The sequence below is a fragment of the Streptomyces sp. NPDC040718 genome, assembly GCF_055593565.1.
In genome coordinates this window covers 111,582-224,997 of sequence record NZ_JBVIXO010000004.1, presented here as the reverse complement: position 1 = coordinate 224,997, position 113,416 = coordinate 111,582, and the positions used below count along the sequence as shown (strand labels likewise).

98 protein-coding genes, 1 tRNA gene and 4 pseudogenes (1 of these 103 running past the window's edge) are annotated in these 113,416 nt (G+C 72.3%); 60 read left to right on the top strand and 43 right to left on the bottom strand.

From position 1 onward, the window contains the following. Together ACZ597_RS12550 and ACZ597_RS12545 are read right to left on the bottom strand one after the other, a co-directional pair. On the bottom strand, positions 1–148 hold the beginning of the coding sequence (locus ACZ597_RS12550) for a CoA transferase subunit A (RefSeq protein ID WP_471328317.1). 704 nt of this gene lie to the left of the window's left edge; only the first 148 of its 852 coding nucleotides appear in the window; the start codon lies at positions 146–148; its stop codon lies beyond the left edge, outside the window. Then, complete coding sequence (locus ACZ597_RS12545; RefSeq protein ID WP_471328315.1) at positions 145–894, bottom strand: enoyl-CoA hydratase family protein; 750 nt, start codon at positions 892–894, stop codon at positions 145–147. The genes ACZ597_RS12550 and ACZ597_RS12545 overlap by 4 nt, the downstream gene beginning before the upstream one ends. 56 nt (positions 895–950) lie before the next feature. Between ACZ597_RS12545 and ACZ597_RS12540 the strand changes: the two genes are divergently transcribed. The 10 genes and pseudogenes from ACZ597_RS12540 (at position 951) to ACZ597_RS12495 (ending at position 10,367) form a co-directional block, all read left to right on the top strand. Continuing rightward, positions 951–1,715: an SDR family oxidoreductase gene (locus tag ACZ597_RS12540; protein ID WP_471328313.1), complete on the top strand. Its 765-nt coding sequence runs from the start codon at positions 951–953 to the stop codon at positions 1,713–1,715. Positions 1,716–1,722: 7 nt separating this feature from the next. Beyond that, positions 1,723–2,631 carry an SDR family oxidoreductase gene (locus tag ACZ597_RS12535; RefSeq protein WP_471328311.1) on the top strand — a complete coding sequence of 303 codons (909 nt, stop codon included), beginning with the start codon at positions 1,723–1,725 and terminating at the stop codon, positions 2,629–2,631. A gap of 267 nt (positions 2,632–2,898) precedes the next feature. Beyond that, positions 2,899–3,561: a DUF4360 domain-containing protein gene (locus ACZ597_RS12530; protein WP_471328309.1), complete on the top strand. Its 663-nt coding sequence runs from the start codon at positions 2,899–2,901 to the stop codon at positions 3,559–3,561. Positions 3,562–3,602: 41 nt separating this feature from the next. Continuing rightward, positions 3,603–4,274, top strand: coding sequence for a DUF4360 domain-containing protein (locus tag ACZ597_RS12525; RefSeq protein WP_471328307.1), 672 nt, complete (start codon positions 3,603–3,605; stop codon positions 4,272–4,274). A gap of 775 nt (positions 4,275–5,049) precedes the next feature. After that, a pseudogene (locus ACZ597_RS12520) lies at positions 5,050–5,729 on the top strand (hypothetical protein). 50 nt (positions 5,730–5,779) lie between these two features. Then, complete coding sequence (locus ACZ597_RS12515; protein WP_471328305.1) at positions 5,780–6,949, top strand: Rieske 2Fe-2S domain-containing protein; 1,170 nt, start codon at positions 5,780–5,782, stop codon at positions 6,947–6,949. Continuing rightward, complete coding sequence (locus ACZ597_RS12510) at positions 6,949–7,179, top strand: ferredoxin (protein ID WP_471328303.1); 231 nt, start codon at positions 6,949–6,951, stop codon at positions 7,177–7,179. The genes ACZ597_RS12515 and ACZ597_RS12510 overlap by 1 nt, the downstream gene beginning before the upstream one ends. Next, on the top strand, positions 7,172–8,266 hold the full coding sequence (locus ACZ597_RS12505) for a 2Fe-2S iron-sulfur cluster-binding protein (protein WP_471328301.1): 1,095 nt from the start codon (positions 7,172–7,174) through the stop codon (positions 8,264–8,266). The genes ACZ597_RS12510 and ACZ597_RS12505 overlap by 8 nt, the downstream gene beginning before the upstream one ends. A gap of 266 nt (positions 8,267–8,532) precedes the next feature. Further along, on the top strand, positions 8,533–10,020 hold the full coding sequence (locus ACZ597_RS12500; protein WP_471328299.1) for an FAD-binding protein: 1,488 nt from the start codon (positions 8,533–8,535) through the stop codon (positions 10,018–10,020). A gap of 68 nt (positions 10,021–10,088) precedes the next feature. Beyond that, positions 10,089–10,367 carry a hypothetical protein gene (locus tag ACZ597_RS12495; RefSeq protein WP_471328297.1) on the top strand — a complete coding sequence of 93 codons (279 nt, stop codon included), beginning with the start codon at positions 10,089–10,091 and terminating at the stop codon, positions 10,365–10,367. Positions 10,368–10,424: 57 nt separating this feature from the next. Here the strand turns inward: ACZ597_RS12495 and ACZ597_RS12490 are convergent, their stop codons facing one another. Next, the gene (locus tag ACZ597_RS12490; RefSeq protein ID WP_471328295.1) at positions 10,425–11,111 is read right to left on the bottom strand and encodes an HAD family acid phosphatase; all 687 of its coding nucleotides are present in this window, start codon (positions 11,109–11,111) and stop codon (positions 10,425–10,427) included. Between the two features lie 218 nt (positions 11,112–11,329). On the opposite strand from ACZ597_RS12490, the gene ACZ597_RS12485 reads away from it, so the two are divergent. The 8 genes from ACZ597_RS12485 (at position 11,330) to ACZ597_RS12450 (ending at position 21,201) form a co-directional block, all read left to right on the top strand. Beyond that, positions 11,330–12,148, top strand: a complete 819-nt coding sequence (locus ACZ597_RS12485; RefSeq protein WP_471328293.1) for a S1 family peptidase — start codon at positions 11,330–11,332, stop codon at positions 12,146–12,148. A gap of 91 nt (positions 12,149–12,239) precedes the next feature. Then, positions 12,240–12,893, top strand: a complete 654-nt coding sequence (locus ACZ597_RS12480) for a sensor histidine kinase (RefSeq protein ID WP_471328877.1) — start codon at positions 12,240–12,242, stop codon at positions 12,891–12,893. A 77-nt stretch (positions 12,894–12,970) separates the two neighbouring features. Further along, positions 12,971–13,291 (top strand): chorismate mutase, encoded by a 321-nt coding sequence (locus ACZ597_RS12475; protein ID WP_125817182.1) that lies wholly within the window; start codon positions 12,971–12,973, stop codon positions 13,289–13,291. A gap of 85 nt (positions 13,292–13,376) precedes the next feature. Next, the gene (pepN, locus tag ACZ597_RS12470) at positions 13,377–15,878 is read left to right on the top strand and encodes an aminopeptidase N (protein ID WP_471328291.1); all 2,502 of its coding nucleotides are present in this window, start codon (positions 13,377–13,379) and stop codon (positions 15,876–15,878) included. 86 nt (positions 15,879–15,964) lie between these two features. Beyond that, entirely contained in the window at positions 15,965–16,921 is a 957-nt protein-coding gene (locus tag ACZ597_RS12465) for a GlxA family transcriptional regulator (protein ID WP_470965055.1), read from the top strand. A gap of 101 nt (positions 16,922–17,022) precedes the next feature. Further along, the gene (gene gap, locus ACZ597_RS12460; protein ID WP_471328289.1) at positions 17,023–18,018 is read left to right on the top strand and encodes a type I glyceraldehyde-3-phosphate dehydrogenase; all 996 of its coding nucleotides are present in this window, start codon (positions 17,023–17,025) and stop codon (positions 18,016–18,018) included. 379 nt (positions 18,019–18,397) lie between these two features. After that, positions 18,398–19,795: a pyridoxal phosphate-dependent decarboxylase family protein gene (locus ACZ597_RS12455; RefSeq protein WP_471328287.1), complete on the top strand. Its 1,398-nt coding sequence runs from the start codon at positions 18,398–18,400 to the stop codon at positions 19,793–19,795. Continuing rightward, positions 19,792–21,201 (top strand): lysine N(6)-hydroxylase/L-ornithine N(5)-oxygenase family protein, encoded by a 1,410-nt coding sequence (locus ACZ597_RS12450; protein WP_471328285.1) that lies wholly within the window; start codon positions 19,792–19,794, stop codon positions 21,199–21,201. Before ACZ597_RS12455 ends, ACZ597_RS12450 begins: the two co-directional genes overlap by 4 nt. A 57-nt stretch (positions 21,202–21,258) precedes the next feature. On the opposite strand, the gene ACZ597_RS12445 is transcribed toward ACZ597_RS12450, so the two are convergent. Continuing rightward, the gene (locus tag ACZ597_RS12445) at positions 21,259–23,055 is read right to left on the bottom strand and encodes a bifunctional metallophosphatase/5'-nucleotidase (RefSeq protein WP_471328283.1); all 1,797 of its coding nucleotides are present in this window, start codon (positions 23,053–23,055) and stop codon (positions 21,259–21,261) included. Positions 23,056–23,196: 141 nt separating this feature from the next. Between ACZ597_RS12445 and ACZ597_RS12440 the strand changes: the two genes are divergently transcribed. Together ACZ597_RS12440 and pyk are read left to right on the top strand one after the other, a co-directional pair. After that, positions 23,197–23,907, top strand: coding sequence for an SIMPL domain-containing protein (locus tag ACZ597_RS12440; protein ID WP_471328281.1), 711 nt, complete (start codon positions 23,197–23,199; stop codon positions 23,905–23,907). Positions 23,908–24,041: 134 nt separating this feature from the next. Next, positions 24,042–25,469, top strand: a complete 1,428-nt coding sequence (pyk, locus tag ACZ597_RS12435) for a pyruvate kinase (protein ID WP_471328279.1) — start codon at positions 24,042–24,044, stop codon at positions 25,467–25,469. 67 nt (positions 25,470–25,536) lie between these two features. Here pyk and ACZ597_RS12430 read toward each other — a convergent pair whose 3' ends face one another. The 4 genes and pseudogenes from ACZ597_RS12430 to ACZ597_RS12415 form a co-directional block, all read right to left on the bottom strand. Then, positions 25,537–25,788, bottom strand: a complete 252-nt coding sequence (locus tag ACZ597_RS12430) for an EF-hand domain-containing protein (RefSeq protein ID WP_471328277.1) — start codon at positions 25,786–25,788, stop codon at positions 25,537–25,539. Between the two features lie 41 nt (positions 25,789–25,829). Beyond that, positions 25,830–26,495: a MerR family transcriptional regulator gene (locus ACZ597_RS12425; RefSeq protein WP_471328275.1), complete on the bottom strand. Its 666-nt coding sequence runs from the start codon at positions 26,493–26,495 to the stop codon at positions 25,830–25,832. A 47-nt stretch (positions 26,496–26,542) separates the two neighbouring features. Further along, positions 26,543–27,272, bottom strand: a pseudogene (locus ACZ597_RS12420) (transcriptional regulator). Between the two features lie 109 nt (positions 27,273–27,381). Beyond that, a tRNA-Leu gene (locus ACZ597_RS12415) sits at positions 27,382–27,457 on the bottom strand. A 98-nt stretch (positions 27,458–27,555) separates the two neighbouring features. On the opposite strand from ACZ597_RS12415, the gene ACZ597_RS12410 reads away from it, so the two are divergent. After that, positions 27,556–28,209, top strand: coding sequence for an ANTAR domain-containing response regulator (locus ACZ597_RS12410; RefSeq protein ID WP_405981196.1), 654 nt, complete (start codon positions 27,556–27,558; stop codon positions 28,207–28,209). Positions 28,210–28,284: 75 nt separating this feature from the next. Here ACZ597_RS12410 and ACZ597_RS12405 read toward each other — a convergent pair whose 3' ends face one another. The 8 genes from ACZ597_RS12405 to ACZ597_RS12370 all read right to left on the bottom strand — a co-directional run bounded on the left by ACZ597_RS12405 (position 28,285) and on the right by ACZ597_RS12370 (position 38,324). Beyond that, a complete protein-coding gene (locus ACZ597_RS12405; protein WP_471328272.1) occupies positions 28,285–29,001 on the bottom strand; it encodes an ABC transporter ATP-binding protein in 717 nt (238 codons plus the stop codon). Further along, on the bottom strand, positions 28,998–30,032 hold the full coding sequence (locus tag ACZ597_RS12400) for an ABC transporter ATP-binding protein (RefSeq protein ID WP_471328270.1): 1,035 nt from the start codon (positions 30,030–30,032) through the stop codon (positions 28,998–29,000). The genes ACZ597_RS12405 and ACZ597_RS12400 overlap by 4 nt, the downstream gene beginning before the upstream one ends. Positions 30,033–30,035: 3 nt before the next feature. Then, the gene (locus tag ACZ597_RS12395; protein ID WP_471328269.1) at positions 30,036–31,850 is read right to left on the bottom strand and encodes a branched-chain amino acid ABC transporter permease; all 1,815 of its coding nucleotides are present in this window, start codon (positions 31,848–31,850) and stop codon (positions 30,036–30,038) included. A gap of 5 nt (positions 31,851–31,855) precedes the next feature. Next, positions 31,856–32,785, bottom strand: a complete 930-nt coding sequence (locus tag ACZ597_RS12390) for a branched-chain amino acid ABC transporter permease (RefSeq protein WP_125817167.1) — start codon at positions 32,783–32,785, stop codon at positions 31,856–31,858. Positions 32,786–32,892: 107 nt separating this feature from the next. Beyond that, positions 32,893–34,122, bottom strand: coding sequence for a branched-chain amino acid ABC transporter substrate-binding protein (locus ACZ597_RS12385; RefSeq protein WP_471328266.1), 1,230 nt, complete (start codon positions 34,120–34,122; stop codon positions 32,893–32,895). Between the two features lie 922 nt (positions 34,123–35,044). Then, positions 35,045–35,479 (bottom strand): hypothetical protein, encoded by a 435-nt coding sequence (locus ACZ597_RS12380; RefSeq protein ID WP_471328264.1) that lies wholly within the window; start codon positions 35,477–35,479, stop codon positions 35,045–35,047. Positions 35,480–35,535: 56 nt separating this feature from the next. Beyond that, on the bottom strand, positions 35,536–36,000 hold the full coding sequence (locus ACZ597_RS12375; RefSeq protein ID WP_471328262.1) for a PaaI family thioesterase: 465 nt from the start codon (positions 35,998–36,000) through the stop codon (positions 35,536–35,538). 53 nt (positions 36,001–36,053) lie between these two features. After that, positions 36,054–38,324 carry an FdhF/YdeP family oxidoreductase gene (locus ACZ597_RS12370; RefSeq protein ID WP_471328875.1) on the bottom strand — a complete coding sequence of 757 codons (2,271 nt, stop codon included), beginning with the start codon at positions 38,322–38,324 and terminating at the stop codon, positions 36,054–36,056. A 205-nt stretch (positions 38,325–38,529) separates the two neighbouring features. Here ACZ597_RS12370 and polA point away from each other — a divergent pair, with 205 nt between their 5' ends. Further along, positions 38,530–41,250, top strand: coding sequence for a DNA polymerase I (gene polA, locus ACZ597_RS12365; RefSeq protein WP_471328260.1), 2,721 nt, complete (start codon positions 38,530–38,532; stop codon positions 41,248–41,250). 40 nt (positions 41,251–41,290) lie between these two features. On the opposite strand, the gene ACZ597_RS12360 is transcribed toward polA, so the two are convergent. Continuing rightward, positions 41,291–42,157, bottom strand: coding sequence for a DUF4184 family protein (locus tag ACZ597_RS12360; RefSeq protein ID WP_471328258.1), 867 nt, complete (start codon positions 42,155–42,157; stop codon positions 41,291–41,293). A 146-nt stretch (positions 42,158–42,303) separates the two neighbouring features. Between ACZ597_RS12360 and ACZ597_RS12355 the strand changes: the two genes are divergently transcribed. Continuing rightward, complete coding sequence (locus tag ACZ597_RS12355; protein ID WP_471328256.1) at positions 42,304–43,548, top strand: lytic transglycosylase domain-containing protein; 1,245 nt, start codon at positions 42,304–42,306, stop codon at positions 43,546–43,548. A gap of 14 nt (positions 43,549–43,562) precedes the next feature. Here ACZ597_RS12355 and ACZ597_RS12350 read toward each other — a convergent pair whose 3' ends face one another. Continuing rightward, the gene (locus tag ACZ597_RS12350; RefSeq protein WP_471328254.1) at positions 43,563–43,958 is read right to left on the bottom strand and encodes a DUF6234 family protein; all 396 of its coding nucleotides are present in this window, start codon (positions 43,956–43,958) and stop codon (positions 43,563–43,565) included. Positions 43,959–44,086: 128 nt separating this feature from the next. Between ACZ597_RS12350 and ACZ597_RS12345 the strand changes: the two genes are divergently transcribed. Together ACZ597_RS12345 and pgfA are read left to right on the top strand one after the other, a co-directional pair. Next, the gene (locus tag ACZ597_RS12345; RefSeq protein ID WP_471328252.1) at positions 44,087–44,227 is read left to right on the top strand and encodes an SPW_0924 family protein; all 141 of its coding nucleotides are present in this window, start codon (positions 44,087–44,089) and stop codon (positions 44,225–44,227) included. Positions 44,228–44,240: 13 nt separating this feature from the next. Then, the gene (gene pgfA / locus ACZ597_RS12340; RefSeq protein ID WP_471328250.1) at positions 44,241–45,212 is read left to right on the top strand and encodes a cell envelope lipid trafficking protein PgfA; all 972 of its coding nucleotides are present in this window, start codon (positions 44,241–44,243) and stop codon (positions 45,210–45,212) included. Here the strand turns inward: pgfA and ACZ597_RS12335 are convergent. Further along, the gene (locus tag ACZ597_RS12335) at positions 45,199–48,060 is read right to left on the bottom strand and encodes an ATP-dependent RNA helicase (RefSeq protein WP_471328248.1); all 2,862 of its coding nucleotides are present in this window, start codon (positions 48,058–48,060) and stop codon (positions 45,199–45,201) included. The genes pgfA and ACZ597_RS12335 overlap by 14 nt on opposite strands. Positions 48,061–48,064: 4 nt before the next feature. After that, positions 48,065–48,895 carry a class I SAM-dependent methyltransferase gene (locus ACZ597_RS12330; RefSeq protein WP_471328246.1) on the bottom strand — a complete coding sequence of 277 codons (831 nt, stop codon included), beginning with the start codon at positions 48,893–48,895 and terminating at the stop codon, positions 48,065–48,067. A 374-nt stretch (positions 48,896–49,269) separates the two neighbouring features. Here ACZ597_RS12330 and rpsA point away from each other — a divergent pair, with 374 nt between their 5' ends. The 4 genes from rpsA (at position 49,270) to ACZ597_RS12310 (ending at position 53,105) form a co-directional block, all read left to right on the top strand. Continuing rightward, the gene (rpsA, locus tag ACZ597_RS12325) at positions 49,270–50,784 is read left to right on the top strand and encodes a 30S ribosomal protein S1 (protein WP_007263497.1); all 1,515 of its coding nucleotides are present in this window, start codon (positions 49,270–49,272) and stop codon (positions 50,782–50,784) included. Between the two features lie 224 nt (positions 50,785–51,008). Next, positions 51,009–51,947, top strand: a complete 939-nt coding sequence (locus tag ACZ597_RS12320; protein WP_007263496.1) for a PAC2 family protein — start codon at positions 51,009–51,011, stop codon at positions 51,945–51,947. 78 nt (positions 51,948–52,025) lie between these two features. Then, on the top strand, positions 52,026–52,628 hold the full coding sequence (gene coaE / locus ACZ597_RS12315; protein WP_471328243.1) for a dephospho-CoA kinase: 603 nt from the start codon (positions 52,026–52,028) through the stop codon (positions 52,626–52,628). Positions 52,629–52,772: 144 nt separating this feature from the next. Beyond that, the gene (locus tag ACZ597_RS12310; protein ID WP_471328873.1) at positions 52,773–53,105 is read left to right on the top strand and encodes a tetratricopeptide repeat protein; all 333 of its coding nucleotides are present in this window, start codon (positions 52,773–52,775) and stop codon (positions 53,103–53,105) included. On the opposite strand, the gene ACZ597_RS12305 is transcribed toward ACZ597_RS12310, so the two are convergent. Together ACZ597_RS12305 and ACZ597_RS12300 are read right to left on the bottom strand one after the other, a co-directional pair. Beyond that, complete coding sequence (locus ACZ597_RS12305) at positions 53,102–53,362, bottom strand: DUF6343 family protein (protein ID WP_471328241.1); 261 nt, start codon at positions 53,360–53,362, stop codon at positions 53,102–53,104. The two genes, ACZ597_RS12310 and ACZ597_RS12305, sit on opposite strands and share 4 nt — an antisense overlap. Positions 53,363–53,440: 78 nt before the next feature. Then, entirely contained in the window at positions 53,441–54,097 is a 657-nt protein-coding gene (locus tag ACZ597_RS12300; RefSeq protein WP_471328239.1) for a hypothetical protein, read from the bottom strand. Between ACZ597_RS12300 and ACZ597_RS12295 the strand changes: the two genes are divergently transcribed. From ACZ597_RS12295 to ACZ597_RS12285, 3 genes are all read left to right on the top strand, one after another. Then, entirely contained in the window at positions 54,081–54,257 is a 177-nt protein-coding gene (locus tag ACZ597_RS12295; RefSeq protein WP_471328237.1) for a hypothetical protein, read from the top strand. The two genes, ACZ597_RS12300 and ACZ597_RS12295, sit on opposite strands and share 17 nt — an antisense overlap. A gap of 85 nt (positions 54,258–54,342) precedes the next feature. Beyond that, entirely contained in the window at positions 54,343–57,219 is a 2,877-nt protein-coding gene (locus tag ACZ597_RS12290) for a DEAD/DEAH box helicase (RefSeq protein ID WP_471328235.1), read from the top strand. Further along, positions 57,216–58,421 carry an SWIM zinc finger family protein gene (locus ACZ597_RS12285; protein ID WP_471328233.1) on the top strand — a complete coding sequence of 402 codons (1,206 nt, stop codon included), beginning with the start codon at positions 57,216–57,218 and terminating at the stop codon, positions 58,419–58,421. The genes ACZ597_RS12290 and ACZ597_RS12285 overlap by 4 nt, the downstream gene beginning before the upstream one ends. On the opposite strand, the gene ACZ597_RS12280 is transcribed toward ACZ597_RS12285, so the two are convergent. Continuing rightward, complete coding sequence (locus tag ACZ597_RS12280; protein ID WP_471328231.1) at positions 58,402–58,950, bottom strand: hypothetical protein; 549 nt, start codon at positions 58,948–58,950, stop codon at positions 58,402–58,404. The genes ACZ597_RS12285 and ACZ597_RS12280 overlap by 20 nt on opposite strands. Positions 58,951–59,077: 127 nt before the next feature. Between ACZ597_RS12280 and ACZ597_RS12275 the strand changes: the two genes are divergently transcribed. Further along, positions 59,078–59,791 carry a chaplin gene (locus ACZ597_RS12275; RefSeq protein WP_471328229.1) on the top strand — a complete coding sequence of 238 codons (714 nt, stop codon included), beginning with the start codon at positions 59,078–59,080 and terminating at the stop codon, positions 59,789–59,791. Here the strand turns inward: ACZ597_RS12275 and ACZ597_RS12270 are convergent. Next, positions 59,784–60,443, bottom strand: a complete 660-nt coding sequence (locus ACZ597_RS12270; protein WP_471328227.1) for a DUF2293 domain-containing protein — start codon at positions 60,441–60,443, stop codon at positions 59,784–59,786. The genes ACZ597_RS12275 and ACZ597_RS12270 overlap by 8 nt on opposite strands. A gap of 123 nt (positions 60,444–60,566) precedes the next feature. On the opposite strand from ACZ597_RS12270, the gene ACZ597_RS12265 reads away from it, so the two are divergent. Then, positions 60,567–61,025, top strand: coding sequence for a cupin domain-containing protein (locus ACZ597_RS12265; protein ID WP_471328225.1), 459 nt, complete (start codon positions 60,567–60,569; stop codon positions 61,023–61,025). Here the strand turns inward: ACZ597_RS12265 and ACZ597_RS12260 are convergent. Beyond that, entirely contained in the window at positions 60,989–62,434 is a 1,446-nt protein-coding gene (locus ACZ597_RS12260; protein ID WP_471328223.1) for a WGR domain-containing protein, read from the bottom strand. The genes ACZ597_RS12265 and ACZ597_RS12260 overlap by 37 nt on opposite strands. A 92-nt stretch (positions 62,435–62,526) precedes the next feature. Here ACZ597_RS12260 and ACZ597_RS12255 point away from each other — a divergent pair, with 92 nt between their 5' ends. Beyond that, positions 62,527–63,165, top strand: coding sequence for a nucleoside/nucleotide kinase family protein (locus ACZ597_RS12255; RefSeq protein WP_471328221.1), 639 nt, complete (start codon positions 62,527–62,529; stop codon positions 63,163–63,165). A gap of 388 nt (positions 63,166–63,553) precedes the next feature. Here ACZ597_RS12255 and ACZ597_RS12250 read toward each other — a convergent pair whose 3' ends face one another. Further along, positions 63,554–64,480, bottom strand: coding sequence for a carbohydrate kinase family protein (locus tag ACZ597_RS12250; protein WP_471328219.1), 927 nt, complete (start codon positions 64,478–64,480; stop codon positions 63,554–63,556). Further along, positions 64,477–65,409 carry a pseudouridine-5'-phosphate glycosidase gene (locus ACZ597_RS12245; RefSeq protein ID WP_471328217.1) on the bottom strand — a complete coding sequence of 311 codons (933 nt, stop codon included), beginning with the start codon at positions 65,407–65,409 and terminating at the stop codon, positions 64,477–64,479. The genes ACZ597_RS12250 and ACZ597_RS12245 overlap by 4 nt, the downstream gene beginning before the upstream one ends. A gap of 82 nt (positions 65,410–65,491) precedes the next feature. Here ACZ597_RS12245 and ACZ597_RS12240 point away from each other — a divergent pair. Both ACZ597_RS12240 and ACZ597_RS12235 read left to right on the top strand, forming a co-directional pair. Then, a pseudogene (locus tag ACZ597_RS12240) lies at positions 65,492–66,276 on the top strand (class I SAM-dependent methyltransferase). A gap of 73 nt (positions 66,277–66,349) precedes the next feature. Then, positions 66,350–66,724 carry a cupin domain-containing protein gene (locus tag ACZ597_RS12235; RefSeq protein WP_125603377.1) on the top strand — a complete coding sequence of 125 codons (375 nt, stop codon included), beginning with the start codon at positions 66,350–66,352 and terminating at the stop codon, positions 66,722–66,724. Here ACZ597_RS12235 and ACZ597_RS12230 read toward each other — a convergent pair. The 3 genes from ACZ597_RS12230 to ACZ597_RS12220 all read right to left on the bottom strand — a co-directional run bounded on the left by ACZ597_RS12230 (position 66,714) and on the right by ACZ597_RS12220 (position 69,828). Beyond that, positions 66,714–67,925: an MFS transporter gene (locus ACZ597_RS12230; RefSeq protein ID WP_471328871.1), complete on the bottom strand. Its 1,212-nt coding sequence runs from the start codon at positions 67,923–67,925 to the stop codon at positions 66,714–66,716. The two genes, ACZ597_RS12235 and ACZ597_RS12230, sit on opposite strands and share 11 nt — an antisense overlap. A gap of 298 nt (positions 67,926–68,223) precedes the next feature. Beyond that, positions 68,224–68,787 (bottom strand): methylated-DNA--[protein]-cysteine S-methyltransferase, encoded by a 564-nt coding sequence (locus ACZ597_RS12225; protein WP_471328214.1) that lies wholly within the window; start codon positions 68,785–68,787, stop codon positions 68,224–68,226. Positions 68,788–68,916: 129 nt separating this feature from the next. Next, positions 68,917–69,828 (bottom strand): glycerophosphodiester phosphodiesterase, encoded by a 912-nt coding sequence (locus ACZ597_RS12220; protein ID WP_471328212.1) that lies wholly within the window; start codon positions 69,826–69,828, stop codon positions 68,917–68,919. A 247-nt stretch (positions 69,829–70,075) separates the two neighbouring features. Between ACZ597_RS12220 and uvrB the strand changes: the two genes are divergently transcribed. The 4 genes from uvrB to ACZ597_RS12200 all read left to right on the top strand — a co-directional run bounded on the left by uvrB (position 70,076) and on the right by ACZ597_RS12200 (position 76,157). Further along, complete coding sequence (uvrB, locus tag ACZ597_RS12215) at positions 70,076–72,232, top strand: excinuclease ABC subunit UvrB (protein WP_471328210.1); 2,157 nt, start codon at positions 70,076–70,078, stop codon at positions 72,230–72,232. 84 nt (positions 72,233–72,316) lie between these two features. Then, complete coding sequence (locus tag ACZ597_RS12210; protein ID WP_470965174.1) at positions 72,317–72,895, top strand: TerD family protein; 579 nt, start codon at positions 72,317–72,319, stop codon at positions 72,893–72,895. Between the two features lie 46 nt (positions 72,896–72,941). Continuing rightward, positions 72,942–74,912 carry a TerD family protein gene (locus tag ACZ597_RS12205; protein WP_471328207.1) on the top strand — a complete coding sequence of 657 codons (1,971 nt, stop codon included), beginning with the start codon at positions 72,942–72,944 and terminating at the stop codon, positions 74,910–74,912. A 258-nt stretch (positions 74,913–75,170) separates the two neighbouring features. After that, positions 75,171–76,157, top strand: a complete 987-nt coding sequence (locus ACZ597_RS12200; RefSeq protein WP_471328205.1) for a TerC/Alx family metal homeostasis membrane protein — start codon at positions 75,171–75,173, stop codon at positions 76,155–76,157. A gap of 82 nt (positions 76,158–76,239) precedes the next feature. Here ACZ597_RS12200 and ACZ597_RS12195 read toward each other — a convergent pair whose 3' ends face one another. The 5 genes and pseudogenes from ACZ597_RS12195 to ACZ597_RS12175 form a co-directional block, all read right to left on the bottom strand. Beyond that, positions 76,240–77,574 (bottom strand): MFS transporter, encoded by a 1,335-nt coding sequence (locus tag ACZ597_RS12195; protein ID WP_471328204.1) that lies wholly within the window; start codon positions 77,572–77,574, stop codon positions 76,240–76,242. Between the two features lie 95 nt (positions 77,575–77,669). After that, positions 77,670–77,870: pseudogene (locus tag ACZ597_RS12190) on the bottom strand (MBL fold metallo-hydrolase); the annotation flags it as partial. A gap of 206 nt (positions 77,871–78,076) precedes the next feature. Further along, a complete protein-coding gene (locus ACZ597_RS12185; protein WP_471328202.1) occupies positions 78,077–78,376 on the bottom strand; it encodes a DUF6342 family protein in 300 nt (99 codons plus the stop codon). 258 nt (positions 78,377–78,634) lie between these two features. Next, positions 78,635–79,288 carry an MBL fold metallo-hydrolase gene (locus tag ACZ597_RS12180; RefSeq protein ID WP_471328200.1) on the bottom strand — a complete coding sequence of 218 codons (654 nt, stop codon included), beginning with the start codon at positions 79,286–79,288 and terminating at the stop codon, positions 78,635–78,637. 9 nt (positions 79,289–79,297) lie between these two features. Further along, positions 79,298–79,993, bottom strand: a complete 696-nt coding sequence (locus ACZ597_RS12175) for a maleylpyruvate isomerase family mycothiol-dependent enzyme (protein WP_471328198.1) — start codon at positions 79,991–79,993, stop codon at positions 79,298–79,300. Positions 79,994–80,178: 185 nt separating this feature from the next. Here ACZ597_RS12175 and uvrA point away from each other — a divergent pair, with 185 nt between their 5' ends. Beyond that, complete coding sequence (uvrA, locus tag ACZ597_RS12170; RefSeq protein WP_471328196.1) at positions 80,179–83,136, top strand: excinuclease ABC subunit UvrA; 2,958 nt, start codon at positions 80,179–80,181, stop codon at positions 83,134–83,136. 265 nt (positions 83,137–83,401) lie between these two features. Here the strand turns inward: uvrA and ACZ597_RS12165 are convergent, their stop codons facing one another. After that, positions 83,402–84,052, bottom strand: a complete 651-nt coding sequence (locus ACZ597_RS12165; protein WP_471328195.1) for an NAD(P)-dependent oxidoreductase — start codon at positions 84,050–84,052, stop codon at positions 83,402–83,404. 66 nt (positions 84,053–84,118) lie between these two features. Here ACZ597_RS12165 and ACZ597_RS12160 point away from each other — a divergent pair, with 66 nt between their 5' ends. Beyond that, positions 84,119–84,724, top strand: a complete 606-nt coding sequence (locus ACZ597_RS12160) for a TetR/AcrR family transcriptional regulator (RefSeq protein ID WP_471328194.1) — start codon at positions 84,119–84,121, stop codon at positions 84,722–84,724. Here ACZ597_RS12160 and ACZ597_RS12155 read toward each other — a convergent pair. Beyond that, on the bottom strand, positions 84,714–85,601 hold the full coding sequence (locus ACZ597_RS12155; RefSeq protein WP_471328192.1) for a carbohydrate kinase family protein: 888 nt from the start codon (positions 85,599–85,601) through the stop codon (positions 84,714–84,716). The two genes, ACZ597_RS12160 and ACZ597_RS12155, sit on opposite strands and share 11 nt — an antisense overlap. Before the next feature lie 90 nt (positions 85,602–85,691). On the opposite strand from ACZ597_RS12155, the gene ACZ597_RS12150 reads away from it, so the two are divergent. After that, positions 85,692–86,123, top strand: coding sequence for a Rieske (2Fe-2S) protein (locus tag ACZ597_RS12150; protein WP_125817129.1), 432 nt, complete (start codon positions 85,692–85,694; stop codon positions 86,121–86,123). A 25-nt stretch (positions 86,124–86,148) separates the two neighbouring features. On the opposite strand, the gene ACZ597_RS12145 is transcribed toward ACZ597_RS12150, so the two are convergent. Beyond that, the gene (locus ACZ597_RS12145) at positions 86,149–87,099 is read right to left on the bottom strand and encodes a hypothetical protein (RefSeq protein WP_471328190.1); all 951 of its coding nucleotides are present in this window, start codon (positions 87,097–87,099) and stop codon (positions 86,149–86,151) included. A 249-nt stretch (positions 87,100–87,348) separates the two neighbouring features. Between ACZ597_RS12145 and ACZ597_RS12140 the strand changes: the two genes are divergently transcribed. The 13 genes from ACZ597_RS12140 (at position 87,349) to pgi (ending at position 103,259) form a co-directional block, all read left to right on the top strand. Then, the gene (locus ACZ597_RS12140) at positions 87,349–87,978 is read left to right on the top strand and encodes a papain-like cysteine protease family protein (protein ID WP_471328188.1); all 630 of its coding nucleotides are present in this window, start codon (positions 87,349–87,351) and stop codon (positions 87,976–87,978) included. 5 nt (positions 87,979–87,983) lie between these two features. Further along, a complete protein-coding gene (locus ACZ597_RS12135; protein ID WP_471328869.1) occupies positions 87,984–88,772 on the top strand; it encodes a hypothetical protein in 789 nt (262 codons plus the stop codon). A 279-nt stretch (positions 88,773–89,051) separates the two neighbouring features. Then, a complete protein-coding gene (gene uvrC, locus ACZ597_RS12130) occupies positions 89,052–91,055 on the top strand; it encodes an excinuclease ABC subunit UvrC (protein WP_471328186.1) in 2,004 nt (667 codons plus the stop codon). Then, a complete protein-coding gene (rapZ, locus tag ACZ597_RS12125) occupies positions 91,052–92,023 on the top strand; it encodes an RNase adapter RapZ (RefSeq protein WP_471328184.1) in 972 nt (323 codons plus the stop codon). Before uvrC ends, rapZ begins: the two co-directional genes overlap by 4 nt. Next, the gene (locus ACZ597_RS12120; protein ID WP_471328183.1) at positions 92,020–93,084 is read left to right on the top strand and encodes a gluconeogenesis factor YvcK family protein; all 1,065 of its coding nucleotides are present in this window, start codon (positions 92,020–92,022) and stop codon (positions 93,082–93,084) included. The genes rapZ and ACZ597_RS12120 overlap by 4 nt, the downstream gene beginning before the upstream one ends. After that, complete coding sequence (whiA, locus tag ACZ597_RS12115) at positions 93,075–94,070, top strand: DNA-binding protein WhiA (protein WP_030237199.1); 996 nt, start codon at positions 93,075–93,077, stop codon at positions 94,068–94,070. The genes ACZ597_RS12120 and whiA overlap by 10 nt, the downstream gene beginning before the upstream one ends. Before the next feature lie 149 nt (positions 94,071–94,219). Beyond that, on the top strand, positions 94,220–97,180 hold the full coding sequence (locus ACZ597_RS12110) for a M14 family metallopeptidase (RefSeq protein ID WP_471328181.1): 2,961 nt from the start codon (positions 94,220–94,222) through the stop codon (positions 97,178–97,180). Between the two features lie 232 nt (positions 97,181–97,412). Next, positions 97,413–98,417: a type I glyceraldehyde-3-phosphate dehydrogenase gene (gene gap / locus ACZ597_RS12105; RefSeq protein ID WP_471328179.1), complete on the top strand. Its 1,005-nt coding sequence runs from the start codon at positions 97,413–97,415 to the stop codon at positions 98,415–98,417. Positions 98,418–98,567: 150 nt separating this feature from the next. Then, complete coding sequence (locus tag ACZ597_RS12100; protein WP_471328177.1) at positions 98,568–99,779, top strand: phosphoglycerate kinase; 1,212 nt, start codon at positions 98,568–98,570, stop codon at positions 99,777–99,779. Positions 99,780–99,785: 6 nt separating this feature from the next. Continuing rightward, positions 99,786–100,571 carry a triose-phosphate isomerase gene (gene tpiA / locus ACZ597_RS12095; RefSeq protein WP_471328175.1) on the top strand — a complete coding sequence of 262 codons (786 nt, stop codon included), beginning with the start codon at positions 99,786–99,788 and terminating at the stop codon, positions 100,569–100,571. A gap of 114 nt (positions 100,572–100,685) precedes the next feature. After that, on the top strand, positions 100,686–100,919 hold the full coding sequence (gene secG / locus ACZ597_RS12090; protein ID WP_401253610.1) for a preprotein translocase subunit SecG: 234 nt from the start codon (positions 100,686–100,688) through the stop codon (positions 100,917–100,919). A gap of 179 nt (positions 100,920–101,098) precedes the next feature. Beyond that, complete coding sequence (locus tag ACZ597_RS12085; protein WP_007263454.1) at positions 101,099–101,434, top strand: RNA polymerase-binding protein RbpA; 336 nt, start codon at positions 101,099–101,101, stop codon at positions 101,432–101,434. A gap of 172 nt (positions 101,435–101,606) precedes the next feature. Beyond that, entirely contained in the window at positions 101,607–103,259 is a 1,653-nt protein-coding gene (pgi, locus tag ACZ597_RS12080) for a glucose-6-phosphate isomerase (RefSeq protein WP_471328867.1), read from the top strand. Between the two features lie 64 nt (positions 103,260–103,323). Here the strand turns inward: pgi and pgl are convergent, their stop codons facing one another. The 5 genes from pgl to tkt form a co-directional block, all read right to left on the bottom strand. Beyond that, a complete protein-coding gene (pgl, locus tag ACZ597_RS12075; RefSeq protein ID WP_471328174.1) occupies positions 103,324–104,106 on the bottom strand; it encodes a 6-phosphogluconolactonase in 783 nt (260 codons plus the stop codon). A gap of 491 nt (positions 104,107–104,597) precedes the next feature. Next, entirely contained in the window at positions 104,598–105,767 is a 1,170-nt protein-coding gene (gene opcA / locus ACZ597_RS12070; protein WP_471328172.1) for a glucose-6-phosphate dehydrogenase assembly protein OpcA, read from the bottom strand. After that, positions 105,764–107,293, bottom strand: a complete 1,530-nt coding sequence (gene zwf, locus ACZ597_RS12065; RefSeq protein ID WP_470965536.1) for a glucose-6-phosphate dehydrogenase — start codon at positions 107,291–107,293, stop codon at positions 105,764–105,766. Before zwf ends, opcA begins: the two co-directional genes overlap by 4 nt. A 2-nt stretch (positions 107,294–107,295) precedes the next feature. After that, positions 107,296–108,414, bottom strand: a complete 1,119-nt coding sequence (gene tal, locus ACZ597_RS12060) for a transaldolase (protein ID WP_471328170.1) — start codon at positions 108,412–108,414, stop codon at positions 107,296–107,298. 36 nt (positions 108,415–108,450) lie between these two features. Then, positions 108,451–110,538 (bottom strand): transketolase, encoded by a 2,088-nt coding sequence (gene tkt / locus ACZ597_RS12055; protein ID WP_471328168.1) that lies wholly within the window; start codon positions 110,536–110,538, stop codon positions 108,451–108,453. Positions 110,539–110,858: 320 nt separating this feature from the next. On the opposite strand from tkt, the gene ACZ597_RS12050 reads away from it, so the two are divergent. The 3 genes from ACZ597_RS12050 to ACZ597_RS12040 all read left to right on the top strand — a co-directional run bounded on the left by ACZ597_RS12050 (position 110,859) and on the right by ACZ597_RS12040 (position 113,409). Then, positions 110,859–111,800: a heme o synthase gene (locus ACZ597_RS12050; RefSeq protein WP_125594321.1), complete on the top strand. Its 942-nt coding sequence runs from the start codon at positions 110,859–110,861 to the stop codon at positions 111,798–111,800. A 15-nt stretch (positions 111,801–111,815) separates the two neighbouring features. After that, the gene (locus ACZ597_RS12045; protein WP_471328166.1) at positions 111,816–112,193 is read left to right on the top strand and encodes a hypothetical protein; all 378 of its coding nucleotides are present in this window, start codon (positions 111,816–111,818) and stop codon (positions 112,191–112,193) included. A 121-nt stretch (positions 112,194–112,314) separates the two neighbouring features. After that, a complete protein-coding gene (locus ACZ597_RS12040) occupies positions 112,315–113,409 on the top strand; it encodes an amidohydrolase family protein (protein WP_471328164.1) in 1,095 nt (364 codons plus the stop codon). Positions 113,410–113,416 lie beyond the last annotated feature (7 nt).

The following is a 113,416-nucleotide window of genomic DNA, read 5'->3' as shown; positions in this document are numbered from 1 at the left end:
CCACGGTGAGATCGGTGATCCCGGAGCGGAGCAGCGCCCGCACCAGGGCCATCGGCTTGCGCCGGGAGCCCCAGCCGCCGATGCCGAGGGTCATCCCGCTGCCCAGCTGTCCGACCACCTCTTCGGGGGTCATCGTCTTGTCCGTCATGCGGTCTGTCCTTTGCCGAAGGTGTCGCGGACGCGGTCGGCGACCCCGCTGAGGTTGGCCTCGAAGGTGAAGCCCTGTTCGAAGCGGTAGCTGCGGCGCACGTCCACGGGGTCGATGCCGTTGATGGCGGCCTTGGCCAGCCGGATCAGGTAGCCGTCCTTCTTCGCGATCTCGGCGGCCAGTTCCAGGGCGGCGTCCCGCAGCCGTTCGGGGGGGACCACCTTCCAGACGGAGCCGTGCGCGTGGAGTTCGGCGGCGGTGGCGGTGCGCGAGGTGTAGTACAGGGCCCGCATCAGGTGCTGGGGGACGAGCCGGGCCAGGTGGGTGGCGGCCCCGAGGGCGCCCCGGTCGAGTTCCGGGAGCCCGAAGACGGCGTCCTCGCCCGCCACGATCGCGTCGGCGTTGCCGACCAGGCCGATGCCGCCGCCCAGGCAGAACCCGTTCACGGCGGCGACCACCGGCACCTCGCACTCGTAGACGGCGGCGAAGGCCTCGTAGCAGCCGCGGTTGGCGCCGATGAGGGCGCCGTGGCCGGTGTCGCGCTGCATCTCCTTGATGTCGACCCCGGCGTTGAAGCCCCGGCCCTCGGCGGCCAGGACCACGCAGCGGACCTCGGGGTCCCGGCCGGCGGCGCGCAGGGCGTCGGCGAGGTCGTACCAGCCCTGTACGGGGAGGGCGTTGACGGGCGGGAAGTCGGCTGTGACGAGTGCGATGCCCTTGGCCGGGCCGGAGGTGGAGACACCCATGAGCGGATCAGCTACCTTTCCACCAAACATTTGTTAGGTGAGGAAGGTAGCAGCCGATGGAGCTCAAGGGGAGGGTTGTCGTCGTCACCGGCGGAACCCGCGGCGTGGGGGCCGGGATCGCCCGCTCGTTCCTCGCGGCCGGGGCGCAGGTCGTCGTCTGCGCCCGGCGGCCGCCGGAGGAACCGGTGGCGGCGGATGGGCGGCGGGCCGCCTTCGCCGCCGTGGACCTGCGCGACCCGGCTGCCGTACGGGAGTTCCTCGACGCCGTCGGCGAGCGCCACGGGCGGCTGGACTGCCTGGTCAACAACGCCGGCGGGACCCCGTACCGGCTGCTGGGGGAGGGCGGTGCCGAGCGGCACGCGCGGGTCGTCGAACTCAACCTGGTGGCCCCGATGACGGCCTCGCTCGCCGCCTACCCGTGGCTGCGCGAGAGCCGCGGCTCGGTGGTGATGGTCGGCAGCGTCAGCGGCACCCGCCCCTCGCCCGGAACGGCGGCCTACGGCGCGGCCAAGGCGGGCCTGGAGAACCTCGCCCGCTCGATGGCCGTGGAATGGGCGCCCGAAGTGCGCGTCAACTCGCTCGTCCTGGGCATGGTGCGGACCGAGCTGGCACACCTGCACTACGGGGACGACGCCGGCATCGCGGCGGTCGGCGCCACCGTGCCGCTGGGGCGGCTGGCCGAGCCCTCGGACGTGGGGGAGGCGGCGGTGTTCCTGGCCTCCGGCCGGGCGGGCTACGTCAGCGGCGCGAGCCTGCTGGTGCACGGGGGCGGGGAGCGCCCCGCGTTCCTGGACGCGGCAACGGTCAACAAGGAGAGCTGAGGCGGACATGGGCATTGCGGACGGACGCGTGGTGATCGTGACGGGCGCGGGACGGGGGCTGGGCCGGGCCCACGCCCTGGCCTTCGCGGCGGAGGGCGCGCGGGTGGTCGTCAACGACCTCGGAGTGGGCCTCGACGGCCGCCCGGGGCCCGACAGCCCGGCGTCGCTGGTCGTCGAGGAGATCCGTGCGCTGGGCGGAGAGGCGGTGGCCCACGGCGGGGACATAGCCTCGGAGCAGGGCGCGGCCTCGCTGGTGGACTGCGCGGTCTCCGCCTTCGGCGGCCTGGACACCCTGGTCAACAACGCCGGGTTCCTGCGGGACCGGATGCTGGTCAACCTCGGGGAGGCCGACTGGGACGCGGTGATGCGGGTGCACCTCAAGGGGCACTTCCTGCCGCTGCGGGCGGCGGGCGCGTGGTGGCGGGCCGAGGCGAAGGCCGGGCGCCCGCGGGCCGCCCGGGTGGTCAACACGTCCTCGGGGGCGGGACTGCTGGGCTCCGTCGGCCAGGGCAACTACAGCGCGGCCAAGGCGGGGATCCTCGGCCTGACGCTGGTGGCGGCGGCCGAGATGGAGCGGTACGGGGTCCAGGTCAACGCGATCGCCCCGGCGGCGCGGACCCGGATGACGGAGCAGACCTTCGCCGAGTCGATGGCCGCGCCGGGGGCAGGGGGCTTCGACGCGATGGCTCCGGAGAACGTGTCACCGCTGGTCGTGTGGCTGGGCTCCGAGGCCTCCGCCGGCGTCACGGGCCGGGTCTTCGAGGCGGAGGGCGGCCGGATCACGGTGATGGAGGGCTGGCGTCCCGGCCCCACCGCCGACCTCGGCGCCCGCTGGACCCCGTCCGGGGCGGGGGTGGCCGTGACGAAGCTCCTCGCGGACGCGGAGCCCCCGCACCCGGTGTACGGCGCCCGGTAGCCCGGGCCCCGGCCCCGGCCCGGTCGCCCGGCGGGCGCCTCGGCCCTGACGGGGTCGGGGAACCGGCCATCGTGGGGGGTGGGGTGGATCAGAGGCGGCCGGGCCGGGCTGATGGGCGGTGCGGCGGACGCGCCCGCTCCGCCGGTTCCGGCCAGGGAGCGGCCCCGGGAACACCCCGAAGCGGCGTTGGCCGTATCACGCCCTCCCCGCCCCTGCGGCACCGTGATGGCATGTCCACGCCGAATCCCGACGAAGGGAGACCCCGACATGCCGCTCCGCAGAATCGCCGTCGGCGCCGCCATCACGGTGCTGTCGGCCGTGGCCGCCGCACCCGCACAGGCACACGCCCCGGCCGATCCCCCGTACATCCCGCCGCCCGGCCGCATCACCGTCGACGTCGTCGGCGTCAACGGCTCCGGCTGCCCCCAGGGCACCGCCAGCGTCGCCGCCGCCTCCGACAACACGGCCTTCACCGTCACCTACAGCAACTACCTCGCCCAGACCGGCGCCGGCTCCGGCGGCACCGAGTTCCGCAAGAACTGCCAGCTGGCCCTGCGCATCCACGTCCCCCAGGGGTTCACGTACGCCATCGCCCGCGCGGACTACCGCGGCTTCGCCCACCTCCAGCGCGGGGCCTACGGCCAGGAGCGGGCGAACTACTACTTCCAGGGCACCCCCCAGACCGCCCGCACCACCCACCAGTTCAACGGCCCCTTCACCGACAACTGGCAGGCCGGCGACCAGACCGAGTACGCCGACCTCGTCTGGGCCCCCTGCGGCGAGGAGCGCAACCTCAACGTCAACACCGAACTGCGGGTCTACGCGGGCACCTCCAGCCCGCAGGCGCTGAGCTTCATGAGCATGGACTCGACCGACGGCAGCGTCAGCACCGTCTACCACTTCGAGTGGAAGGAATGTCCCGCCCGCTGACGCCAGCGCCTGAAGCCACCCGAAGGTCAGGAGTGACAACGATGTCTCGTCCCAGGACCCGCACCCTGCTCATCGGCGCCGCGGCCGCCGCGCTGGTCACGGCGTCCACCCCCGCCGCCGCCGGCGGCCCCATCACCGTCCCGCCCGACAAGATCGTGATCGAACTCGCCACCGTCAACGGCTCCGGCTGCCGCGAAGGCACCGCCCAGGTCGCCGTAGCCCCCGACAACACCGCCTTCACCGTCACCTACAGCGACTACATGGCCCAGGTCGGCCCCGGCGCCCCGCCCACCGCCTTCCGCAAGAACTGCCAGCTCAACCTCCGCGTCCACGTGCCCTCCGGCTTCACCTACGCCATCGTCCAGGCCGACTACCGCGGATTCGCCTTCCTCCAGCCCGGCGCGTCCGGCCAGGAACGGGCGAACTACTACTTCCAGGGAATGCCGCAGACGTCCCAGCGCACCCACCAGTTCACCGGCCCCCTCAACGACAACTGGCAGACGAGCGACAAGACGGAATACGCCGACCTCGTCTGGGCCCCGTGCGGTGAGAAGCGCAACTTCAACATCAACACCGAACTGCGCGTGAACGCCGGCACCTCCAGCCCCCAGACCACGAGCTTCATGGCCATGGACTCCACCGACGCCAGCGTCAGCACCCTCTACCACCTCGCCTGGCAGGTCTGCCCGGGCGGCCCGAAGAACAAGACCTGAAAGAACAGGCCCTGAAAGAACAGGCCCTAAAAGAACAGGCCCTGGAAGAACAAGCCCTAGCGGAAGGGGAACAGGGGCGGGCCGGGCCCTGCGGGCCCCGGCCCGCCGCCCCTTTCCCGCTCAGCGGGAACACCGCCTCCCGCCCGCCACCGCCCCGCGCCTACCGTCTGCGGCACCACACACCACCGCAGCCGGGAGGACCCCCATGCCGAACGACCGGCTCAGGCGCGAGGCCGCCGAGCTGCTGCGCGCGGCGGAGCTGTCACGGACGCCGGTACGGCCGCTGGCCGAGCTGTTCGAGGGGATCGGCACGCAGGACGCGTACGAGATCCAGCTCCTGAACGTCCGCCGCCGCTGCGCCGACGGCGCCACCGTGACCGGCCACAAGGTCGGCCTCTCGTCGCCCGTCATGCAGGCCATGATGGGCGTCGCCGAACCCGTCGTGCCCGCCCTGGAGCTCATCGACAGCCGCATCGCGGACTGGCGGATCACCATCGCCGACAACGCCTCCTCCGCCGGCTACGCCATCGGCGAGGGCCGCGACCCGCGCGAGCTGGACCTCAAGGCCGTCGAGGCCCGCCTCGACGGCGACGGCGAAACCCTCGCCGCCGGCCGCTCCGACGCCGTGCTCGGCGACCCCGCCACCGCCGTGGCCTGGCTGGCCCGCACCGTCGCCCGGTTCGGCGTCCCCCTGCGCAAGGGCCACCTGATCCTCCCCGGATCCTGCACCCGCCGCCACGGGGGTCGGCGAGGAGTTCGCGAAGGGCCTCCACCTGTGAAGACGTACTCCGACACGCTGGACGTCCGCGTCACCGACTCCTCCCTGCGCGACGGCTCCCACGCCAGGCGCCACCGGTTCACGACCGAGGACGTACGGGCCGTCGTGGCCGCCCTGGACGACGCGGGCGTGCCCGTCATCGAGGTCGCGCACGGCGACGGCCTCGGCGGCTCCTCCTTCACCTACGGCTTCTCGAAGACCCCCGAGCAGGAGCTGATCAGGGCCGCCGCCGAGACCGCCCGCCGCGCGAAGATCGCCTTCCTGACGCTCCCCGGACTGGGCGTCAAGGACGACATCCGCGCCGCCCACGCGAGCGGCGGGAGCATCTGCCGGATCGCCACCCACTGCACCGAGGCCGACATCTCCGTCCAGCACTTCGGCCTCGCCCGGGAGATGGGCCTGGAGACCGTCGGCTCATCGACGCGGCCGAGGACGTGGTCCGCCCCGTCATGGACGAGGAGTGCCGCCTCGACCGGATGTCCCTGCTCATGGGCCACGCCGGGGTCTACTCAAGCTTCCTCAAGCACGCCTGGCGCCAGGCGGAGCGCTACGGCGTCCCCGGCGCCGAGATCCTGCTGCGCGCCGGTGAACGCCGACTGGTCGGCGGCCAGGAGGACCAGCTGATCGACATCGCGGTCGAACTCGCCGCCGAGCGCCGGGCCGCGTCAAGCCTCTGATTCCGCCCCGTCCCGACCGCTCATCCCGAAGAAGTGGAGGGCGCCAGCCCATGACCTCGACCACCCCCACCCCCACCCCCACTCCCGCCTCCGCCTCCGCCTCCGCCTCCGCCTCCGACGAGGGTCCCCGCGTCATCCGGGCCGCCGCCGTCCCCAGCCGCTTCGCCCGCGGCTGGCACTGCCTCGGCCTCGCCGCCGCCTTCCGCGACGGCACCCCGCACGAGGTGCGCGCCTTCGGCACCCGACTGGTCGTGTTCCAGGGCGAGGAGGACGGCGAACTGCACGTCCTGAACGCCTACTGCCCCCACATGGGCGGCAACCTCGCCCACGGCACCGTCAAGGGCGACACCGTCGCCTGCCCCTTCCACGACTGGCGCTGGTCCGGCGACGGCCGCTGCGTCCCGCCCCGCGCCCGCACCCGCGCCTGGACCACCCTGGAACTCAACGGCCAGCTCTACGTCTGGCACGACCCCGAGGGCAACCCGCCGCCCGACGGCGTCACCATCCCCGCCATCGAGGGCTACGGCGGCGCCGAGTGGAGCGACTGGAGCTGGAACTCCCTGCTCGTCGAGAACGCCAACTGCCGCGAGATCGTCGACAACGTCGTGGACATGGCCCACTTCTCCTACGTGCACTACGCCTTCCCGCACTACTTCAAGAACGTCTTCGACGGGCACGTCGCCACCCAGTACATGGAGTCCACCCCGCGCGGCGACGTCGACCTCGGCACCCTCTCCACCGGCGGCGGCCTGCGCTCCGACGCCTCCTACCACGGCCCCTCCTACATGATCGACCGGCTGTGGAGCGACGTCGGCGGCGGCCAGGAGATGGAATCCGTCCTGATCAACTGCCACTACCCGGTCGACGGGAACAGCTTCGTGCTCATGTACGGGGCGATCGTGAAACGGCTCCCCGGCATGAGCGGCGAACAGGCCGCCGAGGCCGCCCGCCTCACCGCCGAAGGCCTCGCCGTCGGCTTCGAGCAGGACGTGGAGATCTGGAAGAACAAGACACGCATCGACAACCCCCTCCTCACCGAGGAGGACGGCCCCGTCTACCAGCTCCGCCGCTGGTACGAGCAGTTCTACGTGGACGCCGCCGACGTCGGGGACGAGATGGTCCGCCGCTTCGAGTTCGAGATCGACACCACCCGCGCCACCGCCGCCTGGAAGGCCGAGGTCGCCGCCAACCTCGCCGCCCGCCGCGCAGAGGCCGGCTGATGCGCCCCGTCGTGTGCGGGGAGTGCGGCAACGAGGTGCTGTGCGAGAAGTTCAGCCCCGCCCACACCCAGGTGCAGTGGACCGCAGAAGCCGCCGCCGTCTGCCCGCGCATCGCCGCCGCGACCGCCGACGGCCGGCCCAGCGCCCGCGTCCGCTCCTGCCCGGCACTGCGCGACAGCATCGGGGCCGCCGTCCGCGAAGGCCGGCTGGAGGTGCCCGCCGATGCCTGACGACCCCGGAGCCCTCACGCCGCCCCGCCCGCCCGCGCCCGAGGAGCCGCCCACCGCTGCGCCCCGGGGCGGAGCCCCCGGCAGGCTGCGGGCCCGCGTCACAGCCCGCGTCCAGGAGACCCCGGACGCCGTATCCCTCGTCCTGGACGCGGAACTTCCCTACCGCCCCGGGCAGTTCCTCACCGTCCGGATACCCGGCGGAGCGGCCCGCTGCTACTCCCTGGCCAGCTCCCCGCACACCGGCGAGCCGATGCGCATCACCGTCAAGCGGGTCCCCGGCGGCCCCGGCTCGGCCTGGCTCTGCGACCGCGTCGGCCCGGGCGACGAGCTGGAGCTGCTGCCGCCCGCCGGCACCTTCACCCCCGGCCCCGGGGGCCTGGACGCCGACCTGCTGCTCGTGGCCGGCGGGAGCGGGATCACCCCGGTGTTCTCCCTGGCCAAGTCGGCCCTGGCGGCCGGCGGGGGACGGGTGGCCCTGGTGTACGCCAACCGTGGTCCCGGGTCGGTGATCTTCCGGGACGAGCTGCGGGAACTGGCCGGGGCGCACCCCGGGCGGCTCACCGTCGTGCACTGGCTGGAGGAGCTCCAGGGGCTGCCGACCGCGGACCGGCTCGGGGGCCTGCTGGCCCCGTACGCCGGGCGCGAGGCGTGGCTGTGCGGGCCGGGCCCGCTGATGGACGCCGCCGAAGCCGCCCTGCGCTCGGCGGGGGCACCCGGCGGCCGGATCCACCGCGAGCGCTACTTCTCGCTGGGCGCCGACGTCTTCGCAGCCCCGGCCCCTGCGGCCGCGCCCGCGCCCGCCGGGGGAGGGGCCGCCGTCGCCGAGGTGGGGCTCGACGGGCGGACCCGTACCGTTGCCTGGGACCGGGGGACGGTCCTGCTCGACGCGCTGCTCGCCGCCGGGCTCGAAGCCCCGTACTCCTGCCGGGAGGGAGCATGCAGCGCCTGCTGCTGCCGGGTGGTGGAGGGCGAGGTGAAGATGGCCCGCAACGAGGTCCTGGACGGCGAGGACCTGGCCGACGGGTACGTCCTGGCCTGCCAGGCGCTACCGCTGACCGACCGGGTCCGGATCACCTACGACCACTAGGCCGTGTCTTTCGGCTCATGCCGGGCCCGCGGCGTCTGGCACCGCGCCTCGCCGCGTTCTCGTCGGTCGACGACGTCCCCCAGCTACCGCTGGGAGGTGCCCCCACCGCGTCGGCTCCCTCCTCGGCCTTGCGATGCACGGCGCCAGACGCCGCGGGCTGATCCGGCCTGATCCAAAAGACACGGCCTGGTCCCGACGGCGAAAGGGCTCCGGGTCCGGCCCCCTGGCGAGGGGTCGGGGCCGGAGCCCTTCTCGTGCGCTGCCATATGACTACCCGCTACATCCACTCGCTGAACCGCAGCCAGCCCATCATGTTGTCCATCGCCCGCGCCGACACCGCCGGCTCCAGGCCGGCGGGCGGCGCGGACGCCGGACGGCCCGCCCGGCCGGGCCCGTACAGCTCCCGCCGCTTCATGTACACGCCGGGCTACCCGGACTACTTCCCCGAGGCGCAGGGCGGCATGGCCCAGGGGCGTTCCGTCGAGCCGTGCGTCGTGGACCTGCGGCGGCTGGGGGAGCAGGCCCGGTACATGCGCCGGGCGGGCCTGCCCACGTACGGGCTGAACGTGACCTCGTACGACTTCCGCTTCCTGAACATGGCCGCCCGCACCTGGGCGGGCCGGCGGACCGCCCTGAAGGTGGGGGCGCGTGCGCTGGGCGCGCTCGCCACCGGGCGCAGGCCCGTCTCGCTCGGCGAGGCGCTGGTCGCCCGGCTGCGGCTCTCGCTGGACCGGCTCGGCGGGGAGCTGTGGCTGTCCGCCCCGCTGACCGGGCTGGTCACGGACGCCGCGGGCCGGGTGGCCGGCGTACGCGTCACGCGGGCGGGGCGCGAGGTCGCCGTACGGGCCCGGGGCGGGGTGGTGCTGGCCTCGGGCGGCTTCTCGCACGACCAGGAGCTGCGCGAGAAGCACCTGCCCGCGCCCACCTCCACCGCCTGGACGCACGCCTCGCCCGGCCAGACCGGCGACGCCCTGCGGCTCGGCGAGGAACTGGGCGCGGCGACGGACCTGCTGGACCGGGTGTGGGGCGCGCCGTCGGTGTGCCCGCCGGGGGAGAGGCCGTTCTTCCTGGTCGCCGACCGGGGCATTCCGGGGATGCTCATCGTCGACGAGGCGGGGGAGCGCTACGCCAACGAGGCCCTGCCGTACCACGCCTTCACGGACCGGATGTACGCCGCCGACCGGCCGGAGGCGACCACGGTTCCGTCGTGGCTGGTCCTCGACGCCCGCTCCAGGGCCCGCTACATCTTCGCGGGGCTCCTTCCCGGCCGGCCCTTCCCGAAGAGGTGGCTGGAGAGCGGCTTCCTGAAGAAGGCCGCCACCGTCGAGGAGCTGGCCCGGCAGATCTCCGCGCCCGCCCTGGCGGCGACGGTCCGCCGGTTCAACGGCTTCGCCGAGCGGGGCGTCGACGAGGACTTCGGGCGCGGCACGAGCGTCTACGACCGCTACTACGGCGACCCGACGCTGCCCAACCCCAACCTGGCGCCGATCGACAAGGGCCCCTTCTACGCCGTCCCCGTGCACCCGGGGGACATCGGCACCAAGGGCGGCCTGGTCACCGACGGGGACGGCCGGGTGCTGCGCGAGGACTCCACCCCGGTCCGGGGCCTGTACGCGGCCGGGAACTGCTCGGCTGCGGTGATGGGGGACACCTACCCCGGCCCGGGCGCGACGATCGGCCCGGCGATGGCCTTCGCCTGGGCGGCGGTCAACGCGATCGAGGGAGAGCGGGGCGCCGCAGTCGGCGGCCCCTGACGGAGTCATGTGTTCCGCTGCCGGGCCACGGGAACACATGCCCGATACGACGGTGACGGGGGTGGGGCATGACGGAAGACCGCTGGGTAGGGGTTTACCTGGGGCTGAACGTGGCCGCGTGGGCGGCGGAGTTCTGGGTCCTGTGGGATCCGGCCCTCCAGGGGGTCCAGGACGCCATCGGCTGGTGGATGGCGGCCATCTTCTTCGGCTTCCCCCTCCTGATCGGCATCCTGCTCGTGATCGTCCTCGGCGAGCCCGCGGCGCCCGGCGACGGCTCCGCCTCCACCGCCCGCGACTGGACGCGAGAGGAGAGCTGCGGCAGCCGCCTCTACGGCTGCGGCGGCTGAGGCGGGAGCCCCGGAGCCGGGCGGCCGCCGGGTGGGCGGCCGCTCGGGCGTGCCGGGTCAGGACAGCTTGCCGCCGTAGTCGGGGAGCTTCACGGTGCGCTCGGCGTGCCCGCCGACGAGGTCGCTCTCGTTGTTCCCGATGTTGGCGATGATCGTGTAGCCGCGCGCCTCGATCTCGGCCCGCTTGCCCGTCTTGTAGGCGCTGACCTGCTCGAACAGGGCGGGCAGGTCCCGTACGTACAGCCCGCTGACCGGGTAGCCGACCTGCTTCAGGTTCCGCTCGGTCATCGAGTACACGATCCCGGGGCGGGCGGTGACGAAGAAGATCGCCACCCCGCGCTGGTTCGCGTACTGGGTCAGCGCGCGGACCTTTTCGATCGCGGGCGTCGGGAACGTCCAGAACCAGTGGAAGTCCGTCTCCAGCGACGAGTTGTCGATGTCGAGGACGATCGCGGGCTTCTCGCCGGCCGGGGAGGCGGCGATGCGCTGCTCGATGGCGGGGCGCGCGGCGTCGATGACGGCGGCCACGTCGCGCTGCCAGGTGGCGTAGTCGATGCCGAGGATCGCCGCGTTGCCGCCGGGCGCGGAGGTGATGGCGGCGGCGGTGACCGGCGCCGGGACCGGCGCGGGCGCGGTGGGGGCCGCTTCGGCGGCGGCGGCCGGGAGCAGGGTCAGCACGGTGGCGGCGACGGCCACGGTGGCGGCGGCGGTACGGGACGTGCGGGTGCGGCGGGTGCTGCGCATGTGGGGGCGCTCCTCGGTCACGACGTGGCATGTGCGACTTGGCATGTACGTGACCAGGGTTGGCCAGAACCGCACCCATGTCTACTGGCCGGTAGGAAACATTTTGTGACCGCCGGGTGAATGATCTTTCACGCGCGGGGCGGCGGCGGAAATTGTCCGAAAAGGCGTTCTTGATGGCGCCGCGGCGGCGGATGTGTCATGGACGCGTCATTAACCCGATGACGCGCACAGCCCAACCCCCCACGAAAGGCAGTGTGTTGACCGTGACCACCCTTGGCAGAATCGTCAAGCGCGCCCTCGCCGTCGGAGCCGTCACCCTCGCCGCCGTCAGCCTCCAGCCCGCCGGAGCCAACGCCTCACCCGCTCCCGTCGTCGGCGGAACCCGCGCCGCACAGGGCGAGTTCCCCTTCATGGTCCGCCTCTCCATGGGCTGCGGCGGAGCCCTCTACACCCAGCAGATCGTCCTCACCGCCGCCCACTGCGTCAGCGGCTCCGGCAACAACACCTCCATCACCGCCACCGCGGGCGTCGTCGACCTCCAGAGCAGCAGCGCCATCAAGGTCAAGTCCACCAAGGTGCTCCAGGCCCCCGGCTACAACGGCAAGGGCAAGGACTGGGCCCTGATCAAGCTCGCCAAGCCGATCAACCTGCCCACCCTCAAGATCGCCGACACCAAGGCCTACGACAACGGCACCTTCACCGTCGCCGGCTGGGGCGCCGCCCGCGAAGGCGGCGGCCAGCAGCGCTACCTCCTCAAGGCCCAGGTCCCCTTCGTCTCCGACGCCTCCTGCCAGAACTCCTACGGCAACGACCTCGTCCCCGCCGAGGAGATCTGCGCCGGCTACGCCCAGGGCGGCGTCGACACCTGCCAGGGCGACTCCGGCGGCCCCATGTTCCGCCGCGACAACAACAACGCCTGGATCCAGGTCGGCATCGTCAGCTGGGGCGAAGGCTGCGCCCGGGCCGGCTACCCCGGCGTGTACTCCGAGGTCTCCACCTTCGCCGCCGACATCAAGGCCGCCGCGGCCACCCTGTAGCACCCGCGGCAGCCCCCCACCCCTCGCTCTCGTCCTTCCGGCCGGACCCGAACCGGCCGGAAGGACCGTGCCGCCCGCCGCCCTGCGGTAACTGCACGCCGTACGCACCGCCGAACGCCTGGAACTCGCCCGCGAACTCCACGACCTCGTCGCCCACCACGTCACCGGCATCGTCGTCGAAGCCCGCGCCGCCCGCTTCACCCACGTCGGCGCCGACCGCGCCGCCCAGATCTTCGGACGCATCGAAACCGCCGGCGACGAAGCCCTCGGCTCCATGCGCCGCCTCGTCAAGATCCTCCGCGAGAACGACGGCCCCGGCACCCACCCCGGCACCCACCCCGCCACCGCCCCCGTCGCCGGCCTCGCCGACATCCGCGACCTCACCCAACGCTTCTCCACCACCGGCCCGCCCGTCGTCCTCTACATCGAGCAGGGCCTCGAAACCCGCCTCCACGCCCACGTCGCCGCCACCGCCCACCGCATCGTCCTCGAAGCCCTCACCAACATCGCCAAACACGCCGCCACCGCCACCGCCGTCCGCATCGGCCTGCGCACCGTCCCCACCGGACTCGAAGTACGCATCGCCGACGACGGCGGACACCCCGCCAAACTCTCCGAAAACGCCCGCGGCGGCGGCTACGGCCTCGCCGGAATGGCCGAACGCGCCGAAGCCCTCGGCGGCTCCCTCACCGCCGGCCCCGCCCCCGAAGGCGGCTGGCTCGTCACCGCCCACCTCCCCCTGTGAACCCACCACCCCGGCCCCCGTCTCACGGACCGACTGACAGAGGTGCCGACGACGCCCGCCACGTAAGCTCGGGAACCATGAACAACAGCGACATCGACGAGATCGACGAGAACGTCACCGCCGAACTGTCCCGCCTGCGCGACAGCATCGACAACATCGACGCGGCCGTGGTCCACATGCTCGCCGAGCGCTTCAAGTGCACCCAGCAGGTCGGCCACCTCAAGGCCAAGCACCAGCTGCCCCCGGCCGACCCGGGCCGCGAAGCCAGCCAGATCGCCCGCCTCCGCCAGCTCGCCGAAAGCGCCAAACTCGACCCGGCCTTCGCCGAGAAGCTCCTCAACTTCATCATCGCCGAAGTCATCCGCCACCACGAGACCATCGCCGCCGGCGAGGAGTAACGAGCCCCCGGGCCGGGCACCCACGCCCGGCCCCGCCCGCCACACCCCCTGGGAGCAGGCGCGGCCATCCGGCAGCATGGGCCGCATGTCCGCACTCACGCGCACCGAAGCGCAGCTCCGAGCCCAGCTCCTCGACGTCCACGACTACGTCGTCGGCCTCGACCTCACCACCGGCGACGAGACCTTCGAATCCACCACCGTCATCCGGTTCACCGCCCGCACCACCGGAGACACCTTCGTCGAACTCAAGCCACAAGTGCTGCGCACCGCCACCCTCGACGGCAACCCCCTCGACCCCGCCACCCTCACCGGCAACCGCCTCCCGCTCACCGGCCTCACCCCCGGCCCCCACGAGCTGCGCATCGACGCCCTCATGCGCTACTCCCGCACCGGCGAGGGACTGCACCGCTTCACCGACCCCGCGGACGGGGAGACCTACGTCTACTCCCAGATGTTCATGGACGACGTCCAGCGCGTCTTCGCCGCCTTCGACCAGCCCGACCTGAAGGCCGTCTTCGAGTTCACCGTCGCCGCCCCCGCACACTGGACCGTCCTCACCAACGGCATCGCCACCCGCACCGGCGACCGCGACACGGACGGCGCCGGCCTCTGGCAGTCAGCCCCCACCCCCCTCATCTCCACCTACCTCGCCGCCGTCGCCGCAGGCCCCTGGCACAGCGTCACCACCACCCACGCGGGACTCCCCTTCGGCATCCACTGCCGCAAGTCCCTCGCCCCCCACCTCGACGCCGACGCCGACGAGATCCTCTCCGTCACCACCGCCTGCTACGACCGCTACCACGAGAAGTTCACCGAGCCCTACCCCTTCGACTCCTACGACCAGGCCTTCGTCCCCGAATTCAACGCCGGAGCCATGGAGAACCCCGGACTCGTCACCTTCCGCGACGAATTCGTCTTCCGCTCCGCCGTCACCGACACCGAACGCCAGCGCCGCGCCATGGTCATCGCCCACGAAATGGCCCACATGTGGTTCGGCGACCTCGTCACCCTCGCCTGGTTCGACGACATCTGGCTCAACGAATCCTTCGCCGAATACATGGGCTACCAGACCCTCACCGAAGCCACCCGCTTCACCGGCACCTGGACCGAATTCGGCATGGAACGCAAGCCCTGGGGCTACGCCGCCGACCAGCGCCCCTCCACCCACCCCGTCGCCCCCGGCCCCGACGACGTCCCCGACACCGCCTCCGCCCTCCTCAACTTCGACGGCATCTCCTACGCCAAGGGCGCATCCGCCCTGCGCCAGCTCGTCGCCTGGCTCGGCGAGAAGGACTTCCTCGCCGGCATCAACACCCACTTCACCCGCCACAAGTTCGCCAACGCCTCCCTCGCCGACTTCGTGGACTCCCTCGCCGCCCACACCGACCGCGACGTCCACACCTGGGCCGACACCTGGCTGCGCACCACCGGCATCGACACCCTCACCCCCCGCATCGAAGAGAGCACCGGCGGCTGGACCCTCACCGTCGACCGCAACGGCAGCCGCCCCCACCACATCAACGCCGGCACCTACGCACGAGCCGCCGACGGCACCTTCGAACGCACCGAACTCCTCGAACTCGACGTCCCCACCGACGAGGTCCTCTCCGCCGCCGGCCCCCGCCCCGCCCTCCTCGTCCTCAACGACGGCGACCTCAGCTACGCCAAGGTCCGCCTCGACGACACCTCCCTCGAAACCGCCCTGCGCGGCCTCTCCCGCATCCCCGACCCCCTCACCCGAACCGTCGTCTGGAACTCCCTGCGCGACATGGTCCGCGACGGCGAACTCGACCCCGCCGCCTACCTCGCCACCGCCGAGGCCCACCTCCCCGACGAAGCCGACCTCGCCGTCGTCCAAGGCGTCCTCGCCTTCGCCCGCCACCACGTCGCCGACTCCTACACCGCCCCCGACCAGCGCACCGCCGCCCTCGCCACCCTCACCACCATCGCCCGCGCCCTCCTGCGCCGCACCGAGGACGGCACCGACCCCGGCCTGCGCCTCGCCGCCGTACGCGCCCTCATCGACAGCGCCACCCAGCCCGACACCATCGCCGCCTGGCTCGCCGACGGCACCGTCACCGGCGGCCCCGAACTCGACCCCGAACTCCGCTGGCGCATCCTCGCCCGCCTCTGCGTACTCGGCGCCGTCGACGCGGCCGCCATCGACGCCGCCCTCGCCGACGACCCCAGCGCCACCGGCCGGCAGGGCGCCGCCCGCTGCCACGCCTCCCTCCCCACCCCCGAGGCCAAGGCCGCCGCCTGGCAGCGCCTCTTCCACGACGACACCCTCTCCAACTACCTCTTCACCGCCACCGCCCACGGCTTCTGGCAGCCCGAACAGAACGACCTCGTACGCGACTACGTCCCCCGCTACTACCCCGACGCCGTCGCCCTCGCCGCCCGCCGCGGACCCGCCATCGGCGAAGCCGCCGGCCGCTGGGCCTTCCCCACCACGGCCGTCGACCAGGACAACCTCCAGGCCGGCCACACCTGCCTCCAAGACCCCGAGATCATCCCGATGCTGCGCCGCATCCTCGTCGACCAGCTCGACGACCTCGCCCGCGCCCTGCGCGTCCGCGGCGCCTGACCCCGTACGCACCCCACCCGTCGGGCGGCCGCGCCCACGGCCCCGGCCGCCCGACGGACCCCGCCCACCCGCGTACCCTTTGTCCCGTGCCGCCCTCCCACCTGCATCGCGTCGCCGTACTCGTCCTTGAGGGGGCCAAACCGCTCGACGTCGGCATCCCCGCACAGGTCTTCACGACCCGCGCGAGCATGCCGTACGAAGTACGGGTGTGCGGCGCCGCACCCGGACTCGTCACCGGCGGAGACGGACTCTCCTACTACGTCACCCACGGACTCGACGCACTCGCCTGGGCCGACATCGTCTTCGTCCCCGGCTACCGCTTCCCCGACCGCGACGACCCGCCCCAGGCCGTCCTCGACGCCCTCACCGCCGCCCACCGCCGCGGCGCACGCCTCGCCGCCATCTCCACCGGCGCCTTCGCCCTCGCCGCCACCGGCCTCCTCGACGGCAAACGCGCCACCACCCACTGGCACTACGCACGCGCCCTCGCCGCCAAACACCCCCACGTCCACGTCGACGAGAACGTCCTCTTCGTCGACGAAGGCAGCGTCCTCACCTCCGCCGGCGCCGCCTCCGGCATCGACCTCTGCCTGCACATCCTGCGCCGCGACCTCGGCGTCGCCGCCTCCAACCACGCCGCCCGCCGCCTCGTCGCCGCCCCCTACCGCAGCGGCGGCCAGGCCCAGTACGTACCGCGCAGCGTCCCCGAGCCCCTCGGCGAACGCTTCGCCGCCACCCGCGAATGGGCCCTGCACCGCCTCGCCGAACCCCTCACCCTCGAAACCCTCGCCCAGCACGCCGCCGTATCCCCCCGCACCTTCTCCCGCCGCTTCGTCGAGGACACCGGATACACCCCCATGCAATGGGTCATGCGCGCCCGCATCGACCTCGCCCGCGAACTCCTCGAACGCTCCGAACGCGGAGTCGAACAGATCGCCGCCGACGTCGGCCTCGGCACCGGCGCCAACCTGCGCCTCCACTTCCAGCGCATCCTCGACACCACCCCCACCGAATACCGCCGCACCTTCACCCAGGGCGACTGACCCGAACCCTGGCGGGATCCTTTCGAACCATGGCGATCTCGCCCCTGTCACGCCCGCACGCCACACGCGAACCTGATGGCGCGAACAGAAGGGACAGGCACATGACTCGCATCGCCATCAACGGATTCGGCCGCATCGGACGCAACGTGCTGCGCGCGCTCCTCGAACGCGACAGCAACCTCGAGGTCGTCGCCATCAACGACCTCACCGAGCCCGCCACCCTCGCCCGGCTGCTCGCCTACGACACCACCTCCGGCCGCCTCGGCCGCCCGGTCACCGTCGAAGGCGACGTCCTCGTCGTCGACGGCCACCGCATCAAGGTCCTCGCCGAACGCGAGCCCGCCCAGCTGCCGTGGGCCGACCTCGAAGTCGACCTCGTCCTCGAAGCCACCGGCCGCTTCACCTCCGCCGAGGCCGCCCGCGCCCACATCAAGGCCGGCGCCCGCAAGGTCCTCGTCAGCGCCCCCTCCGACGGCGCCGACGTCACCCTCGCCTACGGCGTCAACACCGACGCCTACGACGCGGAACTGCACACGGTCGTCTCGAACGCCTCCTGCACGACCAACGCCCTCGCGCCGCTGGCCGCCGTCCTGGACGACCTCGCCGGCATCGAGCACGGCTTCATGACCACGGTGCACGCCTACACCCAGGAGCAGAACCTCCAGGACGGCCCGCACCGCGACCCCCGCCGCGCCCGCGCCGCCGGCGTCAACATCGTGCCGACCTCCACGGGCGCCGCGAAGGCCATCGGCCTCGTCCTGCCGCAGCTCGACGGCAAGCTGTCCGGCGACTCGATCCGCGTGCCCGTACCGGTGGGCTCCATCGTCGAGCTCAACACCACCGTCGCCCGCGACGTGACCCGCGAGCAGGTCCTGGAGGCCTACCGCACCGCCGCCGCGGGCCCGCTGGCCGGAGTGCTCGAGTACTCGGACGACCCGCTGGTCTCCTCCGACATCACGGGCAACCCCGCCTCGTCGATCTTCGACTCCGAGCTCACCCGCGTGGAGGGCCGCCACATCAAGGTCGTCGCCTGGTACGACAACGAGTGGGGCTTCTCGAACCGCGTGATCGACACCCTCACCCTCCTGGCGAAGTGACCCCCGGCCCACGGGCCCCCATACCGAGCGCCGCAGTTGGTACTGACCTGGCAACTGCGGCGCTCAGCCATGCCCCCCTCCAGCCCCGCCGGCGTTTGAGGCGCGGGGTCCGGTGCGGAGCCCCAGGGTCTTCCAGCCCCGCCGGCGTGAGGCGCGGGTCCGGGCAGCGCCCGGGGAACGGTGGAAGGGCGGGTAGGGGACCGCTCCGCGCAGCGGCAACCCACCGGCACCGGCCCCCGGCAACCCACCGGCACCGGCCCCCGGCAACCCACCGGCACCGGCCCCCGGCAACCCACCGGCCCCGACCGGTTACCCCATTCGGGTCTGATCGTTGTACCGGTCGGGTGTCCCGCCCACCCCGGTGACAGCAGGAGGACCGATGACCGAGCCAGGGCCCGCGCCGGCCCCCGCGCCCCCGCTCGCCGGCGGCCCCCACTCGGCAGAAACGCTGCGCCCCCTCCTCGACACCGTCCTCACAGCCCTCCACACCGGCGCGACGGCACGCAACGGCCCCCTCCCCGCCGGCGGCCCCGCCGCCACCACGGCCCGCGTCCGGGCCGCACTGGGCGACGTGTTCCCCGCCCACGGCACCGGCGCCCACGAAGCCCTCGCCACCCTCGTCCACACCCTCGCCGCCGGCGCCGCAGACCCCGCCGACCCCCTCTGCGCCGCCCACCTGCACTGCCCCCCGCTCGCCGTCGCGGCCGCCGCCGACCTCGCAGTCAGCGCACTCAACCCCTCCCTCGACTCCTGGGACCAGGCCCCCGCCGCCTCCGCCATCGAGGCCCTCCTCACCCGCACCCTCGCCGCCGAGTTCTACGACACCCCCCGCGCCGACGCCCTCCTCACCACCGGCGGCACCGAAGCCAACCAGCTGGCCCTGCTCCTCGCCCGCGAACGCCACGGCCCCCGCCTCACCGTCCTCCACGGCGCCAACGCCCACCACTCGGTCCCCCGCGCCGCCTGGCTCCTCGGCCTGCCCCCCGCCACCGCCCTCCCCACCCCCGCCGGCACCCTCGACCCCGGCACCCTCGACGCCGCGCTCGCCGCCACCCCCGGCCCCGCCCTCGTCACCGCCACCGCCGGCACCACCGACGCGGGCCTCATCGACCCCCTCGACGCCCTCGCCGACGTCTGCGAACGCCACCGCGCCGAACTCCACGTAGACGCCGCCTACGGCGGAGCCCTCACCTTCAGCCCCCGCCACCGCACCAAGCTGAACGGCCTCCACCGAGCCCGCTCCATCACCCTCGACCTGCACAAACTCGGCTGGCAACCCGTCGCGGCCGGCCTCCTCGCCGTCCCCGACACCACCCTCCTGGCGCCCCTCGCCCACCAGGCCGACTACCTCAACGCCACCGACGACACCGAAGCCGGCCTCCCCGACCTCCTCGGCCGCTCCCTGCGCACCACCCGCCGCCCCGACGCCTTCAAGATCGCCGCCACCCTCCGCTCACTCGGCCGCGACGGCCTCGCCCGGCTCATCGACCACACCTGCGCCACAGCCCACCGGCTCGCCGAACTCCTCGACGCACACCCCGGCTTCGAACTCCACGCGCACCCCACCATCACCACGGTCCTCTTCCGGCCCACCCCCACCGACGACGACCGCCTCGCCGCCCTGCGCCGCACCCTCCTCCACGAAGGCACCGCCGTCCTCGGCCGCGCCACCGCCGACGGCCGGCTCTGGCTCAAGGCGACCCTGCTCAACCCCCACACCACCACGCGGGACCTGGACACCCTCGTCGCCCTCCTGGAAGGCAGCACCCACCGATGACCGCCCATCACGATGCACCCCACGACCTCGTCGGAATCGGCATCGGCCCCTTCAACCTCTCCCTCGCAGCCCTCGCCCACGGCCTTCCCCAACAAGGCGCCGACCGCCTCGCCACCGCCTTCTACGACCAGCGCCGCGACTTCCGCTGGCACCCCGGACTCCTCCTCGACGGAGCCACCCTCCAAGTCCCCTTCCTCGCCGACCTCGTCACCCTCGCCGACCCGGCCAGCCCCTGGACCTTCCTCAGCTACCTCAAGCACAAGGAACGGCTCTTCCCCTTCTACTTCGCCGAGCAGTTCCACATCCAGCGCGCCGAATACGACGCCTACTGCCGCTGGGTCGCCGGACGCCTCCCCGGACTCCACTTCGGCCACCAGGTCGACGCGGTCCGCTGGAACCCCGAACGCGACCTCTTCGAAGTCGACTACACCCAGCTCGACACCGACGGAGAAGCCGAAGCCCTCGGCCGCACCTACACCCGCAACCTCGTCCTCGGCATCGGCACCGCCCCCTACGTCCCCGAACCCCTGCGCCCCCTCGCCGACGCCCCCACCGTCCCCGTCATCCACTCCGCCGACTACCTCGACAACCGCCGGCGCATCCTCGGCGCCGAACACGTCACCGTCATCGGCTCCGGCCAGTCAGGAGCCGAGGTCTTCCTCGACCTGCTCCGCACCCGCCCCGCCGGCCGCGAACGCCTCACCTGGCTCGCCCGCACCCCCTCCTTCGCCCCCATGGAGTACTCCAAGCTCGGGCTCGAACACTTCACCCCCGACTACACCCGCTACTTCCACGACCTCCCCGAACCCGTCCGCGACCGGCTCGTCCCCGCCCAATGGCAACTCCACAAGGGCATCGACACCGCCACCATCGCCGCCATCCACGAAGAGCTCTACCGGCGCACCCTCCACGGCGGCTGGCCCGACACCGTCCTCACCCCCGGAGTCACCGTCCGCACCGCCGGCCGCGTAGCCACCACCAAGGTCGAACTCCACCTCGAACACACCCAGCAGGGCACCCGCTCCCGCCTCACCACCGACGCCGTCGTCCTCGCCACCGGCTACAAGGAACGCCCCCTCACCAGCCTCTTCGCCGGCCTCGACCCCTACATGCGCAAGGACTCCTCCGGCCGCCCCCGCATCGACGACCGCTACCGCATGATCCTCGACCCCTCCGTCAGCGGCAGCGTCTTCGTCCAGAACGGAGAACGCCACACCCACGGCGTCGGCACCCCCGACCTCGGCCTCGCCGCCTGGCGCAGCGCCGCCATCCTCAACACCCTCACCGGCAAAGAGCCCTACCCCCAGCCCCACCGCACCGCCTTCACCACCTTCGGCCTCGAACAACGCGAGGCCGCCCGCCCGCACCGCGCCGTCAACCTCCGCCCCCTCGTCGAACACCCCTGAACGCACACGGCCGGGACCCGCCACAGCAGGACCCGGCCGCACACACCGCGCAGGGGACTAGAACACCGGCACGCCCGCCCGCGTCAGCCGCCAGTCCACCGAAGCGAACTGCGCCGGATCCACCGTGCCCTTCGCCTTCACCCACTGGATGATCGTGTTGCGGATCTCGTCCGAGTTCGCCCACAACTGCTTCGCCTTCGGCACGTGCGGGAACGCCCCGCCGCCCGAAGCCCGGTAATTGTTCACCGCGAACACGAACTGCGCCGCCGGATCCACCGGCTTCCCCGCGAACGACAGCCCCGTGATCCGCGAACCCACCGGCTGCGCGATGTCGATGTCGTACTTCAGCCCGTACACCGCGTCGTAGTTGTAGTCCGGGATGCTCTCCGCGTTCGTCAGCTTCGCCGGATCCACGACACCACCCGGAGCCGTCTGCACGTAGTACCGCGCCGAGTACTCCAGGTAGTCCTTCAGCTGCGCACCCGTCAGCAGACGCGCCTCCAGAGTGTTCTCGAACGGGTACAGCCCCGCCGCGTCCCTGATGGTCACCTGGCCGGCCGGGATCGCCGCCGTCCGGGAGAAACAGGACGCCTGCGACAGCACCGGCAGAGACCCCCACTCGGAACCCGCCAGCGCCGCCTTCACGGTCTCCGCCTGCACGTGGTTGATCAGGTCGATGATCGCCACGTCCTTCACCGGCCCCTCGGCCGAGGACATCGCCTGCGTCGACGTCCCGATCACCTGGTTGACGTACGCCACCACCTTGCGGTGCTCGTCCGACAGCAGCCGCGTGATCTTCGGGTCCTCGGCCGCCGTGTTCGAGTTCAGCACCTTCGCCGAAACCTTCGCCACCGACCAGCGGCCCCGCTCCCACGACAGCTCGAAGTCGAAGAGCGTCAGCCGCTGCCCCCACTTCAGCGGCTCCGACAGCACCACGTCCTTGCCGGTCGCCTTGTTCTTCACCCGGTACTCCGGGATCTCCGTGTGCGCGTGCCCCACCAGGACCGCGTCGATCCCCGGCACCTGCTCCGCCACCAGACCCGCCGCGTTCTCGACGTACGGCAGCTGGTCACCGTACGAGGACGTACCGCTCGACCCCGAGTGCGCCGACACGATCACCACGTCCGCACCCATCGACCGCAGCTTCGGCACGTACTTCGCCGCCTGCTCCTCCAGCCCCGGGAACGTCATCTTCCCCTGCACGTTCGCCTTGTCCCAGATCGCGATGCCCGGATTCGTCAGACCCAGCACGGCCACCTTCACGTCCCGCCCGTGGGGGGTCCGCAGCCGGTGCATGCTGTACGGAGGGAACGCCGGCCTCAGCGTCTTCGCGTCCAGCGCGTTCGCCCCCAGCAGCGGGAAATCACACTGCTCCTCGAACTTCCGCAGCACCGGAATGCCGTAGTTGAACTCGTGGTTCCCCAGCGCCGCCGCGTCGTACCCGATCGCGTTCATCGCCTGCGCCATCGGATGCACCGGACCACGCCGCGCCGTGATCGGATCCACCTTCGCGTAGTAGTACGAAAGCTGCGTGCCCTGGATCGTGTCACCCGCGTCGATCAGGAGCGTGTTGCAACGCCCCTTCTCCGCGCGGACCTGCTCCACCAGCGTCGAGATCTTCGCCAGACCGACGTCGTTGTGCGCCTTGTCGTCGAACTCCTTGTCCGTGAAGTAATCCCAGTTGAAGACGTTCCCGTGCAGATCGGTCGTACCCATCACGGTGAACGCGTAGGTCTTCGACCCCCGCGACGGAGCGGGCGCTGCGGCGGCCGGAGAGCTCGTGGCCCCCGCCATCGCCACAGCCGCACCCGTCGCGGCCGAAGCCCCCATGAACGTCCTGCGGTCAAACGCCATTGCCATCTCCCCTTGTGAGGCGTGTTACGAAGCGTGAACGACGCGCGTAGATTCTGACCCACCGGTAACAAGCAGCAACACCCCCCTCAGGTTTCGATCCGATGACCACACCCGTGCGAGCGACGGTGCGAGAGTGAAACCATGACCCAGGACGCCCCGAACGCCACCCACCAGCCCTACGGAACCCCCGAGGCCCCCCGCGTCGCCGTCCGCGGAGAAGCCCGCCTCGAAGTCGACCCCGAAATCGCCCGCATCGGCATCACCGTCAGCGCCCGAGGCACCGACCGCCGCACCGCCCTCGACGACCTCACCCGCCGCAACAACACCGTCCTCGAACTCCTCAAGAGCTACGGCGAACCCGTCGAAAAGATCGAAACCGGCTCCTTCTCCATCACCCCAGAACTCACCCGCCACGGCCGCGGCGAACGCGTCCGCGCCCACCACGGCCGCGTCCACATCACCGCCGAACTCAACGACTTCACCACCCTCGGCGAACTCACCACCCGCCTCGCCGACCTCGAACTCACCCAGGTCGACGGCCCCTGGTGGGCCCTGCGCCCCACCTCACCCGCCCACGGCGAAGCCCGCCGCCAAGCCGTACTCGAAGCCGTCCAACGCGCCCGCGAATACGCCCGCGCCCTCGGCGCCGAACTCGCCGCCCTCGTCGAACTCGCCGACCCCGGAGCCGAGGACGCCACCCCCTACCCCCAGCCCGGCGGCACCATGCGCACCATGGCCTTCGCCGCGCCGGCCGACGACGCCGGCGCCCCGCCCCTCGACCTCGAACCCCAGCGCCAGACCGTCTTCGCCCAGGTCAACGCCCGCTTCACGATGACCCCGCCCCGACTCTGAAAACCCCCTCGGGGGGTGCTCATCAGAGCACCCCCACGCACATTCAAATAATGTCAACAAGCTTTTGCCCAAAGGTTGTTGAGGAGACGCCCGGACCACATTTCCTACCCCCCGGTAGGGCATACCCTCGCCCCATGCGCCGAGCGAAAATCGTATGTACCCTGGGCCCCGCCACCGACTCATACGACCAGATCAAAGCCCTGGTCGAAGCCGGAATGGACATCGCCCGCCTCAACCTCAGCCACGGCACCTACGCCGAACACGAGGAGCGCTACCAGCGCGTACGAAAGGCCTCCGACGAGACCGGCCGCAGCGTCGGCGTCCTCGCCGACCTTCAAGGCCCGAAGATCCGCCTCGGCCGCTTCCACGAAGGCCCCGTACTCCTTGAACGCGGCGACGAATTCACCATCACCGTCGAAGACCACCAAGGCGACCGCCACACCTGCGGCACCACCTACAAGGGACTCGCCGACGACGTCACCACCGGCGAACGCATCCTCGTCGACGACGGCCGCGTCACCCTCGAAGTCACCTCCGTCGACGGCCCCCGCGTCCACACCCGCGTCATCGAAGGCGGCATGGTCTCCGACCACAAGGGACTCAACCTCCCCGGCGTCGCCGTCTCCGTCCCCGCCCTCTCCGACAAGGACATCGAAGACCTCCGCTGGGCCCTGCGCACCGGCGCCGACGTCATCGCCCTCTCCTTCGTCCGCAGCGGCCGCGACATCGAAGACGTCCACCGCATCATGGACGAGGAAGGCCGACGCCTCCCCGTCATCGCGAAGATCGAAAAGCCCCAGGCCGTCGAAAGCATCGACGACATCGTCGCCGCCTTCGACGGCATCATGGTCGCCCGCGGCGACCTCGGCGTCGAAATGCCCCTGGAACAAGTCCCCATCGTCCAGAAGCGCGCCATCAAACTCGCCAAGCGCAACGCCAAACCGGTCATCGTCGCCACCCAGATGCTCGACTCGATGATCGACAACAGCCGACCCACCCGCGCCGAAGCCTCCGACGTCGCCAACGCCGTCATCGACGGCACCGACGCCGTCATGCTCTCCGGCGAGACCAGCGTCGGCAAACACCCCATCGACACCGTCCGCACCATGGCACGCATCGTCGAAGCCGCCGAAGAGGACATCCTCGCCAAGGGCCTCCCGCCGCTCACCGACCGCAACAAACCCCGCACCCAAGGCGGAGCCGTAGCCCGCGCAGCCGCCGAAATGGGCGACTTCCTCGGCGCCAAATTCCTCGTCGCCTTCACCCAGAGCGGAGACACCGTCCGCCGGCTCTCCCGCTACCGCAGCCCCATCCCCCTCCTCGCCTTCACCCCCGACCCCGCCACCCGCTCCCAGCTCAACCTCACCTGGGGCGTCGAAACCTTCCTAGGCCCCCACGTCGACTCCACCGACGCCATGGTCGCCCAGGTCGAAGAGGAACTCCTGCGCATCGGACGCTGCGTCCCCGGCGACGTCGTCGTCATCACCGCCGGATCACCCCCCGGCGTCAGCGGCAAGACCAACCTCGTCCGCATCCACCACATCGGCGACCCCGTCCGCTGACACCACCCACAACACCGCCGGGCCGCCCCTCACAAGGGGCGGCCCGGCGGCGTCGTACACGGGGCCGTCACCAACCGAACCGACGATCCACCTCGGCCTCGAACTCCGCGAACGACAACACCGCATCACCGTTCTTGTCCGCCGCATCGAACAGGGCCGACGACGCATCCGCGTCCCCCAGACCCCAGAACGGCAGATCCCCCTGCGCCGCCAACGTCGGCCCCTTCGCACGCAGAGCCGAGATCACCTCCGCACGGGTCAGCTCCCCGTCATGGTTCAGATCCAGCGCGTCGAACAGCTTGCGAGCCTTCTCGCTCATCGAGACGTCCCTCCAACACCCACACCAACGGACGCCCCAACCTAAGGCACCAGCCCCGGCACCACCTCCCACCCGTTCACCACCCACACCAACCTCCAGTACCGCTCCACCCGCGGATCAACCGGCGCCTCCACCCCAGGCGCCCCCCGGAACACCTCCCGGAACTCCGCATCCCCCACCAACTCCGCCAACTCCACCCACGCCGCCACCTGCTCCACCGACGGATCCTCCGGCAGGTCCGGAGCCGAAGCCCGCACCATCGCCGCCACCGACTCGTCGGCCCCCTCCACCAACAACTCCACCCACCGCCGGCGCTCCTCGCCCGACAACCGCGTCACCTCATGCATCAACCGAACCTCCTCGGGACCCGACCCGCGCCCGGCCACCAACCGCAACACCGCCCGACGCAACCGCAACGCCCGGATCTGCACCTCCACCGCATCGGCGTGCGCGGCAGCCACCTCGGCCACCGACAGCTCCCGATCCAGCACCCGCCGCACGCTGGGCAGATCCACCCCCAGCTCCCGCAGCGTCCGCACGAGCTCCAGCCGCACCAGCGCGTCGGCGTCGTACAGCCGGTACCCGGCACGACTACGACAGGACGGCGCGACGACCCCCGTATCGGAATAGAAGCGGATCGTCCGCACCGCCAACCCGGTCCTCCGGGCCAGCTCCCCGATCGAATACAACTCCGTCACGCCGTCCATGCCCCCACCCTGCGGTCTCCACCCGGTGGAGGGTCAAGACCGGGCCGTCAGTACTTCGGCCCGACGTGGGCGTCCATGAGCGCGACGGACTCCTTCCGGGCGATGGAGACGTTCTGCTTGTTCGCCTGTTTCCACTGGACGCCGAGCCGGTCCAGGGTGTCGGTGAGCATCCGTGTGATGTCCGCGGACTTGTTGGTGAAGAAATACCGGGGGGTACTCGTACCGCTTGCCGTTCCGGACGGTCCAGTTGGTGATCCGGCATCCGTCGGAGTGGATCAGTCCGCGGATGAACTCCCATGGGTGGGCGTCGACCATCTCCTGTTGCCAGGACTGGAGGGCGATGCGCCGCTCGTGCTTCTTGCCCGGTGCGTGCTGGGGGAAGAGGCAGGTCCAGTGCCGTCCGTAGCTGGTGACGGCCACGCAGCCTTGGCGCTGCAACACGTAGACCTTGTCGGTCGGCCGTACGGCCAGGATCGCTGCGCGGCACTGCCCGATGAGACCGGGCCAGGCGTCGGCACACGCGATCCGGAGGTGGTGGCCACCGCGTGGATGGGGGCTGATGCAGCCGTCGCCGAGGTAGAGGCCGAGCAGATAGGCATACGAGGCCGTATCCGTAGGCTCTGCGCAGGGCGCGAGCGGACTTCGGCGCGGTTCCACCCCTGCCTGCCAAGCGCGGATTGCGGAGCGGGATATCCCGGTTTCCTTGCTCACCGAGTTGAGGCTTCTTCCCTTGCCCAGGAGAGCTAGCGCGTGTCGGCGAGTCGCCAGATCGTACATATGGGCGACGTTGGAGAAAATCTTGCGCTCACACGTGCGTTTTCGGGTGGATTCCCCTAAAGGGGCGAAGGTCGATTAATCTCGCGTGACCTTGGAATTAAAGGAAAGGTGCCCCAGGTGGGATTCGAACCCACACTGTCCGCTGTTTGAGAGCGGCCTCTCTGACCAAGTTGGAGTACTGGGGCCTAAGAAACGAAGGGATCAGGGATCCCTGCGTGGCACCACCTTACCGTAGCTAGGTAGGCTCGGGGGAGCTTGTTATGCCCCGCAAAGAGGAGCCCCCGTGACCGCCGAGCACGAGTCGACGCCCACGCCCGACGCCGACCAGTCGCACGTTCCGCCGCTGACGACCCGCGTCGTCATCGCCGAGGACGAGGCGCTCATCCGTCTCGACCTGAAAGAGATGCTCGAAGAGGAGGGCTACTCCGTCGTCGGCGAGGCCGGGGACGGGCAGACGGCCGTCGAGCTCGCGCGCGAACACCGCCCCGACCTGGTGATCCTCGACGTGAAGATGCCCGTCCTCGACGGGATCTCCGCCGCCGAGAAGATCGCGGAGGAGTCCATCGCCCCCGTGCTGATGCTCACCGCGTTCTCCCAGCGAGACCTCGTCGAGCGGGCGCGGGACGCCGGCGCCATGGCGTACCTCGTCAAGCCCTTCAGCAAGAGCGACGTCGTCCCGGCCATCGAGATGGCCGTGTCCCGGTTCGCGGAGCTGAAGGCGCTGGAGAAGGAGGTCGCGGACCTTTCCGCGCGCCTGGAGACCCGCAAGCTCGTCGACCGGGCCAAGAGCATTCTCCAGACCGAGTACAAGCTCTCCGAGCCCGCCGCGTTCCGGTGGATCCAGAAGACCTCCATGGACCGCCGCATGTCCATGCAGCAGGTCGCCGAGGCGGTCATCGAGGACGCCGAGGAGAAGAAGCAGAACGCCGGCAAGTAGCGTCAGCGCCAACGCGTGAGGCCCGTCTCCCCCCGAGGGGAGACGGGCCTCACGGCTTTGAACGAACCGGCGGGGTCAGTCCTCGCCGAGGTAGGCCTTGCGGACGTCCTCGTTGACGAGGAGCTCGCGGCCCGGGCCCGACAGGACGATCTTGCCGATCTCCATGACGTGGCCCTGGTCGGCCAGCGACAGCGCGGCCTGGGCGTTCTGCTCGACCAGCAGGATCGTGGTGCCGGCCGACTTGAGCTCGGCGATGGTCGCCATGATCTTCTGCATCATCAGCGGGGAGAGGCCCATCGAGGGCTCGTCCAGCATGAGCAGCTTCGGCTGGGACATGAGCGCGCGGCCCATGGCGAGCATCTGCTGTTCGCCGCCGGAGAGGGTGCCGGCGGCCTGCTTGCGGCGCTCTCCCAGGATCGGGAAGAGGTCGTAGGCGCGCTGGACGTCCTTCTGGATGCCTTCCTTGTCGTTGCGGAGGAAGGCGCCGAGGAGGAGGTTGTCCTCGATCGACATGCGCGGGAAGATGTGCCGCCCCTCGGGGGAGTGGGCGAGTCCGAGCGAGACGATGTCGTGCGCGGGGACCTTCTTCAGCGACTTGCCCTGGAACTTGATCTGGCCGCCCTTGGGCTTGATCAGGCCGGACAGGGTCCGCAGGGTGGTGGTCTTGCCGGCGCCGTTCGTCCCGATGAGGGTGACGATCTCGCCTTCGTCGACGGTGAAGGAGATGCCCTTGACGGCTTCGATCTTGCCGTAGGCGACGCGGAGGTCCTCGACCTCCAGGAGTGCGGTCACTTGGTCTCTCCGTCCGTGCTGGTGGTGCTGTCCGCCTCGCCGGTGGCGGCGCCCTCGGCGCCCTCGGCGGCTTCCGCGGCTTCGTCCTCGGCGGCCTCGACGGCCTCCGCGGCTTCGTCCTCGGCGGCCTCGACGGCGGCCTCGGCTTCGGCCACGACCTCGGCTTCGGCCACGACCTCGGCTTCGGCGGCTTCCTCGGCGGCCTCGACTTCGGCGACTTCTTCGGCGCCGGGGGCGCCTTCGAAGGGCTCGCCGAGGTAGGCGGCGATGACGCGCTCGTCGCTCTGGACCTCGCCGGCGGTGCCCTCGATGAGCTTCTCGCCCTGGACGAGGCAGGCGACGCGGTCGCAGAGGTTGAAGATGAAGCGCATGTCGTGCTCGATGACGAGGACGGCGATGCCCATGTCCCGGATGGCGAAGATGAGTTCTTCGGCGGCCCGGGTCTCCTGCGGGTTCATGCCGGCGGTGGGCTCGTCCAGGAGGATGAGGCCCGGGTCGCTGGCGAGGGCCCGGGCGATCTCCAGCTTGCGCTGCTCACCGTAGGGGAGGTTGCGGGCGAGGTGCTCGGCCTTGTGGTCGAGGCCGATGAACTCCAGCAGCTCCATGGCGCGCTCGCGGCTGGCCTGCTCCTCCTTGCCGAAGCTGGGGAGGCGCAGGAGGGCGGACCAGAGGCCTTCCTTGGTGCGGGTGTGGCGTCCGACGAGGACGTTTTCCAGGACCGTCATGTTGTTGAAGAGACGGATGTTCTGGAAGGTGCGGGCGATGCCGGCCGCGGTGACCTTGAAGGACTTGGGGGGCAGGACCGTGCCCTTGTACCGGACTTCGCCCTCGGTGGGGATGTAGAGGCCGGTGAGGCAGTTGAAGAAGGTGGTCTTGCCGGCACCGTTGGGGCCGATGAGGCCGACGATCTCGCCGCTGCGGACGGTCAGGTCGACGTTCTTGACGGCGGTGAGGCCGCCGAAGCGCATCGTCACACCGCGGGCGTCGAGGACGGTCTCGGCGGTGGCCGTTTCGGTCGTGGTGGTGGTCATGGATCAGGCCCCTGCCTTGCCGAGGACTGTGGGCGCTTCGAGGTCCTTGTGGAGTTCGAGCTGGTTGCGCCGGTTGGGGATGAGGCCTTCGGGGCGCAGGCGCATCAGGATGACGAGTGCGATGCCGAAGACGAGGAGCTGGTACTCGCCCAGGAACTGGAGCTTGTTGGGGATCAGGTAGAGCAGGGCGCCGCCGACGAGGGGGCCGGAGATGGTGCCCATGCCGCCGAGAACGACTGCGGCGAGGAGGAACGCGGAGTTCGGCGGGGTGCTGTTGGCGAACTGGTACTGCTCGGGGGTGACGGTGTACTGCACGTGGGCCTGTACGGCGCCGGCGAGGCCGGCGAGGGTGGCGCCGAGGGCGAAGGCGATGAGCTTGACGCGGAAGCCGTTGATGCCCATGGCCTCGGCGGCGGTCTCGTCCTCGCGGATGGCGACCCAGGCGCGGCCGATGCGGGATTCGGCGCTGCGGCGGAACACCATGACCACGATGAGGGTGATCAGCAGCAGCAGCAGGAAGTAGTTCGCGAAGCGGCCGATGGTGAATCCGGCGATGGTGTGGCTGGCGCCGAAGTCGAAGCCGAACAGGTTGACGTTGGGGATGTTGGCGATGCCGTTGGGGCCGTTGGTGATGTCGGGGCCCGAGACACCGTCGAGGTTGTTCATGGTGATGCGGAAGATCTCACCGAAGCCGAGCGTCACGATGGCGAGGTAGTCGCCGCGCAGGCGCAGGGTCGGGGCGCCGATGAGGACGCCGAAGACCATGGAAGCGACAGCTCCGAGGAGGATCGCGGCCCAGAAGGGGAGGTGCACTCCGAAGGGGGAATTGGGGCTGCCGGAGACCAGGGCCGCGGTGTAGGCGCCGACACCGAGGAAGGCGACGTAGCCGAGGTCGAGGAGGCCCGTGAGGCCGACGACGATGTTCAGGCCGAGGGCGACGGTGGCGAAGATGAGGATGTTGACGCCGAGGGTCGCGTACTGGTCGTCGGTCTGCGTGAGGGGGAAGGCCATGGCCGCGACGAAGGCGCCGACGAGCGCGACGTTGCGGTGCTTCGCGGTCAGGTTGGTGAAGCGGGCGACGAGGCCGCTCTTGTTCAGGGCACCGAAGCAGAAGCCTGCGGTGATCAGGAAGCCGATGAAGAGTTCCTGGTAAGGAGTGGTGATGCCGTAGGTGAAGATGCCGAGTGTGACGGCCAGTACGGCGGCGATGAGCAGGATCTCGGCCCAGGAGGGGAGGGCGCGCGCCGGGTTCGCGGTGTGCGTGGTGAAGCTGGCCTTGACGGTCGTCCAGACGTTGCCCGCGTTGTGCTTGAAGGTGTCCCACTGGCCGTCGTCGGGGTCGGCCGGTTCGAGCACGGGGCGCTTGAACGGCAGGGCGAGGGCGCCGAGGGCGGTGGCGAGGCTGGTCACGGCGACGATGAAGCCGCCGGGTTCGAGGTTCACGACGCCGCCGAGCTGGATGGTGATCGTGACGATCGTGTACCAGGCGGTGGCGAAGGCGGCGAGGGCGGAGAGTTTGATGGCGGCGTCCGCGCCTGCCGGGACGAGCCAGCCGAGACCCTTGATGCCGTAGGAGGCGAGTCCGAAGAGCGTGGTCAGGGCGCCCGCGACGAGGACGAGCCACTGGAGGCCGCCGGGGTAGCCGTAGACGGTGAGGTCTCCGGGGAAGGCGGACGTCCAGGTCCAGGACAGGAAGCAGGAGATGACGGTGAGGAGGCCGCCGGCGGTTGCGAGGAGCCGGGCAGGCTTCTCGGGAATCGCGATGAAGCCGGTGTCGGCTGCGGTGGTCTGCGGGGTGTCCGCGGTGATGGTCGTCATGGTTCTCACGCCCTGTCCGCCACGCGCTCGCCCAACAGACCCTGGGGTCGGAAGAGGAGCACGAGGATGAGGAGTACGAACGCCCAGGTGTTGCCCCAGGACTGGCCGCCGAGCTGGCTCATGCCGGGTACGTCGGCGATGTAGGCGGTGGTCAGGGTTTCGGCGAGGCCGAGGACCAGGCCGCCGATCATGGCGCCGTAGATGTTCCCGATGCCGCCGAGGACGGCTGCGGTGAAGGCCTTGAGGCCGAGGATGAAGCCCATGCGGTACTGGACTTCACCGTACTTGAGGCCGTAGGCGACGGCTCCGACGGCGGCGAAGGCCGCGCCGAGGGCGAAGGCGACCGTGATGATGCGGTCGGTGTTGATGCCCATGAGCTTCGCGGTGTCCGGGTCCTGCGCGGTGGCCTGCATGCCGCGGCCGGTGCGGGTCTTCTTCACGAAGAAGCCGAGGAAGGCCATGGAGATGGGGGCGGCGAGCAGCAGGAAGACGTCACCGGTCTGGATGGTGATGCTGCCGAGGTGGAAGGGACCGCCGGGGATCTCGGGGAACTTGACGGAGGACTTCGCGTCGGGGTACCAGGCCCATACCGCCTGCTGGAGGACGATGGAGAGGCCGATGGCGGTGATGAGCGGCGCGAGGCGGGGTGCGCTGCGCAGGGGCCGGTAGGCGAAGCGTTCGGCGCCGACGGCGATGAGGGTGGCGACGATGACAGCGCCTATGAGCATGAGGGGCAGTGCGACCCACATGGTGGTGCCGCCGGGGAGCATCAGCCAGACCGTGAGGGCTCCGAACCCGCCGGTCATGAAGATCTCGCCGTGGGCGAAGTTGATGAGCTGGACAATGCCGTAGACCATTGTGTAGCCAATGGCGACGAGCCCGTACATGGATCCCAGTAGCAGGCCGTTGACCAGCTGTTGCGGCAGTTCGTGCACCGCAGGTCCTCCGAGTCTTTCGACGGATGTGACACCGCGCGGGGCGCTTGGTGCGCGCCCCGCGCGGCAGGTGAGGGGTGAGGGCTAGGGGGTCAGCCGGTGGGAGGTCAGCCGGCGAGGGTGCCGGACTCGACAGCCTTGAAGTCGTCGCCCTCGACCTTGTAGACGGTCAGCTGCTTGTTGGTGGCGTCGCCGAACTCGTCGAAGGAGACCTTGCCGGTCACACCTTCGAAGTTGACGCCCTGGACGGCTTCGAGGACCTTGGCGCGGGCGTCCGAGGGGAGCTTGCCGTTGTTGGCCTCGACGACCTTCTTGACGGCCTCGATGACGGCCCAGGCGGAGTCGTACGAGTAGCCGCCGTAGGCCGAGTAGTCGTCCTTGTAGCCGGCCTTCTTGTAGTTGTCGACGAACTCCTTGGCGGAGGCCAGGCTCTCGACCGGGGCACCGACGGAGGTGCAGAGGTCGCCCTGGGCGCTCTCGCCGGCGAGCTCGACGTACTTCTTGTCCTTCACGCCATCGCCGCCGACGAGCGGGATGTTGGTGCCGGAAGCCTTGATCTGCTTGCTGAGCGGGCCGGCCGCGGGGTACTCGCCGCCGTAGTAGACGACGTCGGCGCCCGAGGACTTGACCTGGGTCACGATGGCCGAGAAGTCCTTGGACTCGGGGTCGATGTGGCCCTCGCCGGCGACCTGGCCGCCGAGCTTGGTGAACTCGCCCTTGAAGGTTCCGGCGAGGCCGGCGCCGTAGGTCTTCTTGTCGTCGATGATGAAGACCTTCTTCTTGCCCGCCTTGTTGAAGAGGTACTGCGCCGCGAACGGGCCCTGGATGGCGTCCGTGGTGGCGGTGCGGAAGTAGCTCTTGTAGGTGCGGGTCTTCTGGCCCTCGGCCCACTTGGGGCCCTGGGTCAGCGACGGGCTGGTGTTGGCCGGGGAGATCTGGGCCAGCTTCGCGTCGTCGAAGACCTTCTGCATGGACTCGGAGACCGAGGAGTTGAGGGGGCCGACGACGCCGAGGACGTCCTTGTCGGCGGTGAGCTTGGTGGCGTTCTGCTGGCCGGAGGAGGCCTGGGCCTGGTCGTCGAGGGCCTGGATCTTGAAGGTGACGCCCTTGACGTACTTCTTCTCGTTGGCCTGCTTGGCGGCGAGGTCCGCGGAGTTCTTGATGCCGAGGCCGAGGGCGGAGAGGTCGCCCGTCAGCGGGGCGTCGACGCCGATGACGACGGTGGTGCCACCGTCTGCGGTGGATCCGCCCTTGTCGTCGCGCGAGCCGCAGGCGGTGAGAGTGAGAGCGCCCGCGGCGAGGGCGGCGGTCACGGCGATGAGCTGACGAGAACGCACGATCAGTCCTTTCCTGGCGCCGCGTCCCCCGTGGGACGCGTCGAGTCGAACGCGGGGAACCGAACTGAGGAAATCCGGCGGTCGCGGTAACTGGCCGTGACTCTAGGCGGCCCATCGGCGGTTATGGAGGGCTGAGGCCAATGATGTGACTCTCTTGTTATGCCACGGCGTAATACATAGCGGTTCACGGGGGGTGGAACGGGGGAATTCAGGCCGGTTCGTCTTGTCCGCATCCTGAGACACGGCAGGACCATTGGGCGGTTTGGGTCCTGACAGGCCAGGACTCTGGGGGTTTTTGGTCATGACGGCCCGGTGGTGGCCCCGTCTCGGGCTTCGGGACAGGCCCTGGTCAGGGCGGCGGAAAGATCCCTGGCATATCGGTCACCGGGGATGTAACTGTGATCCTCTTTCTGGAATCCATTACTCAGGGTCACTTCCAGGAAAGGGAGCCCCGAATTCCGTGCTACATGCACGCAGTCTTTTGCCCGAATGAGAACGAGGAGCTCCCGTACTTCTCCCGCCCCGACCGTGGCCGGGAGGCCTGGCCGGATCGTCACGCTCAGCGCCTGCGAGGGCTGGCCGATCCGCTCGACCGTGACGGCGGGGCCGACCGCCGTCCGCACACGCACAGTGAAGGCGAAGGCGGCGCCGTCGGGCGGCGGCTCCACCGGATCCCCGTACGCGAGGGACAGGGCCTGCGAGGGTGCGGGCGGGACCTCGGGCCGGGGCGGCTCGGGCCGTGTGGCGTATATGCGGGCGGCGGCCGCGACCAGTACGGCGGCCGACGCGACGGTGAGGACGGCCCTGCGGTGTCGGGCGTAGCGGGAGCGGATCCACTCCGCGCGGGGCGTACGCGGACCCCTGCGCGGGCCCTGGCCGTCCTCCGTGCCCTCCCCGGGTTCCACCGGGCCGATGCCGGCGCTCACTGCCAGGGCCCGCCCGTCGGGGTGCCCGAGCGGTGGCGCTCGGCGCAGCGGGCCTCCGCGTCGCGGGCGGCGCTCTCGCGGGCGGCCGCGGTGCCCTCGGTGCGCTGTTCGGCGCGGGCGGCTTGGAGGACGGCGCGCAGGATCTCGTTCTGGTCGCCGGACAGCCCCATGGACTGGTAGTCGAGGCCGACGGCGTCCTCGTCCTCGGCCGCGTCGAGGATCACCGTGGCCCAGTGGGTGACGAGGGTGGCGCAGAGGGCCTGGGGCGGGGTGGTGCGGGGCGCGGGGGCGGTGTGGGGCGCTCGGGTGGGTCCGGCGCAGCCGGACAGGAGGGCGGCGGTCAGGAGGGTGGCGGTGAGGGCGGCGGCGGCGAGGGGTGCCGTCGTCCCGTGTGTGGCCGTGGCGCCGCGGGGCGCCGGTCCGGATCCCATGCGGGAACGCTAGACCGGCGCCGGGGGCGGCACAACGGCTCGTACCGGCCGGGGTGTTAAGAGTCCGTGTCGCGCAGCAGGCAGGTGAGGCGGGCGGTGCAGACGCGGCGGTCCTGGTCGTCGGTGATCAGGATCTCGTAGGTGGCGGTGGAGCGGCCGCGGTGGACGGGGGTGGCGGTGCCGGTGACCTGGCCGTCCCGTACGCCGCGGTGGTGGGTGCAGTTGAGGTCGACGCCGACGGCGATCTTCTTGCTGCCGCCGTGCATCATGGCGCCGACGGAGCCGAGGGTCTCGGCGAGGACGGCGGAGGCGCCGCCGTGCAGGAGTCCGTAGGGCTGGGTGTTGCCCTTGACGGGCATGGTGGCGACGACGCGTTCTGCGGACGCCTCCAGGATGCGGATCTCCATGCGCTGCCCGAGGGCGCCCGCCGAGAAGAGGGCGGGCAGGTCTATGCCCAGGGCCGCGTACTCGTCGAGGACTTCCTGGGGGAACTTCACGGCGTGCTGCTGCTCGTCGGCCATGGGCCTGCTCCGTTCGTCAACGATCGTTAACCAGTGTGCCTGGGATCGTTCTATCAGGCCGGTTCGAAGCGGATGACGACGGACTTGCTGGCGGGGGTGTTGCTGGTGTCGGCGGTGGAGTCGAGGGGGACCAGGACGTTGGTCTCGGGGTAGTAGGCGGCGGCGCAGCCGCGTGCGGTGGGGTAGTGGACGACGCGGAAGCCGGGGGCGCGGCGTTCGACGCCGTCCTTCCATTCGCCGACGAGGTCGGTGTAGGCGCCGTCGGCGAGGCCGAGCTCGGCGGCGTCCTGGGGGTTGACCAGGACGACGCGGCGGCCGCCGGTGATGCCGCGGTAGCGGTCGTCGAGGCCGTAGATGGTGGTGTTGTACTGGTCGTGGCTGCGCAGGGTCTGCAGGAGGAGCCGGCCGGCGGGCACCTCGGGGTACTCGACGGGGGCGGCGGTGAAGTTGGCCTTGCCGGTCCTGGTGGGGAAGCGGCGTTCGTCGCGGGGGCCGTGGGGGAGCCGGAAGCCTTCGGGGCGGGCGGCGCGGGCGTTGAAGTCCTCGAAGCCGGGGACGACGCGGGCGATGCGGTCGCGGATGGCCGCGTAGTCGTTCTCGAACTCCTCCCAGGGGGTCTTGGAGGCGGTGCCGAGGACGGCGCGGGCCATGCGGGCGACGATGGCGGGCTCGGAGAGGAGGTGGGGGGAGGCGGGTGCGAGGTTGCCGCGGGAGGAGTGGACCATGCCCATGGAGTCCTCGACGGTGACGAACTGGCGTCCGCTCTTCTGGACGTCCTTGTCGGTGCGGCCGAGGGTGGGCAGGATCAGGGCGCGCCGGCCGGTGACCGCGTGGGAGCGGTTGAGTTTGGTGGAGACGTGGACGGTGAGGGAGGCGCGGCGGATCGCGGCCTCGGTGACGTCGGTGTCGGGGGTGGCTCCGACGAAGTTGCCGCCCATGGCGAAGAGGACCTTGGCCTTGCCGTCGCGCAGGGCCTCGATGGAGCGGACCACGTCGTAGCCGTGCTCGCGGGGCGAGGTGATGCCGAATTCCTCGTCGAGGGCGTCGAGGAAGGCGGGGGCGGGGCGTTCGAAGATGCCCATGGTGCGGTCGCCCTGGACGTTGGAGTGGCCGCGGACGGGGCAGACGCCGGCGCCGGGGCGGCCGATGTTGCCGCGGAGCAGGAGGAGGTTGACGACCTCGCGGATGGTGGCGACGGAGTGCTTGTGCTGGGTGAGGCCCATGGCCCAGCAGATGATGGTGCGCTTCGAGGCCAGGATCATGGCCAGGGCGTGTTCGATCTCGGGGCGGGTGAGGCCGGTGGCGGTGAGGGCCTCGTCCCAGTCCGCGTCCTCGGCGGCGGCGGCGAGGGCTTCGTAGCCGTGGGTGTGCTCGCGGATGAAGTCCTCGTCGAGGGCACCGTCGGTCTCGATGACGAGCTTGTTGAGGAGGCGGAAGAGGGCCTGGTCGCCGCCGATGCGGATCTGCAGGAAGAGGTCGTTGAGGGGGGTGCCCTTGAGCATGCCGAGCGGGGTCTGGGGGTTCTTGAACCGTTCCATGCCGGCTTCGGGCAGCGGGTTCACCGAGATGATCTTCGCGCCGGATTCCTTGGCCTTCTCCAGCGCGGAGAGCATGCGGGGGTGGTTGGTGCCGGGGTTCTGGCCGGCGACGATGATCAGGTCGGCGCGGTGGAGGTCTTCGAGGGAGACGCTGCCCTTGCCGATGCCGATGGTCTCGCTGAGCGCGGAGCCGGAGGACTCGTGGCACATGTTGGAGCAGTCCGGCAGGTTGTTGGTGCCGAATTCGCGGGCGAAGAGCTGGAAGAGGAACGCGGCCTCGTTGCTGGTACGGCCGGAGGTGTAGAAGAGGGCCTCGTCGGGGGAGGCGAGGGCGCCGAGCTCCTCCGCGATGATCTCGAAGGCCCTCTTCCAGCTGACGGGCTCGTACCGGTCGGCGCCTTCGGGCAGGTACATCGGCTGGGTGATGCGGCCCTGCTGGCCGAGCCAGTAGCCGCTGCGGGCGGCGAGCTCGGGGAGCGGGTGGGCGGCGAAGAAGTCAGGGGTGACGCGGCGCAGCGTGGCCTCTTCGGCGACGGCCTTGGCGCCGTTCTCGCAGAACTCGGCGGTGTGCCGCTTGTCGCCCTCGGGCCAGGCGCAGCCGGGGCAGTCGAAGCCGTTCTTCTGGTTGACCTTGAGGAGGGTCCGGGCGGTGCGGGCCAGGCCCATCTGCTCGTTCGCGATCTTCAGGGTGTGCGCGATGGCGGGGAGTCCCGCCGCGGCGTGCTGGGGCGGGGTGACCTGGGGTGCGTCCTGCACGGGGTCGCCAGTGGGCGGCTTGGTCGCCATCGCGCTCTCCTTCGAGCGTACGTACGGGTGCAGCAGGTCCTGCCGCGTCACTCGATCCTTGCACGGCCGCGGAGGAGGCGGGGAGGGCGGACCGGTCCTCCCGCCGCCGGGCGCGGCGGCGCGGGCTGCGGGCGGCCGGGCAGTCCCGGGCCCGCTGCGGCCGCCCGCGCCGGAATTGTCAGCGGGGAGCCCTAGGATCGGGGGCGTGGCAGAGACAGCATCGAAGAAGACCGACCAGCCGACCGCAGCGGACCGCCCCCGCCTGATGCTCATGGACGGGCACTCCCTGGCCTACCGGGCGTTCTTCGCGCTGCCCGCGGAGAACTTCACCACGGCCACGGGCCAGCCGACCAATGCCATCTACGGCTTCGCGTCGATGCTGGCGAACACGCTGCGTGACGAGGCGCCGACGCACTTCGCGGTGGCGTTCGACGTGTCCCGCAAGACGTGGCGCACGACGGAGTTCCCCGAGTACAAGGCGAACCGCTCGAAGACCCCGGACGAGTTCAAGGGGCAGGTCGAGCTGATCGGCGAGCTGCTCGACGCGATGAAGGTGCCGCGGTTCGCGGTGGACGGCTTCGAGGCCGACGACGTGATCGCCACGCTGGCGACGCAGGCCGAGGCCCTCGGGTTCGACGTGCTGATCGTCACCGGTGACCGGGACTCCTTCCAGCTGGTCTCCGAGCACACCACGGTGCTGTACCCGACGAAGGGCGTCTCCGAGCTGACCCGGTTCACGCCGGAGAAGGTCGAGGAGAAGTACGGGCTGACCCCGCAGCAGTACCCGGACTTCGCGGCGCTGCGCGGCGACCCGTCGGACAACCTCCCGGGCATCCCGGGCGTCGGCGAGAAGACCGCCGCCAAGTGGATCACCCAGTTCGGGTCGTTCGCGGAGCTGGTGGAGCGGGCCGACGAGGTCAAGGGCAAGGCCGGGCAGAACTTCCGGGACCACCTGGAGGCCGTGAAGCTCAACCGGGTGCTGACCGAGATGGTCAAGGACGTGGAGCTGCCCAGGACCCCGGCCGACCTGGCCCGCGCCCCGTACGACCGCACCGCGGTCACCGGGGTGCTGGACGTGCTGGAGATCCGCAACGCCTCGCTGCGCGAGCGGCTGCTGGCCGTGGACCCGGGTTCGGCCGAGGCGGAGGCCCCGGCTCCGGCGGCGGGTGTGGAGCTGGACGGGTCGGTGCTGGGCGCGGGCGAGCTCGCGCCGTGGCTCCAGGAGCACGCGGGCGGCCCGCTGGGCGTGTCCACCGTCGACAGCTGGATGCTGGGCACGGGGAACGTCAGCGAGATCGCGCTGGCCTCGGCGGGCGGAGCGGCCGCCTGGTTCGAGCCGTCCGCCCTGGACGAGGCCGACGAGCGGGCCTTCGCCGCGTGGGCGGCCGACGCGGCCCGCCCCAAGGTGGTGCACAACGCCAAGGGCCTGATGCGGGTCTTCCCCGAGCACGGCTGGACCCTGGCGGGCGTCACCATGGACACCGCGCTCGCCGCCTACCTGGTCAAGCCGGGCCGGCGCTCCTTCGCGCTGGACGTGCTGTCCGTGGAGTACCTGGGCCGTGAGCTCCAGCCGCCGGCCGCCGACGGCCAGCTCGCCTTCGGCGCCGACGACACCGCCGAGGCGGACGCGCTGATGGCGCAGGCCCGCGCGGTCCTGGACCTGGGCGACGCCTTCACCGCGAAGCTGCCCGAGGTCGGCGCCGTCGAGCTGCTCCACGAGATGGAGCTGCCCACCTCCGAGCTGCTGGCCCGGCTGGAGCGGGCGGGCATCGCAGCCGACCGCGACCACATGGAGGGCATGGAGCAGCAGTTCGCGGGCGCCGTGCAGCAGGCGGTGAAGGAGGCGCACGCGGCGGTCGGCCACGAGTTCAACCTCGGCTCGCCCAAGCAGCTCCAGGAGGTGTTCTTCGGCGAGCTGGACCTGCCCAAGACGAAGAAGACCAAGACCGGCTACACCACGGACGCGGACGCGCTGGCCTGGCTGGCCACGCAGACCGACCACGAACTGCCGGTGATCATGCTGCGGCACCGGGAGCAGGCCAAGCTGCGGGTGACCGTCGAGGGCCTGGTCAAGTCGATCGCCGCCGACGGCCGGGTGCACACCAGCTTCAGCCAGACCACCGCGGCCACGGGCCGGCTCTCCTCCACCGACCCCAACCTGCAGAACGTGCCGGTGCGCACCGACGAGGGCCGGGCCATCCGCCGCGGCTTCGTCGTCGGCGAGGGCTACGAGTCCCTGATGACGGCCGACTACAGCCAGATCGAGCTGCGCGTGATGGCGCACCTCTCCGAGGACGAGGGCCTGATCGAGGCGTTCCTGTCCGGTGAGGACCTGCACACCACCGTCGCCTCGCAGGTGTTCGGCGTGGAGCGCTCCCAGGTCGACGCCGAGATGCGCCGCAAGATCAAGGCCATGTCCTACGGTCTGGCGTACGGGCTGTCCGCGTTCGGCCTGGCCCAGCAGCTGAACATCGAGCCGGCCGAGGCGCGCGGGCTGATGGAGACGTTCTTCGAGCGGTTCGGCGGGGTCCGCGAGTACCTCCAGCGCGTGGTGGACGAGGCCCGGGCGACCGGCTACACGGCGACGGTGTTCGGCCGTCGGCGCTACCTGCCGGACCTCAACAGCGACAACCGCCAGCGCCGTGAGGCCGCCGAGCGGATGGCGCTGAACGCCCCGATCCAGGGGACCGCCGCCGACATCGTCAAGGTGGCCATGCTGCGCGTGGACAAGGCCCTCGCCGAGGCCGGGCTGAAGTCGCGGATGCTGCTCCAGGTCCACGACGAAATCGTCCTGGAGATCGCCCCCGGTGAGCGGGAGCGGGTCGAGGAGCTGGTGCGCCGGGAGATGGGCGCGGCCGTCGAGCTGCGGGCCCCGCTGGACGTGTCGGTGGGCGTCGGCGGCGACTGGGAGTCCGCCGCGCACTGACGTTCCCCCGCCGTACCCGGACGCCCGTCCCCCGCCCGCCTCAGGCGGTGGGGACGGGCGTCCGCGCGTCCAGGTCCGGGCGGCTGGGCCGGTCCCGGTCCCGGTCGCGGCGGTGGCGCAGCCGTACGAGGGCCCCGTACAGCAGCAGTCCGACGGCGAGCCCGCCGCCCGCGCCGAAGCAGACGGTCGGGATGATGTCGAGCGGCGTGCGGACGCGGTCGTAGAAGGTGTAGAAGCGGATCACCCGCAGGGTGATCCCGACGGCCGCGCAGCCGGCGATCAGGGCGGCGGCACCCCACCGCTCCGCCCGGCCGAGGACCGGTACGGAGGCGGGCGCGGGCCCGGCCGGCAGCCGGCGCAGGCCGCTCACGGTGAACCAGAGCAGTGCGCAGGCGGCCACAGCCGAGGAACCGTACTGGAGGTAGGAGTAGAGGGGCAGGCCGAAGGCGAGCGGGTCACCGAGCCACGGCAGTGCGTCCGTCCCCCAGCGGTCCAGGTGCGTGAAGCTGTCCCACACCACGTGGGTGAGGGAGCCGGCCACCGCCGAGAGGTAGAACCACAGGGCGAGCCCGGCCGTCGGGCGTCCCCGCCAGTGCTCACCCCGGACGAAGGCGTGCACCCGGCCCCGCCGGTTCCGCGGCAGGAGCGCGACGAGCGGCTCGCGCAGCAGCAGCCAGCACGCCGCGAGGAGCGCCGTCAGGACGGCGTCCACGGTGGCCACTCCGAGCAGGGAGTGCGCGAAGCGGCCGTACCCCATCACACCGTTCACGACCGCGTCCGCGAAGTAGAACGTGTCCGGGGCGAACGACCCGAGCACGAGCGCCGAGGCGACCAGCGGCCCCCTCGCCCGCCCCGTCCGGCGTATGGCCGGAAGTACGGCGGTCGCATGGCTGAGAGTGAACGGCACGGGGGCTCCTAGGGCGTTCGGGGTCCGGACAGTATGCGTGAGCTGCGAGGGAACGTGGGGATGTGGTGAATTTCCGCGACGCATCGCGTGCCCTGTGCAGAGAGCTGACGTAGGGTCACGCGGACGTCTAGGGGAGGGGACCCGTCATGTCGGCACGAATATTCGGACGCGGCCTGCGCAGGGGCGCGGCCGCGGCTCTGGTCTCGGCACTGGTGGCCGCCGCCATGACGGCGTCACAGGCCCCGGCCGGCGCCGACGAGGAGCGGACGGCGGCGGCCGGCGAGGAGGCCGCGAAGCCGGTGGCCGCGGGCTCCGGAGGGGACTCCTCCTACATCACCGAACTGCCGCCCCTCGTAAGCCCCCAGCCACCCGCGGTGGTCCTGCCGGACGGCCAGACGGGCGCCCCGGTGCAGCCGGAGGCCACGCCCACGCCCTCGCCGGCCGCGGTGCCGGCGGCGGTCCAGCCGGTGGTGGAGGGCGCACAGGGGATACCGGCGAGCGTGTTCGCCGCGTACCGGGCGGCCGAGCAGCGGGTCGCGGCGAGCGATCCCGGCTGCGGGCTGCGCTGGCAGCTGCTCGCGGCGATCGGCAAGGTCGAGTCCGGGCAGGCTCGCGGCGGGCAGGTGGACGCCGCCGGGACCACCCTGCGCCCCATCCTCGGCCCCGTGCTCGACGGGAACGGCTTCGCGAACATCTCCGACACCGACGGCGGGGCCTTCGACGGCGACGCCCGCTACGACCGGGCCGTCGGGCCGATGCAGTTCATCCCGTCCACCTGGGCGGCCTGGGGCCAGGACGCGAACGGCGACGGGCGGCGCGACCCGAACAACGTCCACGACGCCGCGCTGGCGGCCGGCCGCTACCTCTGCGCGGGCAGCCGGGACCTGCGGACGGGGGTGGGCCTGGACCGGGCCGTGCTGTCGTACAACCAGTCCGCGGAGTACCTGCGGACGGTGCGGTCCTGGTTCACGTACTACCTCCAAGGCGCGCACGAGGTCCCGGACGCGGGCGGCACCGGTGCCGGTACGGGCGCCGGTACCCCGGCGGGCCCCCGGCCGTCGGACCCGAAGCCCTCACCGAAGCCGACCCCGACGCCGACCCCGTCCCCGTCCCCCAAGCCCACCCCGACCCCCACCCCGGCCCCCACGCCGACGCCGACGCCGAGTCCGTCGACGACGCCGAGCCCCACCCCCACGCCGAAGCCGACCCCCACGCCGACCCCGAAGCCGACCCCCACCCCGACCCCGAAGCCGTCGTCGACGTCGAGCCCGACCCCCGCGCCGTCCCCGACCACCACCCCGAAGACCGGCCCGTCGGCCGCCCCGACCCCGACCGGGACCCCGACCGGGACCCCGCCGGCGCCCAAGCCGAGCCCCGGCACGGCCCGTTAGACGGGCGGTCCCGCTCAGCCGTTGCACCAGGGCGCCGACGGAGACTGACGGCACGGGCTCGGCGGCACCGGCCTGTCCTCGTGCACCTGGTAGGCCGCCCCCATGACGATCGCCGTCACCGTGGCCATCGCCATGACGCCCTGGGTCACCGACGTCACCCCGGCGCCCCGCCGGGCCGCCCGCAGCGCCACCCGGGCCATCAGTGCCGCCAGCACCCCGGCGGCCACCAGGTACCCCCACACCGGGTGGGGCTCCGCCTCCGTCGTCGGGTCGAAGTCCAGCCCGGTGAGCACCCGCACGAGGAAGACCCCGGCGAGCGCGACCAGTTCGAGGACGATCAGTCCCACCGCCCCGGCGATGTCGGCGCCCAGGTCCCCGTGCCGCTCCGGGGCGGCGGTCGTCGTGCTCATGTCCGCCAGCCTGCCCGCGGCCGACGGCCCGGACATGAGTACGCGTACTCAACCGGACGGTTCTCATCTCACCCCCGCGTTGCTACGGTACGCCTCCCTGACGACCCATCAGATTCGGAGGCTCCGCCGTGCGCGCACTCACCGCCGCCGCCGTCGGGCTGGCCGCCGCGCTGGCCCTCGTCCTCGCCGCAACGGCCGCCGGGGTGCCGGAGGGCAAGACCTCGCCCAGACCGCTGCTCACCACCGCGCCCGCCGCGCCCGGAAAGTAGAGGAGGCCCGGCCGTGCGACGCAGAGCGAGCCTCGTACTGCTTGCCCTGGCCGTGTTCTGCGCAGCCCTCGCACCACTGCTGCGCTGGTACGCGTACCCCCGGCTCGCCAAGATCCCGGCCGGCCAGTACCAGGAGATGGTCCTGGAGGCCAAGGACGCCACCCTCCTCGACTACGCGGGCGGCATGCAGCCCAAGAAGGTCGACAAGGTCACCATCGTGCAGACCCTCAAGGGCAACGTCGAGGCGTCGAAGGAGATCGAGGCCGACGCCGGCAAGGACGTCGTCGTCTGGGACACGCTCTCCTACATCATCGGGCCCGACGGCAAGATGGTCTCCCAGATCCCCGAGCGCTACATCTTCGACGCCCACACCCAGGACCCGGTGCACGCCACCGGCGAGACGGTCGACGGGGACCCGGTCAAACGCGAGGGCATCGAGTTCAAATGGCCCTTCTTCACCGAGCCGCGCGACTACCTCTACTTCGACGCGCAGACCCGCACCTCCTCGCCGATCCACTACGTCGGCCCGCGCACCCACCGGGGCATGGACGTCTACTACTTCGAGCAGACCGTCCCCTGGACCAAGGTCCCCATGCCGAAGAAGATGCCGATCGAGGGCATCGACCCCGCCACCATCGAACAGACCACCGGCACCACCCTCTGGTACACGGTCAAGGCCAGGTTCTGGGTCGACCCCGTCACCGGCGCGCCCGTCAACGCCGAACAGGACATCCAGCAGGAGATGCGAGGCGGGATCGCGGCCGGAGCCCCCGACGGCAAGCTGACCGCCTTCGCCGGACACGTCACCATGCGCGAGGACTACGCGAAGCACACCCTCGACCTCGTCTCCGCAAACCGTACGAAGGTCCTCGCACTGCACACCTACGCCCCGGCCGGCCTCGCCCTGGCCGGCCTGGCGCTGCTCGCCGCCGCCCTCTGGCTGGAGGCCCGGGGACGGCGCACAGCGCAGGTCACCGCCCCCTGAGCCGGGCGTTGGTGTGCCGGGTGGGCTCGGCCGTCGCCGGGTCCTCCGGCCACGGGTGCTTCGGGTAGCGGCCGCGCAGCTCCGCCCGGACGGCCCGGTATCCGCCCTGCCAGAAGGAGGCCAGGTCGGCCGTGACGGCGGCCGGGCGGCCCGCCGGCGACAGCAGGTGCACGAGTACGGGAACCCCCGCCACCCGGGGCGTCTCGGCCAGCCCGAACAGCTCCTGGAGCTTCACCGCCAGCACCGGCTGCCCGCCCGCGTAGTCCACGCGGATCCGGGACCCGCTGGGCACCTCGATCCGCTCCGGCGCCAGCTCGTCGAGCCGGGCCGCCTCACCGGTGGCCCAGGGCAGCAGCCGGTTCAGGGCCTGCCCCGCGTCGATCCGCCCCAGGTCGGCGCGGCGGCGGGCCCGCGACAGCTCCGGCTCCAGCCAGTCCCCGGCCCGCTCCAGCAGCGCCGCGTCGTCCGACACGTCCGGCCAGGCGCCGCCGAGCGTACGGTGCAGGAACCCCAGCCGGGCCCGCAGCGCCACCGCGTCCGGCGACCAGCGCAGCAGGGCCGGCCCCTCGGCGCGCAGCCCGTCCAGCAGGGCGGCCCGCACCAGGTCCGGGGCCGGGTCGCGCAGCGGGCGGGCCACCAGCTCGACCGCCCCGAGCCGCTCGACGGCGCGGGCGACCACGTCGCCGTCCTCCCAGCGCACCTCCTCGCCGGAGGCGTACAGGTGCGCGGCGGCGGCCCGGGCGGTGTCCTCGTCGAGGACCGCCGCCAGCCGGACCCGGGCGGACGCCGAGTGCGGGGCCCGGTCGGCGACGGCCACCGCCAGCCAGGGCGCGTTCCGCAGCGGCGACCCCTCGCCGACCTCGGCGGCGGTCCCGCCGGCCATGAGGAAGGCCCCCGTGCCCTTGGCCCGTGCCACCCGCTCGGGGAACGCGAGCGCGGCCACCAGCGCGGCGGCGTGGTCATCCGCCCCGGGGGCGGGGCCCGTCGCCGGGGCACCGGTGCCCGGGGCGCGGGCCGGGGCGGCGGTCGGGGAAGCGGAGGCGGGGCGGCCGCCGGGGGAGAGTTCCCCTACCCGCCCTTCGCCCGTTCCCCGGGCTGCGCCCGGACCCCCTCCGGGGGCTCCGCCCCCAGCCCCCCGCGCCTCGAACGCCTGCGAGGCTGGATGTGCCCCTCCGTCGTCCGCAGCACGCTCGCGGGACGATTCCAGCCCCTCCGGCGTTTGAGGAGCGGGGTCCGCGGCGGAGCCCCGGGGGGTCGGGCGCGCAGCGCCCGACGGGCGGCGGCCGGGGTCGCAAGCCCCGGTTTCGGGAAGGGGCGGGGTGGGGGAGAGCCCCCGCGCAGCGGCGTCACCGGACAGCGACCGCTCCAGGCGGGCCGTCTCCGCCCGCCAGCGCCCCGCGTACGGATCGTCCCCGCGCCGCGCCCGGCGCCACGCGGCGGCCAGGTCGTCCCCGTACTCCCGCGGCGGCTCCTCACTCAGCAGCGCCACCACCTCCGCCGCCCGCCGGGCACCCAGCGCGGCGGACCCGTCCAGCAGGGCCCGCGCCAGCCGCGGGTGCAGCCCCAGCCGGGCCATCCGCAGCCCGCGCGGCGTCGGCCGCCCGGCCGCGTCCACCGCGCCGACGGCCGTCAGCACCTCCCGCGCCGCGGCCATGGCACCGGCCGGCGGCGCGTCCAGCAGCGCGAGCCCCGAGGCGTCCGGGTCGCCCCAGCAGGCGGCCTGGAGGGCGAAGGGCGCCAGGTCCGCGATCCGGATCTCGGGGGAGGGGAACGCGGGCAGCCGCCCGTCCTCCGCCTCGGCCCAGCACCGGTACACCACGCCCGGCGCCTCCCGCCCGGCCCGGCCCGCCCGCTGGCGGCCCGCCGCACGGGAAGCCCGTACCGTCGCCAGCGCGCCCAGCCCCCGGGCGTGGTCCACCCGGGGCTCGCGGGCCAGCCCGGAGTCCACGACCACCCGTACGCCCGGCACGGTCAGGCTCGACTCCGCCACGGCCGTCGACAGGATCACCCGGCGGTGCTCCGAGGCGGTCAGCGCCGCGTCCTGCACCGCGGCAGGCGCCCGGCCGTGGACCTGGAGCACCTCGGCGTCCACCCCGCCCAGCTGCCCGGCCACCCGGGCGATCTCGCCGACGCCGGGCAGGAAGCACAGCACGTCGCCGGAACGTTCCGCCAGGGCCCGGCGCACCACCGCCGCCACGTGCGCCAGCTGCGCCGGATCCACCCGCATCCCGTGCGGCGGCCGCACCGGCCGGGCCGGCGGCGCCCACACCGTCTCCACCGGGTACGCGACCCCGGCCGCCTCCACCACCGGCGCGTCCCCCAGCAGCCGGGCCCAGCCGGCCGCGTCGGTCGTCGCCGAGGCCGCCACCAGGCGCAGCTCCGGGCGCAGGGTCTCGCGGACGTCCAGCAGGAACGCGGCGACGGTGTCGGCGTCCAGGTGCCGCTCGTGGCACTCGTCCAGCACCACCACGTCCACCCCGGCCAGCTCCTGGTCGCGCTGGAGGCGCTGGAGCAGCACCCCCGTGGTCACCACCTCCACGGCCGTGTCCCGGCCCGCGACGCGCTCCCCGCGCACCGTGAAGCCCACCGAGCCGCCGACGGCCTCGCCCAGCAGCCACGCCATCCGCCGCGCCGCCGCGCGGGCGGCGATCCGGCGGGGCTCGGCGACGACCACCCGCCGCCGCGGGCCCCCGCCCACCAGTCCGGCGAGTACGAGCGGCACGAGCGTGGTCTTGCCGGTGCCGGGCGGGGCGCACAGCACGGCCGTGCCGTGGGCGTCCAGCGCCGAGACGAGCGCGGGCACGGCCTCCCGCACGGGGAGGGAGTCGAGGACGGCCTGGCGGATCAAGCGATCAGTCCCTCTCGCACACGAAGATCGCGGTGCCCGGGATCAGGTTGCCGCGCAGCGGGGACCAGCCGCCCCACTCCTGGCCGTTCCACTCCGGCCACTCCGGCTCCACCAGGTCCAGCAGGCGGAAGCCGCCCGAGACCACGTCGCGGACCCGGTCGCCGATCGTGCGGTGGTGCTCGACGTAGACCGCGCGGCCCTGCTCGTCCTGCTCGACGTACGGGGTGCGGTCGAAGTAGGAGGCGGAGACGGACAGCCCGTCGGGGCCGGGCTCGTCGGGGAAGGCCCAGCGGATCGGGTGGGTGACGGAGAAGACCCAGCGGCCGCCGGGACGCAGGACGCGCCGCACCTCGCGCATGACGTTCACCGGGTCGGCGACGAAGGGGACCGCCCCGTACGCGGAGCAGGCGAGGTCGAAGGAGCCGTCGCGGAAGGGCAGCCGGCCGGCGTCGGCCTCGACGAGGGGGACGTCCCCGCCGATCCGGAGGGCGTGCTGGAGCTGGCGGTGGGAGAGGTCCAGGGCCACCGGGCAGGCGCCCTGCGCCGCGAGCCAGCGCGAGCACTGGGCGGCGCCGGCGCCGATCTCCAGGACGACCTTGCCCTTGAGGGAGGCGGCGGGGCCCAGCAGCGCGGCCTCGGCCTCGTCCAGGCCCTCGGGGCCCCAGACGAAGCGGTCGTCGCCGAGGAAGGCGCCGTGCTCGCTCTGGTACTCGTCGGCGTTGCGGTCCCACCAGCCGCGGCTGGCCCGGCTGCTCTCCGCCTCGCCGGCGTCGCGCCGGGTGGCCTCGGCGTCGTCCTCGGCGTCGGTTTCGGGGGCGTAGTCCTCTTGGTTCATGGGGCCCGTCGTCGTAGTCTGCGGATGGCTCGGTGGTCCGGGTGGCCGGAAAACTCGTGCGGAGCGCTCATCACCGCGTCTCCGCCCACGAATTGCGCCGGTTATGCGGTGATCTGCCCGCGGTATGCGCCTTCGCGCATTGACCCTGTCCGGCTGCCCCCGTATGCTACAAGTTGCGCTGCGAGCCTGTGCTCCTCAGACCTAGCAGGCTGCGCTTGCATCTGTTGAATGTCCCCTCGGTTTTCGAGGCCCTTCCCCCTTTCAGGGGATCTTGGGGCTTCTTTGGCTGTCCGGCTTCTTCGGCAGGTGCCGATAAGGGCTCCCGGCGTAGCAGTACCTACGACTTTCTGTCCGTAACCGGAGCCCTTTCCCACATGACGAGCAGCACCGAGACCACCGCCACCACCCCTCCGCAGGTAGCGGTCAACGACATCGGTAACGCGGAAGCCTTCCTGGCCGCGATCGACGAGACGATCAAGTACTTCAACGACGGCGACATCGTCGACGGCGTCATCGTGAAGGTCGACCGGGACGAGGTCCTGCTCGACATCGGTTACAAGACCGAAGGCGTGATCCCGAGCCGCGAGCTCTCGATCAAGCACGACGTCGACCCGAACGAGGTCGTCAAGGTCGGCGACGAGATCGAGGCCCTGGTTCTCCAGAAGGAGGACAAGGAAGGCCGCCTGATCCTGTCCAAGAAGCGCGCTCAGTACGAGCGTGCCTGGGGCACGATCGAGAAGATCAAGGAAGAAGACGGCATCGTCACCGGTACCGTCATCGAGGTCGTCAAGGGTGGTCTCATCCTCGACATCGGCCTCCGCGGCTTCCTGCCGGCCTCCCTCGTCGAGATGCGCCGCGTCCGCGACCTCCAGCCCTACGTGGGCAAGGAGCTCGAGGCGAAGATCATCGAGCTGGACAAGAACCGCAACAACGTGGTCCTGTCCCGCCGTGCCTGGCTCGAGCAGACCCAGTCCGAGGTTCGCCAGACGTTCCTCACCACCCTGCAGAAGGGTCAGGTCCGCTCCGGCGTCGTCTCCTCGATCGTCAACTTCGGTGCCTTCGTGGACCTGGGTGGCGTCGACGGTCTCGTCCACGTCTCCGAGCTGTCCTGGAAGCACATCGACCACCCGTCCGAGGTTGTCGAGGTCGGCCAGGAAGTCACCGTCGAGGTCCTCGACGTCGACATGGACCGCGAGCGTGTCTCCCTGTCGCTGAAGGCGACGCAGGAGGACCCGTGGCAGCAGTTCGCCCGGACCCACCAGATCGGCCAGGTCGTCCCGGGTAAGGTCACCAAGCTGGTTCCGTTCGGTGCGTTCGTCCGCGTGGACGAGGGCATCGAGGGTCTGGTCCACATCTCCGAGCTGGCCGAGCGCCACGTGGAGATCCCGGAGCAGGTCGTCCAGGTCAACGACGAGATCTTCGTCAAGGTCATCGACATCGACCTCGAGCGTCGCCGGATCTCGCTGTCCCTCAAGCAGGCCAACGAGTCCTTCGGTGCCGACCCGGCGTCGGTCGAGTTCGACCCGACCCTGTACGGCATGGCCGCGTCCTACGACGACCAGGGCAACTACATCTACCCCGAGGGCTTCGACCCCGAGACCAACGACTGGCTCGAGGGCTACGAGACCCAGCGCGAGACGTGGGAGCGCCAGTACGCCGAGGCGCAGGTCCGCTTCGAGCAGCACCAGGCCCAGGTCATCAAGAGCCGCGAGGCCGACGAGGCCGCTGCCGCCGAGGGCGCTGCCGCCCCGGCCGCCGGTGGCAACGCCGGTGCGGGCGTCTCCGGTGGTTCGTACTCCTCCGAGGGTGCGGACGAGACCTCCGGCGCCCTGGCGTCGGACGAGGCCCTGGCCGCGCTCCGCGAGAAGCTGGCCGGCGGCCAGAGCTGATCGCAGCGCATCACACCCCGGTGTGAGCTGAGCTGAACGACGAGGCCCGTCCCCTTCGGGGGGCGGGCCTCGCCGCGTTCCCGGAGCCGCGTCCGGGAGCCCGTCGGCACCGTGGGTCCGCCCGCCGTCGCGTTGCGTTTGTGCCAATGCCACCCACCTGGGAATGGCCGCGCCGCCCCGGACGTTCTCCGCATGGAACACAGCGCGAGGGAGGAGTGGTGACGGTGCTTGATCCACAGGGTCTGTACGAATGGGATGCCAAGGGTCTGGCGGTGGCGGACCTGGCGCTCACCCAGGACTCGGCCGGACTGGTCATGCTGTACCACTTCGAGGGGTACATCGACGCGGGCGAGACCGGCGAGCAGATCGTCGAACGCCTCCTCGACACCCTGCCCCACCAGGTGGTGGCCCGCTTCGACGCGGACCGGCTGGTGGACTACCGGGCACGCCGCCCGCTGCTGACCTTCCAGCGCGACCACTGGACCGAGTTCGAGGAGCCCCGCCTGGAGGTGCGCCTGGTCCAGGACGCCACCGGCGCGCCGTTCCTGCTGCTCTCCGGCCCCGAGCCGGACGTGGAGTGGGAGCGCTTCGCCGTCGCCGTCCGGCAGATCGTGGAGCGGCTCGGCGTCCGCCTGTCGGTCAACTTCCACGGCATCCCCATGGGCGTCCCGCACACCCGCCCCGTCGGCATCACCCCGCACGGCAACCGGACCGACCTGATGCCCGGCCACCGCAGCCCCTTCGACGAGGCCCAGGTGCCCGGCAGCGCGGAATCACTGGTCGAGTTCCGCCTCGCCCAGGCCGGACACGACGTGCTCGGCGTCGCCGCGCACGTCCCGCACTACGTCGCCCGCTCCCCCTACCCGGACGCGGCACTGACCGCCCTGGAAGCCATCACGGCCGCCACCGGCCTGGTCCTGCCGGCCGTCGCGCACGCCCTGCGCACCGAGGCGCACCGCACGCAGACGGAGATCGACCGGCAGATCCGCGAGGGCGACGAGGAACTCGTCAGCCTCGTCCAGGGCCTGGAGCACCAGTACGACGCCGCCGCCGGGGCCGAGACCCGGGGCAACATGATCGCGGAGCCGGCCGAGATCCCGTCGGCGGACGAGATCGGCCGCGAGTTCGAGCGGTTCCTGGCGGAGCGCGAGGGCGAAGGGTAGGACGCCCGGAGCCGTCCGGCGCAGCGGTGTTCCCCGGCGGTGTTCCTCGGGAAGGGGACACCGCCTAGGGTTCTGACCATGCTGAAAGTGGGCCTGACAGGCGGAATCGGTGCCGGCAAGAGCGAGGTCTCGCGGCTGCTGGCGGGGTACGGGGCGGTCGTCGTCGACGCCGACCGGATCGCGCGGGAGGTCGTGGAGCCGGGCACGCCCGGACTCGCCGCCGTGGTGGAGGCCTTCGGGGACTCCGTGCTCACCGCCGACGGGCGGCTGGACCGCCCCAAGCTGGGGGCGGTCGTCTTCGCCGACCCGGCGAAGCTCCAGACCCTCAACGCCATCGTCCACCCGCTCGTCGGGGCCCGGTCCGCCGAGCTGGAGGGCGCGGCGGGACCCGACGCGATCGTGGTGCACGACGTACCGCTCCTCACGGAGAACGGCCTCGCTCCCCTCTACGACCTCGTCGTGGTCGTGGACGCCGCCCCCGGCACGCAGCTGGCCCGGCTGACCGCGCTGCGCGGGATGACCGAGGAGGAGGCCCGCGCCCGGATGGCCGCCCAGGCCACGCGGGAACAGCGGCTGGCGGTGGCCACGCTCGTGATCGACAACGACGGGCCGCTGGAGGCGCTGGAGCCCCAGGTGCGCAAGGTCTGGGAGGAGCTCACCGCGCGCGCCGCGGCGGAATAGCCGCAGCGGCGGAGGGCGTTGAACGCGCCCGTAGAGGGAAGGAAAGACACCGTGTCCGACACCACGCCCCCGCCGCCGCCGTCCACCGGACCCGGGCCCGGACCCGCCGGGCCGTCGGGTTCCGCGAGCCCCGAGACGCACGTCATCGACTACCGGGCCGCCGAGCAGCTCCTCGCCGCCCGGGACCCGCGCGGCGCGGTCCGGCTCCTCGACTCCGTCATAGCCGCGCACCCCGAGAACACCGCGGCCCGCCTGCTGCGCGCCCGTGCCTTCTTCGCGGCTGCGCAGCTGCGGCCCGCACAGCTGGAGTTCGAGCTGGTGCTGGAGCGGGAGCCGGACAACGCCTTCGCCCACTTCGCCCTCGCCCGCACCCACGAGCGGGCCGGACGCCCCGAGCGGGCCCGCCGCCACTTCCGGCTCGCCGCCGCCCTCGATCCGCAGCCGGAGTACCTGGAGGCGGCCCGCTTCGAGAACTAGCGCCGGCGCGGAGGCTCGTACGGGGGGACGTCCGGGCCCGGCTGGTAGTGCGGGCCCTGGTGGATGTGCCGGACCACGACGGTCAGGTCGACGGCGGCCACCAGCGCGAGCGCCGCGCAGGCGGCCGCCCATCCGGGACGGCCGGCCAGCGAGAACGCGGCCGCCCCGGCGGCGGCCCAGAGCAGCCCCCACAGGCTCAGCCAGAACCGCAGCCGCAGCGGACTGCGGGCGGTCACCGGCTCGTTTCCGGTACGCATGGCCATCGCCTCGCCTTGGATGGAGGCCTCGGTTCCATGGTCCCACCGGCGGCCCGGGCCCGCCCCGGCGGCCGGGGCTCAGGGGTTGAGCTTGTCCACGGCCGTCGTGGTGGTCTTCTTGAAGGCGGGCACGGGGGCGTCGGGCAGGTTGCCCATCTGGCCCCACTTCACGACGGTCACGGTGGACCCGTCGCGTCCGATCCCGTACAGGTGAACGCCCGGCTCGGACTCCGGGACGGAGGTGCCGACGCCGTAGACGTGCGCGCCCTCCTCGACGGCCGGCCTGCCGTAGTCCTGCCAGGACGCCGTGCCGCCCGGGTTCGCGCGCAGCCAGTCCGCGGCGCAGCCGGCGACCTCGCGCTCCAGGGCGGCGGCGAGCCTCGCGGCGGCGGCGGCCGAGGCGGCGCGCACGGAGATCTGGACGGCGCCGGTGTCGTAATCGGTACCGAACGCGCGGTGCCAGCTGCCGGCCGCCGGAAGCACCCCGTCCAGGCAGAAGGGGGCGTCCTCGGGCAGCCCCTTGGTGATCTTGCCGGGGTACCAGGGGGAGGAGGGGTGCGGGGGCAGGTCGGTGCCGTTCAGGAACCCGGGCGCGGTGGCGGCGGTGGCGGTGGCGGAGGTGGTGAGGACCAGGGCGGCCGCCGCCGCGAGGGCGGTGGCGGCGACGGCCGGGGTGCGGCCGCTGCGCGTCTCGGCGACCGGCCCGGTCGTGCTCCGGGTGTCGGCGGCCGCCACGGGCTGCGACTGCGACTGGTACCTCGAACTGCGCTGGAGCGGGCCCGGCGGGTCCGGCACCCTCCGCCCGGACGACGACGGCGCGCCCTGGCGCACCAGTGCCGCGGCGGGCAGGCCCGAGTACGGCTTCGCGGGCGAACAGGGCCGCCGGGCACGCTGACCTACCCCCGGCGGGATGAGGCGTATCCGCAGGTCAGCGCGGGTTGTCAGTGGGCCCGCCTAGACTCGGTGGCAGTGGATCCGCCATGACCGGGCGGAGCCGAGCACCAGGGAGGGGGGACCCCGTGACCGCGCAGCCACCGCCGCAGCCGTCGTTGCTGCGCCGCGCCGCCGTGTTCCTCCCCGCCGCCGTACCCCGGGAGGGGCGGGTGGCGTTCTGGTGCCCGGAGGGGGACCCGCTGCCCGAGCTGGGGACCCCGCACGCGCTGAAGGTGGTCCGGCCGCACGGGGACGGCGTCCGTACGCGTACGGTCCCCGCGGTGGCGCTGTCGGTGGCCGCCGCCCTGCCCGTGCTGGTGCGGGCCGCACGCAGTCCCGCCGCGCATCCCGCCACCCGCGCCTGGGGCACCGCCGCCACGCAGGCGCTGGCCCTCGCCGCGCGCGGCCGCCTGCTGCCCGGGCTCACCGCCGACGGGGTCGACGCCTGGCGCGCCGGGCCGCTGGATGCCCAGGACGTCGGGTACCTGCGCGCCGTCGCCGCCGCCCTGCCGTACGAGGGGTACGCCACCCCGCTCGCGGGACGCCGCCCGACAGCCCTGCCCCAGCCCGAAGCCCTGGTCCGGGCGTTCCTCGACGCCGTCGCCGATGTGCTGCCGCGCACGCCCGCCGCGCAGTACGCCGCAGGCCGGCCGTTCGCGGCCCGGGAGCCGCAGCGGGTGCCGGGGATACAGGAGTGGGCCGCGCAGGTCGCGGCCGGCGCCGATGCCGGGGTCGGGATCTCGCTCCGGCTCGACCTGTCCTCCTTCCGCCTGTTCGACGAGGCCGAGCCGGAGGACGTCCGCCGCGCCGGAGCGGCCGTGGTCCAGGTGCACAGCCTGGCCGATCCGACCCTGGTCACCGACGCGGGGCTGCTGTGGGCCGGGGCGGCGGCCGCCGGATTCGGCCCGCGCGCCCGGATCGACGCCGTGCTGGCACTGCGCCGGGCGGCGCGGGTCTGGCCGCCGCTGCTGCGCCTGCTCGACCAGCCGGTGCCGGACGCCCTCCCGCTGTCGGACCCGGAGCTGGAGGACCTGCTGGGTACCGCCGCGACCCGGCTGGCGGCGGCCGGAGTGCTGGTGCACTGGCCGCGCGAGCTGGCCCGTACGCTCTCGGCGGCCGCCGTCGTGCGGCCCGCCGCGCCCGGTTCCGCGACCGACGGCACCGCCTTCTTCGACGCGGCCGCCCTGTTCTCCTTCTCCTGGGAGCTGGCCCTCGGCGGGGACCGGCTCACCCCGGGCGAGATGGACGCGCTCGCGCAGGCCCACCGGCCCGTGGTGAGGCTGCGAGACCAGTGGGTGCGGGTCGATCCCGAGCTCGTGCGCAAGGCGCGCAAGCGGGAGCTGGGCCTGCTCGACCCGGTGGACGCGCTGGCCACCGTACTCACCGGCACCGCCGACGTCGGCGGGGAGGCGGTACCGGCGGTCCCCGTGGGCGCGCTGGCCGCCCTGCGGGACCGGCTCACCGGTGAACTGCCCCCGGTCGCGGCGCCCGCGGCCCTGAAGGCGACCCTGCGGGACTACCAGCTGCGCGGCCTGGCCTGGCTGGACCTGATGACCTCGCTCGGGCTGGGCGGCTGCCTCGCCGATGACATGGGCCTGGGCAAGACGGTCACCCTGATCGCCCTGCACCTGCACCGGGACCGGCCCGAGCCCACCCTCGTGGTCTGCCCGGCGTCGCTGCTGGGCAACTGGCAGCGGGAGATCGAGAAGTTCGCCCCCGGCACCCCCGTACGCCGCTTCCACGGCGCCGGCCGCAGCCTCGACGGGCTGGCCGGGGGTTTCGTCCTCACCACGTACGGGACGATGCGCGCGGCGGCGGCCCGGCTGGCCGAGCAGAGCTGGGGCCTGGTCGTCGCGGACGAGGCCCAGCACGTCAAGAACCCGCACTCGGCGACGGCGAAGGCGCTGCGCACCATCCCGTCCCCGGCCCGGGTGGCCCTCACCGGCACCCCCGTCGAGAACAACCTCTCCGAGCTGTGGGCGCTGCTCGACTGGACGACGCCGGGACTCCTGGGCCCGCTCACCACCTTCCGGGCCCGGCACGCGCGCCCGGTCGAGCACCAGCAGGAGGAGGACGGGGGCAACGAGGCGGCGGTGGCCCGGCTGGCCGCGCTCGTCCGGCCGTTCCTGCTGCGCCGCAAGAAGTCCGACCCCGGTATCGCCCCCGAGCTGCCCCCGAAGACGGAGACGGACCATCCGGTGTCCCTGACCAGGGAGCAGGTCTCCCTCTACCAGGCGGCGGTGGACGAGGCGATGGCCGTGATCGAGGGCAGCGAGGGCATGGAGCGCCGCGGCATGATCATGAAGCTGCTGGCCTCGCTCAAGCAGATCTGCAACCACCCGGCGCAGTTCCTGAAGGAAGCCGGGCCGAAGGAGGCGGAGCCCCGCCTCGCGCACCGCTCGGGCAAACTGGCCCTGCTGGACGAGCTGCTGGACACGATCCTGGCCGAGGACGGCTCCGTCCTGGTCTTCACCCAGTACGTGACCATGGCCCGGCTCCTGGAGCGGCACCTCGCCTCCCGGGGCATCCCCTCGCAGCTCCTGCACGGCGGCACCCCCGTGCCCCGCCGCGAGGAGCTCGTCGACCGCTTCCAGTCCGGTGAGGTCCCCGTCTTCCTGCTGTCCCTCAAGGCCGCGGGGACGGGCCTCAACCTCACCCGCGCCGGACACGTGATCCACTACGACCGCTGGTGGAATCCGGCCGTCGAGGAGCAGGCCACCGACCGCGCCTACCGCATCGGCCAGACCCAGCCCGTCCAGGTCCACCGCATCATCGCCGAGGGCACCGTCGAGGACCGTATCGCCGAACTGCTGGAGGCCAAGCGGGCGCTGGCCGATGCCGTGCTCGGCTCCGGCGAGGCCGCGCTGACCGAGCTGACGGACCGCGAGCTGGCCGATCTCGTCTCCCTGCGGAGGCCGGCGTGATCACCGCGCGGGACGACCGCCGCCGCACCTTCGAGACCGTGCCCGCCGGGATGGAGGCCGCGACCTGGTGGGGCCGGGCCTGGGTGGCCGCGCTGGAGGAGCGCGCGCAGGACGCGGCCCGCCTCCACCGCGGGCGCGCGTACGCCGCCGAAGGCCATGTCGACGCGGTCACGGTGACGCCCGGCCGGATCGTGGCGTACGTCCGGGGCAGCCGGGCCCGCCCCTACCGCACCGAGCTGACCCTGCCCCCCTTCGCGGACGCCGAGTGGTCCGCGCTGCTTGAGTCACTGGCCGCCGACCCCTCGGCCCTCGCGGCGCTGCTGGAGCGGGAGGTCCCGCAGTCCCTCGCGGAGACGGTGCTGCCGGGCGCGGGCGAGCTGACGGCGCGCTGCTCCTGCCCGGACACGGTGCGGCCGCCCTGCAAGCACGCCGCGGCCCTGTGCTACCGGGCGGCCCGGCTCCTGGACGCCGACCCCTTCGTCCTGCTGCTCCTGCGCGGCCGCGGTGAGCGCGAGCTCCTTGACGAGCTGGGCCGACGCAACGCCGCCCACGCGGCACGCGAACAGCCCGACGCCGAACCGGACTTCCCCGGTGTTCCGGCCCGGGCGGCGCTCGCCCGCGCCGTCCTGCCCCTGCTGCCGGCCCCGCTCACCGCACCGGCCGCCGCGGGCCCGCCCCCGGCCTACCCCGCCGATCCGGCCGCGCCCGACCCGCTGGCGCTGGAGCAGCTCGCCGGGGACGCGGCCGCCCGCGCGCTGGCCCTCCTCGCCACGGCCGAGGACCCCGTCGGCGGGCTCACCCTCTGGCAGGACGCCGTCCGGCTGGCCTCGGCGCACCCCACCTCGGGCCTCACCGGCACCGCACGCACCCTGTACCGGGACCTGGCCCGGGCCACCGGCCGCAGCACCACGGACCTGGCCCGCGCCGCCGCGGCCTGGCGCCAGGGGGGCCTGCCCGCGCTCACCGTGCTCGACGAGCCCTGGGACCCGCCGGCCGGGCCCTTCGACCGGGCCCGCCCCGCCCTGCTCGCCGCCGGCCGGGGCTCCTTCCGCCCCGAGCGCAACCGGCTCACCTCCCGGACCCGCCAGCTCCGCCTGAGCCGCGAGGGCCTCTGGTACGCCTACGAGTCCCGCCCGGACGCCGACGACTGGTGGCCCACCGCGACTCCGTCCCCGGATCCGGTCAGCGCCCTGCTGCGCTGATCTCGCCCGCCCAGGCGGACAGGGCCGCGAAGTCCCGGTCGCGCAGGCCGTGGCGGGGATGGATGCGCAGCAGGAGGCTCGGCGCCGGGTGGTGGGCGGACACCCAGGCGCGGTCCTGCGGGGTGATCATGTCGTCGACCCAGGCGAAGGGCCGGCCGGCCGCCCAGTCGAGCAGCGGCCGGGTCTTCCAGAAGAGGCCGTCGGGGTCGCGGGCGAAGAGCTCCGGCCACTCCACCACGGGCAGGTCGGCGGGGAGCCCGATGCGCGGGGCGATCAGGGTGTTGGCCTGGTGCGTCCAGGCCGTGGCCCAGGCCAGTTCGAAGGGCAGGGCCTGCAGCCGGGCGCCGTGGGAGGGGTGCAGTCGCACCCGGACGCCGCGCCGGGCCTTGCGGGACTCGGGGTCGCGGTAGGAGAGCCAGACGTCCGGGCGCATCCGGTGGCTCGTGTAGCCGCGCAGGCCTGCGGAGAGGGACCGGAACGGGTTGAGCGGGCCGTCCACGTCGAGCAGCAGGAGCGGTCGTTCAGTCATGAAGTAGGCACTACCCAGTACACGATGGGGTGAAATGCCTGCCCCCTCTATAACCCGAACGGGTTTACCGCGTTGTTTCCGGTGCGGGCGCGATGCCCCTGAATCCCTCCGGAAGGCAGGAAACCTGATGCGTCACAGTCGTCGGAATGGCTTGATCGCGGTGATGGTCGCGGGCGGCGGGCTGGCGGTCGCGGGGGCGGGCGGCTTCGCGTACGCCGACGCCGAAGCGGGCGGGCAGACCGAGCGCTCCCCCGGGCTGCTCTCCGGGAACCTGGTGCAGCTGCCCGTGCACACCCCGGTGAACGTGTGCGGGAACACCGTGAGCGTGGTCGGCGTACTCAACTCCGCCGCCGGGAACCGCTGTACCAACACCTCTGCGGACGAGGGGCATCCGGACCCGCGGCCCTCCGGTCCGGCAAAACCCGGATCCGGTGGAAACGGGGGAGGGGCGAGTGCCGAGGGGCGCACGAAGGATTCCCCCGGGCTGCTGTCCGGCAACGGAATCCAGCTTCCGGTGGATCTGCCGCTGAACGTCAGCGGCAACTCGGTGAACGTCGTCGGCGTCGGCAACGGCTCCCACGGGAACACCTCCGTGAACGGCGAGACCCCGACCGGCGGCAAGCCGGCGCAGCCGCCGGTCTCCCCGCCGCCGGTCTCACCGCGGCCGGTGACCCCGCCCGCCCCTCCGGCTCCGCCGGCTCCGCCCGCCCCTCCGGCCCCGCCGCTGGACCCCTCGGCCCTGGCGCACACCGGCTCCGACGGGCTCGGCTACCTGGTGCCCGGCAGCGGCGCCCTGCTGCTCGGCGGGGTTCTCCTGTACCGGCGCTTCCGCCTCAGCTGACGGCCCCCGCGCGCCAGCCGTCCAGGATCGCGTCGATCCGCGCCGCCAGCCGGGCCCGGGCCGCGAACCGGGGCACGCCCGCCATCAGCAGCGCGTCGTACTCGGTGTCGGTGTGCCGCACGGCGGCCCGTACCGCGACCGACACCGCCAGTTCGTCGAGCGCCCGGCCGGCGGCGGTGCGCCCGACCCGGCCGCTGCCGCGCACCGAGGCGTGGGCGGCGATCGCCTGGGCGCGGTCGGCCGGGCAGCCGGGGAACAGCCGCCGGATCTCGGCCGCGAAGGCCGCGGTGAACCGGACGTCCTCGGCCGCGCGCCGCAGCCGGTCCCGCTCCCGGCGGCGGGCCCGGGCGTCGGCGTCGGCGAGGCAGGCGCGCTCGGCGCGGGCCAGCGCGGCGTCCTCCACCAGCAGCCCCTGGCGTTCGTAACGGCGGCGGCCCCTGTGCCGGCGCACCACGACGGCGTGCAGCGAACTGCCCTCCCGAGCCCGGCGGGTGAGCGCCGCGTCCCCGCGCGGGAGGTACACGAGGTGGCCGAGGTCGGCGCAGTCCAGGCAGCGGGGCACGCCGGATTCTCGGACGAGGTGCCGCAGCGGCCCCCGTCGGCACGCCGCGCAGTGGATCGGCTTCTGCGACTCGAAGACGACGAGACTCATGCCGTTGTGATACCGCCCGCAGGTCTCCATATCACCTGACTCGGAAGGGTTGTTGGTCTTTCATTAAATCCGACTGGAAGTCATGAGGTCTGTCTACCGTGAGCCCCTGGCAAGGAGGAGCACATGGGTGGACGGCAGACGACGGTACGGCGCCCCAGAGCCGCGGGAGCGGCGAGGGAGGCGGCGCCCTCGGGCCTCACGGGCCGGGAGGTCGTCATAGCCCCCGGCGGCTGCACGGGATGGCACTACCACCACGTCCCGCTGATGGCGGTGGTGAAGTCCGGCACCCTGACCCGGTACCTGTCCGACGGCACGGTGGAGGTGCACCCTGCCGGGGCCACCTTCGTCGAACCGGCCGGCGCCGGCCACGTACACCTCGGCCGCAACCTGGGCTCCCGGCCCGTCGTCCTCCAGATAACCTGCGCCCTCGCCGAGGACGACCTCTGGTCGGTGGACGCCCCCGCCCCGCGGGGCGCCGCACCCTGCCTCCCCCGGACTCCGCCCGGCGGACCCGCCGACCCCGGGCACCCCCGGTGCGCCGCCGCTCAGACCAGTCGGCGTATCTCCCCGCGCACCCGGTAGAAGCCACCGCTCGCCGCGTGCAGGCCGTCCACCACGTACCGGGCGCCCGCCTCCCGGATCCCGCGCGGGAACTGCACGTTCCAGCCGTGGTCGAAGCCGTCCGAGACCACCTGCACCCGCATCCGTCCGCCCTGCTGGACGCACTCCACCACCACACCGCCGGCCGGGACCGAGGCCACCGACACCGTCGCCACCGCCGACGCGGAGGCCGCCGGGGTGAACACCGGCAGCGCGGCAGCCGACTTCACGTCCACCGCGGTCGGCACGGAACCCTGCTGGGCCGCGGCGATCGCCGCCTCGCTCGCGTCCACGCACACCAGCGACCCGTCCGTGGTGACCAGGTACAGCCGCTCGTCCAGGTACTGCATCGACAGGGCGGAACCCCCACCGGTACCCAGCTTCCACAGCCGGCGCCCGTCCGCGTCGAAGCAGTACACCGAGGAGGAGGAGTCGCCGGCGAAGACGTGCCGGCCGTCCGGAGAGGTCGCGCACGAGTACACCGCCGAGTCGCACGGGTACGAGGCCTCGACCCGGCCCGTCGCCTTCGACAGGCGCTGCACGGTGTTGCGCACCGTGCCCGCGTACACCGCGTGCTCCTCCTGCCAGCCGAACAGCACCCCGCCGGGCGTCGCGGTGTGCCACAACTGCCCGGTCCCGTCGGCCGCGTAGGCCGTCACACCGGCACTGTGCCCGTGGTAGACGGCCCGCTCGTCCGCCCGGACCATCCAGGCACCGGTACCGGAGGACTTCCGCGACCACTGGTGCTCGTCCTCGTGGTCGATGACCGTCAGACCGCCGTTGGCGTCCGACACGTTGAGCACGCCCTCGTGGATGTCGAGCCAGTAGATGTCCACGTCCGCGGCTATTCCGTACGCCCCGAACGGCACCTTCGACGACAGGTCGTACACCGTGCCGTCGTCACAGCCCGCGTATATCCAGAACTCGTCCGCCACCAGGCACTTCACCCCGTCCGGCAGGGAGTAGCGGGCCAGCACCTCGCCGCCGTGGCTCACCGTGTAGACGTCCCCCGCCTGGTTGCCCACCCAGCAGCGGTCCTCGTCCACGTGGATGCCGAAGGCCGAGGAGCCGGTGCGGAAGCGCCACAGCACCGGCGCCACCGCGCGGGCCGTGGACGGCGCCGAGGCCACCTGCCGGCGCGTCACCGACCGGGCGGCGCGCGCCCCCCGCACCGCCGGCGCGTACCCCTTGCGGACCTTCTCGCCGATCTTCTTGGCGGCGGCCGCCCGCGCCTTCTCGGCCGTCGGGAACGAGGAGCTCTGCAGCTGGCCGGCCGCGCCGATGCGGCCGTAGCGCACCGAGACGGCCGTGCCGTCCAGGGTCACCTCGTAGAACTTGTGCGCCGCGCCGTCCTCCTGCGACAGCTCCAGATACGTCGTCTCCCGAGCCATGACAGACCCCTCCCCAAGAGCAGGGCCGCCGGCTCCGTTCCACCGGTGATCCCTCGTGAAAAACGTTAGGACGCACCACTGACAATGGGCTCGTGAAGCTGGAAGCGATCACCTGGCAGCGGATGGCCGAACGGCTCGCCGGCCACCTCGACGCCCCCCGGGAGGCCGGGACCTGGCAGCGCGTGGGTATCGACGGGGCGCCGGCGGCCGACACCGGGGTCCTGGCGGAGGAACTGGCCGGGGCGCTGCGCTCGCGCGGCCGGCCCGTGCTCGTGGTGGCCGCCGGGGGGTTCCTGCGGCCGGCGTCGCTGCGGTTCGAGTACGGGCGCGAGGACGTGGACGCGTACCTCGGGAGCTGGTACGACACGGGCGCGCTGTGGCGCGAGGTGTTCGGCCCGACGGACCCCGGCGGCAGCGGGCGGGTACTCCCCGACCTGTGGGACCCGGTCACCGACCGGGCCACCCGCAGCCCGTACACCGAACTCCCGCCCGGCGGGGTGGTGGTCGTGCACGGGCCGCTGCTGCTGGGGCACTGGTTCCCGTTCGACCTGAGCGTGCACGTCAGCCTCTCGGCGGGGGCGCTGGGGCGGCGGACGCCGGCGGCCGAGCGATGGACCCTTGCGGCGTTCGCCCGTTACGCGCGGGACACGGACCCGGCCTCGACGGCCGACGTCCTGGTCCGCGCGGACGACCCCCGCCACCCCGCCTGGACGGGCATCCGCGGGAGCTAGCCGTGCCGGCTCCCTGCCGGGTGCGGGGATGCTGTGCCGCTGCGCGGGGCCGGTTCCCCCACCCGCCCTTCGCCCGTTCCCCGGGGCTGAGCCCCGCCCCCTGGGGGCTCCGCCCCCGGACCCCCGCGCCTCTGATCCGGCGGGGCTGGAAGATCCAGCCCCGCCGGCGTCAGAGGCGCGGGCGCGGTAGCGCCGTGCAGTGGGCCGCGCCCGGCGATTGAGGGCGAGAACGGTTGAAGGGCGGGGAGGGGCCAGCCCCGCGCAGCGGCACACCACCCGCGCCCGACCCACCGGCCCGACCGACGGAGTCCGGCGCAGCGGCGCGACGCCGGGGAGGCCCGCCAGGGCCGAGCCGTGCGAGCGGCGCGCGGGAAATGGGCGCGGCGCGTCAAAAGGGCGGGCGGCCGCCCAGGCGGGTCACCGATTCGGCGGCCGCGCGGCAGCCGGCCCGGGCGGATTCGCCCGGGCCGGCTCCCGAGAGGCGGGCCGCCAGGAAGCCGCCCGCGAAGGCGTCCCCGGCGCCGGTGGTGTCCACCGCCTCGGCCGGCTCCGCCTCCACCTCGGCGGTGATCCGGCCGCCCTCGGCGACGAGGGCCCCGCCCGACCCCCGGGTGACCACCACCAGCGGAACCCGCCGGCTGAGCTCCTCCGCCGCCCGGGCCGGCTCCCGTACGCCCGCCAGCAGCCGGGCCTCGTCCTCGTTCGGCAGGAGCACGCCGGCCCCCGCCACGGCGGCCAGGAAGCGTTCGGGGCCCAGCTCGGCCAGGAACCCCGCCGAGGCGGGGTCGACGCTCACGGGCACCCCGCGCGTCCGGGCGGCCCGCAGCGCCACCAGGGCCAGCTCCCGGCTGCTGTCCGAGAAGAACAGGTAGCCCGACAGGTGCAGGTGCCCGGCACCGTCCAGCAGCGCGGGCACCCAGTCGGCGGGGCACAGCCGCAGCGAGGCCCCGCTGTCGGTCAGGAAGGTGCGCTCCGCGTCCTCGCCGACCAGCGCCACCACCGTCCCGGTCGGCTCCGCCGGGTCCACCACCAGCCGGGGCCGCACCCCCGCGTCGACCAGCGCCCGCTCGTGCCAGCGGGCCGACTCGGAGCCCACCCGCGCGAGCAGGCGCACCTCCGCGGTGCCCGTCCGGGCCGCCCAGCAGGCGGCGTTGGCCCCGGCCCCGCCGGGGAGGGTGCGGATGCGGGCGGTGGTGTCGGTGGCCGGGGCCAGGGGCTCGCGGTGCACCGCCACCACGTCCGTCACCACGTCGCCGACCACCAGCAGCGCGCCGGGTAGTGCGCCCGGCAGCGTCTCCGCCGACGCCGCCGTCATGCGCGGGCCGCCCAGGCTCGCGCGATGCGGGCGCCGAGCCGCACGTTGCCGCGTACCGCGGCCAGGTTCGCCTCCAGCGAGGCACCGCCGGTCGCGCGCACCAGGAAGTCCAGCAGGAACGGCGTCACCGCCTGCCCCGCGATGCCGCGCTCCCGGCACTCGGCCAGGGCCTCGGACAGGACCCGGTCGTGCAGTGCCGGATCCAGCTGTTCCGCCTCCGCCACCGGGTTGGCGACCAGCAGTGCCGACTCCGGTCCGCCGACGGCGTCCTGAGCGGCCATCACCGCCGCCACCTCCTCCGGCTCCTCCACCGTCCAGTCGACCGGCTCTCCCGAGTCGGCCAGGTAGAAGCCGGGGAAGCGCTCCGTCCGGTAGCCGACGACCCCGACCCCGAGCGTTTCGAGGCGCTGGAGCGTGGCCGGCACGTCCAGGATCGACTTCACGCCCGCGCACACGACCGTGATCCGGGTCCGGGCGAGCAGCGACAGGTCCGCCGACTCGTCCTGCGAGAGCGTCCACTCCCGGTGTACGCCGCCCAGCCCGCCCGTGGCGAACACCCGCAGCCCCGCCCGCGCGGCCAGGAAGGCCGTCGCCGACACCGTCGTCGCCCCGGTCGCCCCCGCCGCGAGGGCGGGCGCGAGGTCCCGGTGGCCCAGCTTGCGCACGCCCTCCCCGGCGGCGATCCGCTCCAGCGCGGCCTTGTCGAGGCCGGCCCTCGGGACCCCGTCCACCACGGCGACGGTCGCCGGTACCGCGCCCTCCGCCCGGACCAGTTCCTCCAGTTCCAGACCCACCTCCAGGTTGCGGGGGCGCGGCAGGCCGTGCGCGATGATCGTCGACTCCAGGGCGACGACGGGCCGGCGGGCGGCGAGCGCCTCGCGCACCTCTTCCGACAGGACCGGGACCTCGGATGCTCTGTGCTGTGGCATGTCCCCATCCCTGGCACGGGATTCGCGCCCCCAAACACGCCCTTCCCGCTCCGGCGCGAACCTGTCCGAGTAGCGTGCCCGGATGGACACCCGGAGCTTCTACGACGAACTCGCCCTCCGCTACGACCTCATGTACGCGGACTGGGACGCGAGCATCGCCCGCCAGGGCCGTGCTCTCGACGCCCTGCTCAAGGCCTCGCTCGGCCCGGGACCGCACACCGTGCTCGACAGCGCCTGCGGGATCGGCACCCAGGCGCTGGGCCTGGCGGGCCTGGGCCACCGGGTCACCGGCACCGACCTCAGCCCCGTCGCCGCGGCACGCGCCGCGCGCGAGGCGGCCGCCCGCGGACTGGCGCTGCCGGTCGCGGCCGCCGACATGCGCGCGCTGCCCTTCCCCGACGCCTCCTTCGACGCCGTCGTGTGCGCCGACAACGCGCTTCCGCACCTGCTGACCGCCGAGGACGTGGGTGCCGCGCTGGCCGAAAGCCGCCGGGTGCTGCGCCCCGGCGGGCTGCTGCTGCTCTCCACCCGCCCCTACGGCGAACTGCGCCGGACCCGCCCCGCGAGCCAGGCCCCGTACGTGCGGACCGGGCCGGAGGGGCGGACCGTCACCTTCCAGCTGTGGCACTGGCACGCCGACGGCGAGCGCTACGACGTGGAACTCTCCAGCTGCTGCCGTCGGGCGACACCTGGAGCACGCACACCTCGACCACGGCCTACTGGGCGCTGCCCGAGGAGGAGACGGCGCGGTACGTGCGGCAGGCGGGCTTCGGCGAGCCCGTCTGGCACCCCGCCGAGGACACCGGCTTCCACCAGCCCGTTCTCGGGGCGCGCCGGCCCGTGGTGCGGACGCGCTCGACGGAATGACGCGTCGGACGCGCCCGCGCTGGACGCTCTGGTCACCCCGTGGGCGGGGACGGCGGCCCTAGGCTGACGCACCATGAGCACCAGTGACCACAGCGCCCCCGCCTCCTTCGCCGTGTCCGTCGCGGACGTTCCCGACGCCGAGCTGGAGGCCGAGGAGCTCGACCCCGCGCAGATCGTCTCCGGCACGCCGGCCGTGACCGGCAAGGTGCTGTGGGAGTCGGCGGACGGCTCGCAGATCCGGGGGATCTGGCAGATCACCCCCGGAGTGGTCACCGACACCGAGGCCGACGAACTGTTCGTGGTGGTCAGCGGCCGCGCCACCATCGAGGTCGAGGGCGGCGCGACGTTCGAGGTGGGCCCCGGCTCGGCCTGTGTGCTGCGCGAGGGCGACCGGACCACCTGGACGGTCCACGAGACGCTGCGCAAGGCCTACCACATCAACTGCTGAGGCCCCCCGGCTTCGCCGGCTCCGGGTGGCGCCGGGCGGTGAGCAGGGCGAGCGCCGCCATCGGCAGGAGCAGCGCGGCACCGATCGCGTTGAGCCAGCCGTAGCCGGCCTGCGACATGACCAGCCCGGCGGCGGCTCCGCCGACACCGGCGGCGGTGTTCATCGTCAGGTCGCTCAGGCCCTGTACGGCGGCCCGCGCGGCCTGGGGCACCGAGTCGGTCAGCAGCGCGGAGCCGGAGACCATTCCGGCGGACCAGCCGAGCCCGAGCAGGAAGAGGCCGGCCGCGCTCTGGGCGTGGTTCCCGTCGGCCGTGCCGGCGAGCAGGGCGGCGATGGAGAGCAGTCCGGTCGCGAGCCCGATCACGGACAGCCGGCCGAGGCGGTCGGCGAGCCAGCCCATGACGGGGGAGAAGGCGAACATGCCCGCGATGTGTCCGCTGATCACCAGGCCGACGAGGCGCAGGCCGGCGCCGTGGTGGCTGAGGTCCATCGGGGTCATCACCATGATCGAGACCATGGCGGTGTGTGACACGGCGACCGTGAGCAGTGCGAGCCTGGCCCGTGGCGAGGCCTTCACGGCGGCCATGCCCGCGCGCAGCGAGCGCGCCTGACGGGACTGCTCGCCGGCCCCGGCGAGGGCCCGGGCGGTCAGCAGCGGGTCCGGCCGCAGGAACACGGCGAGGAGCGTGCCGGTGAGGACGAAGACGGCGCCGGCCCAGACGAAGGGACCCGCCGTCTGGGGTATGGAGGTGCCGGCGAAGCTGTCGCTGGCGGGGGCGGAGAGGTTGGGCCCGAGCACCGCGCCCAGGGTGGAGGACCACACGACGAGGGAGATCGCGCGGGCCCGCCGGTCGGGTGCGGCGAGGTCGGCGGCGGCGAAGCGGGCCTGGAGGTTGGCGGAGGAGGCCGCGCCGAAGGCGGCCATGCCGAGCATCAGCAGCGGGAAGTTCTTGACCGAGGCGGCGAGGACCACCAGGGCCGCGCCGAGCGTGCCGATCGCGTACGCCACCACCAGCCCCGGCCGGCGTCCGCGCGCGGTCATCAGGGCGGCGAGCGGCAGCGAGACCAGGGCGGTGCCGATCACGGCGGCGGTGGACGCGAAGCCGGACAGGGCCTCGGTGCCGCTGATCTCGGTGGCCAGCACGGGGGCCAGGGCGATGCTGATCGGCACACCCAGGCCGCCCAGGATCTGGCTGGCCATCAGTACCGCGGACGTCCGGCGCTGGAGCCGGGGGAGGTCCGCGGCGTCGACCGGCGCGGCCGCGCCGACGGGGCCCGCGGAGGTTTCGGGGGAGGCGCTCACGCCGGGCACCCCCATCGCGCGGGTGCGGCGGGTGCGGCGGGTGCGGCGGGTGCGGCGGGAGCGGACGGGACGGGGCCCGGAACGGCAGGAGTGGTCACGGCGGCAGTTTCCCACCGCCGGCCTCGCGGGGGAACCGGGTATCGCGGCCCGGGGCCCCGCGGCCACCCGCTGTCACCGGCGCTACGGAAACCGCAGGTCAGAAGAGGGGCTGTGGGAGCACGCCCTCCAGCGCGAGCAGGATCCGCTTGGTCTCCACGCCGCCGCCGAAACCCCCGATCCCGCCGTCGTTCTCCACCACGCGGTGGCAGGCCACGACCACGGGCAGCGGGTTCGATCCCATGGCGTTGCCCACGGCCTGGGCCGCGCCCGGCTGCCCGACCCGGGCGGCCAGCTCCCCGTACCCGACGACCGACCCGTACGGCACCGAGCGGTCCAGCTCCAGCAGCACCTGGCGGTTGAAACCCGAGCTGAGCCGCCAGTCCAGCGGCAGCTCGAAGCGCCTCAGCGAGCCGGCGAAGTACGCCTCCAGCTGGCGTATCGGCTCGGCCAGCAGCACCTCCTCGCCCGGGTCCGGCCGCCACGCGTCCGCGCCGAGCCGGGAGACCAGCGACCCGATCATCCGGTCGGCCCGGTCCGGGCGCGCGTGGAACTCGACCCGGACCAGACCCTCGGGGGTCGCGGCCAGGAGCAGGGGGCCGATGTCACTGGGGACGACGGTCCATTCGAGGTGCGGCCCGCGGGGCCGCTCGGTGCTGTCCACGCCTCCACGGTACGGCCCGCCACCGACAGCGCGGACGGCTCCCGGCCCCCACCGGGGGTGTCCGCGCAGTCCCGGCCCAGCCCCGTCCAAGTCCCGGCGCAGTCCCGTCCCGGTCCCGGCCCGGAGGTCTCAGAAGTCCCCGAAGCCGATCACGGCGTTCTGCACCACGTCGGGCGCGTTCGTGATGATCCCGTCCACTCCCATGTCCCGGACCTTGCGGGCGGTGGCCGCGTCGTCCACGATCCAGGTGTCCACCTCCATGGCCTTGCCGTGGGCCCCCAGCAGGCCGTGCACCGCCGTCACCCAGTCCGCCGAGATCGTCGTGTGCCACGGGTTGATCCGGTCCGTGAACTCCGCGTAGCGGGGCAGGTCGGCCACGGCGGGGGTGCCCAGGAAGGCCGTCACCAGGTCGGGGCCCAGGCCGTGCACCGTCCGCACGGAGTCGGCGCTGAAGCTCTGCACCACCAGACGGCGCGCGACGTGGTCCGCGTCGAGCCAGCCCAGCTCGTCCAGGAGCTCCAGCGTCTGCCGCTCGATCCCGGGGTAGAGCTCCGGCTTCTTGATCTCCAGCAGCAGCTTCTGCCGGTTCTCCTGGACCCGGCCCATGTACTCGCGCAGCGTCGGCACCCGGGCGCCCGCGAAGCGCGGCGCGAACCAGCCGCCCGCGTCCAGCCGCCCGATCTCCGCCGCCGTGAAGTCCCGGACCCGCCAGGGCGCACGGTCGGGGAAGACCTGCTCGGCGTCGGTGGTGCGGGCGAGGGTGTCGTCGTGGACCACCACCAGCTCGCCGTCCTTCGTCCGCTGGACGTCGTTCTCCACCCAGTCGAAGCCCAGCCGCCGGGCCAGGTCGATCGCTTCGAGGGTGTTCTCCGGGGCGTACGCGGAAGCCCCCCGGTGGGCGTACACGACGGGGCCCAGGACCCCGCTCGCGGTGCCGGGGGAGCCGGGGCCGGTGGCGGCCGGGGAGGCCGTACCGCCCAGCACCGTGAGGGCGAAACCCAGGATCGCGGCGGCTGCCGCGGTGGCGGGTCGGACGTACATGTGCTTTCTCCTCGGGTCGTGAGCCCTGGTCCTGCGTCAGACGGGTGCGGAGCGGGAGCCGTTGCGGCGGTGCACTTCACGGTGGAGCGTTCACCGCGATCATCGGCGCGAAGATCACCGGGACGCCACCGAACTACGACAAACAGACCGGAAAGGAGGAGATCCGCTCCGCCCGCCGGACCTGTGGCAGGCCCCCGCGGACCCGCGGAAGGGCGTGAGTGTCAGTGCGGGGTCGTACGGTGGACTCATGCGGCCCGTATCGAAGATCGAACGCACGGTGGCACCCTTTGAGGTCGTCAGCCCGTACCAGCCCAGCGGTGACCAGCCGGCGGCCATCGCCGAGCTGGAGAAGCGCATCCGCGCAGGTGAGAAGGACGTCGTACTGCTCGGCGCGACCGGTACCGGCAAGTCCGCGACCACGGCGTGGATGATCGAGAAGCTCCAGCGCCCCACGCTGGTGATGGCGCCGAACAAGACGCTGGCCGCCCAGCTGGCCAACGAGTTCCGCGAGCTCCTGCCGAACAACGCCGTCGAGTACTTCGTCTCGTACTACGACTACTACCAGCCCGAGGCCTACGTACCGCAGTCCGACACCTACATCGAGAAGGACTCCTCGATCAACGAGGAGGTGGAGCGGCTGCGCCACTCCGCGACCAACTCGCTGCTGACCCGGCGCGACGTGATCGTCGTCGCCTCCGTGTCCTGCATCTACGGCCTCGGCACCCCGCAGGAGTACGTGGACCGGATGGTCCCCCTCAAGGTGGGCGAGGAGATCGACCGGGACCAGCTGCTGCGCCGCTTCGTCGACATCCAGTACACGCGCAACGACCTGGCCTTCACACGCGGCACGTTCCGGGTGCGCGGCGACACCATCGAGATCTTCCCGGTCTATGAGGAACTGGCCGTCCGCATCGAGATGTTCGGCGACGAGATCGAGGCGCTGTCCACACTGCACCCGCTGACCGGCGAGGTCATCAGCGAGGACCGCGAGCTCTACGTCTTCCCCGCCAGCCACTACGTCGCCGGACCCGAGCGCATGGAGAAGGCGATCACCGGCATCGAGGCCGAGCTCGCCGAGCGGCTCGCGGAGCTCGAGAAGCAGGGCAAGATGCTGGAGGCCCAGCGGCTGCGCATGCGCACCACCTACGACCTGGAGATGATGCGCCAGATCGGCTCCTGCTCCGGCATCGAGAACTACTCCCTGCACATGGACGACCGCGAGCGCGGCTCGGCGCCCAACACCCTCATCGACTACTTCCCCGAGGACTTCCTCCTCGTCATCGACGAGTCGCACGTCACCGTGCCGCAGATCGGCGCCATGTACGAGGGCGACGCCTCGCGCAAGCGGACCCTGGTCGACCACGGCTTCCGGCTGCCGTCCGCGCTCGACAACCGGCCGCTGAAGTGGGAGGAGTTCCTGGAGCGGGTCGGCCAGACCGTCTACCTGTCGGCCACCCCCGGCAAGTACGAGCTCTCCCGCGGCGACGGCTTCGTCGAGCAGATCATCCGCCCCACCGGCCTCGTCGACCCCGAGGTCGTCGTCAAGCCCACCGAGGGCCAGATCGACGACCTGGTGCACGAGATCCGCAGCCGCGTGGAGAAGGACGAGCGGGTCCTGGTCACCACCCTCACCAAGAAGATGGCCGAGGACCTCACCGACTACTTCCTTGAGCTGGGCATCCAGGTCCGCTACCTGCACAGCGACGTCGACACCCTGCGCCGCATCGAGCTGCTGCGCGAGCTGCGGGCCGGCGAGTACGACGTCCTGGTCGGCATCAACCTGCTCCGCGAGGGCCTCGACCTGCCCGAGGTGTCGCTCGTGGCGATCCTCGACGCCGACAAGGAGGGCTTCCTGCGCTCGGGGACCTCCCTCATCCAGACCATCGGCCGCGCCGCGCGCAACGTCTCCGGCCAGGTCCACATGTACGCGGACAAGATGACCCCGGCGATGGAGAAGGCCATCGAGGAGACCAACCGGCGCCGCGAGAAGCAGATCGCCTACAACACGGCCAACGGGATCGACCCGCAGCCGCTGCGCAAGAAGATCAACGACATCGTCGCCACCATCGCCCGCGAGGAGCTGGACACCGAGGAGCTCCTCGGCACCGGCTACCGGCAGGCCAAGGACGGCAAGGGCGCCAAGGCGCCGGTCCCCGCGCTCGGCGGCAAGGCCGCGGCCCCGGCCAAGGGGAAGGGCGGCAAGGCCGCCAAGGGTGCGGCGGCGGCGGCCGCCGCGCCGACCGACCGGCCCGCCGCCGAACTGGCAGCGCTCATCGAGCAGATGACCGAGCGGATGAGGGGAGCGGCCGCCGAGCTCCAGTTCGAGGTCGCCGCCCGGATCAGGGACGAGGTGGGCGAGCTGAAGAAGGAGCTTCGCCAGATGAGGGAAGCGGGCCTCGCCTGACCCGGGGGCGGTCAGTAGGGTGTGGAAACGCCGCAGGTGCACGCTGCGGGCCTTTAGGGGCGGGCTATGGAGAGGGGAACGCGCGTGACGGTCAACATGACCAAGGGTCAGGCCATCAGTCTGCAGAAGACGGACGGCGGCACGCTGACCGCGGTCCGGATGGGTCTCGGTTGGCAGGCGGCCAAGCGCCGGGGGCTGTTCGGCTCGCGGACGCGGGAGATCGACCTTGACGCGTCGGCGGTGCTCTTCGCCGACAAGCAGCCGGTGGACGTGGTGTTCTTCCGGCACCTGCAGAGCGACGACGGCTCGGTCCGCCACACCGGCGACAACCTGGTCGGCGGCGTCGGCCAGGGCGGGGACGACGAGGCCATCCTCGTCGACCTCCAGCGGGTCCCGGTGCACATCGACACGATCGTCTTCACGGTGAACTCGTTCACCGGCCAGACCTTCCAGGAAGTGCAGAACGCCTTCTGCCGCATCGTCGACGAGACCAACGGCCAGGAGCTGGCCCGCTACACCCTCGACGGCGGCGGCCAGTACACCGCGCAGATCATGGCGAAGGTGTCCCGGGCCGGCAGCGGCTGGCAGATGACGGCCCTCGGCAACCCGGCCAACGGCCGGACCTTCCAGGACCTGATGCCGGCGATCCTGCCGCACCTGTAAGAGCAGTACCGAACAAGAGAAGAAGGCACGGGGGAGGGGCTGCACGATGACGGCCGAACTGGTCCGGGGGCAGAACCACCCCGTGCCCCACGACAGGGTCGAGGTCAGGGTCGCGGCGGGCACACCCGTGCTCGCCCTGGCGTCCCTGGCCGACGAGCAGGGCCGCCTCACGGGCCCCGGGGCGCTCGCCCGGCCGGGCGCCCCGGCCCCCTCCTGGCTCCGGCTGCCGCAGGAGGCCGCCGACCGGCACACGCTGGCGGTCGACCTCGAAGCCGTCGCCGCGGAGGTCCACCGGATCGGCCTGCTCCTCGTGCTGCCGCCCGGCGGGCCGCTGAGCTTCGGCTCCGTGCCGCCCCCGCACGCGGCGGTGGCCCCGCCGGACGGGCCCGAGCTCGCCGGCTTCACCCTCACCGGGCTGGACGCCGAGACCGCCGTGGTGGCCCTGGAGCTCTACCGGCGCCAGGGCGCCTGGAAGGTCCGGGCCGTCGGCCAGGGGTACGCCGAGGGCCTCGGCGCCCTGCTCGCCGACGGCGGCCTGCCCGCGCCGGAGGCCGCCGAGCTGGCCGCGGCCGCCCTGCGAGGGTCCGCGGGGCCCGCCGGGGGCGACCGCGCCCTCGCCTCCCTGCCCCCGCAGACCCAGGGCGCGCCGCACCCCGGCCGGCAGGCGGCCCCGGCCCCCACCCCCGGAGCGCCGGACCCGGTCCCGGTCTCCGGGGTGCCCTACCCGGGTACGCCCGGCCCCGCGCCCTCCGCCCCGGGGGACCCCGCCGCGGCCTCGGGCCCGCCCACCATCGACTACGCGCACCCGCGCCGCCGCCGCACCAGCGCCGAGGCGCCCGAGCCCGCTCCCCGGCCCGCGGCCGCCGCCGAGCCGGGCCGGCCCCCGGCCCCGGTCGCAGGCGACGCCGGCGGCTGGTCCATGGACGAGCGGCTCTACAACCAGGTCTGGGGCATGTTCGAGGACCTGGCCCGCACGGTGGCCGCCTACCGCAGCGCCGTCGACTTCGCCGACTCGCGGCAGGACCGCGAACTGGACGGGGTCCTGTCCGACCCGCGCCACCGCATCGGCGGCGCCGGGGACGCCGCCCGCGAAACCGCCCGGGCCCGCCGGGACGATCTCGTCGCGCAGGCCAGGGCCGTCCTCGACCGGGACCTCGCCCAGCTGGTCGCCGAGTCCGAGGTGGTCGAGCCCGCGCTGCCGGCCGCGTACGCCCGCTGGGACAACCCCGTCTGGCACGGCGGGGGCGTGCCCGAGGAGGCCCCGCTCGCGCTGCGCCTGGGCAACCTGAGCCTGCCCGAGATGCCGGGCCTGCGGATCCCGATGCTGATGCGGGTCCCGCTGGAGCGCGGCCTGTGGATCGACAACGGCCGTACCGGCTCCGAGGCCGCCATGGCCATGGACACCGACCGGCTGCGCCGCGCCGCCATGGACATGGCCGTCGCACACGCGGTACGGCTGCTCGCGGTGCACCCCGCGGACCGGTTCTCCGTCCACGTCATCGACGCCGCCGGGGCGGGCGCCGCCTCGCTGGCCCCGCTGGTGCGGGCCGGGGTGCTCGCGGCGCCGCCCGCCGCCGGCGCCGAGGGGGTCGGCCGGACCCTGGCGCGGCTCACGCGGCGCGTGGACCTCGTACAGATGGCGCTGCGCGCCGGCGCCCCCGAGGAGCTGCCCGCGGACGTGGACCGGGCCGAGCAACTGCTGCTCGTGCACGACTTCCCGCACGGATTCGACGACCGGGCGGTCACCCAGCTGCGCTACCTGGCCGACGAGGGCCCGGCGGTCGGGGTGCACCTCCTGATGGTCGCCGACCGGGACGAGGCCTCCGCGTACGGGCCGCTGCTGGACCCGCTGTGGCGCTCGCTGATGCGGCTGTCCCCCGTGCCGGACAGCCACCTCGCCGACCCCTGGGTGCAGCACGCCTGGACCTTCGAGCCGGACCTGCCCCCGCAGGGCAGCACGGTGCTCGAACGGGCTCTGGACCGGGTGGTGGAGGCACGGCGCACGGCCCGCCCGTGAGCGGTCCATGACCGGCCGGTGACCCCTTCTTGGGGAGCCCTTTACCTTTCACCTCCTCCGCGGGTACCCTGGTACCCGCGGAGGGGAGTATTCCTGCTATTTCCTGCGCGGCGTGCCCGTCAATACGGACCACTGTGGTGATCTGCGCAGTGGGTCCCGGGGCGCCGGCCCGCGGCCTCCCGGCCGCCGGGTGGAAGAGACCTCCGGCAGCGATGACGCTGACCATGTGCTGAGCCATCCGCCGGAGGCGTGAATACCGTGGACGTTTCGTTGACCCTCTGGGTGCTGACCATTGCCGGTCTCTGCATCCTCATCGGCGCCGATTTCCTCATCGGCCGCAAACCGCACGACGTTTCGATCAAGGAAGCGGGCATCTGGACCGTCGTCTGGATCGTCCTCGCCGTCCTCTTCGGCCTCGGCCTGCTGTTCTTCGGCAGCGGCCAGGCCTCCCAGGAGTTCTTCGCCGGTTTCATCACCGAGAAGTCCCTGAGCGTGGACAACCTCTTCGTCTTCGTCCTGATCATGGCGAAGTTCTCCGTGCCCTCCCACCTCCAGCAGCGCGTCCTGCTGGTGGGCGTACTGATCGCCCTCGTACTGCGCGCGATCTTCATCGCGGCCGGCGCCGCGATCATCACCACCTTCTCGTGGGTCTTCTACATCTTCGGCGCCTTCCTGATCTACACCGCCTGGAAGCTGATCCAGGAGGCGCGCAAGGACGAGGACGAGGACGAGTTCGAGGAGAACCGCCTCCTCAAGTCGATCGAGAAGAAGTTCGGCGTCGCCGACCGCTACCACGGCACCAAGCTCTTCATCCAGAACAACGGCAAGCGCGTACTCACCCCGCTGATGGTCGTGATGCTCGCCATCGGCACCACCGACGTGCTCTTCGCCCTGGACTCGATCCCCGCGATCTTCGGCCTCACCCAGGACCCGTACATCGTCTTCACCGCCAACGCCTTCGCCCTCATGGGTCTGCGCCAGCTGTACTTCCTGATCGGCGGCCTGCTCAAGAAGCTGGTCCACCTCAGCTACGGCCTGTCGGTGATCCTCGGCTTCATCGGCGTCAAGCTGGTGCTGCACGCCCTGCACGAGTCCGGGGTGCACGTACCGCAGATCTCCATCCCGGTCTCCCTGGGCGTCATCTGCGGTGTCCTGGTCATCACCACCATCACCAGCCTGATCGCCTCGAAGAAGCAGGCCGCGGCCGAGGCCGACGCCGCGGAGCCCAAGAGCGTCGACGCCTGACCGGCCCCACGGCCGACCGTACGGGGACGGGCCCGGGAGCAGCTGCTCCCGGGCCCGTCCCCGTTTCCGCGGCGCACGCGCCTCAGGCCACCGCGGGCTCGCTCCTCGCCGCCCGGGCCAGGGCCGGCCGGGTCTCCGGGAGCAGGGCGAAGCAGCCCAGGCTGACCAGCGAGACACCCGTCAGGTACACCGCCACGCCCCACGGCGGGCCCGGGCCGTCCGCCAGGGCCGTCGCCACGATCGGGGTCAGCGCACCGCCCAGCACGCCGCCCAGGTTGTAGCCGACGGCCGCGCCCGTGCAGCGCAGGCGCGGGGCGTACAGCTCGGGCAGGTAGGCGCCGACCACGGCGAACATCAGCACCATCGCCAGCAGCGCGCCGACGCAGCCCACCGTCATCAGCAGCGGATCCGCCGTGTTCAGCAGGGCGACGAAGGGGAACATCCACAGCGCGCAGGCCGCACTGCCGGCCAGGCAGAGCGGCCGCCGTCCCCAGCGGTCGCCGAGCACCGCCAGCGGCGGGGTGGCCAGCCCCATGAGCAGGACCGCCGCCATCACGATGGCCAGCATCACGGTGCGGTCCACGCCCGCGCGGCCGGTGGCGTACGCGAGGGACCAGGTGGTGACCGTGTAGAAGACGGCGTAGCCGACCGCCATCGCCCCGCCCGTCAGCAGGAGCAGCCGCCAGTGGCCGCGCACCACCTCGGCCAGCGGGGCGTCGGCCTGCCGGCCGGCCTCGGCGAGCGTGCGGAACTCCGGGGTCTCCTCGACGGACCGGCGCAGCCACAGCCCGGCCAGCGCCAGCAGCCCGGCCGCCCAGAACGGCACCCGCCAGCCCCAGGCCGCGAACTCGGCCTCGCTCAGCGTCCCGGACAGCCCCAGCGTCAGGCCGTTGGCCATCAGGAAGCCGGCCGCGGGGCCCATCTGCGGGAAGCTCGACCACAGTCCGCGCCGCCGCTCCGGGGCGTGCTCGGCGGTCAGCAGGACCGCCCCGCCCCATTCGCCCCCGAGGCCCAGCCCCTGGAGGAAGCGCAGCAGGAGCAGCAGGACCGGCGCCGCGATGCCGATGGCGGAGAAGGAGGGCACGCACCCGACGGCCACCGTGGCGAGGCCGGTCAGGAGCAGCGAGCCGAGCAGCACGGGACGGCGCCCGTAGCGGTCGCCGATGTGGCCGAAGAGGGCCGAGCCGAGCGGGCGGGCCAGGAATCCGACGCCGAACGTGCCGAAGGCGGCGAGGGTCCCGGCGAGCGGAGAGAAGGAGGGGAAGAAGAGCGGGCCGAGGACCAGGGCCGCGGCCGTGCCGTAGACGAAGAAGTCGTAGAACTCGATGGCGGTGCCGACCAGGGAGGCGGTGGCGAGCCGCAGCATCGAGGGGGAGGAAGGGGAGGTGGCGGGGGACGGGGAGGGGTGTTGTTGCATGGTGCAGCAACTACCCCAACCCGCACCCACAGGACATGCGTTCGGTCAAGGTCGACCGGAAGGAGTGCGCGGCCCCGCGGAGTTGACCGCGATCGCTACCAGCCGCGCTCGCGCCACTCCGCGAGGTGCGGGCGCTCGGTGCCGAGCGTGGTGTCGTTCCCGTGGCCCGGGTAGACCCAGGTCTCGTCCGGCAGCTGCTCGAACAGCTTGTGCTGGACGTCGTCGATGAGGCTGGCGAAGTTCTTCGCGTCGCCCCACGTGTTGCCCACGCCGCCCGGGAACGAGCGCTTCCCTGTCAGCCATCACCTGAGGGCGGTAAGGACTGGCTGGGCTCCGCCAGTCCTGCCCGGACCGATACTTGGGTAGCGACGAACTCCCGGACACGGGACGGGCCCGCGCGACCGGTATCGGGTCGCGCGGGCCCTTGCGCCGTGCGGGTGGGAGGCAGATGCCGGCTCACTCGGGAGCGCGGCCTCGTCGCCCGGCGCAGAGCGGGCAGCCGCTAGTAGCCGAGGTCCTTCTGCTCGGTGATCAGACGTCCGGCGATGTGCAGGTTCCCGTCGGAGTCGAGCACCGCGATGATCTTCTTCGTCGAGCCGTGATGGGTCGTGAAGTAGATCTTGTCCGCCTCCTGGGAGGTGGAGTAGTTCGAGTTCACCGAGAGCTCGATGCTCACGGGGGAGCTGATGAGCACGTCCTTCTTGGGCGAGGTCGGGTAGACCTGGTTCTGCCGCAGCTTCACGCGGCCGTGGGTGTCCCCCTCGTTCCAGTCCGTCGCCAGTCCGAGATCGATGTCAGGCATGCGACTCCCCCTTCAGATTCGGTGAATGGGCCTTCGGCTCGGGTCGCTGCGGAGCGCCCGGACCACGGCTGAATCTAGGCGGACAGTGAGTGGGCCGTCGCTGGGAGTTCTGCGGATGGCCGGATTTCTGCCTGAACGGTCTTGAATCAGCGTTCAGGCCACCCAAGGGAGAAACGTCCGGAATTGATAGAGACGACCGAGGGGTATCGGCTGCACCCACGCGCACGGGTGCCGTCGGCTGTGCGGTATGTGTCGTGGCTACCAGCCTCGCGCGCGCCACTCCGCGAGGTGAGGCCGCTCCTTGCCGAGGGTGGTGTCGTTACCGTGGCCCGGATAGACCCAGGTCTCATCCGGGAGGACGCCGAACAGCTTGGCCTCCAGGCCGTCCATGAGGGTGTTGAACTCCTCCGGCTGTGTTGTCCGGCCAGGACCGCCCGGGAAGAGGCAGTCGCCGGTGAACACGTGCGGGTGCCCGTGCGGGTCGTCGTAGACCAGCGCGATCGAGCCGGGGGTGTGCCCGACCAGGTGGCGCGCGGTCAGGGAGACCCGCCCGACCGTGATCGTGTCGCCGTCCTGGACCAGCACGTCCGTGGGGACGGGGATGCCCTCGGCGTCGTACGCGCCGGCGTGGGTGCGCGCCCCGGTGGCGTCGACGACGGCCTGGAGCGCGCCCCAGTGGTCGCCGTGCTGGTGGGTGGTGACGACGGACGCGATGCCGTCGTCGCCGATCAGGTGCAGCAGGGTGTCCGCCTCCGCTGCCGCGTCGATCAGCAGCTGCTCGCCGGTGGCCCGGCAGCGCAGCAGGTACGCGTTGTTGTTCATGGAACCGACCGCGACCTTGGAAATCATCAGGTCCGCGAGTTCGTGCACGTCGGCCGGACCGCCGACCTTGACCGCTCCGCTGTACGTCATGTCGGAATCCTAGAGCGCGGGGAGTGCGGGGAGGCCGTCGCCGGCCTCGATGGCGAGATGGGCGCCCTTGAGGCCGCGGCCGGCCAGCCAGCCGAGCAGGTCGTCCCGAGCGCCGCTGAGGGTCACCGGGGTGCCCTCGGTGCCGCCCGTGCGAGCGGCGAACTCGCCGTCCGAGTACCGGAGCGTGACCGGCGGGACGTCGGGGCGGCCGGACCAGCGGTCGGCGAGGAAGGCGATCTCCCGGTCGGCGAACTCGTCCGCGAGGTCGTGGAGCTCGTAGCCGATGTCGAGGTCGACGTGGTGGAGCTCGACCTCGACGAGGCGGCGGAAGGGCACGTTGGCGGCCAGGTCGGTGACGCCGTTGCGCAGCTCGACGGTGCGCTGCCAGTCCTGGGCGGGCTCGCTGGTGGCGAGGAAGCGGGCCCCGGAATCACGGAGGTCCGTCAGGTGTTCTTCCAGGGGCCGCCCTGCGTCGCGCTCGATGTCCCCGTCGCGGGCGGCGGCGCTCTCGTACATGGGGCGGCCCTCGAGGACGTTCACGAGGGCGTCGGCGTTGCGCGCCAGGTGGGCCAGGATGTGGCCGCGGGTCCATCCCGGGAGGTGTGACTCCTCGGAGAGGGAGGCGTTGTCCAGTTTCGCGACCGCGTTCAGCAGCCGTTCCGTGGCTTCACGTACAGAGGCCAGGTCGTGCACATGATCAGTCATGGTTCCGAGCCTAGTGCTGACGGGGGCCCGCCACACGATCGGGTGAAGCGGTCTCCGGAGTGCCGTAAATCGAATGTGCGTGCTATACGCTCGGAAGCCAGACTCCATCCCATCGCAGAGGCGCCCCCCATACCCTGGACAGTCGGGGCCCGTGCCCCCGCTCTCTCAAGAAAGGTGCGACCGGCGTGACCGACCGTCTCATCGTTCGTGGCGCTCGCGAGCACAACCTGAAGAACGTCTCGCTCGACCTGCCCCGCGACTCGCTCATCGTCTTCACCGGCCTCTCGGGCTCGGGCAAGTCCTCCCTGGCCTTCGACACGATCTTCGCCGAGGGGCAGCGCCGCTACGTCGAGTCGCTGTCCTCCTACGCCCGGCAGTTCCTGGGGCAGATGGACAAGCCCGACGTCGACTTCATCGAGGGCCTCTCCCCGGCCGTCTCGATCGACCAGAAGTCGACCTCGCGCAACCCCCGCTCCACCGTCGGCACGATCACCGAGGTCTACGACTACCTCCGCCTGCTCTTCGCGCGCATCGGGAAGCCGCACTGCCCCGAGTGCCGCCGCCCGATCTCCCGGCAGTCGCCGCAGGCGATCGTCGACAAGGTCCTCGCGCTCCCCGAGGGCAGCCGCTTCCAGGTGCTGTCCCCGCTGGTCCGCGAGCGCAAGGGCGAGTTCGTCGACCTCTTCGCCGACCTCCAGACCAAGGGCTACAGCCGGGCGCGGGTGGACGGGGAGACCATCCAGCTCTCCGAGCCGCCCACGCTGAAGAAGCAGGAGAAGCACACCATCGAGGTGGTCGTCGACCGCCTCACCGTCAAGGACAGCGCCAAGCGCCGGCTCACCGACTCCGTCGAGACCGCGCTGGGCCTCTCCGGCGGCATGGTGATCCTGGACTTCGTCGACCTCGCCGAGGACGACCCCGAGCGCGAGCGGATGTACTCCGAGCACCTCTACTGCCCCTACGACGACCTGTCCTTCGAGGAACTGGAGCCGCGCTCCTTCTCCTTCAACTCGCCCTTCGGCGCCTGCCCGGAATGCACCGGCATCGGCACCCGCATGGAGGTCGACCCGGAGCTGATCGTCCCGGACGAGGACAAGTCCCTGGACGAGGGCGCGGTCTCGCCGTGGGCGCTCGGCCACACCAAGGACTACTTCCAGCGGCTGATCGGCGCCCTCGCCGGGGAGCTCGGCTTCCGGACCGACATCCCGTGGGCCGGGCTGCCGCAGCGGGCGAGGAAGGCCCTGCTGTACGGCCACAAGACCCAGATCGAGGTCCGCTACCGCAACCGGTACGGGCGCGAGCGGGCGTACACGACGGCCTTCGAGGGCGCCGTGCCCTTCGTCAAGCGCCGGCACGCCGAGTCCGAGAGCGACGCCAGCCGCGAGCGCTTCGAGGGCTACATGCGCGAGGTGCCCTGCCCGACCTGTGAGGGCACCCGGCTCAAGCCGATCGTGCTCGCGGTGACGGTGATGGAGCGCTCCATCGCCGAGGTCGCCGCGATGTCGATCAGCGAGTGCGCCGACTTCCTGGGGCGGCTGAAGCTCGACGCCCGCGACAAGAAGATCGCCGAGCGGGTCCTCAAGGAGGTCAACGAGCGGCTCCGCTTCCTCGTGGACGTGGGCCTGGACTACCTCTCCCTGAACCGCGCCGCGGGCACCCTGTCGGGCGGCGAGGCCCAGCGCATCCGGCTGGCCACGCAGATCGGCTCCGGCCTGGTCGGCGTGCTGTACGTACTGGACGAGCCGTCGATCGGCCTGCACCAGCGCGACAACCACCGGCTGATCGAGACGCTGGTACGGCTCCGGGACATGGGCAACACGCTCATCGTCGTCGAGCACGACGAGGACACCATCAAGGTGGCCGACTGGGTCGTGGACATCGGCCCCGGCGCCGGCGAGCACGGCGGCAAGGTGGTGCACAGCGGCTCGCTGAAGGAGCTGCTGGAGAACGGCGAGTCCATGACCGGCCAGTACCTGTCGGGCAAGAAGTCGATCGCCGTCCCGGACGTACGCCGCCCGGTGAACGGCGAGCGCAGGCTGACGGTGCACGGCGCCAAGGAGAACAACCTGCGGGACATCGACGTGTCCTTCCCGCTGGGCGTGCTCACGGCGGTCACCGGCGTCTCCGGCTCCGGCAAGTCGACGCTGGTCAACGACATCCTGTACACGCACCTGGCGCGCGAGCTGAACGGCGCCCGGTCGGTACCGGGCCGCCACACGCGGGTGGACGGCGACGACCTCGTCGACAAGGTGGTGCACGTCGACCAGTCGCCGATCGGCCGGACCCCCCGGTCCAACCCGGCGACGTACACGGGCGTCTTCGACCACGTGCGCAAGCTCTTCGCGGAGACGATGGAGGCGAAGGTGCGCGGCTACCTGCCGGGCCGCTTCTCCTTCAACGTCAAGGGCGGCCGGTGCGAGAACTGCTCCGGCGACGGCACCATCAAGATCGAGATGAACTTCCTGCCGGACGTGTACGTCCCGTGCGAGGTGTGCCACGGCGACCGGTACAACCGGGAGACGCTGGAGGTGCACTACAAGGGCAAGTCCATCGCCGAAGTCCTGAACATGCCGATCGAGGAGGCGCTGGACTTCTTCGAGGCCGTGCCGACCATCGCCCGGCACCTGCGCACGCTGAACGAGGTCGGGCTCGGCTACGTCCGCCTCGGCCAGTCCGCGCCGACGCTGTCGGGCGGTGAGGCGCAGCGCGTGAAGCTCGCGTCGGAGCTGCAGAAGCGGTCGACCGGCCGGACGGTGTACGTCCTGGACGAGCCGACGACGGGTCTGCACTTCGAGGACATCTCGAAGCTGATCAAGGTGCTGTCCGGGCTGGTGGACAAGGGGAACTCGGTGATCGTCATCGAGCACAACCTCGACGTCATCAAGACAGCGGACTGGGTCGTCGACATGGGGCCCGAGGGCGGCTACGGCGGCGGCCTGGTGGTGGCCGAGGGCACCCCGGAGCAGGTCGCGTCGGTGGGCGCGAGCCACACGGGCAAGTTCCTGCGGGACATCCTGGGGGCGGAGCGGATCTCCGACGCGGGGGCGCCTCCGGCGCCGGTCGCCCGGAGGGCGAAGAAGGCCCCGGCCAAGAAGGCGGCGGCCCCCGCGAAGAAGGCCGCGGCCCGCACCCGCAAGGCGTAGCCCCTGGCCGGGGGCGGGGCCGGGCGGGCCGCTGCGCGGGGCCGGTCCCCTACCAGCCCTTCGCCCGTTCCCCGGGGCTCCGCCCCAGATCCCGCGCCTCAAACGCCGGCGAGGCTGATTCAGCCCCGCCGGTGTTTGAGGCGCGGGCGCGTAGCGCCGTGTCTGCGAGCCGCGCCCGGCGATTGAGGGCTGGAGGTCCCGCCGGACGGAGTCTGGGGGAGGTTGAAGGGTGGGGAGGGGCAGGCACCGCGCAGCGGTCAACGCCTCAGGCGGCGACGCCAAGGGCGTGGCCCGCCGTCGAGGCGTCGCCCAGGGTCGTCAGGAGCGCGTCCGCGACGTCCGCGCGGGCGATCACCTTCCCGCCCGGCACGTTCGCGTCGAGCGCCCGCCGGTACGCCCCCGTCCGCGGCCGGTTCAGCAGCCGCGGCGGGCGGACCACCGTCCACTCGGCCCGGCTCGCGCCGATCGCCGCCTCCATGACCGCCAGGTCGGCGTACAGGTCGCGCAGCAGCCGCCGCAGCAAGGGGTACACCACCATCCGCGTCAGCGCCCCGTCCTCCGGGAGGTCCGGCGCCAGCGGCGCGGCGCTCACCGCGGACAGCCGGCTCACCCCGGCCCGGTCCATCGCGGAGACGATCGCCCGGAGCGCCGGTCCGGCGATCGGGGTCAGCCGGGCCTGCCTGTTGTTCGCGGGGCCGAGGGCCGAGACCACCGCGTCCCGCCCCGCGAGGACCGGCAGCAGTGCCTCCTCGTCCGTCAGGTCCGTCACCACCGCCACCCGCAGCCGGTCGTGCTCCGGCACGTCCAGCCGGGCCGGGTCGCGGACGACGGCCGTCACCTCGTGGCCCGCGTCCAGTGCCTGCAGGACCACCTCGCGGCCGACGCCGCCCGTCGCTCCGAACACCGTGATCTTCATCGTGGGATCCCCGTCCGAGATGGTGGGTGAGTACTCACTCACCCCTGTGTCCACTAGGGTGAGTGAATGCCCACCCCTACGTCAAGCCGTCCCACGCCCGAGCGCCTGCTGGATGCCGCCGAAGGCCTCATGCGCACCATCGGCCTCGCCAACACCACCACCAAGGCCATCGCCCGCGAGGCGGGCTGCTCGGAGGCCGCGCTCTACAAGCACTTCGCCAACAAGGAAGAGCTGTTCGTGCGGGTCCTGATGGAGCGCACCCCGAACGCCGGTCCGCTGATGGCCGCCCTCACCGCCGACCCGGACGAGGGCGGGGGAGAGCAGGCGCTCGCCGGCATCGCCCGGCACGCCTCGCTCTTCTATGCCGAGGCCATGCCTCTGGCCGCCTCGCTCTTCGCCGAACCCGCCCTGCTCAGCCGCCACCGCGAGGGGGTCCAGAAGATCGGCGCCGGCCCGCACGTGGTGCTGGACGCCCTGGAGGGGAGGCTGCGCCGCGAACTCGCCGCCGGCCGGCTCCGCGAGGACGCCGACCCCCGGGCCGCCGCCGGGCTCCTGCTCGGTGCCTGCTTCCAGCGGGCCTTCTTCCTGCACTTCTCCGGCGCCGACGTGGTCCAGCCGGTCGAGGAGTTCGCCCCGGCGGTCGCCCGGACCCTGTGGGCGGCTATCGGCTGAGCGCCAGCTCCGCCGCGTACGGGGGCTCGGCGCCCGCCCGGGTACAGGTCAGGGCGGCCGCGCGGGCCGCGTAGGCCAGCACGTCCGGCCAGTCGGCGGCGCCGGGGTCCGCGGTCCCGGCGAGCCGGTGCAGCAGCGCCGCGTTGACCGTGTCGCCCGCGCCGATCGTGTCGGCCACCACGACCGGGCTGGCCGCCGCGCTGTGCTCCGCGCCGTCCGAGGTCCACACCGTCAGCCCCGCCGCGCCCCGGGTGAGCACCACCGCCCTCGGGCCGGCCGCCAGCCAGTCGCCGACCCGCCCGCCCAGCCAGGCCGCGTCCTCCTCCGAGAGCTTGAGCACCGACACGTACGGCAGCCACCCCAGGAACCGCTCCCGGTACGCCGCCGGGTCCGCGATCAGCGCCGGGCGGACGTTGGGGTCCAGCAGGGTCAGCAGCCCGCGCCCCGACTCCCGGCGCAGCAGCGCCTCGTACGCGGACGCGCCCGGCTCCAGCACCAGGGAGCAGGTGCCGAGCGCGAGGGCCCGTACCCCCGCGGGCAGGGTGGGCGGCAGGGTGAACAGCCGGTCGGCGGTCCCCTCGACGTAGAAGCCGTAGACGGCCGAGCCGTCCGGGCCCAGCGAGGGCACGGCCAGCGTGGTCGGCTCGGGCCCCCGCTGCACCAGCGAGAGGTCCACCCCCGCGGCCCGCAGCCCGGCCAGCAGGCCCTCGCCGAAGCCGTCCGCCGACACCCGGGAGCAGAAGGCCACCTCCGCCCCCAGCCGGCCCAGCGCCAGGGCGGTGTTGTAGGGCCCGCCGCCGGGCCGGGGCAGCAGGGCGCCCGCCGGCCGCTCGACGGGCACGAGGTCGATCAGGGCTTCTCCGCCGACGACGATCACGCGGGGGAAGGTATCCCATCGGACGCCGGTATCGTCGGGTCGACCCGTGGCCCCGCACCCGGGGCCCGCCACTCGTGCCAGGAGAACCACATGTCCGCGCAGCAGCCCGCCGCCCGCCGTACCGTCCTCAAGGGCGCCGCCGCGCTCGCCGGGGCCGTGGGCGCGGGGACGGCGCTCACGGCGTGCTCCACCGAGAGCAACAGCGGCGCCGGCAGCCCGGCCGTCCCGAAGGAGCCGGTCGAGCTGGGCGGCGCGGCCGACGTCCCGGTCGGCGGCGCGAAGCTGTTCCGCGAGCGCAAGGTCGTCGTCAGCTGCCAGGCGGAGGGCCAGTACAAGGCGTTCAGCGCCCAGTGCACGCACGCCGGCTGCGTCCTGGACAAGATCGTCGAGGGCGAGGGCAACTGCCCCTGCCACGGCAGCCGCTTCGACGTCACCACCGGCAAGGTCCTGCGCGGCCCGGCCACCGACCCTCTGCCGGCCGTCCCGGTCAAGGTGGAGAACGGCAAGCTGATCGCCGGCTAGCCGTCGGCGGAAGGGATCGCGGGCGCTACTCCCAGTCCCAGGTGATGCCCAGGATGCCGCGCCGGATGCCCTGTTCCAGCAGGTGCACCGCGCGGTGGCGGCCGCTCGGGGTGAGGTCGCCGAGGGCGGTGCGGGGGGCGTCGGGGCCCGTGCGGGCGAAGCGGCGGCAGCGCACCGGGAGGGCCGCCTCGTCGAAGGCGACCTGGAGCATGTACTGCCCGCCCGCGTAGCTGAAGCCGCGCACGTACTCCGTGCTGCGGCCGCCCGTGCCGTCCTCGATCCCGTAGCCGAAGACGTACGTGTCCCCGCGCCGGAGCCGGGCGTCGAAGAGCAGCTCCGCCACCACCACCCCGGCCTCCGGGTGGCAGCGCACCCGCCCCGTGCGGCAGTTCTCGTACGCGGTCACCTCCACCCGCGTCGCGTCGCACCCCGGATCGCCGTGGTGGACGGCGAGGTAGCGGTCGACGCCGTCGCGGTGGGCCCGGACGATCTGCTGCGACTCCCGCGTGCGCAGCTCGCCGCCCGGGCCGATGCGGACCCGCTCGTGGTGGCCGACCGTGTGCAGGCCGCCGTCCGCCGGGAGCTCCATCCCGGCCAGCAGCCGCTCCACCGCCGCGCCCACGCTCACCAGCGCCCGGTAGGAGCGGGCGGCCGGGCGGGGCGGGCCGGCCGCGGGGAGGGGATCGGCCAGCAGCCGCAGCAGGGAGCCGCCGGGCAGTTCCAGGATCTCCTCCAGGGCGGAGACCGCCCGCAGGGACTCGGGGTGGCGGGGCCGCCTGGCTCCCTGCTGCCAGTAACTGAGGCTGGTCACCCCGAGTTTGATGCCGCGCGCCGCGAGCCGGTGCTGGACGCGTTGCAGGGGCAGGCCGCGGGCGGCTATGGCGGCGCGCAGCGCGAGGTGGAAGGGGCCGCCGCGCAGCAGTTGTCCGAGCTCCGCCGTGCCCGGCGTGACTGGCGGGTCGCCGGTGGGCCGCATGGCGACTCCTCTGTGAACGTTCACACGCGCCGGGTGGGGGGCCGGGCCGGTGGTACCGGGGGACCTGGTGGAACGGCAGCAACCGTTCACACCGCAGCCCCACCGTTCACACTGCAATGTCACCGCGTATTGAAGCGTGTTGACCTGATCGCGACAACACCCTGATGCTCCTCCACAGCGTCCGGACGCGCTCCTCCACCCCCACACACCCCGAGTCCCCACCTCGGGTCCCCATTCGGGAGGAACGCGATGCGCAACAGAAGAGGGCGGCTTTCCCCGGCCGCCTCCCTGACCTCAGCCCTGATATCCGCCCTGCTCCTCGTCCTGCTGCCGGTCGGCACCGGCGCCGGTACCGCAACCGCCGCCGACCGCGGCGCGGACACCCCCGGCGCGGCCCTGGCGTACAAGCGGCTGGGCATCACCATGCAGGCGCAGCAGAAGAACAACTGGTGCTGGGCCGCCGGCGGCAACACCATCGCCACCTGGTTCGGCCGCGACTACAGCCAGAACCAGTTCTGCAACGCCGCCTTCAACCGCCAGCAGGGCACCGAGTGCCCCAACAACCAGGCCACCCTCGGCAACGTACAGACGGCGCTGAACTGGGCCGGGATCAACTCCGGCCGGTACGTGACCGGCTGGCTCCAGTACTCCACCGTGCAGACCGAGATCAACGCCGACCGCCCGGTCGAGACCCGCATCCAGTGGTCCAACGGCGGCGGCCACATGCACGTGATCTACGGCTACGACACCGCCAACAGCTGGGTCTACTGGGGCGACCCCTGGCCCTCCAGCGACCGCTACAACTGGGCCTCCCACGCCTGGTACGTGGACAACAGCACCTTCTCCTGGACCCACTCCCTCTACCGGATCGGGGCGTGACCGCCATGACGCTCCGCGCCTCCGCCGCCGCGCTCCTCACGGCCGCCGCCGCCGTCGTACTGGTCACGGGCGGGCAGGCCGCCGCCGCTCCCGTACCGCAGCCGCAGACCGTCACCGCCGAGAACAGGGCGGCCGCCCACCGGGCCGCCGCCGCACCCGACACCCTGGCGACGCTCTCCCGGTTCTTCGCCCGGGAGGGGAAGGTGTCGGTCGCCGCCGCGCAGCCCCGGATCGAGGGTGAGGTGACCCCGGTGAGCCACCTGTCGCCGGACTTCGTCGCCGGGAAGGCCGGGGCCCCGGTCGCGCGCCTGGAGTTCCTGGCGAGCGCGGCCCTCTCCTCGGACGGGCAGAAGGCGGCCCTCTGGACCGCGAAGACCGAGGCCGGCTGGCAGGTGGTGAACATCGCCACCGGCGACGACGAGTTCCGCTACGCCCGGCTGGGCGCGGAGAAGCTCCCCGGCGGGACCGTGTTCCGCGAGCCGCAGATCGACGCCTGGTACGTGGCCCGGGGCGACCGGGTGCTGCCGCTGGACGAGGACGCGGCGCGGGCCGTGGGGCACCGGGGGACGACGCTGGACGGGTACCGGGCCCGGGTGACGGGACTGTACGGCGACAAGCTGCCGGGGTCGGCCTACGCCGAGGAGGGCCGGGCCGGGGGCTTCGAGACCACCGGCGGGACCGGGGGCTCCGGCGGGGTGCCCGTGGCCTCGGCGGTCGGCGGGGCCGGGGCGCTGGCGCTGGGCGCGGGCGGGGCGGTGCTCCTGCTGCGGCGGCGCCGGGCCGTCGGGGCGTAGCCCTTCCGCTCCGCGGGGTCCGGCCGCCCGTCGGTGGCCGGCCCTGCGGGGCTGTCCCCCACCCGCCCTTCCACCGTTCCTCCCCCGGCTACCGCTGGGAGGTGCCCCCAGGACTCCGCCCGGACCCCTCCTGGGGGCTCCGCCCGGACCCCCGCGCCTCGAACGCCGGCGGGGCCGGACGTGGGGGCTCCGCCCGGACCCCCGCGCCTCAAGCGCCGGCGGGGCTGGAACGTGCCGGGGTGCGGGGGGTTGTCGGCCCCCGCCAGTAGGGTGGTTGGCATGGCCGACCCTTCCAGCTACCGTCCCGAGCCCGGGCAGGTCCCCGACTCCCCGGGGGTCTACAAGTTCCGCGACGACCACCGCCGGGTGATCTACGTCGGGAAGGCCAAGAGCCTGCGCCAGCGCCTGGCGAACTACTTCCAGGACGTCGCCGGCCTGCACCCCCGTACCGCCACCATGGTCACGACGGCCGCCTCCGTCGAGTGGACCGTCGTGTCCACCGAGGTCGAGGCGCTCCAGCTCGAATACTCCTGGATCAAGGAGTTCGACCCCCGGTTCAACGTCAAGTACCGGGACGACAAGAGCTACCCCTCCCTCGCCGTGACCATGAACGAGGAGTACCCCCGGGTCCAGGTCATGCGCGGGCCCAAGAAGAAGGGCGTGCGCTACTTCGGCCCGTACGGGCACGCCTGGGCGATCCGCGAGACCGTCGACCTGATGCTGCGCGTGTTCCCGGTGCGCACCTGCTCCGCCGGAGTGTTCAAGCGGTCCGCGCAGATCGGCCGCCCCTGCCTGCTCGGCTACATCGGCAAGTGCTCCGCGCCCTGCGTCGGCCGGGTCACCCCCGAGGAGCACCGGGAACTCGCCGAGGACTTCTGCGACTTCATGGCGGGCCGCACCGGCACCTACCTCTCCCGGCTGGAGAAGCAGATGCACGAGGCCGCCGAGGAGATGGAGTACGAGAAGGCCGCCCGGCTGCGCGACGACATAGGCGCCCTGCGCCGGGCCATGGAGAAGAACGCCGTCGTGCTCGCCGACGCCACCGACGCCGACCTCATCGCGGTCGCCGAGGACGAGCTGGAGGCGGCCGTGCAGATCTTCCACGTCCGCGGCGGCCGGGTCCGCGGCCAGCGCGGCTGGGTCACCGACAAGGTCGAGGCCGTGGACACCGCCGGGCTCGTCGAGCACGCCCTCCAGCAGCTGTACGGGGAGGAGAAGGGCGAGGCCGTCCCCAAGGAGGTGCTCGTACCGGCGCTGCCCGAGGACGCGCCCGCACTGAGCCAGTGGCTCGCCGGCCGGCGCGGGTCCGGCGTCAGCCTGCGCATCCCGCAGCGCGGGGACAAGAAGGCGCTGATGGAGACCGTCCACCGCAACGCCCAGCAGTCCCTCGCCCTCCACAAGACCAAGCGCGCCAGCGACCTCACCACCCGCTCCCGCGCCCTGGAGGAGATCGCCGAGGCCCTGGAGCTGGACGGCGCGCCGCTGCGCATCGAGTGCTTCGACATCTCCCACCTCCAGGGCGAGGACGTCGTGGCGTCGATGGTCGTCTTCGAGGACGGGCTCGCCAGGAAGAGCGAGTACCGCCGGTTCCAGGTGAAGGGCTTCGAGGGGCAGGACGACGTCCGCTCCATGCACGAGGTCGTCTCCCGGCGCTTCCGCCGCTACCTCCAGGAGAAGCTGAAGACGGGGGAGTGGGAGGCGCAGGACGGGGAGGTCCCCGAGGACGACGGACGCCCCAAGCGCTTCGCGTACCCGCCGCAGCTCGTCGTCGTCGACGGCGGGCAGCCCCAGGTGGCGGCGGCCAAGCGGGCCCTGGAGGAGCTCGGGATCGACGACGTGGCCGTCTGCGGGCTCGCCAAGCGGCTGGAGGAGGTCTGGCTGCCCGGCGAGGACGACCCCGTCGTGCTGCCCCGCACCAGCGAGGGCCTCTACCTGCTCCAGCGGGTACGTGACGAAGCCCACCGCTTCGCCATCCAGTACCAGCGCAACAAGCGCGGAAAGCGCCTGAAGGCGGGCCCGCTGGACGAGGTCCCGGGACTCGGCGAGAGCCGCAAGGTGGCCCTGCTGAAGCACTTCGGTTCGGTGAAGAAGCTGAGACAGGCGACAATCGACCAGATCTGCGAGGTCCCGGGCATAGGCCGCAAGACGGCGGAGACCGTGGCCGCCGCCCTCGCCGGGGCGGTTCCCGCCGGTCCTGCCGTCAACACGGCGACAGGAGAGATCATTGAGGACGAGGCCTCCGCACCTGCGGAGACATCGTTCGAACGGGGGACCGCGCCATGACCGAGCACGAGACCGCACAGACGACCGAGCACACGACCGAGCACGACCGAGACGGAGCACAGGTGAGTACGGGCACGACCGTGGAGCCCGGCGACAACGCCGAGACCGCCATCCCCGAGCTGGTGATCATCTCCGGGATGTCCGGAGCCGGCCGCAGTACGGCGGCCAAGTGTCTGGAGGACCTCGGCTGGTTCGTCGTCGACAACCTCCCGCCCGCGCTGATCCCCACCATGGTGGAGCTCGGCGCCCGCTCGCAGGGCAACGTGGCGCGGATCGCCGTCGTCGTCGACGTCCGCGGCCGCCAGTTCTTCGACGCCCTCCGCGAGTCCCTCTCCGACCTGGAGGCCCGCGGGGTCACCCGGCGCATCGTCTTCCTGGAGTCCTCCGACGACGCGCTGGTCCGCCGCTTCGAGTCGGTCCGCCGCCCGCACCCCCTCCAGGGCGACGGCCGCATCGTCGACGGCATCGCCGCCGAGCGCGACCTGCTGCGCGAGCTGCGCGGTGACGCCGACCTGGTCATCGACACCTCCAGCCTGAACGTGCACGAGCTGCGCGCCAAGATGGACGCCCAGTTCGCGGGCGACGAGGAGCCCGAGCTGCGGGCCACCGTCATGTCCTTCGGGTTCAAGTACGGGCTGCCCGTCGACGCCGACCTCGTCGTCGACTGCCGCTTCATCCCCAACCCGCACTGGGTCCCCGAGCTGCGCCCCTTCACCGGGCTGAACGAGGAGGTGTCGGGCTACGTCTTCAGCCAGCCCGGCGCCAAGGAGTTCCTCGACCGCTACACCGAGCTGCTCCAGCTCATCGCCGCCGGCTACCGCCGCGAGGGCAAGCGGTACGTGACCATCGCGGTCGGCTGCACCGGCGGCAAGCACCGCAGCGTGGCCATGTCCGAGAAGCTCGCCGCCCGCCTCGCCTCCGAGGGAGTCGAGACCGTCGTCGTCCACCGGGACATGGGGCGCGAGTGACCGGACGCACCCTGCGGCTGCGCCGCCTGCGCCGCCTCACCCCCGGGCGGGGTGAGGAGGGCGCGGGCCGCGCCGGCCGCCGCGCGGCGTCGAAGGTGGCCGCGCCCAAGGTCGTCGCCCTCGGCGGCGGCATGGGCCTGTCGGCCTCCCTCGCCGCGCTGCGCCGGATCACCGGCGAGCTCACCGCCGTGGTCACCGTCGCCGACGACGGCGGCTCCAGCGGACGGCTCCGCGAGGAGCTGAGCGTGCTGCCCCCGGGCGACCTGCGCAAGGCGCTGGCCGCGCTGTGCGGCGACGACGACTGGGGCCAGACCTGGGCCCGGGTCATCCAGCACCGCTTCCAGTCCGAGGGCGACCTGCACGGGCACGCCGTCGGCAACCTGCTGATCGTCGCCCTGTGGGAGCAGCTCGGGGACCCCGTCCAGGCCCTCGACCTGGTCGGGAAGCTGCTGGGCGCGCAGGGCCGGGTACTGCCGATGTCGGCGGTGCCGCTGGAGCTCCAGGCCCTGGTCAAGGGGCACGACCCGGCGCGCCCGGACGATGTCCACACCGTCCGGGGGCAGGCCACGGTCGCCCTCACCCCCGGCGAGGTGCTCTCCGTACAGGTGGTTCCGACGGACCCGCCGGCCGTGCCGGAGGCCGTCGCCGCCGTGCTCGACGCCGACTGGGTGGTTCTCGGCCCGGGGTCCTGGTTCTCCTCCGTGATCCCGCACCTGCTGGTGCCGGAGCTGCTGGACGCACTGGTACAGACCAAGGCCCGGCGGGTCCTGTCGCTGAACCTGGCGCCACAGCCCGGTGAAACCGAGGGCTTCTCTCCGCAGCGTCATTTGGAGGTTTTGGCCCGACACGCCCCTAAACTCGCCCTGGACGTGGTGCTGGCCGACGAGGCCGCCGTGCCCGACCGCGAGTCCCTCGCCGATGCCGCGAAACGGTTCGGTGCCGCGGTCGAGCTGGCTCCCGTGGCCAGGCAGGACGGCTCTCCGAAGCACGATCCGGAGCTGCTGGCCGCCGCGTACGACCGTATTTTTCGGATGCATGGAAGGATCGGCCCATGGCGATGACGCCCGCGGTGAAGGATGAGATCTCACGCCTCCCCGTCACCCGGACCTGCTGCAGGAAGGCGGAGGTCTCGGCGATCCTTCGGTTCGCGGGCGGCCTGCACCTCGTGAGCGGCCGCATCGTCATCGAGGCGGAGCTGGACACCGGGATCGCCGCCCGGCGGCTGCGCAAGGACATCCTGGAGATCTTCGGACACTCCTCCGACCTGGTGGTCATGGCCCCGGGCGGACTGCGCCGCGGCAGCCGCTTCGTCGTGCGCGTCGTGGCGGGCGGGGACCAGCTGGCACGCCAGACGGGCCTCGTGGACGGCCGCGGCCGCCCCATCCGGGGTCTTCCCCCGCAGGTGGTCTCCGGCGCGACCTGTGACGCCGAGGCGGCCTGGCGCGGTGCCTTCCTGGCCCACGGCTCCCTCACCGAACCGGGCCGCTCCTCGTCCCTGGAGGTCACCTGCCCCGGCCCGGAGGCGGCCCTGGCCCTGGTGGGCGCCGCCCGCAGGCTCTCCATCGCCGCCAAGGCGCGCGAGGTGCGCGGCGTGGACCGGGTCGTCGTCCGCGACGGCGACGCGATCGGCGCCCTGCTGACCCGCCTCGGCGCCCACGAGTCGGTGCTGGCCTGGGAGGAGCGGCGGATGCGGCGCGAGGTGCGCGCCACCGCCAACCGCCTCGCCAACTTCGACGACGCCAACCTGCGCCGCTCGGCGCGGGCCGCCGTGGCCGCCGGCGCCCGGGTGCAGCGCGCGCTGGAGATCCTGGGCGAGGAGGTCCCCGAGCACCTCGCCGCGGCGGGCCGGCTGCGCATGGAGCACAAGCAGGCCTCCCTGGAGGAGCTGGGCGCGCTCGCCGACCCGCCGCTGACCAAGGACGCCGTGGCCGGCCGGATCCGCCGCCTGCTGGCGATGGCCGACAAGCGGGCCCAGGACCTCGGCATCCCGGGCACCGAGTCGAACCTGGACCTCAGCGAGGAGCTGGCCGACAACATGGCCGGCTGACCGCACCTCCGCGGCACATCCCCCGACGGGTCCGCACGCCCACCGCGTGCGGACCCGTTCCGCTCCTGTTTGTCCCGTTGACATGAGCATCTCCGGATCGTGAGCCTTGCGTCCGAAGCTTTCGTGGCAGACGACGCCCAGGGGGGCACATGAGGCACCGCGCGAGATCGATCCTCGCCGCAAGCGCACTCGTCTTCGGAACCACACTGGCCGCGGTACCCGTCGCGGTCCACGCCCAGCCCGCGTCCGGTACGGCATCCGGTGCCGACGAGGTGCGGGTCTACGACGCCGACATCACGCGCGAGCAGGTCCCGCTCGTCCTCGCCGCCGGCCAGGACGCCCACGAACTTTCCGAGCGCGCCCCGGAGACGGGGACCGCCCGCGTCGAGCTCTTCCTCACCGGGGAACAGGCCGGGCAGCTCGCCGCCCAGGGGGTCGAGCTCGCCGAGCGCAAGGTCTCCGCCCAGGGCCTGGCCCGCGCGAAGGCCGCCGGGGACGGGGTCTTCCGCCCGTACAGCGGCAAGGGCGGCCTCCAGGAGGAGATCCTGCGGACCGCGCAGGAGAACCCGGGACTCACCAAGGTCGTCTCCATCGGCAAGAGCGTCCAGGGCAAGGACATCCTCGCCCTCAAGGTCGGCAAGGACGCGAAGCGGACCAAGGACGGCGACAAGCCGTCCGTGCTGTACATGTCCAACCAGCACGCCCGGGAGTGGATCACCCCCGAGATGACCCGGCGGCTGATGCACCACACCCTCGACGGCTACGGCAAGGACCCGCGGATCACCAAGCTGGTGGACTCCACGGATCTGTGGTTCCTGCTCTCCGCCAACCCCGACGGCTACGACCACACGTTCACCTCCGACAGCACCCGGCTGTGGCGCAAGAACCTCCGGGACAACGACGGCGACGGCAGGATCACCGCGGTGGACGGCGTCGACCTCAACCGCAACTTCACCTACAAGTGGGGCTACGACAACGAGGGTTCCTCCCCGAGCCCCTCCAGCGAGACCTTCCGCGGGCCCAAGGCCCAGTCCGAGCCCGAGACCACCGCCCTCGACGGCTTCGAGAAGCGCATCGGCTTCGAGTACGCGATCAACTACCACTCGGCGTCCGAGCTGATCCTGTACGGCGTGGGCTGGCAGGTCGCCACCCCGACCCCCGACGACGTCGCCTACAAGGCGCTCGCCGGCACCCCCGAGAAGCCCGCCGTCCCCGGCTACCACCCGCAGCTCTCCTCCGAGCTGTACACCACCAACGGCGAGGCCGACGGCCACGCGGCCAACGCCAACGGCGTCATGATGTTCACGCCGGAGATGACCACCTGCCAGACGGCCTCCGCGATCGACCCGAACGACGCCTGGAAGCCGGAGGACTGCGCCTCCGGGTTCAACTTCCCGGACGACGAGAAGCTGATCCAGCAGGAGTTCGCCAAGAACGTCCCCTTCGCGCTGAGCGTCGGCGAGAGCGCCGCACACCCGGACCGGCCCTCCTCCTCCGTCGGCCTGAGCGCCGCCGACTTCACCATTGACCCCTTCACCACCTCCTACGCGGCCAAGGGCGAGGACCAGACGGTCGCCGTCACGGCCCGCAAGGCGCTGAAGGACAAGCAGCTCAAGTTCCGCATCAACGGCGGCCGTACGCACGACGACGGGCTCAAGGCCTGGAAGGGCGGGGACGTCTACGGCGGCGAGGACAACAACTGGTTCGACGAGTACCGCGCCAAGGTGGACGGCGCGAAGCCCGGGGACAAGGTCGAGGTCTGGTTCACCGGCCGCGACCGCTCCGACAAGGCCGTCTCCAGCGAGCACTTCACGTACACCGTGGCCGAGCGCCCGCGCGCGGACGTCGTGGTGATCGCCGAGGAGGGCGCCAAGGCGCAGCACGCCCGGTCCTACGTGGACGCGCTCCGGGCCAACGGGAAGTCGGCCGCGGTCTGGGACGTGGCCGCGCAGGGCGTCCCGCACCACCTCGGCGTGCTCTCGCACTTCCGCACGGCCGTCCACTACACGGGTGCCGGCGCCCCCGGCGGGCCCACCCAGCTCGCGGTCCGCGACTTCCTGAACGAGGGCGGCAAGCTCGTCGAGGCCGGTGAACTGGCGGGCGGCCGGGCCCAGGTCGGCCCTGCCCTGACCGACGACTTCAGCCAGTACTACCTCGGCGCCTACGGCCGCGCCTCGGTCAAGGGTCCGACCGGTTTCACCGGCGCGGGCCCCCTCGCCGGGGCCAAGGGCGCCCTCGGCGACGCGGCGGGCAACCCGCTGAACGCCCCCGGCGCCTACACCGTCACCTCCGACGCGCTCCCGGCGGCCGGGTTCCCGCAGTTCAAGAGCGCGCAGGCGGGCCAGTACGCCGGAGTGACGAACCCGTACGCCCCCTACGCGGGCACCGGGATGGCCTCGGCGACCCACGAGGACGACGACTGGAAGCGCCTCACCCGCACCATCGACCTGACCAAGGTCACCGCCGCCGACCAGCCGAAGCTGAAGACGGCCCTCAACTGGAACACCGAGGAGGGCTACGACCACGCCGTCCTGGAGGCCCGTACGGCCGGCGGGGACGACTGGACCACACTCCCGGAAGCGGGTGGGCTGAGCTCCGCCACAGTCCCGGCGGAGTGCGAGGCCGGGTTCTTCCTGAACGGCCACCCGTTCCTGCGCCGCTACCTCACCCTCGACGGCGGCGGCTGCACCGCGTCAGGCAGTAGCGGAGCGTGGAACAGCTTCACCGGCTCCTCCGGCGGCTGGAAGCAGGTCGTCTTCGACCTGAGCCCCTACGCCGGCAAGACGGTCGAGGTCTCCCTCTCCTACATCACCGACCCCGGGTCGGGCGGCCGCGGCGTCTTCGCTGACGAGGCGCGGCTGTCCGTCGGCGGCACCGACCAGCCCGCCGAAGGCTTCGAGACCTCCCTCGGGACGTGGACCGCGCAGCCGGCGCCCGCCGGAAGTCCCGACGTTCCGGGAGATTGGTCCAGGACCGGGGAGCTGTTCAAGTCGTACGCGGCGGTCACTACGCGTGACACGGTCCTCCTCGGTTTCGGGCTGGAGCACGTCACGGCCCCGGCGGACCGCGCCGTGCTCCTCGGCAAGGCGCTCAGGTCCCTGGACCGCTGATCCACGACCCCGCTCCCGCTCACTCTCGGTGACGGGGGCCAAGGTCCCCGAGGTCCCGTGCCGCAGCCACTGGTACAGGGCCTCGGGCATGTCCCCCGCGCAGAGCGGGGAGTGTCAGGCTCCGACCGATGTCACTCAAAACCTCACAGAGAGGTAGGGTCATAAGCGGTCGGGGACATCCCATACAGCTCGCCGGCGGGACAGGCCGGCGCACCAACGAGGAGATCGGTTCGTGACGATCCGCGTAGGCATCAATGGTTTTGGCCGAATTGGCCGTAACTACTTCCGGGCTCTTCTCGAGCAGGGAGCGGACATCGAGATCGTCGGTGTCAACGACCTGACGGACAACGCCACCCTGGTGCACCTGCTCAAGTACGACACCATTCTGGGCCGCCTCAAGGCCGAGGTCTCCCACACCGACGACACCATCACCGTCGGCGGCAACACCTTCAAGACCTTCGCCGAGCGCGACCCCGCGAACCTCCCCTGGGGCGAGCTGGGTGCCGACATCGTCATCGAGTCCACCGGCATCTTCACGAAGAAGGCCGACGCCGCCAAGCACATCGCGGCCGGCGCGAAGAAGGTCCTCATCTCGGCTCCGGCCAAGGACGAGGACATCACCATCGTGATGGGCGTCAACCAGGACAAGTACGACGCGGCCAGCCACCACGTCATCTCCAACGCCTCCTGCACCACCAACTGCGTGGCGCCGATGGCCAAGGTCCTCGACGAGAACTTCGGCATCGTCAAGGGCATGATGACGACGGTCCACGCCTACACCAACGACCAGCGCATCCTGGACTTCCCGCATTCGGACCTGCGCCGCGCCCGCGCCGCCGCCGAGAACATCATCCCGACCTCCACCGGTGCCGCCAAGGCCACCGCGCTGGTCCTGCCGCAGCTCAAGGGCAAGCTCGACGGCATCGCCATGCGCGTCCCGGTCCCGACCGGCTCGGTCACCGACCTCGTCCTGGAGCTCGACCGCGAGGTCACCAAGGACGAGATCAACGCCGCCTTCCAGAAGGCCGCGGAGGGCCAGCTCAAGGGCATCCTCGACTACACCGAGGACGCGATCGTCTCCTCCGACATCGTGAACTGGCCGGCCTCCTGCACCTTCGACTCCTCCCTGACCATGGTCCAGGGCAAGCAGGTCAAGGTCGTCGGCTGGTACGACAACGAGTGGGGCTACTCCAACCGACTCGTCGACCTCACCGTCTTCGTCGGCGGTCAGCTCTAGGGCCGTCAGCTCTTAAAAGCGTAGGGCAAGGCAACACGATGTGAGCACAGGGTCCGCTCGGCGCGATGAGGCGCCGTTCGGGCCCTGTTGCTTGCCTGGCCCTCCCCTCCTCGCCCACCGGGCGAAGGTCTCCCAAGGAGTAGGAAACACATGAAGACGATCGACGAACTGCTCGCCGAGGGCGTCGCCGGCAAGCGGGTCTTCGTCCGCGCGGACCTCAACGTTCCGCTGGCGAACGGTGAGATCACCGATGACGGCCGCATCCGCGCCGTCCAGCCGACCATCGCGAAGCTCGCCGAGGCCGGTGCCCGCGTGGTCGTCGCCTCGCACCTGGGCCGCCCCAAGGGCGCCCCGGACCCGGCGTTCTCGCTGGCCCCGGCCGCCAAGCGGCTCGGCGAGCTGCTCGGTGCGGAGGTGGCCTTCGCCACCGACACCGTCGGCGCCTCCGCCAAGGAGACCGTCGCGGCCCTCGCCGACGGCCGGGTCGCCGTCATCGAGAACCTGCGCTTCAACGCCGGTGAGACCTCGAAGGACGACGCCGAGCGCGGCGCCTTCGCGGACCGGCTCGCCGAGCTGGCCGACGTCTACGTCGGCGACGGCTTCGGTGCCGTCCACCGCAAGCACGCCTCGGTCTTCGACCTGCCCGCGCGCCTCCCGCACGCGGCCGGCTACCTCATCGCCACCGAGGTCGGCGTCCTGGAGAAGCTGACCGCCGACGTGCAGCGCCCCTACGTCGTCGTCCTCGGCGGCGCCAAGGTCTCCGACAAGCTCGCCGTCATCGACGAGCTGCTCGGCAAGGCCGACCGCATCCTCATCGGCGGCGGCATGGCCTACACCTTCCTCTACGCCAAGGGCTACGAGGTCGGCATCTCCCTGCTCCAGAAGGACCAGGTGGACAAGGTCAAGGAGTACATGGAGCGCGCCGAGAAGACCGGCGTCGAGCTGGTCCTCCCCGTCGACGTCCTGGTCTCCGCCGACTTCCCGGACCTGAAGGGCAAGACCCCGGCCGTCTTCGAGACGGTCGACGCGGACGGCATCCCCGCGGACAAGGAGGGCCTGGACATCGGCCCCAAGACGCGTGAGCTGTACGCTTCGAAGATCGCCGATGCCGAGACCGTCTTCTGGAACGGCCCGGTGGGCGTCTTCGAGCACCCCGACTACGCGGGCGGTACCACCGCCATCGCGCAGGCACTCCTCGACAGCCGGGCCTTCACCGTGGTCGGCGGTGGCGACAGCGCCGCCGCGGTCCGCATCCTCGGCTTCGACGAGAACGCCTTCGGTCACATTTCCACCGGTGGTGGCGCCAGCCTCGAATACCTCGAGGGCAAGACGCTCCCCGGCCTCGCCGCCCTGGAGGGCTGAACCCCCATGACCACTGTCAACGGCCGCACCCCGCTGATGGCGGGCAACTGGAAGATGAACCTCAACCACCTTGAGGCCATCGCCCACGTCCAGAAGCTCGCCTTCGCACTCGCCGACAAGGACTACGACGCCGTCGAGGTCGCGGTGCTCCCGCCCTTCACCGACCTGCGCTCGGTGCAGACCCTGGTCGACGGCGACAAGCTGAAGATCAAGTACGGCGCCCAGGACATCTCGGCGCAGGACTCCGGCGCCTACACCGGCGAGATCTCCGGCCCGATGCTGTCGAAGCTGAGCTGCACCTTCGTCGCCGTCGGCCACAGCGAGCGCCGCCAGTACCACGGCGAGAGCGACGAGGTCTGCAACGCCAAGGTCAAGGCCGCCTACCGCAACGGGATCACCCCGATCCTCTGCGTCGGCGAGGGCCTGGACGTCCGCAAGGCCGGCAACCAGGTCGCGCACACCCTGGCCCAGGTCGACGGCGGCCTCAAGGACCTCCCGGCCGAGCAGGTCGAGTCCATCGTGATCGCGTACGAGCCGGTCTGGGCGATCGGCACCGGCGAGGTCGCCACCCCCGAGGACGCGCAGGAGGTGTGCGGCGCGATCCGCGGCCGCCTCGCGGAGCTGTACTCCCAGGAGCTGGCCGACAAGGTCCGCATCCAGTACGGCGGCTCGGTCAAGGCCGGCAACATCGCCGCGATCATGGCCCAGCCCGACGTGGACGGCGCCCTGATCGGCGGCGCGGCGCTGGACGTGGACGAGTTCGTCAAGATCGTCCGCTTCCGCGACCAGTGAGTATGCGGTAGGGCCGATCCGTCGTACCCTTGCGGGGGCCGGGGGCCGCGTACGCGCGGTCCGCGGCCCCCGCTTCCTCCCAGCAAGCCCAGAAAGTAGGAACCAGCCGTGGTTATGGGGTTCTCGATCGCCCTGATCGTCTTCAGCGCTCTGCTGATGCTGCTCGTGCTGATGCACAAGGGCAAGGGTGGCGGCCTTTCCGACATGTTCGGCGGCGGCATGCAGTCCTCCGTCGGCGGCTCCTCCGTGGCCGAGCGCAACCTCGACCGCATCACGGTCGTCGTCGGCCTGCTGTGGTTCGCCTGCATCGTCGCGCTCGGCCTGCTCATGAAGTCCAGCACCTCCTGACGGTTCTGGCCATTCGGGCCGTCCCGCCGGTTCCGCCCGGCCTATCATGAGGTCCTGCGTCCACGGCTGGAGCGAGTAACTCCGGTTGCTGGACGCGCGTTGGGCCTTACGTAGACTGGGGCGCCCGCAGCGGACATCCCCTCTCGCTCCGCGGCACCATCACGCAGGGAGTTACGACCGTGGCAAGTGGCAACGCGATTCGTGGAAGTCGGGTCGGAGCCGGGCCGATGGGCGAGGCCGAGCGCGGTGAATCCGCGCCGCGCCTGCGCATCTCCTTCTGGTGCTCGAACGGGCACGAGACGCAGCCGAGCTTCGCCAGCGACGCGCAGGTGCCGGACACCTGGGACTGCCCGCGCTGCGGGTTCCCGGCCGGCCAGGACCGGGACAATCCGCCCGCGCCCCCGCGCACGGAGCCGTACAAGACGCACCTCGCGTACGTCCGCGAGCGCCGCACGGACGCCGACGGCGAGGCGATCCTCGCCGAGGCCCTCGCCAAGCTCCGCGGCGAGATCTGAGCCCGCCCGTCCGAGCACGACGGCGCCGCGCTCAAGAGCGACTCAGGGCCCGGCCCGTGGGAAAGCGAATCCCGCGGGCCGGGCCCCTTTGTGTGCGTTGTCCCCCTTCCGATCCCTTAGGTTGGACGGTGGCGGGGCACAACAGGACGGAAGAAGTGGGTTGATGTCCGAGATGAACGCAGACAGCCGTACGAGGCTCAACCGGACGCCCGAGTGGCACGCACTCGGCAAGCACCGGGAAGAGCTGGGGCAGACGCATCTGCGGGAGCTTTTCGAGTCGGACCCGGACCGGGGCACCGGCTACACGCTGCGGGTCGGGGACCTGCACATCGACTACTCGAAGCACCTCGTGACCGACGAGACGCTCGGTCTGCTGCGCGAACTGGCCTCGGCCACCGGCGTGGCGGAGCTGCGGGACGCCATGTTCCGCGGCGAGAAGATCAACGTGACGGAGGACCGCGCGGTCCTGCACACCGCGCTCCGCGCCCCCCGGGAGGCTGTCGTCGAGGTGGACGGCGAGAACGTCGTACCCGGCGTGCACGAGGTCCTCGACAAGATGGCGGCCTTCTCCGACCGGGTCAGGTCGGGGGAGTGGACCGGGTTCACCGGCAAGCGCATCAAGAACGTGGTCAACATCGGCATCGGCGGCTCCGACCTGGGCCCCGCCATGGCGTACGAGGCGCTGCGCGCCTTCACCGACCGCGGTCTGACCCTCAAGTTCGTCTCCAACGTGGACGGCGCCGACCTCCACGAGGCAGTGCGCGGGCTCGACCCGGCGGAGACGCTGTTCATCATCGCCTCGAAGACCTTCACCACCATCGAGACCATCACCAACGCCACCTCGGCGCGGGAATGGCTGCTCGCGGGGCTGGGCGGGGACCAGGCCGCCGTGGCACGGCACTTCGTGGCCCTGTCCACCAACGCCGAGAAGGTCACCGAGTTCGGCATCGACCCGGCCAACATGTTCGGGTTCTGGGACTGGGTCGGCGGACGGTACTCCTTCGACTCCGCCATCGGCCTCTCCCTGATGATCGCCATCGGCCCGGACTCCTTCCGCGAGCTGCTCGGCGGATTCCACGCCATGGACGAGCACTTCCGCACCGCTCCGGTGGAGAGCAACGCCCCCTTCCTGATGGGCCTGTTGGGCATCTGGTACGGGGCCTTCTTCGACGCGCAGTCGCACGCGGTGCTCCCGTACAGCCACTACCTCTCGCGTTTCACCGCGTACTTGCAGCAGCTGGACATGGAGTCGAACGGCAAGTCCGTGGACCGGGACGGCAATCCGGTCGACTGGCAGACCGGCCCGGTGGTGTGGGGCACGCCCGGCACCAACGGGCAGCACGCCTACTACCAGCTGATCCACCAGGGCACCAAGCTGATCCCCGCGGACTTCATCGGCTTCGCCCGCCCGGTCGCGGAGCTGTCGCCGGCGCTGGAGGCCCAGCACGACCTGTTGATGGCGAACTTCTTCGCCCAGACCCAGGCCCTGGCCTTCGGCAAGACCGCCGACGAGGTCCGCGCGGAGGGCGTCGCCGAGGCCCTCGTCCCGCACAAGACCTTCCAGGGCAACCACCCGACGACGACCATCCTCGCCACCGAGCTGACGCCGTCGGTGCTGGGGCAGCTCATCGCGCTGTACGAGCACAAGGTGTTCGTCCAGGGCGCGGTGTGGAACATCGACTCCTTCGACCAGTGGGGCGTCGAGCTCGGCAAGGTCCTCGCCAAGCGGGTGGAGCCGGCGCTGACCGAGGGCTCGCACGTGGAGAGCCTCGACCCGTCGACGCGGGCGCTGGTGGCCACGTACCGCGAGCTGCGCGGGCGCTGACGAACGGGAAGGGCCCCGCACCGGCATCACGTCCGGTGCGGGGCCCTTCGCCTTGCCGTCGGGGTCAGGCGGAGGCGGGCGGGTACAGCCCGGCGGGCAGCTTGGCCGCGGCCGCGCGGTCCAGCAGCCACAGGGTGCGGCTGCGGCCGTACGCCTCCGCCGCCGGGGCCTGGACCCCGCCGGCGCCGCCCAGGGCGATGGCGACCGCCCCGGCCTTGTCCTCGCCGGCCGCCAGCAGCCAGACCTCGCGGGCCGCGCGGATCGCCGGGAGGGTGAGCGAGACACGGGTGGGCGGCGGCTTCGGGGCGCCGTGGACGCCCACGACGGTGCGCTCGGTCTCACGGGCCGCCGGGTGCTCGGGGAACAGGGACGCCACGTGGGTGTCCGGGCCCACGCCCAGCATCAGCACGTCGAAGGTGGGGACCGGGCCGTGGTCCTCGGGCCCGGCGGCCTTCGCCAGCTCGGCGGCGTACGCGGCCGCGGCGGCGTCCACGTCCTCGCCGTACGGGCCGTCGGAGGCGGGCATCGCGTGAACGCGGGCCGGGTCCACGGGGACGGCGTCCAGCAGTGCCTCGCGGGCCTGGACGTGGTTGCGCTCGGGGTCGTCGGCGGGGACATAGCGCTCGTCGCCCCACCACAGGTCGATGCGGGACCAGTCGATCGCGTCCCGCGCGGGGGCGGCGGCGAGGGCCGCGAGCAGGCCGTTGCCGTTGCGGCCGCCGGTCAGGACGACCGAGGCGCTGCCGCGGGCCGCCTGCGCGTCCACGATCTTGGTGATGAGCCGGGCCGCCGCGGCCTGGGCCATCAGCTCCTTGTCCCGGTGGACGACGACCTGGGGAGTCGTCATACCCATGTGCTGCCGCCTTCTTGGTAGTTCTGGGTGGTTGCCCGCCCCTGCGGAGCCCTGCGGGCTGCCGGCCGGTGCGGTGCGCGGGGTGCCGGGCCCTGCGCGGGGTGCGCGGGGTGCGCGGGGTGCGCGGGGTGCGCGGGGTGCGCGGGGTGCGCGGGGTGCGCGGGGTGCGCGGGGTGTCGCTGCGCGGAGCCCTTCCCCACCCCGCCCCTTCCCGAAACCGGGGCTCGGCCCCGGACCCCGGTCCTCAAACGCCGGACGGGCTGGAAGCGCGCTGCGCGCACTCCAGCCCCGCCAGGCGGAAATCCAGCCCCGCCGGCGCTTGAGGCGCGGGGGTCCGGGGGCGGAGCCCCCCAGGGTCCTTCAGCCCCGCCGGCGTTTGAGGCGCGGGTCCGGGCGGAGCCCTGGGGGTACCTCCCAGCGGTAGCTGGGGGAGGAACGGTGGAAGGGCGGGTAGGGGACCGCTCCGCGCAGCGGCCCCCGTCCGGCTACTTGGCCGCCGCCCGCTTGGCCGGCTTGCCCGCCGGCTTCGCCGACGAGCCCTTGCCGTCGACCCCGGCCTCGGCCTCGGCCTCGGCGCCGGCACCGGCCTCGTCGTCAGCGCCGACCCCGGCCTCGGCCTCGGCGCCGGCACCGGCCTCGGCATTGCCGCCGGCACCCGCACGGGCACCGGTACCGGCGTTGCCACCGGCAGCGGCACCCGCGTCAGCCTTCGGCTTCGCCGCACCGGCCGTGGCCGCCAGGCGGTCGACGCCGAACTTCAGCGACGCCTCGTACGTGTTGTCCGGGTCGAGCCGGCGCAGTTCCTCCGCCAGCAGCTCCGCCGTGTCGCGGCGCTTGAGCGCCACCGCGCGGTCCGGCTGCCCCGGCATGCACAGCGTCGCCAGCGCGCCGTCCGCCCGGTCCAGGACGATCACGCCGTCCTTGGTCTCCAGGCGTACGGCCGTCAGCCCCGGCCCGTCCGACAGGGTCCGCTTGACCGGGACCCCGAGGCGGTCCGCCAGCCACATGGCCAGCAGCTCACAGCTCGGGTTCTCGTCCTCGCCCTCGACGGTCGCGGAGACAACCGAGACCGTCTGCTGGTCGAGCGCGGCGGCCAGCATGGAGCGCCACGGGGTGATCCGGGTCCACGACAGGTCCGTGTCTCCCGGCGCGTACGCCTGCGCCCGCAGGCCGAGGGCCCCGATGGGCTCCTCCGAGGAGTACGTGTCCGTGATCCGGCGCTGCCCCAGCGCGCCCAGCGGGTCGCCCGCCAGGTCCGCGGGAGCGCCCTCCGGCCACCAGACGACCACGGGGGCGTCCGGCAGGAGCAGCGGCAGCACGACCGACTGGGCGTGGTTGACCAGTTCGCCGTGCAGGCGCAGTACGACCGTCTCCCCGGTGCCGGAGTCCGCGCCGACGCGGATCTCCGCGTCGAGACGGGCGTCGCGGCGGCTGCGCGGGGAGCGGCTGACCCGCTTGACCACGACGACGATCCGCGAGGGGTGTTCGTGGGACGCGTCGTTCGCCGACTTGAGCGCGTCGTACGCGTTCTCTTCGTCGGTCACGATCACCAGCGTGAGGACCATGCCGATGGCCGGCGTGCCGATGTCCCGGCGCGCCTGCACCAACGCGGCGTTGATCTTGCTGGAGGTGGTCTCCGTGAGGTCGATCTTCATGGCCGGCGCCAGCTCCGTCCGTCTCGTGCGAGCATCTCGTCCGCCTCGACCGGCCCCCAGGTGCCCGCCGCGTACTGCGCGGGCTTGCCGTGCTTGTCCCAGTACTCCTCGATCGGGTCGAGGATGTTCCAGGACAGCTCGACTTCCTGGTGACGCGGGAAGAGGTTCGCGTCGCCGAGGAGGACGTCGAGGATGAGCCGCTCGTAGGCCTCGGGGCTGGACTCCGTGAAGGACTCGCCGTAGGCGAAGTCCATCGTGACGTCCCGGACCTCCATGGAGGTCCCCGGCACCTTCGAGCCGAAGCGGACCGTCACGCCCTCGTCCGGCTGGACCCGGATGACCAGGGCGTTCTGCCCCAGTTCCTCGGTCGCACCCGATTCGAACGGCAGGTACGGGGCCCGCTTGAAGACCACCGCGATCTCGGTCACCCGGCGGCCCAGGCGCTTGCCCGTCCGCAGGTAGAACGGGACGCCCGCCCAGCGGCGGTTGTTGATCTCCAGCCGGATCGCCGCGTAGGTGTCGGTCTTCGACTTGGGGTCGATACCGTCCTCTTCGAGGTACCCGACGACCTTCTCGCCGCCCTGCCAGGCCGCCGAGTACTGGCCGCGCACGGTGTGCTTGCCGAGGTCCTCGGGGATCTCGACGGCGCTGAGCACCTTCAGCTTCTCCGCCACCAGGGCCTTGGGGTGGAAGGAGCCGGGCTCCTCCATCGCGGTGAGCGCCAGCAGCTGGAGCAGGTGGTTCTGGATGACGTCGCGGGCCGCGCCGATGCCGTCGTAGTAGCCGGCCCGGCCGCCGATGCCGATGTCCTCGGCCATGGTGATCTGGACGTGGTCGACGTACGACCGGTTCCAGATCGGCTCGAACATCGTGTTGGCGAAGCGGAGCGCCAGGATGTTCTGGACGGTCTCCTTGCCGAGGTAGTGGTCGATCCGGAAGACCTCGTCACGGGGGAAGACCTCGTGGACGACCTGGTTGAGCTCTTCCGCGCTCTTCAGGTCGTGTCCGAAGGGCTTCTCGATGACGGCGCGCCGCCAGGAGCCCTCCTTCTGCGCCAGCCCGTGGTTCTTGAGCTGCTGGACCACCTTGGGGAAGAACTTCGGCGGCACCGACAGGTAGAAGGCGAAGTTGCCGCCCGTGCCCTGGGCCTTGTCGAGCTCTTCTATGGTCGACTTGAGCGTCTCGAAGGCCGCGTCGTCGTCGAACTCGCCCTGGACGAACCGGCAGCCCTGCACCAGCTGCTGCCAGACCTCCTCACGGAAGGGGGTGCGCGAGTGCTCCTTGACGGCCTCGTACACCTCCTGGGCGAAGTCCTCGTCCTGCCATTCGCGGCGGGCGAAACCGATCAGCGAGAAGCCCGGGGGCAGCAGGCCGCGGTTCGCGAGGTCGTAGACGGCGGGCATGAGCTTCTTGCGCGACAGGTCACCCGTAACGCCGAAAATGACCAGGCCGGACGGCCCCGCGATGCGCGGGAGCCGCCGGTCCTGTGCGTCACGAAGCGGGTTCGCTCCGTTTACCGACAAAATACTCAGTCCTCCGCGGGGGCGAGGCGCTTCAGCTCCGCCTCGGTCGACTTCAGCAGGTCGTTCCACGACGCCTCGAACTTCTCGACGCCCTCGTCTTCGAGCAGCTGCACCACATCGTCGTACGAGATGCCGAGCTTCGCGACCGCGTCCAGCTCGGCGCGCGACTGCTCGTAGGTGCCGCGGATGGTGTCGCCGGAGACCTCGCCGTGGTCGGCGGTGGCCTCCAGGGTGGCCTCGGGCATGGTGTTCACGGTGCCGGGCGCGACGAGGTCCACCACGTACAGGGTGTCCTTGTACGCCGGGTCCTTGACGCCGGTCGAGGCCCACAGCGGACGCTGCTTGTTGGCCTGCGCCTTGTCCAGGGCCGCCCAGCGCTCGCTGCCGAACACCTCTTCGTAGGCCTCGTAGGCCAGACGGGCATTGGCGAGGGCCGCCTTGCCCTTCAGGGCCTTGGCCTCGTCGGTGCCCACGCCGTCGAGGCGCTTGTCGATCTCGCTGTCCACGCGGGACACGAAGAAGGAGGCGACCGAGTGGATCTTGGAGAGGTCCAGGCCGGCGGCCTTCGCCTTCTCCAGGCCCGCCAGGTACGCGTCCATGACCGCGCGGTAGCGCTCCAGCGAGAAGATCAGCGTGACGTTGACGCTGATGCCCCTGCCGATGACCTCGGTGATCGCCGGCAGGCCGGCCTCGGTCGCCGGGATCTTGATGAGCGTGTTCGGGCGGTCCACCAGCCAGGCGAGCTGCTTGGCCTCGGCGATGGTCGCCGTCGTGTTGTGCGCGAGGCGCGGGTCCACCTCGATGGACACGCGGCCGTCCTGGCCCTCGGTCGAGTCGAAGACCGGGCGCAGGATGTCGGCGGCGTCCCTGACATCCGCCGTCGTGATCATGCGGATGGCCTCGTCGACGGTGACCTTGCGGGCGGCGAGGTCGGCGAGCTGCTGCTCGTAGCCGTCACCGCTGCTGATGGCCTTCTGGAAGATCGACGGGTTGGTGGTGACGCCGACCACGTGCTGCTGGTCGATGAGTTCGGCGAGGTTGCCGGACGTGATGCGCTTGCGGGACAGGTCGTCCAGCCAGATCGCCACGCCCTCGTCGGAGAGGCGCTTGAGTGCGTCTGCCATGGGAATTACATCTCCTACTGGTTCAGGTACCGGTCTTCAGCGCGCGGCGGCGGTGAGGGAGGCCTTGGCGGCTGCGGTCACGGCTTCGGCGGTGAGGCCGAACTCGCGGAACAGGACGGCGCCGTCGGCCGAGGCACCGAAGTGCTCCAGCGAGACGATCCGGCCCGCGTCCCCGACGTAACGGTGCCAGGTCAGGCCGATGCCGGCCTCGACCGCGACTCGCGCCTTGACCGAGGGCGGCAGGACGCTGTCCTTGTACTCCTGGGTCTGCTCCTCGAACCACTCGACGGAGGGCATCGAGACCACGCGCGCCGGGACGCCCTCGGCCTGCAGCGCCTCGCGCGCGGCGACGGCGAGCTGCACCTCGGAGCCGGTGCCGATGAGGACGACCTGGGCGGGACCGCCCTCCGCCTCGAACAGCACGTAGCCGCCCTTGGCGGCGTCCTCGTTGCGCTCGTACGTGGGAACGCCCTGGCGGGTGAGGGCCAGGCCGTGCGGGGCGCCCTTGCCGTACACCTTGGTGTGGCGCTTGAGGATCTCGCGCCAGGCGACGGCGGTCTCGTTCGCGTCCGCCGGACGGACGACGTTCAGACCCGGGATGGCGCGCAGCGAGGCGACGTGCTCGACCGGCTGGTGGGTCGGACCGTCCTCGCCGAGGCCGATGGAGTCGTGCGTCCACACGTACGTCACCGGGAGGTGCATCAGCGCGGACAGGCGGACGGCGTTGCGCATGTAGTCGGAGAACACCAGGAAGGTGCCGCCGTAGATGCGGGTGTGGCCGTGCAGGGTGATGCCGTTCATCACGGCGGCCATCGCGTGCTCGCGGATGCCGTAGTGGATGGTGCGGCCGTACGGGTCGGCCTCCGGCAGCGGGTTGCCCACCGGCAGGAACGAGGAGTTCTTGTCGATGGTGGTGTTGTTGGAGCCGGCGAGGTCGGCCGAGCCGCCCCACAGCTCCGGGATGACCGCGCCGAGGGCTTCGAGGACCTTGCCGGAGGCGGCGCGGGTGGCGACGCCCTTGCCGGTCTCGAAGACGGGGAGCTCGTCCTCCCAGCCCTCGGGCAGCTCGTTGGCCTCGATGCGGTCGAAGGCGGCGGCGCGCTCGGGGTTGGCGGTGCGCCAGGCGGAGAAGTCCTTCTCCCAGGCGGCGCGGGCGTCACGGCCCCGGTCGGCCAGGCCGCGGGTGTGGCCGAGGACCGCGTCGGAGACCTCGAAGGTCTTCTCCGGGTCGAAGCCGAGCACGCGCTTGGTCGCGGCGACCTCGTCGTTGCCGAGGGCCGAGCCGTGGGAGGCCTCGGTGCCCTGGGCGTGCGGGGCGGGCCAGGCGATGATCGAGCGGGCCGCGATGAAGGACGGGCGCCCGGTCTCGGCCTTGGCGGCCTGGAGGGCGGCGAACAGGGCCTTCGGGTCGAGGTCGCCGTTCTCCTGCTGCTCGACGCGCTGGACGTGCCAGCCGTACGCCTCGTAGCGCTTCATGGTGTCCTCGGAGACGGCCGTCTCCGTGTCACCCTCGATGGAGATGTGGTTGTCGTCCCACAGCAGCACCAGGTTGCCGAGCTTCTGGTGGCCGGCCAGCGCGGACGCCTCGTGGGAGATGCCCTCCTGGAGGCAGCCGTCGCCCGCGATCGCGTAGACCATGTGGTCGAACGGGGAGGCGCCCTCGGCGGCCTCCGGGTCGAACAGGCCGCGCTCGTATCGGGCGGCCATGGCCATGCCCACCGCGTTGGCGATGCCCTGGCCCAGCGGGCCGGTGGTGGTCTCGACGGCGGCCGTGTGGCCGTACTCCGGGTGGCCGGGAGTCTTGGAGCCCCAGGTGCGGAAGGCCTTGAGGTCGTCCAGCTCCAGGCCGAACCCGCCGAGGTAGAGCTGGGTGTAAAGAGTCAGGGACGAGTGCCCCGCGGAGAGCACGAAACGGTCGCGTCCGACCCACTCGGGGTCCGAAGGGTCGTGCCGCATGACCTTCTGGAAAAGCGTGTACGCGGCGGGGGCCAGGCTCATCGCCGTACCGGGGTGTCCGTTCCCGACCTTCTGGACCGCGTCGGCGGCCAGGATGCGGGCGGTGTCGACGGCCCGCTGGTCCAGTTCGGTCCACTCGAGCTCTGGGGTGGTCGGCTTGGTGCTCACCGTTGGTCAGGGCTCCTCTCCACATGTTGTTTTGCCGGTGACGAACGGTGACACCGGCGCGATTCCGAGCCTACCCCCGCCAGGGCGTGCGGCTATTCGAGTGCACGCAGTGCGTCGCCGTCCCGGTGTGCGCCGTTCACCTGGGATCCGCCGTCGGTGATCTTGTGATCGGTCCGATCGGCTCAACACGAGGCGACCCCCGCGCGGGGCGAGGTAAGAGCTACGTCTACAGTGGCGTGGTACGCGCAAGCCTTTACCGAGCCTTCATTTACTGGAGGCATCGCTTCGGAAGCTTGCTGGATTCTCTCTCAGGGGTGTGCGTGACGGCCGTCGAATCCCGTCCAGCGGGGGTGCTCGGGACGAGCCCCGGTCACCGGCCGTTCGGGGCCCGGGTCATGGCTTTCGTGGCTTTGACCAAGCCGCGGATCATCGAACTTCTGCTGATCACCACAGTGCCGGTGATGTTCCTCGCGGAGCAGGGCGTGCCGTCACTGTGGCTGGTGCTCGCCACCTGCTTCGGCGGCTACCTGTCCGCGGGCGGCGCCAACGCGCTGAACATGTACATCGACCGCGACATCGACGCGCTGATGGACCGCACGTCGCAGCGTCCGCTGGTGACCGGCATGGTGAGCCCGGCCGAGTGCCTGGTCTTCGGCATCTCGCTCGGCGTCGTCTCGACCCTGTTCTTCGGCCTGCTGATCAACTGGCTGTCGGCCGCCCTCGCGCTCGGCGCGCTCCTCTTCTACGTGGTCGTCTACACGATGCTGCTGAAGCGGCGCACCGCGCAGAACATCGTCTGGGGCGGGATCGCCGGCTGCATGCCGGTGCTCATCGGCTGGTCGGCGGTGAAGAACGAGGTCTCCTGGGCCGCCGTCATCCTCTTCCTCGTCATCTTCTTCTGGACGCCGCCGCACTACTGGCCGCTGTCCATGAAGGTGAAGGACGACTACGCGCGGGTCGGCGTGCCGATGCTGCCGGTGGTGGCGGGCAACAAGGCCGTGGCGCGCCAGATCGTCCTCTACAGCTGGGTGATGGTGGCGGTCTCGCTGCTGCTGACCCCGCTGGGGTACACCGGCTGGTTCTACACCTCGGTCGCGCTGCTGGCCGGCGGCTGGTGGCTGTGGGAGGCGCACGCGCTGAGTGCCCGGGCCAAGGCCGGGGTGACGGGTGCGAAGCTCAAGGAGATGCGGCTGTTCCACTGGTCGATCACCTATGTGTCGCTCCTCTTCGTCGCCGTGGCCGTGGATCCCTTCCTCCGCTGATTACTCGCCGGTAGCATGCCGTCCATGGCAGAGACCGCAGACACCGCAGACACCTCCGGGGCCGCAGCGCCCGCGGACAAGAAGCACAGCCGCACGGCCGCGAAGCTGGCCCGGCAGATCGGCGCGTTCGCCAAGAAGCACGGCGGCGCCGAGGGCCAGCTCGCGCACATCGGCCAGGCCGGCACCCGCATCGTGCTCGTGGGCACCGACGGCGGCTGGGGCGACCTGGTGGCCCCCACGTACGCCGTGGCCCAGCTCGCCGCCGAACAGGCCGGGCTGACCCTCCACGAGGAGTTCGACGGGGAGTTCGCCGCCCGGGTGAAGACCGGCCCGTACGAGTGGACGCGGATGGCCGGAATCCAGATCGGCGGCCCCGCCAACCCGGCCGCCTGAATCCCCGGCCGCCCAATCCACAGAACGCGGGTCGGTCAACAGAGCGGGCAATACTTCACACCCCGCTCACCCGTTAGGACGTGTGGAAGCCGCTTCCCCACGTCCGCAACGGGATGACCGGATGATCGAAACGCCGCCCCTGGTGGACCAGCACTGCCGCGGGGTGTTCCGCACGGAGCTGGGCATCGCCACGTTCGAGGCCCAGCTGATCCGCTCGGCCGGCCCGCCCGCCCCGGGCACCACCTCCTTCGACACCCAGACCGGCTTCGCCGTGCGCCGCTGGTGCCCGCCCCTGCTCGGCCTGGAGCCGCACTGCCCGCCCGCCCGGTACCTGGCCCGGCGCCGCGAGCTCGGCGCCGCGGAGAGCACCAGACGGCTGCTGCGGGGCTCGGGGACGGGCACGTACCTCGTCGACACGGGAGCCCCCGGGGACCTCACCGGACCCAAGGAGCTGGCCCTCGCCGGGGACGCGGAGACCTTCGAGGTGGCCCGGCTGGAGTTACTGGCCGAGCAGGCCGCCGACACCTCCGGGACCGTCGCCGCCTTCCTCGCCAACCTCGCCGGAGCCGTCCACCACGCCGCCGCCGGAGCCGCCGGCTTCGCCTGCGGGGCCCGCACCGGCAGCGCGGCCGCCCTGGCCGGCGCCCCGGAACCGCCCGGGCCCGGGGAGGTCCGGGCGGCGGCCGGACGCTGGCTGGCCGGGCGCACCAGGGGAGGGGAGCTGCGGGACCCCGTGCTCGTGCGGCACCTCGTCTGGAGCGCGGTGGCCTCCGGGCTGCCGCTCCAGCTGCACACCGGCGGTGCCGACCCGGAGCCGCTCGCCGGGTTCGTACGGGCCACCGCGGGCCTGGGCGCGCGGCTGGTGCTGAGCGGCGGCTACCCGTACCACCGGCAGGCGGCCCGGCTGGCGGCTGAGTACCCGCACGTCCACGCCGACCTCGGCCCGGCACTCGCACGCACGGGGGCGCGGGCCGCCGCCGTACTGGCGGAGCTGCTGGAACTCGCGCCCTTCGGCAAGCTGCTCTTCTCCAGCGGCGGGCGGAACCTCCCCGAGCTGCACGCGGTCGGCGCCCTGGTGTTCCGCGAGGCGCTCGGCCGGGTCCTGGGGGGCTGGGTCGCCGAGGGCGCCTGGTCATGGCAGGACGCGCAGCGCGTCGCCGGAATGCTCGCGGCCGGCAACGCCCGGCGCGTCTACCGGCTCGACGAGCGCGGTTGACGGCGCC

What these genes read in the sequence shown, in the direction of transcription:
- ACZ597_RS12545 (WP_471328315.1), bottom strand. Translation starts at nt 894, where the DNA reads ATGGGTGTCTCCACCTCCGGCCCGGCCAAGGGCATCGCACTCGTCACA.
- ACZ597_RS12540 (WP_471328313.1), top strand. Translation starts at nt 951, where the DNA reads ATGGAGCTCAAGGGGAGGGTTGTCGTCGTCACCGGCGGAACCCGCGGC.
- ACZ597_RS12535 (WP_471328311.1), top strand. Translation starts at nt 1,723, where the DNA reads ATGGGCATTGCGGACGGACGCGTGGTGATCGTGACGGGCGCGGGACGG.
- ACZ597_RS12530 (WP_471328309.1), top strand. Translation starts at nt 2,899, where the DNA reads ATGCCGCTCCGCAGAATCGCCGTCGGCGCCGCCATCACGGTGCTGTCG.
- ACZ597_RS12525 (WP_471328307.1), top strand. Translation starts at nt 3,603, where the DNA reads ATGTCTCGTCCCAGGACCCGCACCCTGCTCATCGGCGCCGCGGCCGCC.
- ACZ597_RS12515 (WP_471328305.1), top strand. Translation starts at nt 5,780, where the DNA reads ATGACCTCGACCACCCCCACCCCCACCCCCACTCCCGCCTCCGCCTCC.
- ACZ597_RS12510 (WP_471328303.1), top strand. Translation starts at nt 6,949, where the DNA reads ATGCGCCCCGTCGTGTGCGGGGAGTGCGGCAACGAGGTGCTGTGCGAG.
- ACZ597_RS12505 (WP_471328301.1), top strand. Translation starts at nt 7,172, where the DNA reads ATGCCTGACGACCCCGGAGCCCTCACGCCGCCCCGCCCGCCCGCGCCC.
- ACZ597_RS12500 (WP_471328299.1), top strand. Translation starts at nt 8,533, where the DNA reads ATGACTACCCGCTACATCCACTCGCTGAACCGCAGCCAGCCCATCATG.
- ACZ597_RS12495 (WP_471328297.1), top strand. Translation starts at nt 10,089, where the DNA reads ATGACGGAAGACCGCTGGGTAGGGGTTTACCTGGGGCTGAACGTGGCC.
- ACZ597_RS12490 (WP_471328295.1), bottom strand. Translation starts at nt 11,111, where the DNA reads ATGCGCAGCACCCGCCGCACCCGCACGTCCCGTACCGCCGCCGCCACC.
- ACZ597_RS12485 (WP_471328293.1), top strand. Translation starts at nt 11,330, where the DNA reads ATGACGCGCACAGCCCAACCCCCCACGAAAGGCAGTGTGTTGACCGTG.
- ACZ597_RS12475 (WP_125817182.1), top strand. Translation starts at nt 12,971, where the DNA reads ATGAACAACAGCGACATCGACGAGATCGACGAGAACGTCACCGCCGAA.
- pepN (WP_471328291.1), top strand. Translation starts at nt 13,377, where the DNA reads ATGTCCGCACTCACGCGCACCGAAGCGCAGCTCCGAGCCCAGCTCCTC.
- gap (WP_471328289.1), top strand. Translation starts at nt 17,023, where the DNA reads ATGACTCGCATCGCCATCAACGGATTCGGCCGCATCGGACGCAACGTG.
- ACZ597_RS12455 (WP_471328287.1), top strand. Translation starts at nt 18,398, where the DNA reads ATGACCGAGCCAGGGCCCGCGCCGGCCCCCGCGCCCCCGCTCGCCGGC.
- ACZ597_RS12450 (WP_471328285.1), top strand. Translation starts at nt 19,792, where the DNA reads ATGACCGCCCATCACGATGCACCCCACGACCTCGTCGGAATCGGCATC.
- ACZ597_RS12445 (WP_471328283.1), bottom strand. Translation starts at nt 23,055, where the DNA reads ATGGCGTTTGACCGCAGGACGTTCATGGGGGCTTCGGCCGCGACGGGT.
- ACZ597_RS12440 (WP_471328281.1), top strand. Translation starts at nt 23,197, where the DNA reads ATGACCCAGGACGCCCCGAACGCCACCCACCAGCCCTACGGAACCCCC.
- pyk (WP_471328279.1), top strand. Translation starts at nt 24,042, where the DNA reads ATGCGCCGAGCGAAAATCGTATGTACCCTGGGCCCCGCCACCGACTCA.
- ACZ597_RS12430 (WP_471328277.1), bottom strand. Translation starts at nt 25,788, where the DNA reads ATGAGCGAGAAGGCTCGCAAGCTGTTCGACGCGCTGGATCTGAACCAT.
- ACZ597_RS12425 (WP_471328275.1), bottom strand. Translation starts at nt 26,495, where the DNA reads ATGGACGGCGTGACGGAGTTGTATTCGATCGGGGAGCTGGCCCGGAGG.
- ACZ597_RS12400 (WP_471328270.1), bottom strand. Translation starts at nt 30,032, where the DNA reads ATGACCACCACCACGACCGAAACGGCCACCGCCGAGACCGTCCTCGAC.
- ACZ597_RS12395 (WP_471328269.1), bottom strand. Translation starts at nt 31,850, where the DNA reads ATGACGACCATCACCGCGGACACCCCGCAGACCACCGCAGCCGACACC.
- ACZ597_RS12380 (WP_471328264.1), bottom strand. Translation starts at nt 35,479, where the DNA reads ATGGGATCCGGACCGGCGCCCCGCGGCGCCACGGCCACACACGGGACG.
- ACZ597_RS12375 (WP_471328262.1), bottom strand. Translation starts at nt 36,000, where the DNA reads ATGGCCGACGAGCAGCAGCACGCCGTGAAGTTCCCCCAGGAAGTCCTC.
- ACZ597_RS12370 (WP_471328875.1), bottom strand. Translation starts at nt 38,324, where the DNA reads ATGGCGACCAAGCCGCCCACTGGCGACCCCGTGCAGGACGCACCCCAG.
- ACZ597_RS12355 (WP_471328256.1), top strand. Translation starts at nt 42,304, where the DNA reads ATGTCGGCACGAATATTCGGACGCGGCCTGCGCAGGGGCGCGGCCGCG.
- ACZ597_RS12350 (WP_471328254.1), bottom strand. Translation starts at nt 43,958, where the DNA reads ATGAGCACGACGACCGCCGCCCCGGAGCGGCACGGGGACCTGGGCGCC.
- ACZ597_RS12330 (WP_471328246.1), bottom strand. Translation starts at nt 48,895, where the DNA reads ATGAACCAAGAGGACTACGCCCCCGAAACCGACGCCGAGGACGACGCC.
- rpsA (WP_007263497.1), top strand. Translation starts at nt 49,270, where the DNA reads ATGACGAGCAGCACCGAGACCACCGCCACCACCCCTCCGCAGGTAGCG.
- coaE (WP_471328243.1), top strand. Translation starts at nt 52,026, where the DNA reads ATGCTGAAAGTGGGCCTGACAGGCGGAATCGGTGCCGGCAAGAGCGAG.
- ACZ597_RS12305 (WP_471328241.1), bottom strand. Translation starts at nt 53,362, where the DNA reads ATGCGTACCGGAAACGAGCCGGTGACCGCCCGCAGTCCGCTGCGGCTG.
- ACZ597_RS12290 (WP_471328235.1), top strand. Translation starts at nt 54,343, where the DNA reads ATGACCGGGCGGAGCCGAGCACCAGGGAGGGGGGACCCCGTGACCGCG.
- ACZ597_RS12280 (WP_471328231.1), bottom strand. Translation starts at nt 58,950, where the DNA reads ATGACTGAACGACCGCTCCTGCTGCTCGACGTGGACGGCCCGCTCAAC.
- ACZ597_RS12275 (WP_471328229.1), top strand. Translation starts at nt 59,078, where the DNA reads ATGCGTCACAGTCGTCGGAATGGCTTGATCGCGGTGATGGTCGCGGGC.
- ACZ597_RS12270 (WP_471328227.1), bottom strand. Translation starts at nt 60,443, where the DNA reads ATGAGTCTCGTCGTCTTCGAGTCGCAGAAGCCGATCCACTGCGCGGCG.
- ACZ597_RS12265 (WP_471328225.1), top strand. Translation starts at nt 60,567, where the DNA reads ATGGGTGGACGGCAGACGACGGTACGGCGCCCCAGAGCCGCGGGAGCG.
- ACZ597_RS12260 (WP_471328223.1), bottom strand. Translation starts at nt 62,434, where the DNA reads ATGGCTCGGGAGACGACGTATCTGGAGCTGTCGCAGGAGGACGGCGCG.
- ACZ597_RS12250 (WP_471328219.1), bottom strand. Translation starts at nt 64,480, where the DNA reads ATGACGGCGGCGTCGGCGGAGACGCTGCCGGGCGCACTACCCGGCGCG.
- ACZ597_RS12245 (WP_471328217.1), bottom strand. Translation starts at nt 65,409, where the DNA reads ATGCCACAGCACAGAGCATCCGAGGTCCCGGTCCTGTCGGAAGAGGTG.
- ACZ597_RS12235 (WP_125603377.1), top strand. Translation starts at nt 66,350, where the DNA reads ATGAGCACCAGTGACCACAGCGCCCCCGCCTCCTTCGCCGTGTCCGTC.
- ACZ597_RS12230 (WP_471328871.1), bottom strand. Translation starts at nt 67,925, where the DNA reads ATGGCCAGCCAGATCCTGGGCGGCCTGGGTGTGCCGATCAGCATCGCC.
- ACZ597_RS12220 (WP_471328212.1), bottom strand. Translation starts at nt 69,828, where the DNA reads ATGTACGTCCGACCCGCCACCGCGGCAGCCGCCGCGATCCTGGGTTTC.
- uvrB (WP_471328210.1), top strand. Translation starts at nt 70,076, where the DNA reads ATGCGGCCCGTATCGAAGATCGAACGCACGGTGGCACCCTTTGAGGTC.
- ACZ597_RS12205 (WP_471328207.1), top strand. Translation starts at nt 72,942, where the DNA reads ATGACGGCCGAACTGGTCCGGGGGCAGAACCACCCCGTGCCCCACGAC.
- ACZ597_RS12195 (WP_471328204.1), bottom strand. Translation starts at nt 77,574, where the DNA reads ATGCAACAACACCCCTCCCCGTCCCCCGCCACCTCCCCTTCCTCCCCC.
- ACZ597_RS12185 (WP_471328202.1), bottom strand. Translation starts at nt 78,376, where the DNA reads ATGCCTGACATCGATCTCGGACTGGCGACGGACTGGAACGAGGGGGAC.
- ACZ597_RS12180 (WP_471328200.1), bottom strand. Translation starts at nt 79,288, where the DNA reads ATGACGTACAGCGGAGCGGTCAAGGTCGGCGGTCCGGCCGACGTGCAC.
- ACZ597_RS12175 (WP_471328198.1), bottom strand. Translation starts at nt 79,993, where the DNA reads ATGACTGATCATGTGCACGACCTGGCCTCTGTACGTGAAGCCACGGAA.
- ACZ597_RS12165 (WP_471328195.1), bottom strand. Translation starts at nt 84,052, where the DNA reads ATGAAGATCACGGTGTTCGGAGCGACGGGCGGCGTCGGCCGCGAGGTG.
- ACZ597_RS12160 (WP_471328194.1), top strand. Translation starts at nt 84,119, where the DNA reads ATGCCCACCCCTACGTCAAGCCGTCCCACGCCCGAGCGCCTGCTGGAT.
- ACZ597_RS12150 (WP_125817129.1), top strand. Translation starts at nt 85,692, where the DNA reads ATGTCCGCGCAGCAGCCCGCCGCCCGCCGTACCGTCCTCAAGGGCGCC.
- ACZ597_RS12145 (WP_471328190.1), bottom strand. Translation starts at nt 87,099, where the DNA reads ATGCGGCCCACCGGCGACCCGCCAGTCACGCCGGGCACGGCGGAGCTC.
- ACZ597_RS12140 (WP_471328188.1), top strand. Translation starts at nt 87,349, where the DNA reads ATGCGCAACAGAAGAGGGCGGCTTTCCCCGGCCGCCTCCCTGACCTCA.
- ACZ597_RS12135 (WP_471328869.1), top strand. Translation starts at nt 87,984, where the DNA reads ATGACGCTCCGCGCCTCCGCCGCCGCGCTCCTCACGGCCGCCGCCGCC.
- uvrC (WP_471328186.1), top strand. Translation starts at nt 89,052, where the DNA reads ATGGCCGACCCTTCCAGCTACCGTCCCGAGCCCGGGCAGGTCCCCGAC.
- rapZ (WP_471328184.1), top strand. Translation starts at nt 91,052, where the DNA reads ATGACCGAGCACGAGACCGCACAGACGACCGAGCACACGACCGAGCAC.
- whiA (WP_030237199.1), top strand. Translation starts at nt 93,075, where the DNA reads ATGGCGATGACGCCCGCGGTGAAGGATGAGATCTCACGCCTCCCCGTC.
- ACZ597_RS12110 (WP_471328181.1), top strand. Translation starts at nt 94,220, where the DNA reads ATGAGGCACCGCGCGAGATCGATCCTCGCCGCAAGCGCACTCGTCTTC.
- ACZ597_RS12100 (WP_471328177.1), top strand. Translation starts at nt 98,568, where the DNA reads ATGAAGACGATCGACGAACTGCTCGCCGAGGGCGTCGCCGGCAAGCGG.
- tpiA (WP_471328175.1), top strand. Translation starts at nt 99,786, where the DNA reads ATGACCACTGTCAACGGCCGCACCCCGCTGATGGCGGGCAACTGGAAG.
- secG (WP_401253610.1), top strand. Translation starts at nt 100,686, where the DNA reads ATGGGGTTCTCGATCGCCCTGATCGTCTTCAGCGCTCTGCTGATGCTG.
- pgi (WP_471328867.1), top strand. Translation starts at nt 101,607, where the DNA reads ATGAACGCAGACAGCCGTACGAGGCTCAACCGGACGCCCGAGTGGCAC.
- pgl (WP_471328174.1), bottom strand. Translation starts at nt 104,106, where the DNA reads ATGACGACTCCCCAGGTCGTCGTCCACCGGGACAAGGAGCTGATGGCC.
- opcA (WP_471328172.1), bottom strand. Translation starts at nt 105,767, where the DNA reads ATGAAGATCGACCTCACGGAGACCACCTCCAGCAAGATCAACGCCGCG.
- tal (WP_471328170.1), bottom strand. Translation starts at nt 108,414, where the DNA reads ATGGCAGACGCACTCAAGCGCCTCTCCGACGAGGGCGTGGCGATCTGG.
- ACZ597_RS12045 (WP_471328166.1), top strand. Translation starts at nt 111,816, where the DNA reads ATGCCGTCCATGGCAGAGACCGCAGACACCGCAGACACCTCCGGGGCC.
- ACZ597_RS12040 (WP_471328164.1), top strand. Translation starts at nt 112,315, where the DNA reads ATGATCGAAACGCCGCCCCTGGTGGACCAGCACTGCCGCGGGGTGTTC.